This window comes from Pseudomonas sp. A25(2017), assembly GCF_002001065.1.
Lineage (GTDB): Bacteria > Pseudomonadota > Gammaproteobacteria > Pseudomonadales > Pseudomonadaceae > Aquipseudomonas > Aquipseudomonas kilonensis.
On record NZ_MUOA01000065.1, the window covers coordinates 1 to 84,079 of the forward strand.

Annotated in this window: 63 protein-coding genes; 23 read left to right on the forward strand and 40 right to left on the reverse strand. The window is 60.4% G+C overall.

Annotation, left to right across the window (positions count from 1 at the left end):
- Positions 1 to 204: 204 nt before the first annotated feature.
- Genes fabF through B0E42_RS15825 form a run of 3 tightly spaced genes read right to left on the reverse strand, consistent with a single transcriptional unit; the run spans position 205 to position 5,737 of the window.
- Complete coding sequence (gene fabF / locus B0E42_RS15815) at positions 205 to 1,497, reverse strand: beta-ketoacyl-ACP synthase II (protein WP_033062391.1); 1,293 nt, start codon at positions 1,495 to 1,497, stop codon at positions 205 to 207.
- A 53-nt stretch (positions 1,498 to 1,550) separates the two neighbouring features.
- Positions 1,551 to 4,631 carry an efflux RND transporter permease subunit gene (locus B0E42_RS15820; protein WP_077506802.1) on the reverse strand — a complete coding sequence of 1,027 codons (3,081 nt, stop codon included), beginning with the start codon at positions 4,629 to 4,631 and terminating at the stop codon, positions 1,551 to 1,553.
- Positions 4,628 to 5,737, reverse strand: coding sequence for an efflux RND transporter periplasmic adaptor subunit (locus B0E42_RS15825; RefSeq protein WP_077506840.1), 1,110 nt, complete (start codon positions 5,735 to 5,737; stop codon positions 4,628 to 4,630). The genes B0E42_RS15820 and B0E42_RS15825 overlap by 4 nt, the downstream gene beginning before the upstream one ends.
- 209 nt (positions 5,738 to 5,946) lie before the next feature.
- On the opposite strand from B0E42_RS15825, the gene B0E42_RS15830 reads away from it, so the two are divergent.
- Entirely contained in the window at positions 5,947 to 7,407 is a 1,461-nt protein-coding gene (locus B0E42_RS15830) for an efflux transporter outer membrane subunit (RefSeq protein ID WP_077506803.1), read from the forward strand.
- A 64-nt stretch (positions 7,408 to 7,471) separates the two neighbouring features.
- Positions 7,472 to 8,257, forward strand: coding sequence for an SDR family oxidoreductase (locus B0E42_RS15835; RefSeq protein ID WP_053180079.1), 786 nt, complete (start codon positions 7,472 to 7,474; stop codon positions 8,255 to 8,257).
- 67 nt (positions 8,258 to 8,324) lie between these two features.
- Here the strand turns inward: B0E42_RS15835 and B0E42_RS15840 are convergent, their stop codons facing one another.
- The 4 genes from B0E42_RS15840 to B0E42_RS15855 form a co-directional block, all read right to left on the reverse strand.
- A complete protein-coding gene (locus tag B0E42_RS15840) occupies positions 8,325 to 9,596 on the reverse strand; it encodes an OmpP1/FadL family transporter (protein ID WP_077506804.1) in 1,272 nt (423 codons plus the stop codon).
- A gap of 43 nt (positions 9,597 to 9,639) precedes the next feature.
- Positions 9,640 to 10,452 carry a thioesterase family protein gene (locus tag B0E42_RS15845; protein WP_077506805.1) on the reverse strand — a complete coding sequence of 271 codons (813 nt, stop codon included), beginning with the start codon at positions 10,450 to 10,452 and terminating at the stop codon, positions 9,640 to 9,642.
- A gap of 137 nt (positions 10,453 to 10,589) precedes the next feature.
- Positions 10,590 to 11,210 carry a TetR/AcrR family transcriptional regulator gene (locus B0E42_RS15850; RefSeq protein WP_018601471.1) on the reverse strand — a complete coding sequence of 207 codons (621 nt, stop codon included), beginning with the start codon at positions 11,208 to 11,210 and terminating at the stop codon, positions 10,590 to 10,592.
- 197 nt (positions 11,211 to 11,407) lie between these two features.
- Entirely contained in the window at positions 11,408 to 12,286 is an 879-nt protein-coding gene (locus tag B0E42_RS15855) for an NAD(P)H-binding protein (RefSeq protein ID WP_053180084.1), read from the reverse strand.
- Positions 12,287 to 12,404: 118 nt separating this feature from the next.
- Between B0E42_RS15855 and B0E42_RS15860 the strand changes: the two genes are divergently transcribed.
- Positions 12,405 to 13,343 carry an AraC family transcriptional regulator gene (locus B0E42_RS15860; RefSeq protein WP_077506806.1) on the forward strand — a complete coding sequence of 313 codons (939 nt, stop codon included), beginning with the start codon at positions 12,405 to 12,407 and terminating at the stop codon, positions 13,341 to 13,343.
- Between the two features lie 37 nt (positions 13,344 to 13,380).
- On the opposite strand, the gene B0E42_RS15865 is transcribed toward B0E42_RS15860, so the two are convergent.
- Positions 13,381 to 13,806 carry a VOC family protein gene (locus B0E42_RS15865; RefSeq protein ID WP_018601473.1) on the reverse strand — a complete coding sequence of 142 codons (426 nt, stop codon included), beginning with the start codon at positions 13,804 to 13,806 and terminating at the stop codon, positions 13,381 to 13,383.
- 101 nt (positions 13,807 to 13,907) lie between these two features.
- Between B0E42_RS15865 and B0E42_RS15870 the strand changes: the two genes are divergently transcribed.
- On the forward strand, positions 13,908 to 14,795 hold the full coding sequence (locus B0E42_RS15870; protein ID WP_077506807.1) for a LysR substrate-binding domain-containing protein: 888 nt from the start codon (positions 13,908 to 13,910) through the stop codon (positions 14,793 to 14,795).
- A gap of 221 nt (positions 14,796 to 15,016) precedes the next feature.
- Here the strand turns inward: B0E42_RS15870 and B0E42_RS15875 are convergent, their stop codons facing one another.
- The 22 genes from B0E42_RS15875 to B0E42_RS15980 form a co-directional block, all read right to left on the reverse strand.
- Positions 15,017 to 16,147 carry an OmpA family protein gene (locus tag B0E42_RS15875; RefSeq protein ID WP_077506808.1) on the reverse strand — a complete coding sequence of 377 codons (1,131 nt, stop codon included), beginning with the start codon at positions 16,145 to 16,147 and terminating at the stop codon, positions 15,017 to 15,019.
- Positions 16,148 to 16,192: 45 nt separating this feature from the next.
- Positions 16,193 to 16,612, reverse strand: coding sequence for a type VI secretion system baseplate subunit TssE (gene tssE / locus B0E42_RS15880; RefSeq protein ID WP_077506809.1), 420 nt, complete (start codon positions 16,610 to 16,612; stop codon positions 16,193 to 16,195).
- A gap of 3 nt (positions 16,613 to 16,615) precedes the next feature.
- Positions 16,616 to 17,152, reverse strand: coding sequence for a type VI secretion system lipoprotein TssJ (gene tssJ, locus B0E42_RS15885; protein WP_077506810.1), 537 nt, complete (start codon positions 17,150 to 17,152; stop codon positions 16,616 to 16,618).
- The gene (gene tssG / locus B0E42_RS15890) at positions 17,133 to 18,230 is read right to left on the reverse strand and encodes a type VI secretion system baseplate subunit TssG (protein WP_077506811.1); all 1,098 of its coding nucleotides are present in this window, start codon (positions 18,228 to 18,230) and stop codon (positions 17,133 to 17,135) included. The genes tssJ and tssG overlap by 20 nt, the downstream gene beginning before the upstream one ends.
- Positions 18,194 to 19,963: a type VI secretion system baseplate subunit TssF gene (gene tssF / locus B0E42_RS15895; RefSeq protein ID WP_077506812.1), complete on the reverse strand. Its 1,770-nt coding sequence runs from the start codon at positions 19,961 to 19,963 to the stop codon at positions 18,194 to 18,196. The genes tssG and tssF overlap by 37 nt, the downstream gene beginning before the upstream one ends.
- Positions 19,964 to 19,985: 22 nt before the next feature.
- The gene (gene tssA / locus B0E42_RS15900) at positions 19,986 to 21,563 is read right to left on the reverse strand and encodes a type VI secretion system protein TssA (protein ID WP_077506813.1); all 1,578 of its coding nucleotides are present in this window, start codon (positions 21,561 to 21,563) and stop codon (positions 19,986 to 19,988) included.
- The gene (locus tag B0E42_RS15905) at positions 21,560 to 24,961 is read right to left on the reverse strand and encodes an ImcF-related family protein (protein WP_256578315.1); all 3,402 of its coding nucleotides are present in this window, start codon (positions 24,959 to 24,961) and stop codon (positions 21,560 to 21,562) included. Before B0E42_RS15905 ends, tssA begins: the two co-directional genes overlap by 4 nt.
- A complete protein-coding gene (locus B0E42_RS15910; RefSeq protein ID WP_077506842.1) occupies positions 24,948 to 25,937 on the reverse strand; it encodes a hypothetical protein in 990 nt (329 codons plus the stop codon). The genes B0E42_RS15905 and B0E42_RS15910 overlap by 14 nt, the downstream gene beginning before the upstream one ends.
- A 140-nt stretch (positions 25,938 to 26,077) precedes the next feature.
- On the reverse strand, positions 26,078 to 26,341 hold the full coding sequence (locus B0E42_RS15915; RefSeq protein WP_077506814.1) for a PAAR domain-containing protein: 264 nt from the start codon (positions 26,339 to 26,341) through the stop codon (positions 26,078 to 26,080).
- On the reverse strand, positions 26,338 to 28,716 hold the full coding sequence (locus tag B0E42_RS15920; protein ID WP_077506815.1) for a DUF2235 domain-containing protein: 2,379 nt from the start codon (positions 28,714 to 28,716) through the stop codon (positions 26,338 to 26,340). Before B0E42_RS15920 ends, B0E42_RS15915 begins: the two co-directional genes overlap by 4 nt.
- The gene (locus B0E42_RS15925) at positions 28,704 to 29,168 is read right to left on the reverse strand and encodes a DUF3304 domain-containing protein (protein ID WP_256578318.1); all 465 of its coding nucleotides are present in this window, start codon (positions 29,166 to 29,168) and stop codon (positions 28,704 to 28,706) included. Before B0E42_RS15925 ends, B0E42_RS15920 begins: the two co-directional genes overlap by 13 nt.
- Before the next feature lie 86 nt (positions 29,169 to 29,254).
- Positions 29,255 to 29,779 carry a DUF3304 domain-containing protein gene (locus tag B0E42_RS15930; protein WP_139353167.1) on the reverse strand — a complete coding sequence of 175 codons (525 nt, stop codon included), beginning with the start codon at positions 29,777 to 29,779 and terminating at the stop codon, positions 29,255 to 29,257.
- 113 nt (positions 29,780 to 29,892) lie between these two features.
- Positions 29,893 to 30,657, reverse strand: a complete 765-nt coding sequence (locus B0E42_RS15935; RefSeq protein ID WP_077506817.1) for a DUF4123 domain-containing protein — start codon at positions 30,655 to 30,657, stop codon at positions 29,893 to 29,895.
- 12 nt (positions 30,658 to 30,669) lie between these two features.
- Positions 30,670 to 33,057: a type VI secretion system Vgr family protein gene (locus tag B0E42_RS15940; RefSeq protein ID WP_077506818.1), complete on the reverse strand. Its 2,388-nt coding sequence runs from the start codon at positions 33,055 to 33,057 to the stop codon at positions 30,670 to 30,672.
- On the reverse strand, positions 33,054 to 35,693 hold the full coding sequence (gene tssH, locus B0E42_RS15945; protein WP_077506819.1) for a type VI secretion system ATPase TssH: 2,640 nt from the start codon (positions 35,691 to 35,693) through the stop codon (positions 33,054 to 33,056). The genes B0E42_RS15940 and tssH overlap by 4 nt, the downstream gene beginning before the upstream one ends.
- Before the next feature lie 113 nt (positions 35,694 to 35,806).
- The gene (locus B0E42_RS15950) at positions 35,807 to 36,298 is read right to left on the reverse strand and encodes an Hcp family type VI secretion system effector (RefSeq protein ID WP_077506820.1); all 492 of its coding nucleotides are present in this window, start codon (positions 36,296 to 36,298) and stop codon (positions 35,807 to 35,809) included.
- 22 nt (positions 36,299 to 36,320) lie between these two features.
- Entirely contained in the window at positions 36,321 to 38,036 is a 1,716-nt protein-coding gene (locus B0E42_RS15955; RefSeq protein ID WP_077506821.1) for an OmpA family protein, read from the reverse strand.
- 7 nt (positions 38,037 to 38,043) lie between these two features.
- A complete protein-coding gene (gene tssL / locus B0E42_RS15960) occupies positions 38,044 to 38,727 on the reverse strand; it encodes a type VI secretion system protein TssL, short form (RefSeq protein WP_077506822.1) in 684 nt (227 codons plus the stop codon).
- The gene (gene tssK, locus B0E42_RS15965; protein WP_077506823.1) at positions 38,724 to 40,079 is read right to left on the reverse strand and encodes a type VI secretion system baseplate subunit TssK; all 1,356 of its coding nucleotides are present in this window, start codon (positions 40,077 to 40,079) and stop codon (positions 38,724 to 38,726) included. Before tssK ends, tssL begins: the two co-directional genes overlap by 4 nt.
- Before the next feature lie 23 nt (positions 40,080 to 40,102).
- Complete coding sequence (gene tssC, locus B0E42_RS15970) at positions 40,103 to 41,638, reverse strand: type VI secretion system contractile sheath large subunit (RefSeq protein ID WP_077506824.1); 1,536 nt, start codon at positions 41,636 to 41,638, stop codon at positions 40,103 to 40,105.
- 36 nt (positions 41,639 to 41,674) lie between these two features.
- Positions 41,675 to 42,178: a type VI secretion system contractile sheath small subunit gene (gene tssB / locus B0E42_RS15975; protein ID WP_077506825.1), complete on the reverse strand. Its 504-nt coding sequence runs from the start codon at positions 42,176 to 42,178 to the stop codon at positions 41,675 to 41,677.
- 723 nt (positions 42,179 to 42,901) lie between these two features.
- The gene (locus B0E42_RS15980; protein ID WP_077506826.1) at positions 42,902 to 44,836 is read right to left on the reverse strand and encodes a GGDEF domain-containing protein; all 1,935 of its coding nucleotides are present in this window, start codon (positions 44,834 to 44,836) and stop codon (positions 42,902 to 42,904) included.
- A gap of 446 nt (positions 44,837 to 45,282) precedes the next feature.
- Here B0E42_RS15980 and B0E42_RS15985 point away from each other — a divergent pair, with 446 nt between their 5' ends.
- The 7 genes from B0E42_RS15985 to B0E42_RS16015 all read left to right on the forward strand — a co-directional run bounded on the left by B0E42_RS15985 (position 45,283) and on the right by B0E42_RS16015 (position 57,132).
- The gene (locus B0E42_RS15985; protein WP_077506844.1) at positions 45,283 to 46,047 is read left to right on the forward strand and encodes an ABC transporter substrate-binding protein; all 765 of its coding nucleotides are present in this window, start codon (positions 45,283 to 45,285) and stop codon (positions 46,045 to 46,047) included.
- A 379-nt stretch (positions 46,048 to 46,426) separates the two neighbouring features.
- Positions 46,427 to 47,680 (forward strand): multidrug efflux RND transporter periplasmic adaptor subunit MexE, encoded by a 1,254-nt coding sequence (mexE, locus tag B0E42_RS15990; protein WP_077506827.1) that lies wholly within the window; start codon positions 46,427 to 46,429, stop codon positions 47,678 to 47,680.
- 15 nt (positions 47,681 to 47,695) lie between these two features.
- Entirely contained in the window at positions 47,696 to 50,875 is a 3,180-nt protein-coding gene (locus B0E42_RS15995) for an efflux RND transporter permease subunit (protein WP_018601485.1), read from the forward strand.
- The gene (locus B0E42_RS16000) at positions 50,872 to 52,296 is read left to right on the forward strand and encodes an efflux transporter outer membrane subunit (protein ID WP_077506828.1); all 1,425 of its coding nucleotides are present in this window, start codon (positions 50,872 to 50,874) and stop codon (positions 52,294 to 52,296) included. Before B0E42_RS15995 ends, B0E42_RS16000 begins: the two co-directional genes overlap by 4 nt.
- A gap of 358 nt (positions 52,297 to 52,654) precedes the next feature.
- Positions 52,655 to 53,713 (forward strand): lipopolysaccharide assembly protein LapB, encoded by a 1,059-nt coding sequence (locus tag B0E42_RS16005; protein ID WP_024618350.1) that lies wholly within the window; start codon positions 52,655 to 52,657, stop codon positions 53,711 to 53,713.
- Positions 53,714 to 53,959: 246 nt separating this feature from the next.
- The gene (locus B0E42_RS16010; RefSeq protein WP_077506829.1) at positions 53,960 to 55,462 is read left to right on the forward strand and encodes an ATPase domain-containing protein; all 1,503 of its coding nucleotides are present in this window, start codon (positions 53,960 to 53,962) and stop codon (positions 55,460 to 55,462) included.
- On the forward strand, positions 55,459 to 57,132 hold the full coding sequence (locus tag B0E42_RS16015) for a response regulator (RefSeq protein ID WP_018601495.1): 1,674 nt from the start codon (positions 55,459 to 55,461) through the stop codon (positions 57,130 to 57,132). Before B0E42_RS16010 ends, B0E42_RS16015 begins: the two co-directional genes overlap by 4 nt.
- Positions 57,133 to 57,337: 205 nt before the next feature.
- Here B0E42_RS16015 and B0E42_RS16020 read toward each other — a convergent pair whose 3' ends face one another.
- Genes B0E42_RS16020 through B0E42_RS16040 form a run of 5 tightly spaced genes read right to left on the reverse strand, consistent with a single transcriptional unit; the run spans position 57,338 to position 63,875 of the window.
- Positions 57,338 to 57,715 (reverse strand): response regulator, encoded by a 378-nt coding sequence (locus B0E42_RS16020; RefSeq protein WP_014338183.1) that lies wholly within the window; start codon positions 57,713 to 57,715, stop codon positions 57,338 to 57,340.
- Positions 57,708 to 58,988, reverse strand: a complete 1,281-nt coding sequence (locus B0E42_RS16025) for a hybrid sensor histidine kinase/response regulator (protein WP_018601497.1) — start codon at positions 58,986 to 58,988, stop codon at positions 57,708 to 57,710. Before B0E42_RS16025 ends, B0E42_RS16020 begins: the two co-directional genes overlap by 8 nt.
- A gap of 5 nt (positions 58,989 to 58,993) precedes the next feature.
- The gene (locus B0E42_RS16030; RefSeq protein ID WP_003202309.1) at positions 58,994 to 59,581 is read right to left on the reverse strand and encodes a chemotaxis protein CheB; all 588 of its coding nucleotides are present in this window, start codon (positions 59,579 to 59,581) and stop codon (positions 58,994 to 58,996) included.
- Positions 59,578 to 60,393, reverse strand: coding sequence for a protein-glutamate O-methyltransferase CheR (locus B0E42_RS16035; RefSeq protein WP_018601503.1), 816 nt, complete (start codon positions 60,391 to 60,393; stop codon positions 59,578 to 59,580). The genes B0E42_RS16030 and B0E42_RS16035 overlap by 4 nt, the downstream gene beginning before the upstream one ends.
- Positions 60,393 to 63,875, reverse strand: coding sequence for a response regulator (locus B0E42_RS16040; protein WP_077506830.1), 3,483 nt, complete (start codon positions 63,873 to 63,875; stop codon positions 60,393 to 60,395). Before B0E42_RS16040 ends, B0E42_RS16035 begins: the two co-directional genes overlap by 1 nt.
- Positions 63,876 to 64,122: 247 nt before the next feature.
- On the opposite strand from B0E42_RS16040, the gene B0E42_RS16045 reads away from it, so the two are divergent.
- The 10 genes from B0E42_RS16045 (at position 64,123) to B0E42_RS16090 (ending at position 75,759) form a co-directional block, all read left to right on the forward strand.
- Positions 64,123 to 64,506, forward strand: a complete 384-nt coding sequence (locus B0E42_RS16045; protein WP_077506831.1) for a response regulator — start codon at positions 64,123 to 64,125, stop codon at positions 64,504 to 64,506.
- 77 nt (positions 64,507 to 64,583) lie between these two features.
- The gene (locus B0E42_RS16050) at positions 64,584 to 65,876 is read left to right on the forward strand and encodes a glycosyltransferase (protein ID WP_077506832.1); all 1,293 of its coding nucleotides are present in this window, start codon (positions 64,584 to 64,586) and stop codon (positions 65,874 to 65,876) included.
- A 70-nt stretch (positions 65,877 to 65,946) separates the two neighbouring features.
- Positions 65,947 to 66,852 carry an AraC family transcriptional regulator gene (locus B0E42_RS16055; RefSeq protein ID WP_018601510.1) on the forward strand — a complete coding sequence of 302 codons (906 nt, stop codon included), beginning with the start codon at positions 65,947 to 65,949 and terminating at the stop codon, positions 66,850 to 66,852.
- A gap of 297 nt (positions 66,853 to 67,149) precedes the next feature.
- Positions 67,150 to 68,460, forward strand: a complete 1,311-nt coding sequence (locus B0E42_RS16060; protein WP_077506833.1) for a sugar ABC transporter substrate-binding protein — start codon at positions 67,150 to 67,152, stop codon at positions 68,458 to 68,460.
- Positions 68,461 to 68,612: 152 nt separating this feature from the next.
- Positions 68,613 to 69,545: a carbohydrate ABC transporter permease gene (locus tag B0E42_RS16065; protein ID WP_024618342.1), complete on the forward strand. Its 933-nt coding sequence runs from the start codon at positions 68,613 to 68,615 to the stop codon at positions 69,543 to 69,545.
- A 10-nt stretch (positions 69,546 to 69,555) separates the two neighbouring features.
- The gene (locus B0E42_RS16070) at positions 69,556 to 70,386 is read left to right on the forward strand and encodes a carbohydrate ABC transporter permease (protein ID WP_018601515.1); all 831 of its coding nucleotides are present in this window, start codon (positions 69,556 to 69,558) and stop codon (positions 70,384 to 70,386) included.
- A gap of 138 nt (positions 70,387 to 70,524) precedes the next feature.
- Complete coding sequence (locus B0E42_RS16075) at positions 70,525 to 71,628, forward strand: ABC transporter ATP-binding protein (protein ID WP_018601517.1); 1,104 nt, start codon at positions 70,525 to 70,527, stop codon at positions 71,626 to 71,628.
- Between the two features lie 15 nt (positions 71,629 to 71,643).
- Entirely contained in the window at positions 71,644 to 73,125 is a 1,482-nt protein-coding gene (locus B0E42_RS16080) for a mannitol dehydrogenase family protein (protein ID WP_077506834.1), read from the forward strand.
- Between the two features lie 195 nt (positions 73,126 to 73,320).
- Positions 73,321 to 74,808: a xylulokinase gene (xylB, locus tag B0E42_RS16085; protein ID WP_077506835.1), complete on the forward strand. Its 1,488-nt coding sequence runs from the start codon at positions 73,321 to 73,323 to the stop codon at positions 74,806 to 74,808.
- A 12-nt stretch (positions 74,809 to 74,820) separates the two neighbouring features.
- Entirely contained in the window at positions 74,821 to 75,759 is a 939-nt protein-coding gene (locus tag B0E42_RS16090; protein WP_018601522.1) for a carbohydrate kinase, read from the forward strand.
- 97 nt (positions 75,760 to 75,856) lie between these two features.
- Here the strand turns inward: B0E42_RS16090 and B0E42_RS16095 are convergent, their stop codons facing one another.
- The 4 genes from B0E42_RS16095 to B0E42_RS16115 all read right to left on the reverse strand — a co-directional run bounded on the left by B0E42_RS16095 (position 75,857) and on the right by B0E42_RS16115 (position 79,431).
- Positions 75,857 to 76,138, reverse strand: coding sequence for a DUF1652 domain-containing protein (locus tag B0E42_RS16095; protein WP_014338168.1), 282 nt, complete (start codon positions 76,136 to 76,138; stop codon positions 75,857 to 75,859).
- Between the two features lie 388 nt (positions 76,139 to 76,526).
- On the reverse strand, positions 76,527 to 77,534 hold the full coding sequence (ilvA, locus tag B0E42_RS16100; RefSeq protein WP_018601526.1) for a threonine ammonia-lyase, biosynthetic: 1,008 nt from the start codon (positions 77,532 to 77,534) through the stop codon (positions 76,527 to 76,529).
- A 359-nt stretch (positions 77,535 to 77,893) separates the two neighbouring features.
- Positions 77,894 to 79,042, reverse strand: a complete 1,149-nt coding sequence (locus B0E42_RS16110; protein WP_018601528.1) for a PQQ-dependent sugar dehydrogenase — start codon at positions 79,040 to 79,042, stop codon at positions 77,894 to 77,896.
- Between the two features lie 47 nt (positions 79,043 to 79,089).
- Positions 79,090 to 79,431 carry a hypothetical protein gene (locus B0E42_RS16115; RefSeq protein ID WP_077506837.1) on the reverse strand — a complete coding sequence of 114 codons (342 nt, stop codon included), beginning with the start codon at positions 79,429 to 79,431 and terminating at the stop codon, positions 79,090 to 79,092.
- Positions 79,432 to 79,688: 257 nt separating this feature from the next.
- On the opposite strand from B0E42_RS16115, the gene B0E42_RS16120 reads away from it, so the two are divergent.
- Positions 79,689 to 80,579: a Ku protein gene (locus B0E42_RS16120; protein WP_077506838.1), complete on the forward strand. Its 891-nt coding sequence runs from the start codon at positions 79,689 to 79,691 to the stop codon at positions 80,577 to 80,579.
- A 264-nt stretch (positions 80,580 to 80,843) separates the two neighbouring features.
- Here B0E42_RS16120 and lpxO read toward each other — a convergent pair whose 3' ends face one another.
- On the reverse strand, positions 80,844 to 81,743 hold the full coding sequence (gene lpxO, locus B0E42_RS16125; RefSeq protein WP_077506839.1) for a lipid A hydroxylase LpxO: 900 nt from the start codon (positions 81,741 to 81,743) through the stop codon (positions 80,844 to 80,846).
- Between the two features lie 406 nt (positions 81,744 to 82,149).
- On the opposite strand from lpxO, the gene B0E42_RS16130 reads away from it, so the two are divergent.
- Positions 82,150 to 83,739 carry an ABC-F family ATPase gene (locus B0E42_RS16130; protein ID WP_003181279.1) on the forward strand — a complete coding sequence of 530 codons (1,590 nt, stop codon included), beginning with the start codon at positions 82,150 to 82,152 and terminating at the stop codon, positions 83,737 to 83,739.
- Positions 83,740 to 84,079 lie beyond the last annotated feature (340 nt).

Genomic DNA, 84,079 nt, shown 5'->3' on the forward strand with positions numbered 1-84,079 from the left:
TGGCTTGTTTGACGTCTACTTCTGCCATCACTTTCTACGGACCTTCGACGTGAATAACCCTGACTACGGCGCATAATGTGTCCACTATGTCCCCGCACAGGTGTCAACCATGTGTCCGGTCCGTACACGCTTTTCGAAAGTGACCCGCCGTCAGGGCGGAACCCTAAGCGGCCGTTACCGCAGCAACGGATATACACACGCCCCCTAAACCTCAGCCCCCCAACGACGAAACAACACGCTGGCATTAACCCCACCAAACCCAAACCCATTGGAAAGCGCATAGGTAATCGGCATCTTCCTGGCCTCCAAGCCAACCAGATCAAGCCCCAATGCAGCCTCATCAGGATGAACCAGGTTCAGGGTAGGCGGAACGATCTGGTCCCGAAGCGCCAACACCGTAAAAATAGCCTCAATACCGCCAGCCGCCCCCAGCAGATGCCCGGTGGCCGACTTGGTGGAGGTGATCGCCACATCGCTATCGCGCCCGAACACCGAGCGAATCGCCGCCAGTTCACCGTTGTCGCCCACCTGGGTAGACGTCGCGTGGGCATTGATATGCTGCACATCGGCCGGGCTGACAGCGGCCTGGCGCAGCGCCTGTTCCATCGCACGCCGAGCGCCGTTGCCGTCTTCCGGGCCCGCCGTCAGATGGTAGGCATCGGCGCTGGTGCCATAACCCACCAGTTCCGCCAGGGGCTTGGCCCCGCGTGCCAGGGCATGTTCCAGCGATTCGATCACCAGCACGCCGGCGCCCTCGGCCATGACAAAGCCATCGCGATCACGGTCGAAGGGACGCGAGGCCTCCTGCGGGCGCTCGGCAAATCCCGTGGACAGCGCGCGAGCCGCCGCGAAGCAGCCCAGGGTGACACGATCGATTGCCGCTTCGGTACCGCCGCACAAGGCGATATCCGCCTCACCGCTCCTGATCAGCCTGGCCGCATCGCCAATGGCCTGCACCCCGGCCGCGCAGGCCGTTACCGGCGCGCCAAGCGGCCCCTTGAAACCATGGCGGATGGAAACGTGCCCCGCCGCCATGTTGGCGAGAAAGGCCGGCGCCGTGAACGGTGACAAGCGACGTGGGCCGCGAGCGTCGGTGGTACGCACGGCATCGGCAATCGCGCCAAAGCCCCCCACGCCCGACGAGATGATAGTGGCAGTCCGCTCCTGGTCGGCCGCTTCGGTCGGATGCCAGTCGGCCTGGGCCAGGGCTTCGTCGGCGGCTACCAGCGCGAACTCGATAAAGCGATCCATCTTCTTGCGATCCTTGGCCGGGATGATGCGCTCCGGGTCGTAACCGGCGATGGCGTCCTCCTCCAACGACGGCACCTGGCCACCCACCGCCACGCCAGTTCCCTCGGTAATGTCGCCAGACAGGATACGAATGCCGGAGCGCCCGGCCAGCAGGCGCTGCCAGACTTCTTCAACGCCACAGCCCAACGGGCCGACAATGCCCACGCCGGTGACGACGATGCGTTTTTGACCTTGGGAAGTCATCATTGAAACCTCTTCATATCTCAGTCGATGTTCACTAAAAAGCACAAATGCGCTGCTTAAACCTGCACAGCTGTCTGAGCCTGCGCTGAAGGGTCAGGACGGATCCTGAACCAGATGGAATACATCGCGGGCAGGAACACCAGCGTCATGATGGTGCCCACGAACGTGCCGCCGATCAGCGTGTAGGCCAGCGTCCCCCAGAACACCGAATGCGTCAGCGGAATGAAAGCCAGGATGGCCGCCAGTGCCGTCAACAGTACCGGGCGGGCCCGTTGCACCGTGGCCTCAATGACCGCATGGAAGGGCTCCAGCCCTTCCTGTTTGTTGTGATGGATCTGCCCGATCAGGATCAGTGTGTTGCGCATCAGGATGCCCGACAGTGCGATCAGTCCGACCAGGGCGTTGATCCCGAACGGCTGCTGGAAGATCAGCAACGTCGGCACCACGCCAATCAGGCCCAGCGGTGCGGTGAGGAACACCATGATCATGGCCGAGATCGAACGCACCTGCACGATGATGATCAGCAGCGTCAGGGCCACCATGATCGGCACCAGCGGCACGATCGCCTTGCCGGCCTTGCCCGACTCCTCGATGGCGCCTGCCTGCTCGATCCGGTAGCCGCTCGGCAGCGTCTCGATGATAGGCTGCAGTGCCTTTATGATCGCGCTCGAGACGTCCGGTGGCTGCAAGCCTTCGGCAATGTCGCCGCGCACGGTCATGGTCGGGGTGCGATCACGGCGACGAAGAATCGGATCCTCCATGCGCACATCGACCTCGCCTACCTGGGACAGCGGAATGCGCTGGCCCGCCGCGCCCACCAGGGTAAACCCTTCGATCCTGGCCGGATCGAGGCGAATGTCACCGGCAGCACGACCGACCACCTGCACCGAACGGATGTCCTCGCGAACCGCCGTGATCGGCACCCCCGTGAGCAGGAACTGCAATTGCTGCGCGACGGCATTTGACGTCAGGCCGACCGCCTGCAAACGATCCTGGTCCAGGGTGAAATGCAACGTCGGCACCAGCGGTCCCCAGTCGGTATTGACGGTTCGCATCAGCGGGCTCGCCTGCATGACATCCTGGACCTGGCCCGCGATCTCGCGCAATGTCGACGGATCCGGCCCCATCACCCGGTAGGCAACCGGAAATGGCGAATAAGGGCCGAACACCAGTTGCGTCACCCGGATCCGCGCCTCTGGGGCGAGCCCCTCGGCAGCCGCCTCGCGGAGACGGAACTTGAGGGTCTCGCGCGCTTCCTGGCTGTCGGTCAATACCACGATCTTGGCGAACGAAGGATCGGGCAGTTCCGGCGCCATTGCCAGGTAGAAGCGCGGCGAGCCCTGGCCGATGTAGGCCGTAACGATTTTTGCCTCGTCCTGTTTTTGCAACCAGGCCTCGACCTTGGCGGTGGTGGCGCTGGTCTGCTCAATGGAGGTGCCATAGGGCATTTGTACTTCGATCAGCACCTCCGGGCGGTCGGAGGTCGGGAAGAACTGTTTCTTCACCAGCCCCATGCCGAGAATCGCCACGACAAATGTCACGATCACGGTGCCGGCCACCCACCATTTGCGCGCGATGACGCGGGTCAGGACCCGGCGAAAACGATTGTAGTGTCGAGTGTTATAGATGGCTGCGTGGCCGCCCTCGACCTGCTTGATGTCCGGCAACAGCTTCACCCCCAGGTAAGGGGTGAAGGCCACCGCCACCACCCAGGAAGCGATCAGGGCAATGCCGACGATCCAGAACATGTTGCTGGTGTACTCGCCAGCGGTCGACTGAGCGAAACCGTTGGGCATGAAGCCGATCGCCGTCACCAGCGTGCCGGAGAGCATCGGTGCGGCCGTATGGCTCCAGGCATACGCGGAGGCCTTGATCCGGTCATAGCCCTCCTCCATCTTCACCACCATCATCTCGATAGCGATGATGGCGTCATCCACCAACAGCCCGAGCGCCAGGATCAGCGAACCCAGGGTGATCCGGTCGAAGTTCTTTCCGGTGGCCGCCATCACCACAAACACTATCGCCAGTGTCAACGGTACGGCGGCGGCGACCACAACGCCTACACGCCAGCCCATGCTGAGAAAGCAAACGAGCATGACAACCAGCAGCGCGACAAAAAACTTGACCATGAACTCGCCGACGGCCGAGTCAATGTTCACGGCTTGATCGGTGACCTTGGTCAACGTCATGCCCAGTGGCATGCCTTCATTGATCTTGGCCGTCTCCGCGTCCAGGGCCTTGCCCAGGTCCAGGCCGTTCCAGCCCTCGCGCATCACGACGCCCAGCAACAGCGCTTCTTCGCCGTTATTGCGCACCAGGAAGGTGGCCGGATCTTCATAGCCACGCTCGACGGTCGCGACGTCCGAGAGCTTGAGTGTGCGACCTTGAATCGCCAGGGGCGTGTCACGAATTTTTGCCAGTTTATCGAAGGCGCCGTCCACCCGCAGGACCACCTGCGGCCCGTTGGTTTCGATGGAACCGGCGGGCGTGAGCAGGTTCTGGCTGTTCAGCGCGGCAAAGATATCCTGGGGCGAAACGCCCAAGGTGGCCAGCCGGTCATGGGAGAAGGACACAAAGATGCGCTCGGCCTGCTCGCCGATGATGTTGACCTTTTTCACACCCGCCACGTGCAACAGGCGCTGACGCAACGCTTCGGCATCACGCACCAGAAGCCGCTGCGGCTCGCCTTTGGCTTTCAGGGCGAACAGCGCGAACGTCACATCGGCAAACTCGTCGTTGACCATCGGCCCAATCACGCCCGCCGGCAACTTGAGTGCTTCGTCCTGGAGCTTCTTGCGCGCCTGATAGAACTCCTCCTGCACTTGCGAAGGTGGCGTGCGATCGACCAGCGACACCATGGTGAACGCCAGGCCCGGACGGGTGTAGGTTTCCGTGCGGTCGTACCACTTCAGTTCTTGCAGGCGCTTTTCAAGCGGCTCGGCAACCTGGTCCTGCATCTCTTGGGCGGTCGCGCCCGGCCATGCCGTGATGACGGTCAACTGCTTGACCGTAAACGGCGGGTCCTCGGCACGCCCCAGCTGGAAGAACGCCAAGGTGCCTGCGACGGCAATCAGAAAAATCAGGAACACGGTAATGGAGCGCTCGCGAACGGCGAGTGCCGACAGGTTGAGGCTCATGGACGGCCCCCGGCAACCTTCACGTCACCCGGTTGAGCCAGCCGCACTTCTTCACCCTCACGCAGCAGATGGGCGCCGAGCCCGACAATCCGCTCGCCCGCATTGAGATTGCCGGAGACTCGCGCAGCGTCATCGCTCAAACCCAGGATTTGCACAGGTCGCCAGGTGACTTTCGCCGGTTCCCCGTCTATGACCCACACGCCGGTGCCGTTGCCCGGGTCAAAAACGGCAGCGATCGGCACTTGCAGCGCCTGCCGTTGCGCACTGTCTTCGGCGATGCGAAGGGTGACAGTCGAACCCAGCGGCGCATTGGCCAGCGCGCCCTCCAGCACATACCGCGCCTCGAAGGTCCGCGTCACGCGGTCAGCCGAATCCGACAGCAGCCTCAGCTTCGCGGTGACCGCCCCCGTGGTAACGCCATAAAGCGTCGCCTGTGCGGTGGAGCCTGCGGCAGGCCGCAAGGTCTCGGGCAATTGCACAACGGCTTCACGCTGCCCTGCCCGCGCCAGTCGAACCACGGTTTGCCCGGGACTGACGACTTGCCCGGGCTCGGCGAGCGTGTCCATCACCACGCCGTCGGCATCGGCGAGCAACACGGCATAGCCAGACGCGTTCTGGGCGACGTCAGCCTGCGCTTGTGCGGCGCTCAGTTGTGCCTTGGCGGTATCGGCAGCGGCTTTGATCTGATCGTAGCCCGATGCAGAAATAGCACCTGCGGCGACCAGGTCGCGATAGCGTGCCTCGTCATCGGCGGTCTGCTTGGCCCGGGCCCGGGCGGCAGCGACCGCCTCTTGTTGGGCTCGCGCCTGCAGCCCCAGGTCGATGGGGTCGAGGCGCATCAACGGCTGCCCCCGTTTGACCGCCTGTCCGCTATCGACCAGGCGCTCAAGCACCTTGCCCGCTACCCGAAAGCCCAGATCGCTCTGGACCCGAGCCGCCACGACACCGGTAAAAGATCGTGAGAGATCAGACGAACCCTGGACTTCAGAGACGCGCACCAAGGGCGCAAGCGTGCGGGGGTCTTTAGCGGTGGATGAGTCGCCACACGCCGTCAGGACGAGAGGCAACAAGCAAACGGCAAAGGTGACAGGTCGAAGCCGGAGCATAGGTTCCCTTTTGGGCAGATAGGACAGGAGCCCCATTCTCAATCTAGTGACTATTACTGTCAATCGTCACCATTCATCACATTGCATTGGTTGCAGCAATGCTTGCCGATTAATAGATCATCTTGCCGCTGCGTCCTACGAGTGTTCATTGACAGATTGTGACCATAATATAATATGGTCACAAACCATCCATGGCTCCAGGAGTCTCAATGTCGCCCCTCCACCCCGCTGCTTTGCTGGTGAGCTTCAGCTTGATGACAGGTTGCACGGTCGGTCCGGACTACCAGCGTCCGGACGCTGCGCTGGCGCATCGTTACCTGGGCCAGGCGTCTGTCGAGCAGAGGTCCGCAGCGACATCGGCCAGCTTCGCCGCATGGTGGGAAGGCTTTGCGGATCCAGTGCTCAGCGACCTCGTTGCCAAGGCACTTGAGCAGAACCTGGACCTGGCGCAGGCATCGGCCCGCGTCACCCAGGCACGGGCAGGCCTGGGTGCTGCAAATGCCGCGTTATTGCCCTCTGGAAACATCAACGGCCAGGCCGCGCGCTCCTACCAATCCGTGGAAACACCCCTTGGCCAAGTGCTGAACTCGACACCTGGATACGATCGGTACGGGAACGCCTACGAACTTAACGTGGGTGCCAGCTGGGAGGTAGACCTGTTTGGGGGCCTGCGCCGCGGACGCGAGGCGGCATTGGCCCAATACCAGGCTTCCGAGGCTGGCGTCGCGGCCACACGACTTGCCATTGCCGCACAGACCGCCGACCTCTACATCACCGCCCGCGGGTTGCAGGCGCGGCTGGACATCGCCAACCAACAAGTCAAGACGCAACAGGGTTTGCTGGAAAAAGTCCAACTGCTCTACAGCAAGGGCCTTGCGGCCAGCTATCAGGTTCACCAGGTCGAGGGCACCCTCTCGCAGGTCCGGGCGACGGTTCCCGTACTGCAGACCGGCCTGGATGCCGCCATGAATGCGCTGGACGTCATGCTTGGCACGCCGCCCGGCACCCATCGCACGCAACTGGCGAATGCACGAAGCATCCCTCTGGCGCCACAGATAACGACCATGGGAACCCCCGCCGATCTGCTGCGCCGCCGACCAGATCTGATCGTGGCCGAGCGCCGTCTTGCCGCCTCCAATGCGCGTATCGGCGAGGCCGTTGCTGAGTACTATCCGAAATTCTCCCTCAGTGCATTGCTGGGCAGTGCCACGGCAGTTTCCGGCGGCAACCTCTTCACCGGCGACGCCAGCCAGGCGGCCGGCGCGCTGGGCCTGCGCTGGAGACTCTTCGACTTTGGCCGCATCAATGCGCAAATCGATCAGGCCAAGGGGCAGGAAGCCGAAGCGCTGGCGGCTTACCGCCAGTCCGTATTGCGCGCCACCGAGGACGTCGAGAACGCCTTCTCCGCGCTGGTGAATCGAGAATCCCAGGCGAGCACCCTCACCCAGGGCGAAACCTCGCTGACGCAGGCCCGCCAATCGTCATTCATCGCCTATCAGAAAGGCACAGCCAGCCTGATCGATGTCCTGAATGCCGACGCGACGCTGCTGCAAGTCTCCGATGCCCGGGCGCAAGCACGCACGGAATCGGCACGGGCGGCGGTGGCAGCATTCAGGGCGCTCGGCGGTGGCTGGCAGCCTTCTGAAACCCAACCGGTGGCGACTCGCTGAGCCGACCCCGTTACACAACACCTGCGGCTCCTTCTCCTTCCGCTCACAACCAGAGAACAACGATATGAAACCGAACGAACGCTCCTGGGTGCTCATCACTGGCGCCTCAAGCGGATTTGGCGAAGAGTTTGCCCGGCAATACGCAGCACAGGGGAAATCGCTCGTCCTGGTAGCGCGCAGGTTGGATAGACTCGAAGCGCTGGCAGCGCAGTTGCGCGAACGCTTCCACATAGAGGTGCTCGTCGAACAAGTAGACCTGTCCTCGATCCCCGCGATCATCGATCTGCACGCGCGACTGAGCGAGCGCAATATCCTGATCGATGTGCTCATCAACAATGCGGGACATGGACTGCAAGGGCCTTTTCTGGATCAGCCTCTGGATCGTTCCCTGGCCATGATTGATCTGGATATCGCCAGCCTGACGGCCCTGACTCACGTCTTCGCGGCAGACATGCGAGCCCGCAAGCGTGGACACATCCTGATGGTCGCCAGCCTGCTGTCTTTTCAAGGCGTGAAGAATTTTGCCGTTTACTCTGCCGCTAAAGCTTACGTGCTGCGCTTCTCTGATGCGTTGCATCGTGAACTCAAAAGCGACGGCGTCATCGTGACGGCACTTTGTCCAGGGATGTCGGATACCGGGTTTGCGCAAAGCGCCAGGCAAACGATTACGCCAGCCTTGAAAATGGTCATGATGCAGCCACAACCCGTGGTCCGCGCAGGCATTCGAGCACTGCAAGCCGGACGATTGAGTGTCGTGCCGGGCTTTGGCAACAAGGCAATGACCGTCCTGACCTGGGCCACGCCGCGTCGGTTTCACCAAGGTCTCATGGCACGCATCATGGGCGCCTGAAAGGATGGCGAAGCGCTCTGAAAGCCGGGAGTCAGCCTATACTCCCGGCCGGTAAAGCGGCACTCGATCAGAAACGATAGCTAACGGAAGTACCCAGGCCGCTCGCGCTGTTCCTGTACTTGGCGCTGTAGGCACCTCTGGCTGGCGAGGTTTCGTTGACCCGTACGCTCTCCTCCCACAGATAGGAATAAGCGACGTCGATCGTGACGTTGTCCACTGGCGTCCAGCCGGCGCCGAAACTGACGATTTTTCGGTCGCCGGTAGGAATACGTGGCCCACGGTTGGTGTTGTTGGCGGGCGACTGGTCGACCGAGAAGCCTGCGCGTAGCACCCACTGGTTATTCAACTGATACGACGTGCCAATGGCGTGAGCCCACGTATCGTGCCAGTTCTGTTCTTCGGTAATAGTGCCCAGCGAGCCGCTCAATAAAGGTGGCAAGCCGGTGTTCTCGATGGTCAACTCCTTGAAGCGACTCCAGCGTGTCCAGGTACTGCCCGCGTACAAGGTCCAATCATTGTCGAGCTGGTGAGTCACCGAGACGTCCACGGACTCCGGGGTGTCCACATCCAGCGAAGCGTCATAGCTCTCGCCGCTGACACCTAACACGCTAAAGATGCCGTTGGTGACCTTGGTCTTGGCGTCCAGGTGGTAGCTGACCTTGGAATGGTAGGTCAATCCCACACGGGTTCGATCCGTCGCCTGCACCAGGATACCGGCGTTGAAACCAAGTGCTGTATCGTCGCCGTTGCTTTTGAGTTTCCCATCATTGCGACCCGGGCTCAGTGGGTTGGGCACTGTGCCGGTTATCTCGCCACTGATACGGTTGACAGTCGGACCGAACCCGATCGAAACCCTGTCATTGAAGGCATAGCTGATGGTGGGCTGGAACGTGAGCGTCGTGACCTCGCTTTTGTTGCCATAGTAGCGCCCGGCAAAGTCGCTGCCGTAATCGGTAATCAAGCCGAACGGCACATAGAAACCCACGCCGAACGCCCAATGTTCATCGATGGGCTTGACGTAGTAACCCATGGGCACGGTGGTCGTGGGCACGACGTCGCCGTCTTCCTGGCCGCCAAAGGTACTGCGGGTCTGGCTGATGTCATTCTTCGCGAAGAGCGTCGCCGCCCCCAGGCTGACCTGCTCTGATTTCAGACGAGACATGCCCGCGGGGTTGCCGAAGACGGTGCTCGCGTCCTCGGCCGAGGACGAGCGACCGGCAAACCCCGATCCCATCCCGCTGATGCTCTGTTCATTGAGGGCAAAACCGCTTGCAAGCGCATGAGAAGTGGCGAACGCAACGGCAAGACCCATAGGGGCCTTGAGCTTTATTTTTTTCATTATTGGAACTCTGGGAGCGGTAGTCTGGTTAGGGTGTTTTGTATCAGGTAAAAATCGCCACCGTTTGGCGCGCCCAAAGCACGCGGCGGCCGCTTTCGTCCCATATCTCCATGTCCTGTAACGAGTACCCTTCCAGCGCCTGCTGGCTGAAAGAGCTGACGAGGAACCATTCGCCGACAGCGGCTGGCTGCGGTAGGTCAATCATCCAGGACGCGGAGCTGATAGCGGCGGGTTCGGTGAAACAGGTCATGGCGGCCGGCGGCAAACTGTCAGCCAGCGCAATCAGGGCAACGGCCGGGTCCACGCCCTGGGCATCCAGATGGCGGACCCACATCAATAATTCGGGACTTTCAGCACCGGACACCGGCAGCGAACCGCCCGCAGGACGCATCTCGAAGTTATAAGCACAGGCCGGAGCAATCTTGCTGTCCAGCGCCAGGGTGGCGTAGTGGGACGGTCCCGCCACAAACGGCCGGCCCCAGGAATCGTGCGTAATCTTGCTCGCCCGGGGCTGGGCGAACAGCAGGATTGTGCGCAACGCAAGGTCATTGCCCGACAGGCAGTCGACGGATACCGAGGTGACTGAGCGTCCTTGGCGCAACACGCTTACATCGAACGTCTGGGCCTGCGTCACCGGGGCGATGAACGACACCTGGGCGGACTTGAACGGAGGAAAGTCGGCTGGACGTTCCCGCAAGACCGCCTGCAGCGACAGCGCTGCCGAAAGCCCGCCAAAGATGGTACGACCTTGCTGCCAGTTGGGCGGAGAAACAAAGGGGGCGTCTGGATCGAATTGCTGCAGCAGTTTGGCAAAGCTCGTCATACCGACGCCCCAGGCTAAGAGCAGATGCGTCATATTTATTCATGTGACCATTTGTGTCAATGGTCACGAACTGGATAAATAAAGGCGAACATCAGTCGCTGGAACGGGAGGTGAATCGGATGGGTAAAGGCGTCGCCTGCAATGGCCTGGGTGCAATCTTCAGCCACAGCTCAAGGCATGAGGCTGCGCAAGATCAGGTTGCAGGTGAGCGTGGGGGCAACCTCGACGTAATCGAGGCTGTACTGCAGCAGCAAGGGATTGACGAAAGGCCGCAGCGCCAGATGGATCGCGTCTACGGTTTCGTCCAATGGCGTCTTGCGTTCGAACTCGCCCAGCTCCCGTCCCTCGCGCACGATTTGCAACACGAAGCTCTTGATCCGAGCGTTATAGACTTGCGAACTGGGCCATTGCTCAGATGCGGAAAACGCCGCAATGTCATAGAGCTTGCGATCATTGAAAAACAGGTTTACGCCTGTGGTAATCAGGGCCTTGACCAGGCGGCGAAAACGCTCCGTCGCTGAAAGCCCGTCTTCGCTGATGGCCTGCTCCACCGCCGCGACGATTTCTGCCAGGCACTGGCTACAGATGGCCTCGCCAATCGCCTGCTTGGAGTCGAAGAACTTGTAGATGTAGGCCTTGGAGAACCCGATGGCCTTGGCCAGGTCGGACACCGTGGTCTTGCCGTAGCCGTATTGACTGAAATGCTCATTGGCCGCCGCGACAATCTGGTTTCGAATGTCGTGATCGGCGGGGCCGCGGGTGCTGGGCGAAAGTATTGAGGGCTGGTTCATGGGAGCAGCTTACGCATCCTGAAGAGGGTTGACAATCCGTGACCAAATTGTAGTTTAGTCATAAACCGCTCAAGACTCATGAATGGCATTCGCATGTATTTGCCTATTTTCCCATCTAGTCTCTGGCCAGACCGATACCTATCGCGGAGAGCCTTATTTCGATATTGGAGAGGATGCAACGACAAAGGCCGAAACATTCAACGCAGTACCGCAGGCTTGAGCACCTCCTCGCACCACTGACGGAAATGAGTCGGCGTGGTCGATTGAGGCGTTCGCAATTGAGCTTTATCGAGCCCATTGTTCTTCGCGACCATCATATCCAGCACACCCTGCGCCATTGCGGGCGACATGCCAGCCCCCAGCAAGCCATCCTTGAAATCGTTGTAGGCCACTTGCTGGAAACGCACAGGTTTGCCCAGCACCTCGGAAATGATTTGCGCCATGTCATTGAACGACACGTCCTCAGGACCCAGTACGGGCACGTCGTCGTAACCGGTCCAGTCTCGGTCCATCAACAGCTTGGCAGCAACTGCGGCGATGTCGCGAGTGGCGCAGGTGGGCAGTTTCAGATCCCCTGACACTGGCGAGTAAAACACCCCCGCGTCTCTGATGGAGTCAACATGGCGCAGGATGTTGTCCATGAACGTCGGCATCGCCAGTGCACGATAATTTACCCCTGTGCTGGCGATGAGATCATCCATCGCCAGAGAGGCTGACACCAGGCCGGCATTACCTGCAACCCCGCGCCCCAGGCCGGAAACACCGACCACATGCCCGACAGCATGGCGCTTGATCGCGCGACAAGCCGCCTGGCTGAAGTCGAGGTAAGCCGCCTCGACACTGAGCGCACGAGGATCAGGGGGAACCAGCCAGAACACTGAGTCGGCGCCTCGAAAAGCACGATCGACAACCTCGTCATCGCTGTGAGAACCCGCAACGACTTCGACGCGTTCCAGAGTATGCGCGGGCAGCCGCGAAGGATCGCGAGCGATCACACGAACCGATGCACGTTCAGCGAGAAGCCGTTCAAGCACTTGGCTACCAATATTACTGGTTGGGGCGGTGACAACTATCATGGTGCACTCCATTCGATAGGCCATATCAACAGGCCTGAGTGCGCCCACAGTAGTCGCGGGTATCGATACGATCTATGCTCCAACGTCTCAAGTTTCTTTGCCATCGTCCGGAATACCCATGGATCCGCTTTCAGACCTCCTCTCGCTCTTCAGGCCACACAGTTACTCCTCCGCGGGGTTGGACGCTGGCGGAGAATGGGCGATTCAGTTCAGCACCTTTGACGCCAACAAATTCAATGCCGTTATTTCCGGCCGGTGTTGGCTGGTCATGGACGGCATTCCCGAGCCTATAAGGCTGGAGACCGGCGATTGCTTCCTGATACCCGCAGGGGGACGACGGTTTCGCCTGGCAAGCGATCTCGCCTTGCCCACCATCGATGCCAACAACCTCTTTCCTGCGACTCGTGCCGACGGCATCGTGACCTACAACGGCGGTGGCGATTGTTTTCTTGCCGGCAGTCGTTTTACGTTAGCCGCCGAACATGCCCAGTTCCTCATGGGCCAGCTCCCGCCTATCGTGCACATTCGCAACAGCTCGGCGCAGGCCGATCTGCGCTGGTCACTGGAGCGGATGCGATACGAATTGCGCGAAAACCAACCAGGAGGTTCGTTACTCGTCAAGCACCTGGCGCACATCATGCTGATTCAGGCCCTGCGAGCGCACCTCGCGCAAGGAGCAACAGAGCATGTCGGTTGGTTTTACGCCTTGGCCGATAGAACCATCGGGACCGCGATCGAAGCCATGCATAGTCAACCCTCCCATCGCTGGACGTTGCAGGCATTAGCCAAGCGCGCCGGACTATCACGGTCCAGCTTTGCTCTCAGGTTCAAGTCGAAGGTCGGCACCTCACCCATGGAATACCTGGGACGTTGGCGAATGCTGCTGGCGGCGGACAAGTTGTTGAATGGCAACGACTCGATATCGTCCATCGCCTTGTCACTCGGTTATGAGTCGGACAGCGCGTTCAGCACCGCTTTCAAACGCATCATGGGGTGTTCGCCCCGGCGCTACGCGGCACGAATGGCCAACCCCGCGCAGAATCAGCCGATCCCTTGACATCAAAAGGCACAACAACATCGTGCCTTTGTTTTGATCATTTTGCGAAAAGCTGGCTCATATCCTTGAACGCCTTGAATTCCAGCGCATTACCGCAAGGATCGAACAGAAACATCGTGGCCTGCTCCCCCACCTGCCCTTTGAAGCGTATGTAAGGCTCGATCACAAACTCGGTGCCAAAGGATTTCAGCCGCTCGGCCAGCGCCTCCCACTCCTGCCAACCCAGAATGATGCCGAAGTGAGGCACCGGCACGTCGTGCCCATCTACCGGGTTGCTGTGGACGCTCTCTTGGGAAGCGGTCTTCGGCTGTTCATGGATCACCAACTGATGGCCATAGAAATTGAAGTCGACCCAGTGGGCGCTGGAGCGGCCCTCTTGCAACCCAAACACCTCGCCATAAAAGGCCCGAGCGCCTGGAAGGTCATAAACAGGGATTGCGAGATGGAAGGGAGAAAGGCTCATCATGGCTCCTGTTGCTTTTGTAAGGACCGGGCCATCGTAAGGCCGGGCTCAAAACAAGAAAAACAATATATTTCTCTCAGTAACACAATTAATATTTGTGAATGATCAAAGAACTCAAGACCCTTATCGCCGTAGCACGGGAAGGTACTTTCGCTGCCGCAGGCAATAAAATCGGCCTCACCCAGGCGGCGGTCAGCGCGCAGATCCAGCGTCTGGAGGCCGAGCTTGGCTTCGAGATTTTCGACCGCAAGGGACGCTCGGCTCATCTCAATCGGATGGGCCATCAAATACTCTTGCAAGCCCAGGAATTGTTGCGCCTTTACGACAATCTTGGCGCGAGTCCTGCCGGGCTTGCACCCAGCGTCCTGGTGAACATTGGCGCTATCGCTTCGGTGCAGCGCTCCTTCCTGCCAGACGCGCTCGCCAGGTTTCACCAGCAATGTCCGCAATGCCGAACGCGGGTCCTTCCTGGCGTATCGATGGAGTTGATCAACCTGGTGGATGCCGGCGAAATCGACATGGCCGCCATCATCCGCCCGCCGTTCTCGCTGCAGAGCGACCTGCGCTGGATGACCCTGGCGCTGGAGCCGTATCGACTGATCGTTCCGAGCACGCTCCCCGGAGACGACTGGGCCGAACTGCTTGGCAGCCAGCCCTTCATTCGTTATGACCGGGCGTCGTTCGGTGGCCGGCAGGTGGACCGCTTCCTGCGCAAGATGCATTTCGCCTTGCATGAAGTCAGCGAGCTGGATGAACTGGAGGCCATCATCAAGCTGGTTGGAAACGGCGTCGGTGTGGCCCTGGTGCCGCAAACCGCGACCCACCGCAAATGGCCAGAGGGTGTGCGCGCCCTCGACCTCGCGGAGCACACCTTCCACCGTGATGTCGGGCTCGTCCATCGGGCTCGACCAAGCCTTGCCGAACCGGCGGAGATACTGGTGCAACTCATTGCGGCGCAAGCCCGGGCCGAGGTGGAGGCAATTCCATAGTTCTACGCACTTACGGAAAATTGCGTCGCATCCAATGCTTCCACCGGTGAGAAGCCGGTTCCCTTCCATCCCATTCCTGTTCTCCTTGGTTATGCGAAACCTTGCATGATGGCTCGCTAGCATAGGCGCAATAAAACGGGCTATACGTTGTTTTTTTGTAGGAATTCAGGCTGATGCCCTACAAAAAACGCGTCCTGTTTTCCAGCCATTACAAGCTCGCCTCACATGGAACGAGCTTCACCTGCGGGCGCGGTAACGGAAACTTCACAAGCCCCCGCTTGGGGCACCAGACGAATATCGACACGCCGATTGGCCATCCGCCCTGCCTCGGTTTCGTTACCTGCAATCGGTTGGCTGGCGGCGAAACCCTGTACGGCAAAGCAATCGGCGGCGATGCTCCCCACACGTTGTATCCATTCGCGCACGGCTGAAGCGCGGGCGTATGACAGTTGTAGGTTCTGCTCGACCGAGCCCGTCGCATCGGTGTGCCCGGCAATGAGGATCAGCCAGCCTGGTTGGGCCTTGATATCGACCAGGGCCTTGACCAGTACGTCGGTCGAGCCAGGTTTAAGCTCCGCACTGCCAGCGTCGAACAGTGACAGGCTGTCCAGACGCACCGGATCGGGCATGGCGACATCTCTCTGAGTCCCGAGTAACCCCGTACGCCAGACGAACCCAACGGCCAGCGCAAGCAGAAGCGCCGATACGCACAGCCACAGCATTAATCGCCTCCTGCCGGTTTTCATGTCCGGCGGCGGCAGGATCACGATAGGCATCGCCAATACCAGTTCCGGCCCTCTGATGGGGAGCAACGCTGTTTCAGCGCTAAAATCGCTCCGTTCCAAGCGCTGGATCAGGTGAGAGATCTGTTGGCGCAGCGTCTGGAGTGTTTTCAACGGCGCGGATGTGCGGCTGACCAACCGTTCATCCAGGCACGTCAGCGCATTGTCCAACTCAAGCAATGTGCGCAGGTTGCAGTTCGCCAATGCCAGGCTACGCAGCAGTGTGTGCAGTTGATCAAACAACCACCCGAGGATATCCAAGCGCACTGACACCGAGGGCGGCCATAAATTCGACCATTGGCCGCTGAGTGTCTTGAGCAACCTGACGCCCTGGACCATGCCATCCAAACCGTGACGCTGACTACGAGCCAACGCATAGAAACTCACGGTTTGCAGTTCCGCCCCGTTCAATTGCAATAGCACAAGACACAACTGCTCGACTTTTTGCCAATCCACATCGGGACAGGCGCGATGGCCCAGTTTGGCCAACTCGTCGCGCAGGGCGGCGAACTCAGCGTAGCCGCGCGGATCTCCGCCGATTCGAACATGCACTTCAAACAGCGCGCTCATCTCGCCTCCTTTCCATTTATCCATTCCCGGCTTCGGCAGGTAGTGCTACCGCTTGAGGTGACGCACCAGGACTTTGCCCTCCAGCCCCAGGGTGGTCCCGAACGTTAACCGTTGCCCCCCTTTCAGTTGCACGTCCAGGGCGCACTCCAAATGCCCTGGCAGTGCCTGGGGCAGCAGCTCGATGGCAATTGCCGTCAACCGTGGTTCGTATTTGAGCAAGGTGTCAGTCATCGCTGCGACCAAGGTATGGGCGGTAGCCGGTAACCCTTGCAGGATCGTCCCCATATCCGGCAGCCCGTAATCTGGCAGATGACTGAGTGTCCCCGACCGGCTGTTGAGGATGCGTCGCAGATTGTCCAGCACCGACAGCGTGTGTTGGTCCTGCTCGCTGACGCGATACAAATCCAGTTCACCGTCGAAATTTTGCAGTAGCATTTCGTAGAGCGATGGGTTGGGCTCGGTCATGGCTCACTCCTTCGCCAAGGGACGCAAGAACAGTTGGTTGTCACCCATCTCGATGAGCCGGGCCCGATCCGGGTCCAACTCATCGCGTGTCAGCATCAGCCGCCAAGTGTCCAGTTGGGCATCAGGGCGACGAAACAAGCCCACCAGCGCGACCACCCGTGCCTGCGGGTCCATCGGCACACTCAACTGCGCCCCTGCTCCGGGTTTCACTACCACGGCACGCTTGTCCAGCAATACACCGTCGAGCAGACCGTCGTCCCCATTCACCAGCCCCTCGTAAGTCGCCCGGTCCAGTGCTTTGCTGTCGCGCAACTGGTACACCCGCACCAGGGTTGGCAGCGACAAGGCGCTCATATCCGCGATATCGGTGTTGAGCGTCGTGCGCGCGTTGAAATCCAGATGCAGGGTTTTCACTTGCTTATAGAAAATCGTCTCGGCGGCGGACGCGGTACCTTCCGTGACGGTCTGAGTCAGTCCACACCCGCCCAGCACTGTGGCGATCACCGTCAGTATCGAAAGATTAAAAAGGGTATGAGACATGCTGTGTTTTCCTGTTTCGAGGATTGGTGGAGAGGCCTTGATAGCGGCCCAGATTGACCGTGAGAGTGTCCTGTTCTTTCGCCGACCAGGTGTCTGCCCCCAAACCCAGCACACCGGTCATGCCCAATCGCAAATGGGGATTTCCCAAGACCGGGGTCGGCAGGCTGCTGACCGCGACAGTCAATTGCAGCGTCGCGTTGCAACGCCATCCCAGGTACACCCGCAGCAGGACCAGCAGGTCGCTGTGCAGCGTTCCGCCGGGCAACCAGTCGTTGGCCTCCGACGCATCGTCGGTGGACAACATCAGGTGCAACTGGCTGTTGACGTCGTGCCCGACATTGCCCAATGGCGTGCCTTCGGACAGGGTCACCGGACGTGATGAGCAAAGACTGGCTGGTTGCGGCAAGGGAATTTTCTGCGGCCAACGCGGGCTGACCCGCGCCTGGGTTTTGCTCGCCAGCAGCTTGACCAACGCCTTAATGCCTTCGGCGTTGCGGGTCGGCAGACGCATGACGCTGAGCAACGCAAGGAAACGCGAGATAGGAGTCGCGACGCGTCGTGTGGTTCCGGGAATGCCCAGCCCGATCAGGCCCAGCAAGCATTGCGACGTCGCATCGGTACCGCCTGCTGCGAAGGTGGCCGGATAGGAATACTTGCGCCAGATCCGGTAGAACTGGGTAAAAATCCGATGATTGAAAATATCGAGGAAGGCCTCCAGAGCCTCATGCCCTTCCCGACGTTGAGCGATGTCATCAACAAATGCCGTCGGCATCGGCGAGTCGACACCGTACAACCCCAGCAGGCGGGTGCGTACCGTCGCCGGACGCTGCGGGTTTTCCTTATCGAGCTCGATCGCTTTCAGCTCGCCGGCTGGGAAGCCCATGCCCGGATCGGGTCGAAAACGCACCGGGTCGTCCGCCGGGCGCGCGGTGCTGCCCAGGAGAGGATTTGCGGGCGACGCTTGTTCCAGCAATTGGCAAAAACGGTACAGGCTGGCCTCGGCCACCCGCTCCTGCAATCGGTTCAGCAAACCGTCGGTGTTCAACCGGGAATACGCTGATTGTGGTTCTCGCTCCATCGCAGGCACGCTCCAGTGGGTTGAAGAATCAGCGTGAGCTGGGTGAATAAATGGATATCGGCGTAGAGCGCAAAGAAGCGGTTGAGCATTTCGCCGAACAGGTTGATATCGCCCTCCCCCGAAAAGCCATTGGCATCCAGGGTGATTTCGATATCCACGCCGCGCAGCAGAAAGCCTTTTTCGAAGCGTTGGACCAAGTGATGACTCACCTCGACGATCGCCGCCAGACGCCGCCGATTCAGCTCGCTGCCCGTCCAGTCATACAATGCCAGCGTTCCGCGTAGCACTTCGGCATTGTCGAGCATCGGCAAGAAGTTGGAGCCCAAGTGGCTGAGGATGCGCCAGTGAAAACGGTCGCGGTTTGGCGGGTAGCAAGGCAACGTCGGTGCACAGAGGTTGCGCACCCGTAGACCGAATTGGGTGAGCTGCACTGTCGTATCTAGCACAGTGCTCTGCAATGCTTTGCGCGGCAGTTGGCCGTGGGTACCGGTCAAGCGTAACGACAGGCGTTTCTGGGTCCGCAACCGATCCTCCTCGAAGCCTTCGCCGCCGAGGATCAGCCAAGTGTCATGCAAACCATTGGCGGCCCGCTTCAAGCGAGTATGGAAATAACGTTCCGGAGCCTCGTCACGCAGCATGCCGCCCTTGTGGCGAAAGCTGCTGAATGGCACGTAGTCCAGGCGCTGCTCTTCCTTCGATGCGGTGACTTCGTCCACCGAATAGATTTCCAGATGACCATCCTGCAAGCGCATGGGCCGCAGCAGGTAATCGGTTTGCAGAGGATCCAGCGCCATAGGATCGGATTCCAGCACGAACAGATTGATCACCGGCACGGCGTGCAGGCGGATATGTTCAGTGCTCAGGTCGAATGTATGAGGCCAGGGCTCGCGCAACACCACTTCGAGTTCGAACCAAGGGGCTCCTGGCTCGATCTCCAGCTGATCCAACCCGCAGAGGGTGACGAACATGAATTTTTCACGGAACGTGAAGTACTCCAGCAGCAGCTGATAGCCGCTGAAAGCGCTGTCACCCTTGGGCCACAGTCGATCTTCGTCAGCAAACCCCTTGACCGCAAAATACCCGTCTACAGGCTTGCGCTCCGACTGGCCGGGCCAGCGTACATACATCGCCTGCTGGTTCAAGGTCAGGGCTTGGTGCAAGGCGCTGGCCAGCGGTGCATCGGCGTTCAGGTACAGCGGCAAGCGGCCCAGGTCGATATGCGCCCAATCAACGGACACGCTACGGGTAAAGCGCAGGCGCAGCAGCGAGCGGCCATTGAGTTCATGGTCACGCTCTACAGCGGTCAGCGCCAGCGGCTGCAGCGTCAGGTCTTGCGTGGTGGTGTAACGGCAGCAAGTGCGCTGCGGCCCAATGGGTTGCGACAGGATCTCGAAACCCTGGGCTATCCGCTCGCTGCGCTTGATCTGCGCGAGATCGGGCACCAGTTCGACGATCGACAGCGACGGAATGGTCCGTAAATAGTGCGGCCACAACAAACTGACCAGACCCTCGGTCAGTTCCGGCAAATCATCGTCGAGTTTTTCACGCAGGCGCCCCATCAGGAAGGCAAAGCCCTCGAACAGGCGTTCGACATAAGGGTCCCGGGCTCCCGGTTTGTCCAGGTTGAGGTGCGCCGCCCGGTCCGGGAACGCCTCGGCGAACTCCTTGCCGGCCTCACGCAGGTAACGCATTTCGGCATCGAAATAGCGCAGTGTCAGATTGTCCATGTCCATAAAGAATCCTGATCAATAGGTGTCAACCGCAAAGCACTGCGGCACGTACCGGATCGATGGCCACCAGGGCCGCCAGCAAACCCTCCATCCGTCGAGCGAGAGCGGGTTTATCGGCGTCATTGCGTTGGGCTTTCAAGCGCAGCAACTTGAGCAGGCGGGCCTTGACCTCAAAAAACAACTCGGGCTCCCACGCGTGCAGGTCGTGGTGCTGTGCGGCGGTATCCAGCTCCCCCAGCAGATGAATCGCCAAGTCAGTTTTGCCAAACTGCTCGGCCACCCGAGCCATCAGCAGACGCAGCAGCCAGCGCTGGCGTCCGGTGTGGATGTCCGGGCGCGCAGCCAGCCAGGCCAACGCGGGTTCCACCCCTTCCCTGTCCGCCTGCGCCAGGGCTTCGCCTTCCAGCGATAAAATGTCGGCATCGACGGTGCTCGGTGCGGGCGATGGAGCCGGCAACCATTGTTGAGGACGATTGCCGATGACGTGCTGGGCGATCCATTCACGGGTGGTCTCATCGGCGAAGGGCGTCCCGTCGCTCCAGCACAACAGCTCCAGCCCCGGCAACCGATCGAGGAGCATGCCTAAATCACGCTGGGTAATATCGGCCCAGCGATCCTGAGGCGCGGGTTGTTTGCTCAGCGCCTGGTACACGTACCACTGCAAGTCCAACCAGAAATGATTCACGCCTTCGGCATAGATCCGTTCCACCTGATCGAGCAACTCACTCCAGCCTTGTTGCAGATACAAACGCTTGAGTTGCGCCCGATGGTCTGCGCGCGGCGGCGCCAAACGGGTGTTGCCATCGGCAGCCTGGGGTGGCGCCTGATGCACCGTGTCCCAGCGCAGGCTCTTCATCAGTCGATGGGCTGCCAACCACCCTTGAGGCTGATCGCGCAAATAACCGGCCAAGGCCCTGCCAGTGTCCAACAGGTCCCGACCGGACCTGATCACTGTGGCCGACGACGTCCCATTCGATTCCTGGCTGGCCGTGTTCTGCGGGACCAATGCCTCCATGCCTCCAGACTGCGCCAGCCGGGCAGAGAGCGCGGCGTACAAAGGCCCCAGGCACGGGCGTTGATCTTGAGACCATGAATCGAGGCCCTGCTCCAGCCAGACCAACGCCGCGACGGTGCGCTCGGCTTCGGCCTTCACCAGCTCCGGATACAGCGACAAGGTATCCAGCACCTTGCTACCGGCCAGCCACTGCAACGCCATCTTGCGACTGTTGGGCCGTACAGGCAGCACCGTCTCGGCGAACCGCTCCACCAAGGCCGCCAGCAGGCTCAGGCCATCGGCCAGCCCCGCCTCACCGTCCCTGTGCAAACGCGCCCACAGGTAATAAGTGGCCACCCGCAGATCCTTACAGGACTTGGTCAGTAGCTTTTCAGCCAGCTGGATCACCCGTTCGGCATCGGCACCGGACAACTTGTCGACTTCTTCGCGCATGTGCTGGAAGTCATCGTCGTAACCAGGGTCGTCGCCCACGGGAGACGCATCGCTGATGGGCTGTAGCCAGGGTTGCCAACGGGGCATTTGTTCACGGGCAATCGACAGTGCGTCGCGCTCGCCCAGGCAGCGGGTGATCAAACTCTGCAGGCTCATTCGAATCGCTCGTTGCGCGCATAGCCCGCCGCTGCTCCGCCCTCGGTGAGAAATACCTGCCCCGGCAACGTAAACCCTCGCAACCTGAGCAACGCCATCGGCCCGGCATCCAGCTCGGTGCGCAGGTGCCAGGTCAAGCCCAGCCCATCTGGGGCCTTGAGCACCATGCGGTAGCGGCTGTCGCCGTCATCCAGTGCGGTGAACGTGGCTTGTTCCAGCAAGCGGATCAGCCCCCAGGTGCCGGCGTAATCCGCGAACAACCGCTCGCCGGTGTGGACGCTGGTCCAGGTCAGGCTCACGCCGGGGTAGTCGCCGCGCCCCGGCCAGCCGAAGCGCTGCCAGCGTTCCTTCTGGTTGAAGTACTCGTGTTTTTCGCCGTTGAGGATGAAGGTGGTCTGCACCACATCGCGCACGCCTTTGCCGCTCAGTTCAAAACTCAAGCCCAGGTTGCCGTCGGTGTAGAGCACGTCGGCCAGGTCGCTCAGTTGATTGACCGCCGCCAAAAACTTGGGATTGACCCGCAAGCCGCGACCATGGCGCGGATCGGCCACCCAGCGGTTGCCCTCCTTGCGCAAGACGCCGCTCAACTGGCTGTGCAGGAAGCGTTCGATGCGCCCCGTGTCTGCGCGGATCATCTGCCCCAGCATCGGCAACGAAGCATCGCTGGCGGTTGCGGCGAACGGATAACGACCGGTGAAGGCCGTGTTCCAATGCGCGACGATCGAGCGTTGCCACTGGCTGTTGAGGCCTGCCGCCGAGGGTTGCAGCACGCGTTGCCAAGCCTGTTCCAGCGGTTGCACGAACAGCGTTTCGCCGATGCCGGCCCATTGCGCGCCGAGGCTGGCGGCCATCAGGCGGCCGTAGGATTGGGTGTCGGTCAGGTCGATGCCGCGGCCTTGGAACACGGTCTGGGCCAAGGCCTGGGTCATTTCCAGCGGGTCGCTGGCGGTGCTGACTTGTTGCAACTTCAGCCGCACGCGGGTTACTTGGGTGAGGTAGGCCTGCAGGCTCAAGCTGTCATTGCCGCCCTTGCCCTCGGGGCCTTTGCCCAGCAGCGCCAACAACGGCCCGAACGTCGCGTCCAGTGGGCCGCTCGGCAGATCGGCCAGTTGATCGATCACCGGTGCCTTGTCCGGCCCGATCAGCTTTTGCGCGGACTTCATCAGCGAGTCGCCCAAGGCCTGACCGCGAGTGCCGGCCTGCCCCTGGTAGGCCAAGGTGTTGATCAGCGCGATCAGCGGCGATTGGCGCACATCGCTCATCAGTGTCAGTTGGTCGATCACCCCATCCAGGCTTTTTGCTTGATTGGCACGCAGGCTATTGAGAAACCCCAGCCAGGCGCTGGCGTAATCCTGAAAATAGCGCTCGGTCAGGCGCGCCTTGAGCACATCGGGGGTCAAGCGGTCATCGACATCGCCGGGTTTGTCGCTGAGCACCCAGTCGATTTCTTCTCGCCGCGCCTGGGTGATTTCATCGATAGCCCGGCGCACCTGGCCCTCCCAGGCCTGGCGAGTGAATACACCCGGTACGCTGGCCTTGCTGGAGAACAACGCGGCGGCCTCGGTGTCGCCGACCATCTGTTGCAGGCCCAGGGCCGGGTAATGCTGCGCGGCTTCGTCGAGCACGCGTTTATACAGGCTGGCCTCGGCGTTGCGTTGGCCCATCTGGTCGAGCAACACCTGGCGCACCTGCGCCACCAAGCGAGGGTCGGCCTCGATGCGCCAGTCCGGGTGCGCGGGCAATTGCTCGGCGTAGAACTGCCAGAGGTTGGGTGCGAAGGTTTGCCAGAGGCCGGGGGAGATACCGTCACGCTCAGGCTCGACGTGGCCCAGGGTCTTGACTAACAGGTCCACTTCGGCTTTTTCCGGGCGCGCCATCATCAGGTAGGCCTTGAGCTGATCGTAGGCGTCACGGGTGCGCTCGGCACGTTCGGGACTGCCCGGCGCGAGCTGGACCAACGCGCTCAATTGCTCGCGCAAGCGGGCCGCCGCCGGGTCGCGGATCAGGCGGTTGTTGGCCTCGACATAACGTGGCCACAGCAGCTCAAGCAATGTTTCATTGCGGTTCAAGCCAAAGCGTTGCTGCCACGGCGCGCCGTGCACGACGCGGTGATCCAGGCGCGCCAACTCGCGGGCCAGTTCGTTCAGCGCGAGCAGTTGTTCTTCTTGTGTTGATGACGCTTGCAAGGCCGTCAACAGCGACTGCACCTGGACGATCTGCGCCCGGTTGCTCACGAAGGAGACCACCGTCCCCGCGATGCCCACCAATGCCAGGCCCATGAACAGCGCATAAGCGACTCGCGGTACGCCCCAGCCCAGGCGAGCGCCGACCGCCTTGTCGCGCTGCACGCCATGCCAGGCCGGATCCGGCCACCAGAAGTGCAGGTTTTCACTGCTGTGGGCCACGGACAGCGGCAGGCTGAACCACAGCCCGCGCAGCAGCACGCCCGGGTTCATCCCACCCCACAACGGCGCCAACGCCTGACGCCAATGGGCAATACCCTCGACCTTCAGATCCCGGGACAGGCGCAGCAGGAAATCGTGGTGCATCTGCTTGTTGACCTGCATCTGCTCCAGCCCCTCATGACGCAAGGGACCGAGCAGGTTGCGCAGGCTCGCTTCCAGCGTCTGCGCCGTGACCGGCGAGCGCAACAAACAGCCCACGGGTTGGGTCTCGCGCCCGTCCTGCGACCATGCGCTGTCGCAGACCTGCCACACATGCAAGGGCAACTGCCGCCGCACCTGCCGCGCCAGGTCGTGCAAGTGCCGCAGCGCCTTGGCCATCGCCGCGTCGTCGCTGCTTTGAGGTTTGTCCAACGCCCAGACCACCCCATCGAACGCCCGCCCACGGCGTAGGGTGAGCCATTGGTTCAGCAGTGGGGTTTCCAACTTTTCCTGAAGGCCGCCGCCCCATAGGAGCACGGTGCGTTCGCCTTCGAGCCATTTCTTTTTTTCCAGTTCGGGGGCGATGGCGGCGATTTGGGTGGGTTCGCCGACGATGAGCAGGAGGCGGACTTTTTGGCGCCAGAGGGGGCCGTATTGGAAGCGTAGGTGTTCGCGGAGCCTGAGCAACTTCTCTTCGTCGTCTTTCGAATCAGGTTGCGGATTCAATCGGGAGGTGGAGGTGCCGCCATGGATGCCCTGCGTGGTCCGCTGCGCCTGGCGTACCGCCAAACGATCCCAGGCCAGCAGAATCGTCGGGCAGAACAAAACGAGCGCCAACCATGCGCCCAGTCCCCACAACACCAATTGCTGGAGCGGTACGGGCGGCCAACCCAGGTGGTGACCAGCCAAGCGATACAGTAGGCAACCGAGTATGACCATGAACGTCATGACCAGGAGGTAGCCCGATCCCAACCCGATCAATGAGCCCTTGGGCTCGCCGTTATTCATTTCCATAAGGCTTTGCCACTCCTATAGCCAATCGTTTGTCCGCATCCCGGCTCAGCCAGCCACAGGGCTGCCCAGCCTCCTTTGCCTGCAACAACGCCAACGACATGCCGATAAACGGCGCCAACTGCGCCAAGGCGCCCCAGTGCCCGGCCAGTTGATGCTCTACCGCCGACCAACCGCCCACGAAGGCCTCCTGGCTGGCCTGATCCATGGCCAGACACGTCGGCGGCGGTGTTTGCAACCCGGCATAACGCTGCATCTGTGCGCAGAGGTCAGCGGGCGGCTCGTTGGTTTCACTCAACAGGTATTCGCCCCGATGCAACAGCTGTTGACCCTGCCGACTCACCAGCCAGACGAAGCCGCCTTCGCCGGGCGGCACTGCTTCTTCGGCGCTCTGCATCGACACCACTCCAGCGCACAGCAGCCAATCGTCCGGCTTACGGCATTCGTGATTGAAGATATCGATCAGTTCGTCCAGGTCAGCCAGGTCCTGCAAGGGCAAGCGCACCTTGGGCGGCGCGGTGCCGTTGTCTTCCAGCATCTTTTCAAAAGCAGCCAGGCCAGCTTCGTCGCCCACCCAGGCAATCGCCCGCAACTTCGGCCAGCGCTCCGATAACGCGTCAAGCCCCAGGACCAACCGGGCCAAGTGTTGCGCCAGCGCCGGAGCGCGTTCGACGGTCTTACCCAGTATCACGGGGCAACGCCGACCGGGCGGCGCCGCATCGGAGGTGGCCGGTGATGGGGGCAAGGGCGTGTTTTCCATCAGGCGTTGGTAATGTTCTTGATCATCCCCAGCCGGCCCCAACAACAGCACCTGTTCCACCGGCAACCCCAGGCTTCGCCAGCGCCACCAGCGTTGTGTGTTGTCATGCTGGGTGCGGCGAAACACATCGCGATTGAACAAGCCGATTTGCCACGGCAATACGCGCAGCGCCAAGGCCAGCGCCCAACCCAGCGGCAACACGGCGCTCCACAACCACAGTTCCAAACGGGGTTGATCCTCGGGCCAAAGCGTCAACAGGACCGCCAACTGCATCCCCCACAGCAGCGGTAACGCCAGCCACCAACGGCGCCAGCGCGGCTCCCCTGGTTCGGCGAGCGGCGGGTAGCACGGGGCACGGTTCATGGCGTCACCGACATCATCGACAGCGCCAACGTGCTGACCAACGTACAACCACATTCACAGCGATACCCGTGCAGGGCCAACAGCGTGCCGTTGATGCTGTACCCCGCCGCACCTTGGGCGATGCGATTCTCGCCATGCAAATCGCAGCGAACCTTGCCCCCAACGGATGCCATCGGTTGCCCGAATGCTAGAAAACAGCCTTCCAGCACTTCGCCACCGAAGGGATGCAGCGGGTCGCCTACGCGGATCACAGGCATCATGAGATCACCTCGCCATCCGGTTCCACCAGGCTTCCGGCCTGACGCAGCATTTCGTCGGTCCGTTCCATACGCTGCAGATAATCATCCAGGGCGATCTGTTTCTTCTGCTCGGTCACCACCTGGCCGATATGGCGGGTCGGCTGCAGGATTTTTTCCGCACCCGGCAAGAACGGCACCACGGCGCCAGTGACCTTATCGACCACCCGGTAACCGATGGTCGCCGCTCCCATGCCGGCCGTCAGCCCACCCAAGGCGCCCAATGCACCGCCGCGCTTGATGCCATACACCGTGGCGCCCGCCAGCACCGCCACGCCCAGCATCCGCCCGGCCACCACCACCGGGGACAGGTCGCGGCTGTTTTCGTTGCCGAAGTAGGTCATGCGATAGAAAAAATAGCCGGCCCACAATTCGCGGGACGCCAACTTGTCGTGCATGAACCACGCGCGGGAGTCGTGGATATGGTCGTCGAACAACGCCACCAGCAGCGCCAGCCCCGGGTCCTGGCTGGGTCTACCGAACTTGTCACGGAATAGCTGTTTGTTGCGCTGCTCGCCCGCCGCCTTGATGCTGGCGTGGTCTCGCACCTCGTCGTTCTCGTTGAGCAGGTAAACCGAATCGCGCACCACCACATCCAGGAATTTGCCCGACCAACTGGTCTGCTTGCGATCGATATCCAGGTAGTCGTGCTTGAACTCGGTGGCGGCCTGGCTGAGCTGGGTCTGGTCAATCTGCGGCTCATAGATCGGCGGGCCGGGATGATTCATCGCCGCTGCGGGTTCTTTCTGGCGGTTTTTCAGCGCAATCCGCTTCGCTTCTTCATAAGCGCTGCGCTGTTCGTCCGTGTTATAGGCGGTGACTTCAATGGCCTCCTTGAAGAAAGGTTGGTGCTTGTAGCTGTCGTTGTATCGATAACGGTCGTCAACTTTCTCAAGGTCATTGGCATAACGGCCGATGCGCCAGCCGGTGATCCAGCCCAGTTGATCGGCCAGGGTGTCTTCGACGGTGGTGGTGAGTAGCTGCGGGTGGTAGCCATCGGTGGGGATGCTGTCTTGATCCTCCGGCGGGACTGTTTGAAGGGTTTGGTGGTGCCAGGCGTTGAAGCGTTCGATGACTTTAGGGTTTACATCGAACTCCGTGTTGGTTGCCTCGGACAGGATTCGCCAACGCTTTTCCGTCTCAAGACTTTTCGGTAGAACCGCCTCGGGCACTTGCAATGGCGCCCCGGCGGCGAAGGCTGCGGCATACAGATCGTGCAGGACGATCTGCGACACCAATTCGTCCGTACCACCGCGCGCTTTGCCCTGGTCATTTTTCGGATAACCACCGCCGACATCGGAATGCACCCCGGGGTACACCACTTCATAGGTGTTGCGCGGGTAGTTGCCATCCTCGTTGCGGACCGAGTCCAGCGGGAAGCAGGCGCGCTGTTCGAAGGCCGCGACAAAGTGCCGGCAGCATTTGACGAAGTCCGGGTATGTTTTTGCGTCCGGCAACAACTGGGTGTCGTCGGCCCAGTCCATGTGCCCGGCGAAAAATGGCGTGACATGGGCGATACCCACCGAGGCCACGGTATCGAGCAGGCCGAGGAATTCGATGCTCACCGGCAGGCCGAGTAATGTCTGTTCTGGATTCTCGGCCCCGTCTGGCGTGTCGAACAGTTGGCTCAGCCAGGTTATGAAGGTGCGTGCTTCCGCCGCCCCGCGGGAGAAGCCGTATACATAGAGCTTGACTCCGAGCACCTGGGGTCTGGTTTTGGGGACATAGGCTCTCAAGGGTTCCAGCAGGCCTTTCATGACTTGTCGGCGCCGACCGGCGCCGAAGATGCTCATCATGGGGCCTTTGGAAGTGCTCATCGACTCAACCTTGGTTTTGGCAACGACGTCATCGACTCCGTTTCTGGTCAATGCAAAAGACAACGCACTCGCGACCTGCACCAAGGCCCAGTTGATGCGGTCTTCTCCACCGGTGGCGTATTTCAGCCCATCCTCGCTGTAGTCCAGCTCGCCGATTTTCGGAAAGGGGGTGCCGACGCCAGGCATGTAGTAGGAGAAATAGCCGTTTTGCATAGCCTTTGGACCTTGGAGCGAGGCATGAAACAACTTGGCAATATTACTGGGATGCCCCTTCTTGGTATCGTTGTCCTCGTTATTGTTGGTACCATCAAAAAACAGGCTGATGTGCAAACTATGGCAGCACGCCGAGTGCTGTTTCTGTCCCCTGGCGTTGGTCTTCTGGCGAAAACGATTTTCCTCTGTGGTTTGCTTATCGTGGTTATCGCTTACATTTCGAATCTCTGCGGGCAAGCGTCCACTAGCAGGAAAGACTGGCGGCGCCCAGACCTTAGCCTTCGAATTATTATTTTTTACTTCGGACATACAGCGGGCTCCTTCATTTCCAAGGGTTCTTTAATAGGATAATTGGGTGAATAGTATGACCAACAAGAGCTTGTGACTTTAACTTGATTGCAAACCAAAAAATGCACACTTAAACCACAGCGCTTGGTTTCCGGCCACTCCGGAATTTCTACCGTGACACGGTAATGCTGATAGTTGGCTTTATGCTTTACTTGAGCTGCTCGATAACCATCAGTCCCCAATGGAGGCCACTTCGAATATGCGTAAGGATCCGTATCAACTTCCCACTCAATATGAGCCATCAAACCGGGACGCCACTTCGTCGGCATGATGACGCAACAGGAACTGCCCCCCCCTCCGTGAGCCCTGTAACCGTTGACGGACAACCAGTTAATGGCATTTAACGTATGGTTGACAGCTTGTATGTTCCCTCCCGCCATCTCGTTATCGGCAGAAGAACACCCGTGCAACATCAATCCCAACAAGGCATAGAGCCCACGCAGCGCCACCTTCCTTAGCGTCGATCGCCTCGGCCCTTTGTTCGCCTTCAAGTTGCTTTTTATTTCGGGCATACGGCAGGCTCCTTCGTTTCCAAGGGATCATTAATCGGGTAATTGGGTTGACCGTATACCGCGCATGCGGTAGTAACCTTCACTTGATTGCACGTCAGGAAATGCACTTTTAAAGCACAAGACTCTTTCCCCGGCCACTCCGGAATCTCCACCGTGGCACTATGATGCTGATAGTTGGCTTTATGTTTTATTTGAGCCGCACGATAGCCATCAGTACCCAATGGAGGCCACTTCGAATATGCGTAAGGATCTGTATCAACCTCCCACTCAATATAAGCCTTCAAGCCAGGACGCCACTTCGTCGGCATGATCACGCAACAGGAACTGCCGCCCCCTCCGTCAGCCCTATAACCATTAACGGACAACCAATTAATGGCATTTCGCGTATGGTTGACGGCCTCAATATTTCCTCCTGCCATCCCGCTATCCGCAGAAGAACACCCATACAACATCAAACCCAGCAAGGCATATAACCCTCGCTTCATCCTCTTCCTTAACATCAAACGCCTCATGGCAAAGTCCTTTTATTTACATTTCAAATCGCACGAAAAACCTGCCTCACTCGAACATTTTTCCATGCGATTTTTTGGCCGAGCTCTATCGCGAACAATGCCAAATCGATTCATCAAGAGTCAGGAAGCACACATCGCTCCACGTACTCACTGAGTTCTCCAAAGTAATTCTCTTTACTTGCCCGCACGACCAACCGATACAACAAAGCAAACCGCTGTTCCTTACTTTCCTCAAGCTGGTCAAATCGCCCGCTATTCAACAGTTTCTGCGCATCGGAGATGCAGCCGATCAGGTCGCATTGCTCATCGCTCAGTTCGACGAGGGGTTGAATGTCGATGCTGGTCCGCGTTTGGCTTGCGCCCCGTCGCCATTGCGGCTGGCTGTCCCGATCCAGCCAGCTCCAGTAACTGACCGGTAGCAGGTACTGGATTCGCTGTTCGTCGTTCAAGATGGACGACACCAACAACGGAAAGATGCGTGGGTCGTAATACCGCAACAAGCCGGGTCGCCCGCCCCACTTCATCTGGGACAGGGCTTGCAGGGCCTGGCTGAGGACGTCGAAGGACAACGGTGAAATCGCGACCAGCAGCCGGGCGTCAGCTGCACAGTGAGTCATGAGTTGTTCCAGCCAGGCCCGATGCTGCCAATGGGCCAGATCCAGCCGCATCAACAGCGGTGCCTGTTCCAGCAGGTTTTCCTCCGGTGTACCGGCGAACAATGAATGCCATGGAACCTCCGGCCTCAGCTGCTTCAATGCCGGTACGGCGCAGCTGTCCCAGGCGGCCTGGTCCAGCAGCAGGTCGACGCGCTGTATGTCCGCCGTAGTGCAAACGTGTTCAATCTGTTTTTGCCATTCGCTTGGCGATGCCATGTACATGTTTTCCTTGTTTTAACCTTCGCGCGGTAAGAGTCCAACGGCGTTTTTGCGAGCCTTCTCCAGGCATTCCTTGCACACCGACTGCGGCAAATCCGCCACCGCAAAGCTCTGTCCGGCAGGCAGCTCCCAAACGTGTTGCCCCTTGAGGTTCAGCTTGCCGGGGGTATGGATGTCGATGGCGCCGCTTGGGTTAATCCGAATAAACCCGCCCCCACACGCCAACGTGATGCCATTCTTGGCCGTCACCTGCACATGCCCCTGCACCGACTGCACGCTGATGTCTTGCTGGGCTTTCAAATCCAACACATCGCCATGGGATTCGATCTCCAACGGCCCCTTGCCCGAAACCAGCCGCATGCCTTCCTGCTGGGCCAGCAGCGAGATACCTTGATTGGCATGGGCCGACAGGCGTTTGGCGGCGGCGACGTTGATTTCGTCCTGGCTTTGCAGGTAGAGCGCATCGCCGCTCTTGAGCAGCAGGCTGGCCGGGGTGACGGCGCCGATGCCCTTGGGGGCGCTGAGCAGGATGGCGGCGGCCTTGAGGTCTTTTGCGTCGGTCTGAAATTGCTGCAAGCCGCCCAGGTCGGGCTTGCGGCTGTGATGGGCCTGGGCGATGTCTTGCCAGTCGGCCATCTGTTGTTTGGCGCCTTCGACTTGGGCGCTGGCCGGGTCCATGCTCAGGACGTCACCCTTTGCCTTGGTTTGCTCATCGGCACTGATGAAAAGACCTGCGCCAGCACGAATAGCGCCATGCCCATCCGTACGCAACTCAAACCCTTCCCCCCGTTTCTTGCGCTCGGCATCCACCAGATGCCCCAGGTTCAACTGGCTCTTGCCACTGTGCTCGGTACTGAGCTTGACGTGCTCCTGCCCCCGCGTGTCGTCCATGCGCAACTTGTTGTTGGTCGGGGTGCGCAGCACGTTTCGTCTTTCATTGCGCGCCGTGACCAAGTCGGGGTGTTCGTTGTCGTGCAGGGCGTGGGCGATGTAGGGGCGGTCGGGGTCGCCTTGTTCGAACGCGACCGCCACTTCGGTGCCGGCCTGCAGCGGGAAGTGCAGGCCGTGGGTGTCGCCGCCGTAGGGCCGGGCCAGGCGCAGCCAGGCGCTTGAGCGGGCGGCTTCCCAGGTGTCGCGGTCGAACAAAAAACGCACCTTGTAGCGGCCTTCGAAGTCGAGGTCGGCGTACGGCGGGTTGGTTTCCGGGTGGTTGATACGGGCGGGAATGGTGCCGCTGATGCGCGGTTTAGGCAGCAGCGCCGGGCGAAAGCACACGGTTTCCGAGTAGGGAATGGCCTGGAAGGTGGCGATGAAGCTGCGGTCGCGAGCGGCTTCGGTGCGCAGGCCGACGATCACCGCGCCGGGTTCAAAGGCCTGGGGTGCGCCGCCGGTGATCTTGAGCAGTTGCGCCGGCGCCAGGGTGGCGCTGGTGGTGCCGCTGAGGCGGACCTGGTCGTTGAGGTAGCGTTCGTGGCGCAGGCGCGCGTAGAAAAAGCCGCTTTCGCTTTGCAGGTCTTCATCCAGGGCGTATCGGTCGCCCAGCACCGTATAGGGTTCGGCGTAGTGATAGGCCTCGCCGTAGGTGCCCTTGGCGCGTCGGCTATGGTCGACTTCGCCGTCAAGGTAGGCGTAGATCTCGCGGTGGTTATAGGCGCGAAAGTTGATGTTCTTTTCCACCACCTGATGAGCGGTTTGCAGCTGCCAGACCGCGTCCTGTCCATTGCTGGTCAAGCCTGACGGCGGGCGACACGGTAACTCGACGCCGCGCTGGTAGTGGCGCTGGTCGTCATGGAACTCCACCACGTCGATGCTCAGGCGATCGTCGCTGACGATGCGATACCAGATGCCGACCTCGGCCAGCAGGCGCTCGATGAAGGCCAGGTCGCTTTCGTCGTATTGCATGACTTGTTCGCGGCGAGGGTATTTGCGCACCACGTTGAAATAAAAGTGCTGGCCGAGGAAATCGTGGCGCGTGCGCAGGATGTGCTCGACGATCTCCGGCACCGACTGGTACTGGTAGATACGGAACTGTTTGCCCCGGTCCAGCAGCGCGAAACGCGGTTGCAGGGTGATTTCGTAGCGGGCTTCGTCGTGGGAGCCGGACAGGCGCTTGAACTCGGTGACCGCACCGTGGAAGGTGCGCAACGGCTTGATCACCGGCGGTTTGAAGCCCTTCGGTGTCGGCGGTGGCGGCATCGGGTACAGGCTGAAATGGGCGCTGTGGTTGAGCAGGTCGGTGGCGGCCAGGTCGCGCTCGGTGCAGGTGAACTCGATGCGGTAATGGTAGGGGCGGCTCAGGTGTTCTTCACCAACGAAGGCCAGGACGTCGAGACGGGCCTTGAGGTTGTAGACGCTGAGGGTGTGGCGGCTGTGGTCGAAGAAGGTGCGCACGGCGGTGTTCATTGCGCGGCCTCCGTGGTGGTGGCTTCGACAGCATCGACGAAGCGCAGGGTAATCCCCTCCTCCTGGCAATAACCCAGGTGCACCGCGCGGGTTCGCAGCTGCGCTGCCCGACGTTGCAACAGCTGTTGGCTCAGCACCGGCAGGATCTGTTCGTTAAGCAGGCTATCGATGTTGCGCGCCCCGGTGTCGGGCAGCAGGCAAGCGGCAACCAAGGCATCGTTGAGGGCGTCGTCGATCTCGCAGTGCAAGCCATAGTGGCGCTGCAAACGCTTGGCGACCTGTCCCAGCTTGATCGCGACGATGCGTTGCAGGGCATCCTCTTGCAGAGGGCGGTAGATGAGGGTCTGGAATCGAGCCAGCAAGGCCGGTTGGAAATGTTCGCGCAGGATCGGTCGCATCAGTTCATGCAGCACGCTGTCCGGCGCGTCGGGTTGCACCTGCAAGCAGGCCTGCAATGGGTCGCTGCCCAGGTTGGAGGTCATGAGGATGACGGTGTTGCGAAAGTCGATCTCGCGCCCTTCCCCATCACGCATGAAGCCGCGATCGAAGACTTGGTAGAACAGGTTGAGTACGTCGCGGTGGGCTTTTTCCATCTCGTCGAGCAGCACCACGCCGTAGGGCCGCTGGCGCACGGCTTCGGTCAGCACGCCGCCCTGCCCATAGCCGACGTAACCGGGTGGCGAGCCCTTGAGCTGGCTGACGGTGTGGGCTTCCTGGTACTCGGAAAGGTTGAGGGTGATAAGGGATTTTTCGCCACCGAACAGGCTGTCGGCCAGGGCCAGGGCGGTTTCGGTCTTGCCGACCCCGCTGCTGCCCACCAACAGGAAAACACCCAAGGGCCCCTTGTCATCGGTGAGCCCGGCCTTGGCCGCGCGCAGGCGCTGGGCCATTGCATTAAGTGCAGGGGCCTGGCCGATCACGCGCTCGGCCAATTGCTGTTCCAGCTCCAGCAGGTTGGCTTGTTCGTCCTTGAGCAGGCTGCCCAGCGGTACGCCCGTCCAATCGGCAATTACCTCAGCCACGCTGCGCGCGTCGACATCCAGGGACAACAGAGGTCGATTGCCTTGGATTGCATCCAGCTGTCGTTGCAACTGCCCACACGTTTGCTGCTGCGATACTCCAGCCTCGCGCGCATCAAGCAGTTGCTGGGACAAATCGAGCACCTGCATGTATTCGCGCACCAGCTCAACTCGCTGATGTTCCAACTCAGTGTGTTGCGCCGCGATTTGCGCCAGGCGTTCCGTATCAACGTTGCCGCTAAGGCCCTGGTCTACTTCCAGCGCTTGACGCTCCAGTTCCAGGGCAACTTTGCGCGCCTTGACACGAACCAGCGCCTGCGGTTCGCAGTCCACACTCATGCGCACCCGTGCGCTGGCCGTGTCCAGCAGGTCAACCGCCTTGTCCGGCAATTGGCGACCGGTGAGGTAGCGCCGCGACAGGCTGACGGCGGCCTGCACCGCCGCATCCTGGATGTGCACGCCATGATGGCTGGCGTAGCGCGCCTTGAGGCCGCGCAACATCAGGCAGGCGCTGGCGTCGTCCGGTTCGTCGACCTTGACCTTCTGGAAACGCCGCTCCAATGCCGCATCGCGTTCGAAGTATTGCTTGTACTCACTCCAGGTGGTGGCGGCGATGGTGCGTAACTCGCCACGGGCCAAGGCCGGTTTGAGCAAGTTGGCCGCATCGGCGCCGCCCGCCTGGTTGCCGGCGCCGATCAGCGTATGGGCTTCATCGATGAACAGCAGGATCGGGGTTTCGGACTGCTGCACCGCGTCGATGACATTTTTCAGGCGCTGCTCGAATTCACCCTTGACCCCGGCTCCGGCTTGCAACAACCCGAGGTCCAGCGCCCGCACGCTGACCGACTTGAGGCTGTCCGGCACGTCGCCCTGGGCGATGCGCAGCGCCAGGCCTTCCACCAGCGCGGTCTTACCCACGCCCGGCTCGCCGACCAGGATCGGGTTGTTCTTGCGTCGACGACTGAGGATGTCGATGACCTGGCGTATTTCATCGTCGCGACCGAACACTGGATCGATCTGCCCTTCCTGCGCCCGGGCGGTCAGGTCTTGGGTGAATCTGTCCAGCAGCGCCTGCCGTGCATCGGGTTTCGCCCTATCGGGGGCGGCAACGGACTCGCACATCGCGACGTGCTCTTGCACTTCGGGACGCTCTTCGGAGGTTTGATCCAGCAAGGCAAATAAACGCTGCAATTGGGTCTCGCTGAGACTCAGCAATGGCCAGGCCTCAGCGCAAACCAGCAGGCCGGGCGTGTCCATCAGCGCTCCCAACAGATGCGCGGAACGCAGCCGGTCGTTGTCGTCATCCAGCGAGGCGCGCAGCCAGGCACTCCTGATCAGCTCCTGCAACGGCTCCGACAGCTGCGGCTTGCCCTGTACGCTGCGCGGCAGGCTGTCGAGGTGGTTGAGCAAGCCGTACCAGAGCGCCTCCAGATCCCATTCGTAACGACGAGCGATGACAGTCAGGTCGCCCTCGCCCTGCCCCAGCAACTTGAGCAACCAGTGCTCAATGGTGATATGTCCATGGGCACGGCTTTGACACAGCGACGCCGCGTCACTCAGTGCCTGGGCACAGTAGGGATTCAGACGACGAAGCAAACGAGTGGCGCTCTGTGCCATGAGGGGCGTCCTTGTGTGGTTTTCAGTGTTGGTGCAAGCGAGGATTGAAAGCAGATGTGCTTGGCTGAGCGCCCGCGAACGGACGCTCAACCCAACACACCGACGTGGGCGTGTCAGGCGCTCTGGCGTTCGCTCCAGGCATCGGAATGGATAATGTTGCCGTCCTTGTAGGTCCAGGTGACCTTCTCGTAGCGCAACTCGATTTCTTCCAGATGGTTGTGCTTTTCCTTGCCTGGGTCCTTGATGTCGTGCATTTTCGGCGCGACTTTCACCACCTTGACCTTTTCCAGGCGGGTGACGAAGTACACGACTTCCTGCCCGGCATCGTTAATGCGGTACCACTTGAATTCGGCACTCTCGAGGGTTTCCCCGCTCGTCACGGCCTTGTACAGATAAGGCGTTGAAGCATCGATTTCCTTGGTAAACACAAACGGTGCGTGCATCCGCGCGCCGGTCAATTTGCCGGTGTTGCTATCCGTGGGGATCGCAAGGCTGTGTTCCTGGGCGAGCACCTCGATACTGCCCTCGCGCTCTTGCACATCCACCGATCCCTTGATGGCCTCGTTGGCGTCCTTGTGCAGCCAGAGATAAATGGGAATTGCCATGGGAAGCTCCTGTTTCTGAAGGTTAAGAGTCGCTTGATGCGACGGGGGGTTGCGTGTCTGGACCGGCCGTGGGAAAGGCACACGCCCCCACTTCGGGTACCAGACGGATATCGACACGGCGATTGGCGGCGCGCCCTGCTTCGGTGTCATTGCTGGCGATCGGTTGGCTGGCGCCGAACCCTTGCACCGCGAAGCAACTGTCAGGCAGGCCGCCCATGTGTTGCATCCAGTCATGCACGGCGGCAGCCCGGGCGCGGGACAGCCGCAGGTTCCGGGACTCATCGCCGGTGGCATCAGTGTGCCCGGCGATCACGATCAGCCAGCCGGGTTGGGCCTTGATACCGACCAGTGCCTCGATCAATACCTTGGTCGAGTCCGGCTTGAGTTGGGCGCTGCCCGGACTGAACAGCGAGAGGTTGTCCAGGCGTACCGGCTTGGGTGATTGCAGGGGCGTCGGAAGTGGCGGTTCGCGGTGATTGGCGAGCGCCGCCCACAGCGGCGCACGTAAACGTTCGCCGCGATACAGGCCCAAGCCTAGCGCCAACGGTTCACCGTTGCGGTAATAGCTGTCCAGCCGTTGGCCTGCTTGACGGAGCACCAGTGCTGTACCTTCACGCCGGACAACGGCCTGCTGATCACGTTGATCCAACGCCGAGAGGAATGCATAGCGGTGCAGGTCATCACTGACCTGACGTACCAACAAGGTGTTCTGCCACGCAGAATGGAGCAACGCGAGTACGCCGGTCAGCGCGAACATCCACAAGCCGGCGACAATCGCGCGCGGTGTCTGCAAGCGTTGGACGCGCCGTGGGATCAGGTTCAATACAGGATCCGGGAACGGCAACCGCGTACCTGCCAATGCTTGCCTGTTGTCCTCCAGCGCTACCTTGTGGCGTAGCCATTGTCGCCACAAATTCCCCTCCACGAGCTGGGGCAACGCCCGTACCGGTTTGATAGCGCAAATAAATGCTGAGCCAACAGCATCATCGAACCGCAAGTGTGGCAGGACCGCCTCATGCAGCCAGGCGGCAGCGCTGCGCAGTTGCACGACGGTGTGTACCCGCATGGCTTGCAACGACGAATCAACGGCTTGCGATTGCCAATCGGCCACACTGACGCAGGCACCGGCATTACGAACCCGAGGACTGGACTGGCCGTTCGCCCAACAAAACCAGGGCTCTTCGCTTTGCGATGTCTGTAGGTAGCTCACCAGCACCAGCGGTAACGCGCCGCCGTACTTTTGCGCCTGGGCGAACTGGTAGCGGAAGGCGCGCAAGTGCCCGGCCAGGACGCCTGGCTCGGCGTGCGAACCGCAATTGACGACCAGCATCACACTGAGTTGGCCGCCCCAATCCGGGCGCAAGGCCAGGATGCTTTCGGTGACGGCCGGTAACTGTTCCAGTTCCGACACTCGGATGTAGCACCCCTGGGTACTCACGCGCAGGGCCATTTGCTCTAATGCAATGGTGCCGAACAAAGCCTCCTGGTCATCTCCGCAAACCAGTACGACCGGTCGACGAAATGAAGCCGCGGGCAAGGAAGCGTTTGCGGCCAGGCCCGCCGATCCAAGCCGGCGCGCCACACGGCGGCTGGACAGCACCCAGCCCAACCAGACACAACTCACCACGACCAGCATCGCGACGACGCGTGCCCAGGTGGCAAGCTCAATGATGAGGAGTAAGGCGAGCGCAAGCGTGCCCGCCCACAGCCAGAGAATTCGTTGCAGTTTGAGCGTCATTTGCGCCTCACGCCCTATCGGGCAAAAGTGAGGCGATCACGCCGTTCAACAGATGGTCCATTGCCCACCAGACCCCAGCGAACAACAGGACGATCGCCAGGGTATGCACCAAGGGCGAACCGAACCGGCGCAGTCTTTCGATCAGTTCGCCACCAGCCCCCTGTGTAGTCAGGCATTGATCGAGTGCCAAGGGCGCGACCCGTGCGTTGAAGTCGGCCAGAATCTGCTCGCGCTCCGGATCGGATGGATCCTGGTAACGCCCCCGAAAACCCAGCGTCAGTATCCTTTGAAACGCGGTCAGCACGGCCTGATCCGGCGCGGCTTCGCGCAACACCTCCCGCATATCCTCGTAAAGAAACTCACCCGCCTGGTGCCGATTGAAAAACCTGGCCTGCAACGGCTCCCTGGCCCAATCGGTACGTGCATCCTCTTGTGCGCAACTGAGCACCGTCTCATCCAGCAGCGCGCATTGGGCATGGTTGATGTGATCGATGCTACGCGGGCTCAACCCCGCCTGTTCGAGCCGTTGTCGAACCTGCTCGATCTGCTCCACGCAACGGTCTACCAATGCCTCGCTATCGAGCACCAAAGCGCCCTGGCGCAACTCGACCACCAGCAGGTAGGTGCCCTGCAACAGGTCATCGATGTCCAGCGTCGTTGCGTTGTGTTTTTTCGAAGTGATCAGATTCATGTGCGCAGCACCGCAAACAGTTCAAGTTGCACATCCGCCAGCGTGCTGGGCACGTAGAAGGCACAGGTCCCCATGGCTAACATCGCCTGTCCCTTGGGATGACCGAGGTCCAGGACGAAGTACTGGTTCTCCAGGCGCAGAGGAACAGCCGCCGGCACATGGCTGAGGGGTTTCAGCGGAACGCCATCGAGTGCGGCATTGATCAACGCATCGACATCGTCCGACGCACCGGCCTTGCACAGGCGTGGAAACTGATCCTGCAATTGCGCGGCCGGCAAAAGGCTGCGAACCGACAGGTAAAAGTCCGCACCGCCAGGTTCACGCAGGCGCTCATCGTTGAGTTTCACCTCCCAGCGATTGACGCCCTTCTTCTCCAGTACCAAAGCAATGACCCGCGACGGCAGGCTGGCTTCCAGCAAAGTGGAGATGGTGCGTATCAGCGGTGCAAACACGGTTTCCAGGTGCTCATGCCGATAGGCCGGAATCTTGTCGATATCGTGTTCCAGCGAGAACGTCAGCAGGCTGCCGGCCAGCTTGATCAACTCCAGGTAAACCTGCTCAGGGTGCCGCTGCGGGTATGCCTTGAGGTCGGCCAAGACCGGCTGATAGGTATTCAAGGCATTGAGCAGCCAGAACAACGACACATCGGCCACGGCAAAATCGGCCATGCGCTGATTGCTTTCCCGACGCATGCCCATCAGTCGTTGCCGCTTGGCGGACAATTGAGTCAGCAGGTTATCCAACTGGGCCAGGAGCCCTGGATGCGCGGCGAAACTGAGCAGCGGCGGCACGTAGGTCGAGTCGAGGCTCCACCCAGCCTGCCCTTCGCGCGCCAGGCGCGCGATGGGGCAAGTCAGGTAGTCGCCGTTGTCGTCCTGATCCAGGCGTAGGCTCAGCACGTGCTCCAGTACGCCGATCGACTGCACTTCGTCTGCGTAGAGGTCCTGTACCGGTCGCCAGTCCTGGCGATAACGGGTCGGCCGATCAGCCCGGCCTTCCTGCAACAGGCAGTTGTTACCGTTGGCCTGCTCCAAAGGCAAAGCCAGCAGCACGAGCGTTTGCTGGATATCGTCAGGCAGTAGCCGCGCCAACTCCAGCCCTGGCGGCAAACGATCCACCCTTTCGCTATCGAGCAGGGTTCCGTCGGGCATGCGCACACTCAGCCGGGTTGCCTTGAGCTTGCCCAGGCGCAATGCGTCCAGGTCAAACGCTACAGCCTTCACCCCCCACGGGTGTGCCAAGGCCAGGTGAGCAAGCTGTTCGTTGGCCCAGGCTTCCCAGCGTGCCTGCTGCTGGAACTGTTGCGCAGACAACAAAGTCCCGGACGCCCACAAAGGACGATCGATTTTCATGGCATCGTTTCCTTGGGAGTGAGTCAGGCTTTTGCCTTGGGCATCTGCGAAACCAGTGACAAGTTGACGTCCATGCCCTCGACTTGGAAGTGCGGCACCGCATACAACTTCACGCGGAAGAAACCGGGATTGTCTTCAATGTCTTCGACGGTCACTTTCGCGTCACGTAGCGGATGGGACGCCTGCAAGTCATCTCCCGGGTCGGTCATCTCAGTGACCAACCCGCCGATCCACTTATTGAGTTCCAACTCCAGTAAACGACGGTCCTTGGTGGTGCCGATGTTTTCGCGCTGGATCAACTTCAGATAATGGGCAATACGCGAGAGCAGGAAGATATAAGGCAGGCGCGCATTGATTCGGCTGTTGGCGGTGGCATCCGGCGTGTCGTATAACGCTGGTTTTTGCGCGGAACTGGCGGAGAAGAAGCACGCGTAGTCGCGGTTCTTGTAATACGACAACGGGATGAAACCGAGATTGGCGAATTCAAATTCGCGGGTTTCCGGAATCATCACCTCCGAAGGAATCTTCACCTGATTACCGGTACCCAGGTCGTACAAATGGATCGGCAAATCCGTGACCGCACCGCCGGACTGCGGCCCTCGAATCTGCACGCACCAACCGTTGGCGATAAAGCTCTTGACCATGTTGGCAGCGAAGGCAAAAGACGCATTGGTCCAAAGATACTTATGGTGGTCCGGGCCCTTGACGCTTTCGATGTAGTTGAAGCTGCGCACGGGAATCGTATCCGGCCCATACGGCAGGCGACCCAGGACCTGAGGCAGGGTCAGGCCGATGTAGCGCGCGTCGTCACTGTCGCGAAATGCTTTCCACTTGATGTATTCGGCACGATCGAAGTAGTTACCGATGTCCTTGATGGCCGCTACTTCCTCCATGGACTTCTTACCAAAGAACGCCGGGCCCACCGCACCAATGAACGGCATGTGCGCCGCTGCCGACACTTTCGAGATGTTGCGCAGCAACGCGATGTCCTGCGGGCTGCGATCGAACTCGTAGTTGGAGATGGCTGCCGCAATCGGCTCCCCACCCGGCGTGTCGTATTCGCGAGTGTAGGTGTGCAAATACAAGCCGCTCTGCGCTATTTCCGGGGCATCTTCGAAGTCCCGCACCAGATCGTCTTTGCTGATATCCAACAATTCTATGCGTACGTTCTGGCGAAAATCGGTCTGGTCGATCAGTGACTTCACGCCACGCCAGGTTGATTCGACGCGTTGAAAGTCAGGATGATGCATCACTGCGTCGAGTTGGCGACTGATCTGCATGTCCAGCGAGGCGATATGTTCGTCGAGCAGAACTTTGTCCAAACGTTCCACTTTTTGCGATGACTGCTTTAGCAATTTCAAGAACACGCTGACAGCGGCAGTGACACGTTCATCAGTCGACGCCTCCGACAAGGCCTCGGCGTGCTGGAAAGTTTCGATATCTGCCAACTCTGCGACAGGGCTTAGATTGATCTTGCTGAAAAGCGCAGCGTAGACACCACCTTCTTCGGACAACACTGTAGCGTCGCGCGATTGCACGTTAGAACTTTCAACGGACATAGTTAATGTACTCTTCTGGGCTGCCGGCAATTTTAATTAACGAACGGTTTCTGGCGCCAATGCCGCCAACTCGGCTCGCAACTCATCGCTGAGTGCATCATCCTTGAGGATGCGCTCCAACTCGTGACGAAAGGTTACGTTATCCAACAGGTTCGACTTCAGATCACGTAGCAGGTTGCGCATGGCCAACAGTGCGCGCAACTGCGGAATCTGCCGTGCTACCTGCTCCGGCTCGAAATCTTTCATGCTTTGAAACTTCAACTCGACAGACACATCGGACTTATCATCAGCCAAGGTGTTATGCGCTTGAAGTTTCAGTGCTGGAGAAAACTCACCCAAGACGTTATCAAAATTATTTTTATTGATATCAATCTTGCCCCGCTCCGACAACGAACGATGTTCCTTGCCGTTGCTGTAATCACCCATCACCATCAGTTTTAGTGGCAACTCTACTTTTTTCTGCGCACCGCCGGTGTGCAAGTCGAGCTTGATGTTGACTCGCGCCTTGGGCACCTCATTTTGGAAACTGTTTGAAGCCATACCTTTTGCCCCTTGTTTTAAACGGCCATTGCCGCACCTGAAGACGGCTCATACACCGCCTGTTTGATCTTGCTCCCGCCGCAGATATAGCTCACTTTCCCGCTCTCCCTCCCCTGTCGCCAGCCACACCTCACTAATACTCAACAAGCGTGCCAGCTGCTCCACCCGCAACCGAGGTATGCCTCGCGCCCTCCAGTTCGTCAGACATTGAGGGCTGATACGAAGTATCTCGGCAAACCCCGAGGGAGAGATACCGTACTCCTCCAATATGTTTTTCAAGCGCTCCCCGCAAGTTCGTCGGGCGCTGGACTGCGGATTGCTTTGTTTCCACCCAGTGTTGACCATCGCTATTGCTTTACATCCTGCTCGCACATTTAGCAGTACGACACTAAGCAATACAGTGCAAAGCTGATAGGTTTAACAAGGTGACCGTCATAAAAAAAGGAATGAGCCCACAACAAGCAAGCAGGACGCTTACAGACAATGCCTACAAAAGCGCTCGCCCATGGGAATGCATGGGCGAGCGCTCAGATATGTAGGAAAGAAATTACAGACTCAAAACCGGAGACGATGAATCTCTATTTGCACTTCTCATTCTGGGAACCGATAACAAAAGACAAAGTTCAAGATATTTGTCGATCGGATGATGTATACCGCCAGATGCACGCACCTGCGCACAGGTTTGCAGCTACTTCGCCACAGCGCCATCTGGCGAAACGTCGTTCAAACAATCTTCCTCACGACGCTATCGGCCAATACCACCTGATTGCGGCCCCGCGCCTTGGCGCTGTAAAGGGCTTGATCGGCCTGCTTGAGCAGTTCGTCTGCCGTCCCCTCCTTGATGAACGCCATCACTGCCAGGCCAATACTCACGGTCACCCTGCCGAACGGTGACATTTCGTGGGGCAGTGCCAGGTCTTGCGTCGCTTGGCAAATGGCCTGGGCATGCTCCAAGGCCTTGTCGATCCCCGTGGTGGTGGTGATGAGCACAAATTCCTCGCCGCCGTAGCGCGCCACCCGATCACCCGCCCGCAGGGCATGGGTCTTCAGTGCCTGGGCGACCCTGCGCAAGCAGTCGTCACCTGCCTGATGCCCGTAGTGGTCGTTATATTTCTTGAAATAGTCGACGTCGATCAGCATCAGTGACAGCACGGTGCCTGCACGCAAGCTGCGCCGCCATTCACTGTGCAGCACTTCATCGAAATAGCGACGATTGGCAATACCGGTCAAGCCATCGGTGTTGCTCAGCTCATACAATTGTCGATTGGCTTTTTCGAGTTCGGCGGTGCGGCCCTGCACCTTGAGTTCCAGATGTTCATGGGCATCCTGGACCCGCTCGACCATTGTGGCAAAGGCGCGGGCCAGCTCACCGATTTCGTCAGAGGACTGGGTTGGCAATTGCTGGGCACACAGGCGCTCCTTGCTTATCCCAAGGAGTCGCGCCGCCTGGATCAAGCGAAACAGCGGCGCCGCCACCTGCTTTTGCAGAATGGAACGCAAGATGAAGATTTCCACCAACAGGGTCAGCAGCCCAAGAATAACCACGATCGCCAGGTTATCCAGCACCGCCGGGGTCATCAGCTTGCGCGGGTAATGGACAGCGAGCGCCCAAGGCGTATCGGCAATGAGGCCTATCGCGACGATGTCGTCTTCGGTCTGGACGATCCGCGCCTGGCCAGGCGCCAGTGCGGGAACGGCTTCGAGCAACGGGTAGTATTGAGCCATCTTGAGCGACTGGATGGATGCCTTGCCCTCGCTGCTCTTGACCTGTTCCATGACGCCAGGATGGTAGATCAGCGTGCCTTCATCATTGGCGATGAACAGCGTGCTATACGCACCGTGCATGGCGGGCTTGGCGGTACGTTTCATCAGCTCATCGAGCAGCACATCGACACAAGCCAGGATACGGTGCTTGCCGAACCCATCGGCCACATCGGGCGTGGCGATGGTCGTCATCCAGGCATTGTTGGAGAAATCCCAATACATGCGGGTAAACAGTGTGTCGTTGCCGGGCGTGCCGAAGCCGCGCTCAAAGAACTCATAAGTTTCCAGCTTGAGGGCTTCGGGCCCCGAGTAGGTGAACACCTTGGCGATGTCGGCGTCCTGATAGATGGGGAAGCCTTTTTCGGGCACCACGCCGTAGAAATTGAATAGACGGCCCTTGGTGCTGGAACCGTACTTGTGGGACAGGATGTAGGACAGGGCAAACCGCGCCTTGGTGTCGTCGTTGGGCGCGATGTCAGGCGCGTAGGTCGCAGACATCTCGGCAAAGCGGCGCCCGTCGGCCAACGGTTGGCCTTCGAACAGCTGAGGGCGCTGCGTATAGGAGCCGTCTTCGTGACGGTAGAATATCTGCTGGAAGTCGTTCACCAGCCTGGCTTGCATGCCAGGGCGAGACAGGATTTCCTTGAACTCATTGAGAAAGTTCTGTTGCAGATCCTTGATTTCACGAAACGGCAAAGCTTCGCGCTGCAAGGACTGCTCGGTAGACAACAGCAACTGCCCGGTTACCTCTCTTTCGATCGAGGTGGAGTTGACATAGTAGGAAATCGCCCCCGCGCTCAACGACACCAAGCCAATGCGGAATATGGCAAGACGCAGCGCGCGTGTCGTAAGCGAGTGCTTACGGGAGATGACCTCATGGGATTCTTGCACCATCTATCGACTTCCTTTACTGACCCAGCACCGAACCCTGTGATCCCCCTTTTACGCATAGGGCGATGACGCTTGATCGGTAAAGCTGGGTTACTGCCGAGGGCCAGAGATTTACCCCCTCTCGATATGTAACGGGCCCGCTCCTCCCTTACTTGAGCGGTTTGCCGATAAATAAAGTGGTGGACATTCCAATCATCCACATGGGTGCCACCGACCTTTGAATTAACCGCCTTGATCCGGTATCGACTCAAGGTTTTTATCGACGGGATGATCTATACCTTCAGATACACGCGGTCAGGCCAATGCAACAGACTGACGTGTCCAGATAAACGACTGTGGCGAACCCGCGTGGGATGCGCCGCATCACATAAAATCGGCCTGCATCACGCTGTTCCCGGCGCCGCCTCGTAGAATGACGCCCCCACCTTCCCATGCCTGAAGTATCGATCATGAGCCCGAGTAAACGCGTCTTGAATGCACCCACCAGAGCGCTATCCAGGCTTTGTCTGTTGTTACTGCTGTTGGTTGTCAGCAACGCACGCGGTGAACCCTTGGAGATAGAACTGCATATCCTCGACGCGCCGCCGCTGACGTTCGTCAACGACCCGAGGGGCCACGGCATCGTTGGCGATGTCGCCGTGGCGGCCATGACCAAGGCCGGGTACGCCGTGAAAGTCCATCTACTCCCCTGGGCCAGGGCACAGAAACACGTCAGTGAAGAACATGACCACTTGATCGCGCCACTGTCGCGCATCCCCACCCGCGAGGATCGCTTCACCTGGATCGCCTCGATCATGCCCATGGAGCGCGCTTTTTTCAGCCTTGAGCGGCGCGTGAGCAGCTTCGCCCAAGCGAAAGAAACCTACCGCAAGATCGGCGTCGGCCTGGGCAGCGCCCAAGCAGATATCCTGCACACCGAAGGGTTCAGCGATGAGCAGATCTATCCGCTGGCCATCGGCGACAACCCCGCCCAGATGCTGTTGATGGGGCGTATCGATGCCTGGTTCAACGGCGTGCCGGAGAGTCTGTACATCTGGCCGAAGGTGTCCAAGCGCAAACTGCTCATGAGTAAGGTCGGCAGCAGTGCTGACCTTTACCTGGCCTGCTCGAAGCAATGCTCGCCAAAAATGGTCGAGGATTTGCGCAAAGCGGTTGAAGCGCTTCGCGCGGATGGGACCATCAAGCGGGTCCATGACATCTACTTGCCGCAGTAGACTGCAATCATCAATACATTTGATAGCAAGCGCTCTTACTCTCGTTCGACCGTAGGAGCGTAGGAGCGTAGGAGCGTAGGAGCGTAGGAGCTGTCGAGTGCAACGAGGCTGCGATCTTTCCACAACCAATTGAGTCCAGAGCGAAAGATCAAGGTCAAAAGATCGCAGGCTTCGCCAGCTCCTACAGAACCCCGCGGGAGCAAGCTCCCTCGCCACGGCTTCCCTTGCTTGTCCAAAGTGCCCCGCACTGCCGGACTAGAGGCCTTATCGATGGCTTATATCATTCTGAATGATAGTTACCTTTGCTTCATTCGATTCGTTCCTCTGCCTTGCGCCACGCATCATCCGCCCATTCTCAATACATTGGCGGATGCTATCCATGGAACATTCACTTTCAAAACTGCGTTTTCCCCTCGCGCTGCTGGCGGTGCTGGTGATGAGCGCTTGCGGCAAGACTCCCGACACGGCAGCGTCCATGCCGCCGGCCAAAGTCAGTGTGGCCAAGGTATTGGAGCAACCTGTCAACGAATGGGATGAGTTCACCGGGCGCCTTGAAGCGCCGGAAACCGTCGAGATCCGCCCACGGGTTTCCGGGCAGATCGACGAAGTGGCCTTCACCGAAGGTGCGCTGGTCAAGAAAGGCGACCTGTTGTTCCAGATCGACCCACGCCCCTTCCAGGCTGAAGTACGTCGTCTCGAAGCCCAACTGGCCCAAGCCCGCGCCACCGCTACCCGCAGCGAAAACGAAGCCCAGCGTGGCGAACGCCTGCGCTTGAGCAATGCCATTTCCGCCGAGCTGGCCGACTCGCGCACCAGCGCCGCCCAGGAAGCCCGCGCTGCCGCTGCGGCCATCCAGGCACAATTGGACCTGGCCAAGCTGAACCTGAGTTTCACCCGGGTGACCTCGCCCATCAGCGGTCGCGTCAGCCGGGCGGCCATCACCGCCGGCAACCTGGTGACCGCCGACGTCACGCCGCTCACCAGCGTGGTCTCCACGGATAAGGTCTACGCCTACTTCGATGCCGACGAACGTGTCTTCCTCAAGTACACCCAACTTGCCCGCCAGGGCCAGCGCGGCCAGGCCACACCGGTCTACATGGGCCTGTCCAACGAAGACGGCAACCCGCACCAGGGCCAGATGAACTTCGTCGACAACCAGGTCAACCCGCAGACCGGCACCATCCGTGGTCGTGCCGTGTTCGACAACAAGGACGGCGCCTACACCCCAGGCCTGTATGCCCGCCTGAAACTGGTGGGCAGCGGCACCTACTCCGCCGTGCTGATCAACGACGAAGCCGTGGGCACCGACCTGGGCAAGAAATTCGTGCTGGTGATGGATGCCGAGAACAAGCCGGCCTACCGCGCCGTCGAGCTGGGGCCGAAGATCGAAGGCCTGCGCATCGTGCGTAACGGCCTGAACAAAGACGACACCATTATCGTCAAGGGGCTGCAACGGGCTCGTCCGGGCGCACCGGTCACGCCTGAAACCGTGCCGATGGCCAGCGACGAAACCATTGCCGCCCTGGCACAACAACGTAAAGCGCTCGAAGCCAGCAACCTGCCCCAAGTCGCGCCGTCCAAGGCCGCGTCAGGATCGGCAGGCAAACTGGCCGCTGCGACCCCACGCGGTTAAGGGACTGAATCCAAGATGAAATTTTCCCAGTTCTTCATTTCGCGGCCGATCTTCGCAGCAGTGCTTTCGCTGCTGATCCTGATCGCCGGCGCCATCTCGCTGTTCCAATTGCCGATCAGCGAATACCCGGAAGTCGTGCCGCCGACCGTGGTCGTGCGCGCCAACTTCCCGGGCGCCAACCCCAAGGTCATCGGCGAAACCGTGGCCGCGCCCCTGGAGCAAGCCATCACCGGCGTCGAGAACATGCTGTACATGTCCTCGCAATCCACCGCTGACGGCAAGATCACCCTGACCATCACCTTCGCCCTGGGCACCGACCTGGACAATGCCCAGGTGCAGGTGCAGAACCGCGTCACCCGGACCGAGCCCAAGCTGCCGGAAGAAGTGACCCGGATCGGCATCACGGTGGACAAGGCATCGCCCGACCTGACCATGGTCGTGCACTTGACCTCGCCGGACAAACGCTACGACATGCTCTACCTGTCCAACTACGCCCTGCTCAACATCAAGGATGAGCTGGCGCGCCTGGGCGGCGTGGGTGATGTGCAGCTGTTCGGCATGGGCGACTACTCCCTGCGGGTCTGGCTGGATCCGAACAAGACCGCTTCGCGCAACCTGACCGCCACCGACGTGGTCACGGCGATCCGTGAACAGAACCGCCAGGTGGCTGCCGGTGCCCTGGGTGCGCCGCCAGCACCCAATGCCCAGGCTTTCCAGCTCTCGATCAACACCCAGGGTCGCCTGGTGAATGAGGAAGAGTTCGAGAACATCATCATTCGTTCCGGCGCCAACGGCGAGATCACTCGCCTGAAGGACATCGCCCGGGTCGAACTGGGTTCCAGCCAATACGCCCTGCGTTCGCTGCTGGACAACCAGCCGGCGGTGGCGATCCCGATCTTCCAGCGTCCAGGCTCCAACGCCATCCAGATCTCCAACGACGTCCGCGAGAAGATGGATGAGTTGAAGAAGGGCTTCCCGGCCGGGATGGACTACAGCATCGTCTATGACCCGACGATCTTCGTCCGGGGCTCCATCGAGGCAGTGGTGCATACCCTGTTCGAAGCACTGATTCTCGTGGTGCTGGTGGTGATCCTGTTCCTGCAGACCTGGCGCGCCTCGATCATTCCATTGGTGGCCGTACCGGTTTCGCTGATCGGTACGTTCGCGGTGATGCACCTGTTTGGCTTCTCGTTGAACGCCCTTTCGCTATTCGGCCTGGTATTGGCGATCGGTATCGTGGTGGACGACGCGATCGTGGTGGTGGAGAACGTCGAGCGAAACATCGAACTGGGGCTCACCCCCGTGGAGGCGACCAAGCGCGCCATGGGCGAAGTGACCGGCCCGATCATCGCCACCGCCCTGGTGCTGTGCGCGGTCTTCGTTCCGGCGGCGTTCATCAGTGGCTTGACCGGGCAGTTCTATAAGCAGTTCGCCCTGACCATTGCCATCTCCACGGTGATTTCGGCAGTCAACTCCCTGACCCTGTCACCGGCCCTGGCTGCCGTTTTGCTCAAGGGCCATGATGCGCCCAAGGACCGTTTTTCCAAGTTCCTGGACAAGGTTTTCGGCGGCTGGCTGTTCCGTCCGTTCAACCGCTTCTTCGAACGTGCCAGCCACGGTTACGTGGGCACCGTCGCCCGAGTGATTCGTAGCAGCGGCATCGCCCTGGTGCTCTATGCGGGCCTGATGGTGCTGACCTTCTTCGGCTTCTCCAACACCCCGACCGGTTTCGTGCCCGGCCAGGACAAACAATACCTGGTGGCCTTCGCCCAACTGCCGGACGCCGCGAGCCTGGATCGCACCGAAGACGTGATCAAGCGCATGTCCGATCTGGCCCTCAAGCAACCGGGCGTTGAAAGCGCCGTGGCCTTCCCGGGCCTGTCGATCAACGGTTTCACCAACAGCCCGAACGCCGGCATCGTGTTCGTGACCCTCAAGCCCTTCGACGAGCGCAAGGACCCGAGCATGTCGGCCGGCGCCATCGCCGGCGCCTTGAACGGCCAGTACGCCGGGATCCAGGAAGCCTACATGGCGATCTTCCCGCCGCCGCCGGTACAGGGCCTGGGCACGATCGGTGGTTTCCGCCTGCAAATCGAAGACCGGGGCAACCTGGGCTACGACGAGCTGTACAAAGAAACCATGAACATCATTACCAAGAGCCAGAACGTGCCGGAACTGGCCGGGTTGTTCACCAGCTACACCGTGAACGTGCCCCAGGTCGATGCCGCCATCGACCGTGAAAAAGCCAAGACCCACGGCGTGGCCGTCAGCGACATCTTCGACACCCTGCAGATCTACCTGGGTTCGCTGTATGCCAACGACTTCAACCGCTTCGGCCGCACCTACCAGGTCAACGTCCAGGCTGAGCAGCAGTTCCGTCTCGAGTCGGACCAGATCGGCCAGCTCAAGGTGCGCAACAACCGTGGCGAGATGATCCCGCTGGCGACCTTCATCAAGGTCAGCGACACCTCGGGGCCAGACCGCGTGATGCACTACAACGGTTTCATCACGGCCGAAATCAACGGTGCCGCCGCCCCGGGCTACAGCTCCGGCCAGGCTGAAAAGGCCATCGAGAAACTGCTCAAGGACGAATTGCCCAACGGCATGACCTACGAGTGGACCGACCTGACCTACCAGCAGATCCTCTCGGGCAACACCGCACTGTTCGTGTTCCCGCTCTGCGTACTGCTGGCGTTCCTGGTGCTCGCGGCGCAGTACGAAAGCTGGAGCCTGCCATTGGCGGTGATCCTGATCGTACCGATGACCCTGTTGTCGGCGATTACCGGGGTGATTCTCTCCGGTGGCGACAACAACATCTTTACCCAGATCGGCTTGATCGTACTGGTGGGACTTGCCTGCAAGAACGCGATTCTGATCGTCGAGTTCGCCAAGGATAAACAGCTCGAAGGCATGAACCCGCTGGCGGCGGTCCTCGAAGCGTGCCGCCTGCGTCTGCGGCCGATCCTGATGACCTCCTTCGCCTTCATCATGGGCGTGGTGCCCCTGGTGTTCTCCAGCGGCGCGGGTGCGGAAATGCGCCACGCCATGGGTGTGGCGGTGTTCTCCGGGATGCTCGGCGTGACCTTCTTCGGCCTGCTGCTCACCCCTGTGTTCTATGTACTGATCCGCAACTTCGTCGAGCGCAGCGAGGCCCGCAAAGCGGCCCGGGCTTTGAAACTGGAGGCGCAACAATGAGTTTGAAAGCGTTCGTGCCGAGCTTGCTGGTGTTGGCCTTGAGTGCCTGTGCCGTGGGCCCGGACTACAAGGCCCCGCAAACGGAGGCGGCGAACATCACCACCGCCACCGACGGCGCCGCCGGCCAGAAGAACTTCGACCGAGCCCGTTTCGAAGGCATCTGGTGGCAGCAGTTCGACGACCCGACCCTAAACGCGTTGGTGACCCGCTCGCTGGAAGGCAACCGCGAGTTGCGCGTGGCTTTCGCCCGCTTGCGGGCCGCCCGGGCGATTCGCGATGACGCCAGCAATGACGCCATGCCGACCATTACCAGCCGCGCCAGCAGCGAACTGGGCAAAGGCCAGAACCCGATGGGGCAAACGGACGACCGGGTCAACTCCGAGCGTTACGACCTGGGCCTGGACATGGCCTGGGAGCTGGACTTGTTCGGGCGCATCCAGCGTAACCTGGAAGCCACCGATGCCGACCAGCAGGCAGTCGAAGCCGATCTCTACCAGTTGCAGGTGACGATGATCGCCGAACTGGTGGATGCCTACGGTCAATTGCGCGGCGCCCAACTGCGGGAAAAGATCGCCCTGGCGAACCTCAAGAACCAGCAGGATTCGCGCAAGATCACCGAAAGCCTGCGTGATGCCGGCGTTGGCGATCAGCTCGATGTGGTGCGTGCCGATGCCCGCCTGGCCGCGGTGGAAGCCAGTGTGCCGCAGCTGCAGGCCGAACAGGTGCGCCAACGCAATCGCATCGCCACGTTGCTGGGCGAGCGTCCGGACAAACTCAGTGTGGACCTGAGCCCGAAACAGTTGCCGGCCATCGCCAAGGCCCTGCCCATCGGCGATCCGGGTGAACTGCTGCAACGGCGCCCGGACATTCTCAGTGCCGAACGCCAGTTGGCCGCCGCCACGGCGCGCATCGGCGTGGCCAAGGCGGATCTGTTCCCACGGGTCAGCCTGAGCGGGTTCCTGGGTTTCACGGCTGGACGCGGTTCGCAGATCGGCTCCTCGGCGGCCAACGCCTGGGCGCTGGGCCCGAGCATTACCTGGGCGGCTTTCGACCTGGGCAGCGTGCGGGCTCGCTTGCGCGGTGCCGACGCCGAGGCGGACGGCGCCTTGGCGACCTACGAACAGCAAGTGCTGCTGGCCCTGGAAGAATCGGAAAACGCCTTCAGCGACTACGGCAAGCGCCAACAACGGCTGATCGCGCTGATCCGCCAGAGTGAATCGAGCCGCGCCGCCGCCGACCTGGCCGAGATTCGCTACCGCGAAGGCACCGAGGACTTCCTCGTGCTGCTCGACGCCCAGCGCGAACGCCTGGCCGCCGAAGACACCCAGGCCCAGGCCGAAGTGGACCTGTACCGCGGCATCGTCGCGATCTACAAGGCCCTGGGCGGCGGCTGGAAACCGGAGACCGTTGCCAGCAACTGATCCCCCTTCTCAACCGAGCTCCTTTGGTTGGCCGCAACCAGCCAAATTTTTGCCCCGCCTCTCATTTGGACGCGGGGCTTTTTTTCGGCTGGCGCTAACCTCCACCTCCTCCTGTAGGAGCACCCTGTGGGAGCAAAGCTTGCTGAGGACAACCCTGTGGGAGCAAAGCTTGCTCGCGATAGCGGTGTGTCAGTTACGTTGATGCTAAATGTGCCGCCCTCATCGCGGGCAAGCCTTGCTCCCACATTGACTCGGGCAAACTTACCCTGGGCGCATGAGATGCTTCACAGGGTTTGACTCAAGCCCTTACCTGACCGAAGCTTGCGACATTTCACGCTTCTGGTAATGGATTCCCTGCATGCTCTCGCCTCGCCGCCGCTATCTGCTCCTCAGCCTCTGTGTCCTGTTGTTGATCGGTCTTGTCGCGGTGTGGCTACGCAGCACCACGCCGCAAATCCCCGAAGCGATCAAGCGTGGCTACAGTGATGCCTTGGAAAACGCCCGTAATGGGCAGCCAGGGGCGGCACGGATGCTTTACCAGCAATTGGGGCGTCCGGACCTCTCGCCCAAGCGCCGCGTATGGCTGCACGCCGAACTGCCCAACTACCCCAGCCCTCAAGCCCTGAAACTGGCGGACGCGGACCTGCACAGCGAATCGCCGGACGTGCGTCGAGCCGCCATCGGCAGCATCGTCGGGCTGGTGCCGACCGGCCAGCGCAGCCTGTTGCTCGGCCCGCTCCTGGATGATGATGACCAGAACGTCCGATTCGCCGCCGTGAACGCGCTGCTGGGCTTGTCGCCGGATGACCTCGGCTTGTATTTCGGGGCGATGCAGTTAGCCATCGACACCTGGGAACAAGTGCTCGAGGACGGTCCGAAAACCGCTGAGACCCACTACCAGCTCGCCCGACTGCACCTGCACAACGCCGAACTGAAGAAAGCCCAACTGGCGCTTGAGCAGACTTTGCGCCTGCAACCGAACAACCTGCCGGCGCTGGTCATGCAGATCGAAGTGCTGGACAAACAAGGCCAGGGCGAAGCCGCACGACAATTGCTCGCCCGACAGTTGCAGACCCAGCCAGCGTCGGCTTATCTGCAACATGCGCTGGGCATGTGGCTGCTGCAACACGGTCAGAACGAGTATGCACTGCTTGGCTTGGCAAAAGCGGTGGAACTGGAGCCCGAGAACCGCCATTACCGCTATGACCTGGCGACTACCCTGCATGCCGAGCAGGAAGTGGAAGCGGCGCAGAAACAGTTGCAGGAAATCGTCCAGCGCTACCCCGCCGACCGCAAGGCACGGGTGCTGCTGATCAACTATTGGCAGGAGACCGGCCAGTTGCAGAATGTTCAAGTCCTGCTGGCGCAACTTGAACAATTGAACCCTGACGACCCGGCGCTGCAACAAGGCCTGTAGGCGCTGCCGAAGGCTCGGGCCGCGTTCGGACGATCTTTTGATCTTAATCTTTCGCTTGCGACTCAATTGTCTGGGACAAGATCGCAGCCTCGCTTCGCTCGACAGCTCCTACAAAGTTGTGCAGCACACCGCGTTTTATCGATATAAGCGGAACCGCCATCACCGCCAAGGGTCAAGTGTTCAGGCAGTTGAATTCAGGCGTTACCCCGCCTGCTGCCCACTTCCCTAGTCATGAGAGGGCTATTTTTGTCTACATCTAACGAGTTGATCAGTGCAAAAGCCGCCACCGGCATCGAAGGACTGGACGACGTCCTTTCCGGTGGTTTGTCCCGCGGCCATGTGTTCCTGCTTGAGGGGGAACCGGGGACTGGTAAGACCACGGTCGCGCTGCATTTTCTGTTGGCCGGCGCCAAGGCTGGCGAGCGCTCGTTGTACATCACGCTATCGGAAACCGAGCGTGAACTGCGTCAGGGCGCAACCTCCCACGGGTGGACGCTGGACGACAATATTCATATTTTCGAGCTGACCCCACCCGAAAGCCTGCTCAATGCCGAGCACCAGCAGAGCTTGCTGTACTCCTCGGACCTGGAGCTGGGCGAGGCGACCCGGCAGATCTTCGAAGTGGTCGAACGGGTCAAGCCGACCCGGGTGGTGCTCGACAGCCTCTCGGAGATTCGCCTGCTGGCGCAAAGCTCCCTGCGCTATCGGCGCCAGATCCTCGCGATCAAGCACTACTTCGTGCGCTACGACGCCACGGTCCTGTTGCTCGACGACCTGACCACCGAGTCCCTGGACAAGACCGTACACAGCGTCGCCCACGGGGTGATTCGCCTGGAAGAACTGACGCCCAACTATGGCGCCGAACGGCGGCGGATCCGAGTGGTCAAGTATCGCGGGCAGAAATACCGCGGCGGTTACCATGACTTCACCATCATGGGTGACGGCGTGCACGTCTTCCCGCGCCTGGTGGCCGCCGAACACCGCGGCCAGTACCTGCGCCAACAACTCTCCAGCGGCATCTGCGAACTGGACTCGCTGCTGGGCGGCGGTATCGAGACTGGTTCCAGCACGTTGATCCTGGGCCCGGCGGGGACCGGCAAGTCGCTGATAGCACTGATTTTTGCCGCCGCCGCTGTGCGCCGCGGCGAGAAGGCCGCGCTGTTCATCTTCGATGAAGAACTGGGCTTGTTGTTCGAACGCATGAAAAACATCGGCATCGATCTACAAGCCCTGCAAGAGACCGGCAACCTGCTGATCGAACAAGTGGACGCCGCCGAGCTGTCCCCTGGCGAGTTCTCCCACCGCGTGCGCCGTTGCGTCGATGAGGGCGACATCAAGACCGTGGTCATCGACAGCATCAACGGTTACCAGGCGGCCATGCCGGAAGAGAATGCCCTGGTGCTGCACATGCATGAACTGTTGCTCTATCTCAACCGCAAGGGCGCGGCGACCTTCATGACCGTAGCCCAGCACGGCCTGGTCGGCGACATGCAGGCGCCCGTGGACATTACTTACCTGGCTGACACGGTGATTCTTTTGCGTTATTTCGAAGCGCTGGGCAAGGTTCGTCGGGCGATTTCCATCATCAAGAAACGTACGGGCAGCCATGAGTCGACCATCCGCGAATACCGCATCAGCGGCTTGGGCATGACCATCGGCGAACCGCTCGAAGCGTTCCAAGGCGTCTTGCGAGGGGTTCCCACTTACATGGGCGAGAGCAACCCGTTGCTCGGGGATGAACACCGGTGACGCTGGCCGAGCCCCTGTCCGAACGGGCGCTGATCCTCGCGCCGCTGGGACGGGACAGCCAGATCGCCTTGATGATCCTCAATGAAGCCGGTTTCGCCGGCCTCATTTGCCGTCATCTGGGTCATTTGTGCGAAGAATTGGAAAAAGGTGCCGGCCTGCTGGTGATTTCCTCGGAAGCCCTGGTGGGGCCCGATCTGGAAGCGCTGTTCCTGCACATCGAGCAGCAGCCGGCCTGGTCTGACCTGCCCATTGTCTTGCTGACCCATCACGGCGGCCCGGAACAGAACCCGGCGGCGCGTATCGGTACACAACTGGGCAACGTGACCTTTCTCGAGCGCCCTTTCCACCCGGTGACCCTGATCAGCCTGGTGACCACCGCCCTGCGCGGCCGTCGAAGGCAGTACGAAGCCCGCGACCGCCTGATCGACCTCAGCAACAGCGAACTGCGCCTGCAAACCACCCTTGAAACCCTCGAACAGCAAGTGGAAGAACGCACCGCCCAGTTGCGCCATAACGAAGAAGCCCTGCGCCAGTCGCAGAAAATGGAAGCGGTCGGCCAGCTCACCGGCGGTATCGCCCACGACTTCAACAACATGCTCACAGGGATCATCGGCAGCCTCGAACTGCTGCGCCGACGTCTGGCCCGGGGCCGCACCGAAGACCTGGACAGCCTGATCGACCTGGGCGTGACCTCGGCCAACCGCGCCGCCGGCCTGACCCATCGCCTGCTGGCGTTTTCCCGTCGGCAATCACTGGACTCCAAGGCCGTCCAGATGAACACGCTGGTGCTGTCCATGGGCGAGTTGCTGCAACGCAGCCTCAACGAAAGTATCCGCCTGGACATGCGGCTGGACGAACAGCTCTGGGTCGCCGAAGCCGACCCCAACCAACTGGAAAGCGCCCTGCTCAACCTGGTCCTCAACGCCCGGGATGCCATGCCCAACGGCGGGAACCTGGTGGTACAGACCTGCAACCAGCACCTGGACGCCGATTTCACCGACGCCTACACCAACCTGGAACCCGGCGACTATGTGGTGCTGAGCGTGCAGGACAGCGGTTGCGGCATGCCCGAAGCGATCATCGGTCGCGCGTTCGATCCGTTCTTCACCACCAAGCCAATCGGCCAGGGCACCGGGTTGGGCCTGTCGATGATCTATGGGTTCAGCAAGCAATCGCGTGGCCATGTGACCATCGACAGCGAAGTCGACAAAGGCACCACCGTGAACCTTTACCTGCCGCGCTTTCGCGGTGAGGAAATACACGAACCTCAGGTCACCACCCCACACGCACCCTATGCGCAGGACGGTGAGACCGTGCTGATCGTCGAGGACGATCCAGCGGTGCGAGTGCTGGTGAGCGCGGTGTTGAGCGAGCTGGGCTATGCCTTTGTGGAAGCGGCCGACGCCAACAGCGCAATACCGATCCTCCAGTCAGGCCAACGCATCGACCTGCTGATCAGCGACGTGGGCCTGCCCGGCATGAATGGCCGGCAACTGGCGGAAATCGGCCGGCAGATCCGCCCGGACCTGCGGGTGCTGTTCATCACCGGTTATGCGGAACACGCAGCGGTACGCGGCGGCTTCCTGGACCCGGGGATGCAGATGATCACCAAGCCGTTCACGTTTGATTTGTTGACGGCCAAGGTGCGGGAGATGATCACGGTTCCTTGATTCAGTGAGAGGGCCCTTAACTCTGTGGGAAGGGCCTTAACTCTGTGGGAAGGCCCTTAACTCTGTGGGAAGGTCCTTGATTCTGTGGGAGCAAAGCTTGCTCGCGATGAAGTCACCTCGGTTTCAGAAAGACCGAGCAGCCCTCATCGCGGGCAAGCCTTGCTCCCACAAAAGCCTTGCCCAATCCAAACAATACTTTTGAAACCTACGACAACATCGACTGCATGATGCTCTGCAGCTCATCCAGGTCGAACGGCTTGTCCAGGATCGGCGCCTTGCGGGTAATGGGGCTATCGGTGTCGCGCACTTCCTGCGCGTAGCCGCTGATGAAAATGACCTTCAGCTCGGGGCGCAACTTGACCGCAGGCTCGGCGATCTGCACCCCGGAGATACCACCCGGCAGGCGGAAGTCGGTAATCATCATGTCCAGATGAGGCTTGCTCGCCAGGATCTCGAACGCCTGGGCACCGTTTTCGGCCTGCAGCACCCGGTATCCCTCGCCCGACAGGTAAGCCGACAGCACCATCAGGATCGACGGGTCATCCTCGACGATCAATACAACATCTTGCGCATCTTCACTCATGAGAAGCCTTTGTTCGATCAATAGCTGCTGATACGACCTTGGGGTCTCGCAGAGGTTGCGTCTGTTCGGCGGTTTTGTCCAAGACAGTTTTCTGCAAGGGCAGGCAAACACGAAACAAGGCTCCGTCATTGAGGCGACTGTTGACCGTGATCGTCCCGCCATGGGCCGCGACAATCTGCTCGGAAATGAACAGCCCCAGGCCCAGGCCAGCAGCGGCCGCCTTGGACGATACGCGCTCGAACTGCTGGAAGATACGTTTCTGGTTTTCCTCGCTGATACCGATGCCATGGTCCTGGACCTCGATGCAGGCGTGGTCGGGCGTCTTGTAGACGCGCACCTCGATCGGACCCTTGCCGCCGTAGCGCAACGCATTGGTCAACAGGTTCGAGACCACCTGCTCGATACGAAACTCATCCCAAAGCCCCTCCACCGCCGGTTCAGCCATGCAGGTCAACGAGCACTCGGCGACGGCGATCTGCGGCTGGAAATTGCGCAGCAGGTTCTCCACCAATGCCGTCAGGTTGAAGCGGGTCGGACGGATCGACAGCTTGCCGGTGCGAATCCGCGACACATCCAGCATGTCCTCGATCAGCCGGATCAGGCTCTTGATCTGCCGCTCATCGCGTTCGACCATCGCCCGCACTTTATCCAGGCTGAAGGCGGCGGCGTTGTCCCGGGCCAGGTGCATCTTGCGCAATTGTGTCTCGAGAATGAGACCATTGAGGGGCGTACGCACCTCGTGGGCGACGATGGACATGAAGTCGTCACGCATGCGCACCGCTTGCTCCAGCTCGCCGCGGGTGGTCTCCAGTTGCTGCAACAGCACCTCCTGCTCGCGGCGACTCTGCTCAAGGGCTACGACCTGCTCCTTCATGGCCTTTCGTTGACGGTACAACTCGACGAACACATTGACCTTGCTTTTGACCGCCTGGGTGTCCAGCGGCTTGTGCAGGAAGTCCACCGCACCGTTTTCATAACCGGTAAAGGCATAGTTGCGTTCACGACCGGCGGCACTGACGAAGATGATCGGAATGCTGCGGGTCTTCTCCGTGCCGCGCATCAGCTCGGCCAGTTGGAAACCATTCATCTCCGGCATCTGCACATCGATGATGGCCAAGGCAAAGTCGTGTTGCAGCAACAGCGACAGCGCTTCGTCCGCCGACGGGGCCTTGAAGACCTCGCGGTCGTGCCCCCTGATCAACGCTTCCAGGGCCAACAGATTCTCAGGCAGATCATCGACGATCAGCAGTTTGGCTTGAACATCTCTTGGCATGTGGTTCATTCCAGCCCGGCCAGCAATTGGCCGATGCCTTGCAAAGTAAGGATATGGTCGGGCTCGTGCAGGGCCAGCGCCGCTTCGGGCATGGTCGAGACCTGGGCTTCACCGGGGTCCTGGACCACCGTGATCCCGCCCAGTGCCCTGACCTTCGCCAAGCCACAGGCGCCATCATTGTTGGCGCCGGTCAGCACCACGGCCAGCAATTTCTGGCCATAGACATCGGCGGCCGATTCAAACAACACATCGATGGACGGCCGCGAATGATGCACCGGTTCCTCCAGGCTCAACGACAGGCTACGGTCAGCCTCGACCGACAAGTGATAGCCAGGCGTGGCGACATACAAGGTTCCCGGCACGATGTCTTGCTTGTCTCGGGCTTCCTCCACCGGCACCGCCAGACGATGTCCGAAGACACGGGCCAGTTGGCTTTCGCGCTCGTCCGGCAAATGCAATACCACCAGGATAGGCACGCCAAAACCCTTGCGCAGGTGTCCGAAGACCCTGAGCAACGCTTCGACGCCACCGGCCGATGCACCGACGACAATGGCCTCGATGGGCGGGTTGGATCTGTCCTTCGTCTGGTTCATAACTTGCGATAGATCCGTTCCTGTTTGACCAACGGCTCGAATCGATGGCCGTAAGCCGAGAAATCCAACGTCTCCTTACTGCCCAATACCAGGAAACCACGGTGACAAAGGGACTCATGAAACAGCCCAAACGCACGATCCTGTAGTTTCTTATTGAAATATATCAATACGTTACGACAGGAAATTAACTGGGTTTCTGAAAAGACACTGTCGGTCGCCAGGCTGTGATCGGCAAAGGTCACGTTCTCGCACAGGGTTTTGTCGAACATCGCATAATCGTAGGCGGCGGTATAGTAATCGGCAAACGAGCGCCGGCCTCCGGCGGCCTGGTAGTTCTGGGTATAGGTGCGCACGTTCTCCAGGGAGAAAATCCCCTGCTTGGCTTTTTCCAACGAGCGCGGGTTGATATCGGTGGCATAGATGAGCGTGCGGTCCAGCAGGCCTTCTTCGCGCAGCAGGATCGCCATGGAGTAGACCTCCTCCCCCGTGCTGCAACCAGCGATCCAGATCTTGATCGAAGGGTACGTCCTGAGCAGCGGCACGATTTCCTCGCGGATAGCGAGGAAATGCGAGGGGTCGCGAAACATCTCGCTGACCGGGATCGTCAGCAGTTGCAGCAACTGCATGAACGCCCCCGGGTCGTGCAGCACGCGCTCCTGCAATGCCGAGATGGTCCTGCACTCGAGCTGGCTCAGCGCATGGTGGACCCGGCGCTTGATGGACGCACCGGAATAATCGCGAAAATCGTAGCTGTACTTGAGGTAGATCGCTTCGATCAACAAACGAAGTTCAATGTCAGTGTCACGTTCCACTAAATTCTTTCCATATTCGGCAACCACACGCGAATCAGCGAGAACAGACGATCCAGATCGATCGGTTTGGCCAGGTAGTCGTTGGAACCCGCCGCCAGGCAGCGCTCCTGATCATCCTTCATGGCCTTGGCCGTCACGGCAATAATGGGCAGCTTGCGCCAGCGCGGGTCCTTGCGGATCAGCGCGGTGGCTTCGAAACCGTCCATCTCCGGCATCATTACATCCATCAGCACCAGATCGATATCGTCGAACTCGTTCAGGCGATCGATCGCCTCGAAGCCGTTACGGCCGATGACAACGATCGCCCCCTTCGCCTCCAGGGCGCTGGTCAGGGCAAAGATGTTGCGCACATCGTCGTCCACCAGCAGCACCTTGCGGCCTTCAAACACCTTGTCGCGGCTGCGGGCGGCCTTGAGCATCCGCTGCCGTTCATGGGACAACCGGGATTCGACTTTGTGCAGAAAGAGTGTCACCTCGTCCAGCAAGCGCTCTGGCGAACGGGCGCCCTTGATGATGATCGAGCGCGAATACTTGCGCAGTTCGGCCTCTTCGTCACGGGTCAGGTTGCGCCCGGTGTAGACGATCACCGGCGGGAAGGAACAGATGTCTTCGCTGGACATGCGCTTGAGCAGGTCATTGCCGAGCATGTCCGGCAACTTGAGGTCGATGATCATGCAGTCGTAGACATTGGTCCGCAGCAGGTCCAGGGCTTGCTGGGCCAGGCCAACGGCGGTGATCTCGATGTCATCATCGCCGATCAGCCGGGTAATACTGTCACGCTGCAGGTCATCGTCCTCCACCAGCAGCACCCGCTTGACCTTCTGGGTCAGCTTGGCCTCAAGGCGGGCGAATACATCCTTGAGTTCTTCACGGGTGGTCGGCTTGACGGCATAGCCGATGGCGCCCATGTGCATGGCGGCTTCGACGCGGTCTTCGACGGAAATCACGTGCACCGGAATGTGCCGGGTTTCGGCTCGCTCCTTGAGCCGCTGCAACACCGTCAGCCCGGAATGGTCCGGCAGGCGCATGTCCAACAGGATGGCGTCGGGGGCCAGTTGCAAAGCCAGGTCGAAACCTTCATCGGCACCGTGGGCCACCAGGCACTGGTAACCGAGCTCATGGGCCAGGTCGAACAGGATGTGGGCGAACTTGGGTTCGTCCTCGATCACCAGGATGCACCGGGTGTCGAACGGCGCCTTGTCGCGGTCGTCGGCGAAGCGGGCAATCGGCGTATCCACTTCAGCGATCAGCGGTGCCGGGGCGGCTTTTGGCGCAACCGGCGCTGGCGCGGTGGCCGTCGGGGTGAAGGTCATCGGCTCTGTCGGCGTGTCCCCGGGCTCGACATAACGCTCAGGCATTACCAGCGTAAACACGCTGCCCTGCCCCGGCTCGCTGGAAACCGAGATAGAGCCGCCCAGCAACATGGCCAGGTCCCGGGAAATCGACAACCCCAGGCCCGTGCCGCCGTAACGACGGTTGGTCGTGCCATCAGCCTGGCGGAACGCTTCGAAGATGCTCTGCTGCTGATCGGCGGCGATGCCGATCCCGGAGTCGCGCACCATGAACGCGATGCCCGAACCCGGCTGCCCGGCCACAGCCAGGCAGACGGAGCCTTGCTCGGTGAACTTCACGGCATTGGACAGCAGGTTCTTGATCACCTGCTCCAGGCGCTGGCGGTCGGTGTAGAGCATCGCCGGCGCATCGGGCAATACCTGGACCTCGAATCCCAGGCCCTTGTCGGCTGCCAACGGCTCGAACATGTCCCGCAGGCCTTCCACCAGACGCTGCACGCTGGTGTTTTCCGGGCGCACTTCCAGCTTTCCGGCCTCGACCTTGGAGATGTCGAGAATATCGTTGATCAGGTTCAACAGGTCGTTGCCGGCGGAGTAGATCGACTCGGCGAACTTGACCTGTTCCTCGCTGAGGTTCTGCTGCGGGTTTTCCGCCAGCAGCTTGGACAGGATCAGCGAGCTGTTGAGCGGCGTGCGCAGCTCGTGGGACATATTGGCCAGGAACTCGGATTTGTACTTGCTCGAACGCTGCAACTCTTCGGCGCGCTCCTGCAATTGGATCTGGGCCAGGTTCAGCTCGCTGTTCTTCTGGTCCATGGCGTCGCGCTGCTCGGCCAATTGCTCGTTGGTCTGCTCCAGCTCCTGTTGCTGGGCTTCCAGGTGGGCCTGGGATTCCTTGAGGATGCGCGACTGCTCTTCCAGTTCCTCGTTGGCGGTCTTGAGCTCTTCCTGCTGCACTTGCAGTTCTTCGTTCAACTGCTGGGTTTCGGCCAGTACTTCCTGCAAGCGCTGGCGATAACGGGCGGCCTCGATGGAGGTGCCGATATTGCCGGCGATCAACTCCAACAGCTCGATATCGCGCTCGGTCAATGGCCGCAGGAAGCCCAGCTCGATGACCCCGTTGATCCGGTCATCGTCACTGGTGGGCACCACCAGCACGCTGTTGGGCAAGCCTTGCCCCAATCCGGAGCTGACTTTGAGGTAATCGTCCGGTACGTCGTCCAGGCGAATAAGACGGCCCTGTTGCACGGCCTGGCCGGCGATGCCTTCACCGTCAACGATCATCTGTTGCTGCTGGTCATCCTCCCGGGACAGGCCATAGGTGGCGACGCGCTTGAGGACGCCATTTTCTTCCCGCGTATAGAGTGCAGCGACCGCCACATCCAGGTACTTCGCACAGAACTGCAGGATATTGCGGCCCAACAGGTTCAGGGACAACTGCCCCAGGACCTGTTCGGCCAGCAGCGTCTGGCCATTGCGCAACCAGGCCTGCTTCTCCAGGTGCAAAGCGCTGCGTTGCTGGACTTTCAGGCTGGCGCTGTAGCTTTCGGACAAGTTCAACAGATCCCGGCGGCCGACGTAGGCCAGCAACCCACTGACAGCGGCGACGAACAGCAGGTACAGGGCAATGCTCCAGACCGTGGTGGTGCGCACGTCCTGGTTACGTGCCGCGCGCAGTTGCTGCTCGGTATCGACGATTTCCTCGAAGGTGTGGCGGATCTCGTCCGTCAAGCGCTTGCCGCGCCCGGACCTCACCGCGCTCCGGTAATCTCCACTGCTGCGTTGCAGGTCGATCATGCCCTGGGCGTACTTGGACCATTCCGTCTGGAGCGCTTGTATCTTGTGCAACCGGTCGGTCTGGACGGGGTTGTCGGCTGTCAATTCCAGCAGTGTATCCAGCGCGACGGCAATCCGCGGCTTGGCCACTTCATAGGGTTCGAGAAAGTGCTCGTCACCGTTCAACAGGTAGCCACGCATGCCGGTTTCCAGGTCCACGCTCAGCTTGAGCGCCTCATTGGCATTATTGATCACCCGGTCGGTATGCCCGACCCACTGGATCACCGACAGCAGGTACGTGACAAGGATGATGAAAAACACCGCGCTGAGGGCGCCCATGCCCAGCGGCAGGCTGATATTGCGGCTCAGGAGCTTGCGAAAACTTTGCTCGTCAACCGAAGACGAAGGAGTCATGGAAAGGGCCTTGGTGGACAGTTGAAAACCGTGGAGTTTGCCCGAAAAACGGCGTTTGGATCCACATTATCTGACGAGTCAAAGGCGCAAGTCCCGCGACGATCTACCTTGTAGCAAGGAAGCGACTATCCTTGTCAGCTCTTGTACTATAGATCCTTTCTTGTACAACCCTGGGAACTTGTGCCGCCTTGGCGCTTACTCATGAATGAGGCTTTTTTTCGTACCTTCCCACCCCCATCTTTCGAGAATGTCTACTATGCCCAAAGCATCCGCCGCCACCCAGCCCACCATTCTGGTAGTCGAAGACGATGACATTGTGCGGATGTTGATCGTCGACGTGCTGGAAGAACTGGAATACCAGGTGCTGGAGGCGGATGGTTGTGAGCAGGCACTGGAGTTTTTGTGCGACCTCGAAAAATATGACATCGACCTGATGATGACCGACGTCGGTCTGCCGGAAATGGACGGGCGGGAATTGGCCAAGAAGGCTCGGCTCGAACGGCCACAACTGCCGATCCTGTTTGCCAGCGGTTACGCAGAAAGCATCGACGTGCCTGAAGGCATGTCGGTAATCGGCAAGCCCTTCTCCATCGATCAATTGCGCGACAAGGTCAGACGCATTCTTGCTTGAGCCGGATCGCATTCTTGGTCACTATCGGCGCCCCGCGCGCCGATGGCGCCTGATTCGCGCCAAGGAACCCCCTGCCCATGCGTCACCCCACCGCCACCAAAGTCCTGGTCATCGGCTATGTCTGGCCCGAGCCGCGTTCATCGGCGGCCAGTGGGCATGTCATGCAGATCCTCGAGGCCTTCCTCGGGCAAGGCTGGGACATCACCTTCAGCAGCCCGGCCGGCCCGGGCGAGCAACGTGCCGACCTGGTCGCGCTGGGCATCCGCGAAGTGCCCATCGAACTCAATAACAGCAGTTTTGACGTATTCATCCGTGAATTGGCGCCGGACATCGTGTTGTTCGACCAGTTCATGATGGAAGAACAGTTTGGCTGGCGGGTCGAAAAGCACTGCCCGGGCGCCCTGCGGGTGCTGGAGACGTCAGACTTGCAGAGCCTGCGCCACGCCCGGCACCAGCGTTTGAAGGACCGCCTGAAGCACGATGAGGCTGGCGAGGATTTCAGCGACCTCTTCGCCCCGGCCCTGGACGAGGAGTTCCAGCGGATGGCCGACACCGACCTGGCCAAGCGGGAAATCGCCGCCCTGTACCGCTGCGACCTCAACCTGATGGTGTCCGAGGTTGAAATCGAACTGTTGGTGGAACACTTCAAGCTGCCCCGCAACCTGCTGCTCTGGTGCCCGTTGATGCTGGACCTGCCCAGCGAACAGCCCGTGCCGTTCGAGGAGCGAGCGCATTTTCTCAGCATCGGCAACTTCCGCCACGCGCCGAACTGGGACGCCGTGCTCTGGATGAAAAACGCCATCTGGCCACTGATCCGCCAACAATTACCCGGCGCGCAACTGCACCTGTACGGCGCCTACACCCCACCCAAGGCCGCCGCATTGCACAACCCGGCCCAGGGCTTTCACATCATGAACTGGGCCGAGGACGCCTTGCAGGTGATGTCGGCGGCACGCATCTGCCTGGCGCCGCTGCGTTTCGGCGCCGGCATCAAGGGCAAGTTGATCGACGCCATGCGCTGCGGCACCCCCAACGTCACCACGCCCGTGGGCGCCGAAGCCATGCACGGCGGCATGCCCTGGCCCGGCGTGATTGCCCAGAGCGCCGAAGGCATCGCCAATGCGGCGGTGCAGTTGTATCGCGACCCGGCACGCTGGACCCAGGCCCAGGATGCAGGCCTCGCCCTGCTGGAGAACCGCTACCGGCAACAGGTGCACGGCCCGGCGCTGATCGACAGCATCAACGCTTGCCGGGCGGACCTTGCACAACGACGCCGGGACAACTTCACCGGCAGCATGCTGCGTCACCACCAGCACAAAAGCACCCAATACATGTCCCAGTGGATCGAAGAAAAAAACCGCAACGGCTAGACGTCAGAGTGGCAGCCGCCTGGCGAAGGGGGCATTATCCAGCGGCGATAACAATAAAAGCGCCAGACCCATGACCCGAACAGCCAGAATCACCGACCCCTCCTACGAGTTGATGGACGACCATAACGGGTTGTCCATCATCTACCGTCAGCACGGTTTCCCCTGCCCGCTGGTGCGCTGGCATTTCCACAAGGAATACGAGCTGCACTTGATCGTCGCCAGTTCCGGCAAAGTGTTCATTGGCGACTACATCGGCAACTTCTATCCCCAATCGCTGTTCCTCACCGGGCCCAACCTGCCCCATAACTGGATCAGCCAGGTGGCCGAGGACGAAGTGGTGCACAAGCGCGACATGCTGGTGAACTTCACCGACGAGTTGTTCGAAAGCGGCCACCAGGTGTTCGCCGAACTCAAGACGGTCGCACCGCTGCTCGAACGTGCCCAATACGGCATCGAGTTTCGCTGCAAGCGCACCATCCGCCAGGCCATGACCCTGATGCAGCGCATCGCCGATTCTCAGGGCATGAGCCGCCTCGGGCATTTCTTCATCCTGATGGAGCTGCTGGCCGGCACGGATGACTACCAACTGCTTTCCGGCGCGACCTCCCCGCAAGCGGCGGACGAACACAGCATCGACCGCACCAACCGCGCGGTGGACTACATCTTTGCCCACTACGCCCGGGAAATGTCCCTGGAAGAAGTGGCCGAGCACCTGGGCATGAAACCCACCTATTTCAGCCGGGTGTTCAAACAGGCCACTGGCCGCTGCTTCATTGAATTCGTCAATCGCCTGCGCATCAGCAAATCCTGCGAATTGCTGGCCGACGGCGACAAACCGGTGACAGACGTGTGCTTTGAATCCGGCTTCAACAACATCTCCAATTTCAACCGGCGTTTCCAGCAACTCAAGGGCATGACCCCGTCCCATTATCGGCGGCTGGCGGTGCAGCGGTTGACCGAGCAGAATCAAGGCTGAGAATCTCGGATCATTTCTGTGGCGGGATTCATGTGGGAGCAAGGCTTGCCCGCGATGCAGGCGCCTCGGTTCCCCGGAAGACCGCGTCAACTTCATCGCGGGCAAGCCTTGCTCCCACAGATAATTTCCATCGCCACACCCCACCCAGTGCAAAAAAGTATCAGCACAAGTGCGACGGATGATTTGTCACGCCGTCCAATGAGGGCTGTAATCAGCGCACATTCTTCCCTTCATCCGGAAGACACAAAAACAATAACTGTCCTTCTGCAGCCTTCGGGCGCGGAAAAGGAGTGCGCGATGAAACCTTCGGTAAAAGCTCTGCTTGTCTCCACCTGCATGGCCCTCAGCAGCGTCAGCTTCGGCGCAGAGACCCTCACCATTGCCACGGTCAATAACAGCGACATGATCCGCATGCAAAAGCTCTCGAAAACCTTCGAGGCCGAGCACCCGGACATCAAGCTCAACTGGGTGGTGCTCGAAGAAAACGTCCTGCGCCAGCGCCTGACCACCGACATCGCCACCCAAGGCGGACAGTTCGACGTACTGACCATTGGCATGTACGAAGCTGCACTCTGGGGCGCCAAGGGCTGGCTGGAACCGATGAAAGACCTGCCGGCCTCCTACGACCTGGACGACGTATTCCCTTCCGTACGTGATGGCTTGTCGGTCAAAGGCTCGCTGTACGCCCTGCCGTTCTATGCCGAAAGCTCGATCACCTATTACCGCACGGACCTGTTCAAGAACGCCGGGCTGACCATGCCCGAACACCCGACCTGGACCCAGATCGGTGAGTTCGCCGAAAAACTCACCGACAAATCCAAGGAGCAATATGGCCTGTGCCTGCGGGGCAAGGCCGGTTGGGGCGAGAACATGGCGCTCATCACCACCCTGGCCAACGGCTTTGGCGCGCGCTGGTTCGATGAGAAGTGGCAGCCGCAATTCAATGGGCCCGAGTGGAAGGATGCGCTGAACTTCTACGTCGACAATATGAAGAAATCCGGCCCGCCGGGCGCTTCCAGCAACGGCTTCAACGAAAACCTGGCGCTGTTCAACAGCGGCAAATGCGCGATCTGGGTGGATGCCAGCGTCGCCGGCTCGTTCGTCACCGACAAGACCCAGAGCAAGGTGGCCGACCACGTCGGATTCACCTTCGCCCCCCACGAAAAAACCGACAAGGGCACCTCGTGGATGTACTCCTGGTCGCTGGCCATCCCGGCCAGTTCCAAAGCCAAGGAAGCGGCCACGGTCTTTACCACCTGGGCAACGTCCAAGGAATACAGCCAATTGGTCGCCAAGACCGACGGTATTGCCAACGTACCGCCAGGCACCCGCACCTCGACCTACAGCGACGAGTACATGAAGGCCGCGCCGTTTGCCAAAGTGACCCTGGAGTCGTTGAAAGTCGCCGACCCGAAAGCGCCAACCCTCAAGCCTGTGCCCTACATCGGCATCCAGTTGGTGACCATTCCCGAGTTCCAGGCCATCGGCACCCAGGTGGGCAAGTTCTTTTCCGGCGCGCTGACCGGCCAGCAGACCGTGGACCAGGCGTTGACCGCCGCGCAGTCCACCACCGAACGCGAGATGAAACGTGCTGGGTATCCCAAATAATCCGCGCCGCCTGCTCTCGCTTTCTGTGGGAGCGGGCTTGCTCGCGAATAGGTCGGCACATTCAACATTAATGTGACTGACAAATCGCTTTCGCGAGCAAGCCCGCTCCCACAGGGGGATCTTCATAGGCCCGCAAAAATCGGTTCAATGCCATGAATAGCTCAACAACAACTGCCAAAGCCCCCATCGAGATTGCCCCGCCGGCACGCAAGATCCGCCTGGCGAACCCCGGTTGGTTCCTGGTCAGCCCTTCGGTGGCCTTGTTGCTGCTGTGGATGATCGTGCCGCTGGGCATGACCGTCTACTTCTCGCTGATCCGCTACAACCTGCTCTACCCCGGTGAAAACGAATTCGTCGGGCTGGAGAACTTCACCTACTTCCTGACCGACTCGGGTTTCATGCCCGGTGCCACCAACACCTTGTTGCTGGTGGGCAGCGTGCTGCTGATCAGTATCGTGCTGGGGGTGTTGATCAGCGCGCTGCTGGAGGCCAGTGAGTTTTTTGGTCGCGGCATCGTCCGAGTCCTGCTGATCTCGCCGTTCTTCATCATGCCCACCGTCGGCGCGCTGATCTGGAAGAACCTGATCTTCCACCCGGTGTCGGGCATCCTCGCCTCGGTGTGGAAACTGTTCGGCGCCCAACCGGTGGACTGGCTGGCCCATTACCCGCTGCTGTCGATCATCATCATCGTGAGTTGGCAATGGCTGCCCTTCGCGATCCTGATCCTGATGACCGCCATGCAGTCGCTGGACCAGGAACAGAAAGAGGCCGCGCGCCTGGACGGTGCCGGCCCGATCGCGATTTTCTGGCACCTGACCCTGCCGCACCTGGCCCGCCCGATTGCCGTGGTGCTGATGATCGAAACGATCTTCCTGCTGTCGGTGTTCGCCGAGATCTTTACCACCACCAACGGTGGCCCTGGCTACGCCTCGACCAACCTTGCCTACCTGATCTACAACCAGGCACTGGTGCAGTTCGACGTCGGCATGGCTTCGGCCGGTGGCCTGATTGCCGTGGTCATTGCCAACATCGCCGCCATCATCCTGGTCCGGATGATCGGCAAAAACCTCACCGACAAGCACTGAGGCCGTCGCCATGACTCTTCAACAATCCCGTCGCCTGCAAAGCCTGCTGCTGGGCACGCTGGCCTGGGCCATCGCGATCCTGATCTTCTTCCCGATCTTCTGGATGGTGTTGACCAGCTTCAAGACCGAAATCGATGCGTTCGCCACGCCGCCGCAGTTCATCTTCGCGCCCACGCTGGAGAACTACCTGCACATCAACGAGCGCAGCAACTACTTCAGCTTCGCCTGGAACTCGGTGGTGATTTCCTTCAGCGCCACCGCCCTGTGCCTGCTGATTGCGGTGCCGGCGGCCTACTCCATGGCGTTCTATGAAACCCAGCGCACCAAAGGCACGTTGCTGTGGATGCTCTCCACCAAAATGCTGCCGCCAGTGGGCGTGCTGATGCCGATCTACCTGCTGGCCAAGCAATTTGGCCTGCTGGACACGCGTGTCGCGTTGATCATCATCTACACGTTGATCAACCTGCCCATCGTGGTCTGGATGATTTACACCTACTTCAAGGACATCCCTCGCGACATCCTCGAGGCCGCACGCCTGGATGGTGCCACGCTGTGGCAGGAGATGGTCCGCGTGCTGCTGCCGATTGCCAAGGGCGGCCTGGCGTCCACCGTGCTGCTGTCACTGATCCTGTGCTGGAACGAGGCCTTCTGGTCGCTGAACCTCACCTCCTCCAAAGCCGCGCCACTGACGGCGTTGATCGCCTCTTATTCCAGCCCGGAAGGTTTGTTCTGGGCCAAATTGTCGGCCGTCTCGACCCTGGCCTGCGCGCCGATCCTGATCTTTGGCTGGATCAGCCAGAAACAGCTGGTGCGCGGTTTGTCCTTCGGCGCGGTGAAATGAACCGTCAAAAGATCGCAGGCTTCGCCAGCTCCTACACACAGCTCACAGCCTCCGCGATCCCTGTAGGAGCTGCCGAGTGCAACGAGGCTGCGATCTTTCCCAGCCAACTGAATAAATGACAAGTGGAGGCCCATCATCATGGCCAACCTGAAAATCAAGAATTTGCAAAAGGGTTTCGAAGGTTTCTCCATCATCAAGGGCATCGACCTTGAGGTGAACGACCGCGAGTTCGTGGTCTTCGTCGGCCCGTCAGGCTGTGGCAAGTCCACGCTGCTGCGGCTGATCGCCGGCCTGGAAGAGGTCAGCGACGGCACCATCGAACTGGATGGCCGGGACATTACCGAAGTCAGCCCGGCCAAGCGTGACCTGGCGATGGTGTTCCAGACCTACGCCTTGTACCCGCACATGAGTGTGCGCAAGAACATGTCCTTCGCCCTGGACCTGGCCGGCGTACCCAAGGCCGAGGTCGAGAAGAAGGTCAACGAGGCGGCGCGCATCCTCGAGCTGGGGCCGATGCTCGAGCGCAAGCCCAAGCAACTGTCCGGTGGCCAGCGCCAGCGTGTAGCGATCGGCCGGGCCATCGTGCGCAACCCGAAAATCTTCCTGTTCGACGAACCACTGTCCAACCTCGACGCCGCCCTGCGGGTGCAGATGCGCCTGGAGCTGGCGCGCCTGCACAAGGAGCTGCAGGCGACCATGATCTACGTGACTCACGACCAGGTCGAAGCCATGACCCTGGCCGACAAGGTGGTGGTGCTCAATGGCGGGCGCATCGAGCAGGTCGGCTCACCGCTGGACCTGTATCACCAGCCAGCCAACCTGTTTGTCGCCGGGTTCCTCGGCACGCCGAAAATGGGCTTTCTCAAAGGCAAGGTTACCGGCCTGGACAGTCTGGGCTGTGAAGTGCTGCTGGACGCCGGCACGCGTATCAGCCTGCCCTTGAGCGGTGCCAACCTGAGCGTCGGCGGCGCGGTGACCCTGGGGATTCGCCCGGAACACCTGAACCTGGCGCAACCGGGGGATTGCACCCTGCAAGTCACCGCCGACGTCAGCGAGCGACTGGGCAGCGACACCTTCTGTCACGTCGTCACGGCCTCCGGCGAAGCCTTGACCATGCGCGTTCGCGGCGACCTGGCGAGCCGTTTCGGCGAGCAACTGAGCCTGCACCTGGACGCTGAACACTGCCACTTATTCGATGCCGAGGGCGTTGCGGTGACCCGCGCGCTGCGCGCCGCCGCCTGATTGCCGAGACCTGCGATGAAACTCAACCGACAAAACCTGCACAACCTCAAGCCTGACGTCGCCCTGCCCGCCTACCCTTTGGGCGACATCCGCCAGGGCATCGCCCACATCGGCGTTGGCGGTTTCCACCGGGCTCACCAGGCCTACTACACCGATGCGCTGATGAATACCGGCGCCGACCTGGACTGGGCCATCTGCGGCGTGGGCCTGCGGGCCGAGGATCGCCGTGCCCGGGACGACCTGGCCGGCCAGGATTACCTGTTCACCCTGTACGAACTGGGTGACACCGATGACACCGAAGTCCGGGTGATCGGCGCGATCAATGACATGTTGCTGGCTGAGGATGGCGCCCAGGCGCTGATCGACAAACTGGCCGATCCGCAGATCCGCATCGTCTCGCTGACCATCACCGAGGGCGGCTATTGCATCGACGACAGCAACGGCGAGTTCATGGCCCACCTGCCGCAGATCCAGCACGACCTGGTCCATCCTGACACTCCGAAAACCGTCTTCGGTTTCCTCTGCGCCGCCCTGGCCAAGCGCCGCGCGGCCGGCACCCCGGCGTTCACGCTGATGTCCTGCGATAACCTGCCCCACAACGGCGCAGTCACTCGCAAGGCGCTGCTGGCGTTTGCCGCACTGCGCGACCCGGAACTGGGCCATTGGATCGACGCGAACGTGAGTTTTCCAAATGCCATGGTCGATCGCATCACCCCGATGACCAGCAGCGCGCATCGCTTGCAGCTACATGACGAACATGGCATCGACGACGCTTGGCCGGTGGTCTGCGAACCGTTCGTGCAATGGGTCCTGGAAGACAAGTTCGTCAACGGTCGCCCGGCCTGGGAAAAGGTCGGCGTGCAGTTCACCGATGACGTCACACCTTATGAAGAGATGAAAATCAAGCTGCTCAACGGCAGCCATCTGGCGTTGACCTACCTGGGTTTTCTCAAGGGTTATCGCTTCGTCCACGAAACCATGAACGACCCGTTGTTCGTGCGTTACATGCGCGCCTACATGGACCTGGACGTGACGCCGCAACTGGCGCCAGTGCCGGGCATCGACCTGACCGACTACAAGAACACCCTGGTGGAGCGTTTTTCCAACCAGGCGATTGCCGATCAGTTGGAACGGGTCTGTTCGGACGGCTCGTCGAAGTTTCCAAAATTCACGGTGCCGACCATTAACCGCTTGATCGCCGACGGTGGCGAAACCCGTCGCGCGGCGCTGGTGGTGGCGGCCTGGGCCGTGTACCTGAAGGGCGTGGACGAAAACGGCGTGACGTATTCAATCCCGGACCCACGGGCGGCGTTTTGCCAGGCACTGGTGGCTGACGATGCGCTGGTGACTCAGCGGGTGCTGGAGGTGGAAGAAATCTTTGGCACCGCCATTCCCCGCTCGCCGGAGTTCGTGGCAGCATTCGAATGGTGCTGCAACAGCTTGCGTGAGCATGGGGTAACACGAACACTTGAGCGGATACTGGCTGACGTGAACTAAGCTCGACGCGATCCGCTCTTGTGGCGAGGGGATTTATCCCCGCTGGGCTGCGAAGCAGCCCCAAATGTTTCTGCTGCTTCGGTGTATCAGGCAGTACATCTGGGGGCCGCTTCGCGACCCAGCGGGGCGGTGCGACGTTTCGCTAAATCCCCTCGCCACAGGTTCTGTGTTTTGTTCTTTGATCCGAGGATTTCCATGGCAAACCAACAACTGTTCCTGGGCATCGACTGCGGCACCCAAGGTACCAAGGCACTGGTCCTGGATGCGATCAGCGGCCAGGTTCTCGGCCAGGGCGCCGCTGCCCACAGCATGATCAGCGGCCCCAACGGTCGCCGCGAACAAGACACCCAGCAATGGCTCGATGCATTCACCCAAGCGACTCACCAAGCCTTGGCAGACGCCGGCGTCGATGGCCAGGCGATCCTCGGCATCGGCGTCTCCGGCCAGCAACACGGCCTGGTCCTGCTTGATGACCAGGGCCAGGTCTTGCGCCCGGCCAAGCTGTGGTGCGACACCGAGACAACGCCGGAAAACGATCGGCTCCTGGCGCACCTGGGCGGTGAAGACGGCAGCCTCGAACGCCTCGGCGTGGTGATCGCGCCGGGCTACACGGTTTCCAAGCTGCTCTGGACACGGGAGCAGCATCCCCAGGTGTTCGAACGCATTGCCAGCGTCCTGCTGCCCCACGACTTTCTCAACTACTGGCTCACCGGTCGCCATTGCAGCGAATACGGCGACGCCTCGGGAACCGGCTATTTCAACGTACGCACCCGCCAATGGGACGTGCAACTGTTACAACACATCGACCCCAGCGCACGCTTGCAAGCGGCGCTGCCGGAACTGATCGAGGCCCATCAGCCAGTCGGACGCATCCTGCCGGCCATTGCAGCGCACCTGGGCATCAACCCTGACGCCGTGGTGGCAAGTGGTGGCGGCGACAACATGATGGGCGCCATCGGCACCGGGAACATTCAGCCCGGTGTGATCACCATGAGCCTCGGGTCCTCCGGTACGGTCTACGCCTATGCCGCCGAACCTGCGGTCAGCCCACAACCGTCGGTGGCGACGTTCTGCTCCTCCAGCGGTGGCTGGCTGCCGCTGATCTGCACCATGAACCTGACCAACGCCACCGGGGCGATTCGCGAATTGCTGGCGCTGGACATCGACACATTCAACGCCCTGGTGGTCCAGGCTCCGATTGGCGCCGAGGGCGTGTGCATGCTGCCGTTCCTCAACGGCGAGCGTGTTCCCGCCCTGCCCCATGCCACCGGCAGCCTGCTGGGTCTGACCACCACCAACCTGACCCGGGCCAACCTGTGTCGCGCCGTGGTCGAAGGCACGACCTTCGGTTTGCGCTATGGCTTGGACCTGCTGCGAGCCAACGGGCTCCAGGCGCAGAGCATTCGCCTGATCGGCGGCGGCTCGAAGAGTGCGGAGTGGCGGCAGATCGTCGCCGACACCATGGACACCACGGTCATTTGCACCGAACAGAGCGAAGCCGCTGCCTTGGGAGCGGCGATTCAGGCAGCATGGTGTCACTCGGGTTCACCTACGGATTTGGCCGAGCTGTGCGAGCGCTGCGTCAAGCTCGACCCGACCAGCGAAACCCGGCCAATCGCCGCGCATGTCGCGGCGTCGCAACAAGTTTATGAACGTTATCGACAACACGTCGCAACCCTTTGAGAGCGGGAAACTATGTATTTGGTGTGTGGTGAAGCGCTGTTTGATTTTTTCAGTGAGACCGAGGCGAATGGCCCGGCCTCGCAAGTGAACTACAAGGCCATTGCCGGCGGTTCACCGTTCAACGTGGCCGTGGGGCTGCGCCGCCTGGGTGTTGAATCGGCGCTGTTGACCGGGCTGTCCACCGACTACCTGGGCCGACGCTTGCAACAGGTGCTGCTCAATGAAGGTGTCAGCGCCCAATACCTGGTGGAGTTCGACGCACCGACCACCCTGGCAATGGTTGCCGTGGGCGCCAATGGTTCGCCCCACTACAGTTTTCGCGGCGAAGGCTGTGCGGACCGACAACTGAGCCTGGCGCATCTACCGGACCTGGGCCCCGAGGTACGCGGCTTGCATTTCGGCTCGTTCTCGCTGGTGGTCCAGCCCATCGCCGACACGCTCCTGGCCCTGATGCAACGCGAAAGCGGCCGCCGCCTGATCAGCCTCGACCCGAATGTGCGACTCAACCCGCAACCGGATATCGAGCTGTGGCGCTCACGGATTGCGACGCTGGTGCAATATGCCGACCTGATCAAGGTCAGTGACGAAGACCTGGAGCTGCTCTACCCAGGGGTTGAGCCCAAGGCGATCGTCGAAGGTTGGCTGGGGAACCGCTGCCAATTGGTCTTCCTGACCCGTGGCGGCCAGGGCGCTACGGTCTTCAGTCGCCAACACGGCTCATGGTCGCTGCCGTCCTGTCCGGTGAAGATCGCCGACACCGTGGGGGCAGGCGACACCTTCCAGGCCGCGCTGATTGCGTGGTTGACTGAACAACAATTGGATTCGGTCGAGGGGTTGCATACCCTGACCCGGGAACAGATCAGCGCCATGCTTGAGTTCGCCATTCGCGCCGCCGCCCTGACGTGTGGCAAAACCGGGCCAGACCTGCCATACAGGCAACAATTGAACTGAATGGCGCATCGCTGCTAAAAAATCGCAGCTAAAAACTGGACGCCGGGTTCGGACACGACCGGACCCGAGCGTCAGGCTTACAAGGACAACGCCGCTATTAGCGCCCAGTCATCCGATGGTGTTGCTGATGAAAGTGATTGCCAGCGGCAGGGTTGTGGTCGAGCTCGGTACGCAGCTCGGCGATCAAGTCGTTGATGGCCCGGCAACCGGTGAGTTTATTGGCATCGATGTCGGTTTTGACCAAAGCCACGCGATCGGTTTCGTGATCGTCGTAAATCTTGACCGTCATCTTGAGCTCAGGTGACAAGGTGCATTGCGAGCGCTTGGGCAACAAGCTGCTTTCAATGATGTTTCGCATTTCGAGGGCAGATAGAAACATGGCGACTCTCTCCTGTTGAGGCGGCCAACTTATGTTCACGCCGGCGGTATTTTCGTCCGTTTTCTTCCCTGCGGACTGGGACTACGAATACCGTGCCGTTCGTTCGTTCTTTTTTTTAGCGTTTTCAGTCAACGAGTTCGCCAGGCGAACTCTTGAATCATCCCGCAATAAGTGTGCCTGTATTGAAGACCTTGCGGATTGATCTGAATCAAACGCTTAGCTTCTTCCCGCGCCAGAGAGCTCGTGCAAAATGCAAGGAAACGCTATTTTTTCCATGCAAACTGCAATCACTTTTATCCTGTTCGCAAACTAGAGTAGCCCCTAATGTGAAGACGCAAGCGGGCATCCGTCGCCTGCTTCAAAAAAAGTGTGACGTAGCGTAAAAAACTCAAATCGCGCCCACCGCCGCACGCTCGGCCACGTGGCGCAAACTGTCGAAATTGATATTGGCACCGGAGTCGATCGCCACCAGCGTCTGGCCTCGCGCCCCCGTGTGCGCCACGTACTGCTTGATGCCTGCCACCGCCAGTGCGCCCGACGGTTCGGTGATGGAGCGGGTATCGTCATAGATGTCCTTGATCGCGGCGCACAGTTGATCGTTGCTCACGGTCATCACTTCATCGACACAGAAACGACAGATATCGAGGCCATGGGCGCCGATCTGCGCGACGGCCACGCCATCGGCGAAGGTTCCCACTTCTGGCAAGGTCACCCGCTCACCGGCTGCCAGTGCCGCCTGGAGGCAAGCAGAATGCTGCGACTCGACGCCGATGATGCGTACCTCCGGGCGCAGGTACTTGACGTAGGCCGCGATCCCGGCGATCAGCCCACCGCCGCCGACCGGGACGAAAATCGCATCCAACTGGCCGGGGTGCTGGCGCAGGATTTCCATGGCGACAGTGCCCTGCCCGGCGATCACGTCCGGGTCATCGAAAGGCGAGACGAACTCCCGTCCGGTCTGCTCGGCCAGGTCCAGCGCGTGCGCCAGGGCAAACGGAAAGCTTTCCCCGTGCAGAATCGCTTCGGCGCCTCGGTTGCGCACGCCCAGCACCTTCAATTGCACAGTGGTCACAGGCATGACGATGCTGGCCGAAATCCCCAACTCCCGTGCCGCCAGCGCGACACCCTGGGCATGATTGCCGGCAGACGCGGTGATGACGCCACGGGCGCGCTGCTCCGGGGTCAGTTGCACGAGTTTGTTGTAGGCACCGCGGATCTTGAAGGAAAAGGTCGGTTGCAGGTCTTCACGCTTGAGCAGGATCCGGTTACCCAAGGCCTCGGACAGTGCAGGAGCCGCTTGCAGCGGCGTACGCACGGCCAGCTCATAGACCGGCGCGGCGAGAATCTTCTTAACATAGTGCTCAAGCAGGGCTTGCTCGGTGCGGGTAACGGTCATGGCGATCTCCTGGTTCGGGCGGAGCCCAGGAGACAGAAAGAAAAAACCCGCCTCCAGGGCGGGTTGGGTGCAGCCGACAGCTAACCCGCCAAATAAGGAATGGCGGTAATAATGCTTGGCTGGCTGCGCAGTACGGTTGAGTTCATGCCTGGAAATTAGCGGTGTGTTGGCGGCAAGTCAATGGCAAATTGTAGGAGCTGGCGAAGCCTGCGATCTTTTGATCTTGATCTTGATCTTGATCTTGATCTTGATCTTGATCTTGATCTTGATCTTGATCTTTCGCTTGAGATTCAAGTGTCCGGGGAAAGATCGCAGCCTCGTTGCACTCCACAGCTCCTACATGGCTCCTACAGGTTGTGTCATTTGAGTCCGATTTTATACAGCGCCCCGTCGTCCTCATCCGTCAGCACATACAGGTAACCATCCGGGCCCTGGCGAACATCCCGGACGCGTGCCTTGAGCTCGCCCAGCAAACGCTCTTCATGGACGACCTTGTCGCCCTGCAATTGCAGGCGAATCAGTTCCCCGGGCACCAGCGCCCCGATGAACACGTTGCGCTGCCAGGCCTTGAAACGATCATGGTCGTAGAACGCCATGCCGCTGAGCCCCGGTGACACCTGCCAGACGTGGTGAGGGTCAAGGCCGCCCTCGACGGTCTTGCCCTGGGCTTCGGGAATCGGGGCGCCAGAGTAGTTGATGCCATGGGTCGCCAATGGCCAGCCGTAGTTCTTGCCGCGCTCGATGATGTTCAATTCATCACCGCCCCTGGGCCCGTGCTCGTTTTCCCACAGCGTGCCATTCCAAGGGTTGAGGGCGGCGCCCTGGGGGTTGCGCATGCCGTAGGACCAGATCTCGGGACGGACGTCTTTCTGGCCGACGAAGGGGTTGTCGTCGGGCACCTTGCCGTCGGGGTAGATACGCACGACCTTGCCTTGCAGCTTGTCGAGGTCCTGGGCGGTGGCCCGCTCGTTGTTTTCCCCCAAGGTAATGAACAGATAGCCGTCGCGATCGAAGACCAATCGCGAGCCAAAGTGGTTGCCCGTGGACAGCTTGGGTTGCTGGCGGAAGATCACATCGAAATTCTTCAGGCTCTTGAGGTCTTCGGACAGTTGTCCGCGCCCCACGGCGGTGCCGGCCTTGCCGTCTGCGCCCGCCTCGGCATAAGACAGGTAGACGGTGCGGTCCTGCTTGAAGTCAGGCGACAGCACCACGTCCAGCAGACCGCCCTGGCCCTTGGCCCACACTTGTGGCACACCACTCAAGGGTGTGGACAATTGACCATCGGGGCTGACCACGCGCAGGTTGCCCGGTCGCTCCGTCACCAGCATGCCCTGCTGGCCAGGCAAGAACGCGACGGACCAAGGGTGTTCCAGCCCCTTGACCACGGTGGTCACTTCCAGGGTGCCCTCCTCGCTCTTGAATGACTGGATTGGCGCGGCAGCAGCCGGCGTGGCAAAGGTCAGGACAGCGCTGGCGCAACAGGCGGCCAGGAGTGTTTTACGCAACATGCACATTTCCTTCTGCGGTGTTGAAAGAGAACAACGGACTCCGGCGCCTAGCGGTTGCCATTCTGGCTGTTCCTGGGGGGCGTGGGAGACTCGATGGTGGGACGCGGCGAACCCGACGGTTGGCCGGACCGAGGGTAGCCATTACCGATGCCGCCATTTTCCAGGGTCGGTGGGCGTGGTACAGGCACGCTCGGATTGTCATGAATCGTCGGCACGTTGGGCCGCGTGCCCTGCATGCTGTTGGGATTAGCCCGCCGTGTCGGGCTGTTATAGGGATTGTTGTTGCCCGGCAGATTCTGGGCCAGGACCATAGGGCCTTCGCACGGAGGGGTGGCCTGGGCAGCGGCGGTCAGTAATAGCGTCATGATGGCGAGTATCAGCCTGTTCATTCGGACACCTCTTGAGTTCAGGCATATCGAAAGCACGCTACGCCGCAGGTTCGCCATTGTTAAGCGAAATGTCCCGGTGAAGATGTAACCAAGAGTCTCCGCCCCCTGTGGGAGCGAGCTTGCTCGCGATGGCGGTGGGTCAGCTTGCATCAATAGCGCCTGTACCGTTGCCATCGCGAGCAAGCTCGCACAATGGAAACTTTTCCCAAGGCGCGAAGGTCACCAGAAAGACATTCACCGGCAAGGACAACACCACCATGGCACGGGCAATCTGGAAAGGCGCAATCAGTTTCGGACTGGTCCACATTCCTGTCGCGCTGGTGTCGGCCACCTCTTCCCAGGGCGTGGATTTTGACTGGCTGGACAAGCGCAGCATGGACCCGGTGGGCTACAAGCGGGTCAACAAGGCCACGGGCAAGGAAGTGACCAAGGACGACATCGTCAAGGGTGTCCAGTACCAGAAAGGCCAGTACGTGCTGCTCAGCGAAGAGGAAATTCGCTCCGCCCACCCCAAGTCCACCCAGACCATCGATATCTTTGCCTTTGTCGACAGCGAGAAGATCCCGTTGCAAAACATCGACACGCCCTACTTTCTCGCCCCCGACAAACGCGGGGGCAAAGTCTATGCCCTGCTGCGCGAAACCCTGGTCGAGACCCACAAGGTCGCCCTGGCCCACGTCGTGCTGCATACCCGCCAGCACCTGGCGGCGCTCATGCCCCTTGAATCGGCGCTGGTACTGGTGATGCTGCGCTGGCCCGCGGAGGTGCGCGACCTTGATGTCCTGGAGCTGGGCGACGAGGTGACGAACCCGACCCTGGCCAAGGGCGAGCTGGAAATGGCCAAGCGTCTCGTGGCAGACATGAGCGCCGACTGGGAGCCGCAAGAATACCGGGACAGTTTCGAAGACAAAATCATGGAACTGGTGGAGAAAAAGGCCAATGAAGGCCGTCTCGAAGCGGTGGAGACCGACCCGGGCGAAGAACAACGCAAGACCGCCGATGTCATCGACCTTACCGAGTTGCTTAAGCGCAGCCTGGGCAGCAAGGGCAAGGTCACCGACAAATCCGCCGGGAAGGCCCCGGCAAAACCTGCGAAAACCGGCAAATCCGCGCCTGCCAAAAAAGCCACCAAGGCCTCCCGGGGCTAAAAACCTGGCGTATGCCGCGCTGGAACGGGCCAAGGGCTCGGGCGCCAACCCTTGGGAAGGCTACAACCACCGCCAGCGGATCACCGCCAGTATGTGGGAGCAAATTGGACGCGCAAAAACCCAACGACTGAACACGCGTAGGACGTAGGAGCTGTCGAGTGCAACGAGGCTGCGATCTTTCCACAAACAATTGAGTCCAGAGCGAAAGATCAAGATCAAAAGATCGCAGGCTTCGCCAGCTCCTACGGGGGATGAGGCCTCGGTTCAGATCCAGACAAAGATCGCCAGCAAACCACCAAAAAAAGCCCACTTCTGCAGGTAATACAGCGTGCGGTTGCGTTTCTTCAGGGCCTTGCCTTGCAAGCGTATATTGTAGAGCCTGGAGAACGCCCGGTTCAGGCCGCCCGTCCTGTCACCGGCGTCGTTGGGCGCACCGGCCGCCGCCATCACGGTGCGGCTGAACCAGCGGTTGAACGCGCTGGCCCAGCGAAATTTCATGGGCCGCTCCACGTCGCAGAACAGGATGATGCGGTTATGGTCGGTGGTGTTCTGGGCGTAATGAATAAACGTTTCGTCGAAGATCACCGCCTCGCCATCGCGCCAATGATAAGGCTCGCCATCGACATTGATGTAGCAACCGGCATCGTTGGGCGTTTCCAGGCCCAGGTGATACCGATAGGACCCGGCATATGGGTCGCGGTGCCGGACCAACTTCGAGCCCGGCGGCAACTCGGCAAACATCGCCGCCTTGATCGAGCCGATGCTCTGCACCAGTTCGGTGGTGCGTGGGCACAGTTTCATGGCCGAAGGATGGCTGTCGCCGTACCACTTCAGGTAGAAACGCTTCCAACCGGTCTTGAAGAACGAGTTGAAGCCCACGTCGTCGTATTGATTGGAACGCTTGATCTCCCCTGCGTGCAGCAGGTTCTGGCCTTCGGCCCGGATCTCTTCCCAGTGGGCCTGCAACGGGCTCAGGTCCGGGAACTGCGCCGGGCTCAGGAACGGCCTGTTGGGCAGTTTCGAGCACAGGTAAAGCAGGCAATTGATCGGTGCGAGAAAAGACGAATGATCGCTCAACTGGCGGCCGATCTTATGCCGCACCCGCCCGCGCAGATGAACGTAGCCAATGGAGAAAATGTAAATCGCAACAATGATGAGCTTCACGGAAACCGTCACAATGCAGGAGTGAACAGGTTGCTTTCCCGGGCCAGCCAAGCGGCAAGGGAGGTAGCATCGAGTGAGATGGCATTCTAGCCACAGTTTGTAACCGAAAGTTATCCTTCAATTGTGAAAAACTGTCTTGCCCAGGCAATCCCCTATCGTTTATGCGGCCAGATCAGTACAATCGCCGCCAACTATTACTACGCGCCCCCTTTGGCCGATACCGCAAACCACGGCTTCGGCGCACGTCTACCGGGCCAGGCGCTCCGTATGCTGCTGTCCTCTTATGCCGGATGGACCCTTGCGCTTGCGACCGCGACGCCTTTGGGCGGTCGGGACGTGCGCAAACAGGTACTGAACAGGTACTGCCGCACCCTTAGCTACTCTGAATGTTCCGCAGGATAAACCTTTGATCTCTACAGCTAACATCACGATGCAGTTCGGCGCCAAGCCACTGTTCGAAAACGTCTCTGTCAAATTCGGCGCGGGCAACCGCTACGGTCTGATCGGCGCCAACGGTTGCGGCAAGTCGACCTTCATGAAAATCCTCGGCGGCGACCTCGAGCCGTCTGGCGGCCAGGTCATGCTCGAGCCGAACGTGCGCTTGGGTAAACTGCGCCAGGACCAGTTCGCCTACGAAGAATTCACCGTGATCGACACCGTGATCATGGGTCACGAAGAGCTGTGGAAGGTCAAGGCTGAGCGCGATCGCATCTATTCGCTGCCGGAAATGACCGAAGAAGACGGCATGGCCGTGGCCGAGCTGGAAACCGAATTTGCCGAGATGGACGGTTACACGGCCGAATCCCGTGCCGGTGAACTGCTGCTGGGCCTGGGGATTGGCATCGAGCAGCATTTCGGCCCGATGAGCGAAGTGTCGCCAGGCTGGAAACTGCGTGTGCTGCTGGCCCAGGCGCTGTTCTCCGACCCGGAAGTGCTGCTGCTCGACGAACCGACCAACCACCTGGATATCAACACCATCCGCTGGCTGGAAAACGTGCTGACCCAGCGTTCGAGCCTGATGATCATCATCTCCCACGACCGTCACTTCCTGAACAGTGTCTGCACCCACATGGCGGACCTGGACTACGGCGAGCTGCGCCTGTTCCCGGGCAACTACGACGAGTACATGACCGTGGCGACCCAGTCCCGGGAGCAATTGCTGTCGGACAACGCCAAGAAGAAAGCGCAGATTTCCGAGCTGCAATCGTTCGTCAGCCGCTTCTCGGCCAACGCCTCGAAAGCCAAGCAGGCCACCTCCCGCGCCAAGCAGATCGACAAGATCCAACTGGCCGAGGTCAAGCCATCGAGCCGCGTCAGCCCGTTCATCCGCTTCGAGCAGACCAAGAAACTGCATCGCCAGGCGGTCATTGTCGAGCGCATGGCCAAGGGTTTTGACGGCAAGCCATTGTTCAAGGACTTCAGCTTCACCGTCGAAGCCGGTGAGCGCGTGGCGATCATTGGCCCGAACGGTATCGGCAAGACCACCTTGCTGCGCACCCTGGTCAATGAACTGGAACCCGATGCCGGTACCGTGAAATGGACCGACGCCGCGGAACTGGGCTACTACGCCCAGGACCATGCCCATGACTTCGAAGACGACGTCAACCTGTTCGACTGGATGGGCCAATGGACCCAGGGCGGCGAACAACTGGTTCGTGGCACCTTGGGCCGCATGCTGTTTTCCAACGACGAGATCCTCAAGTCGGTCAAGGTCATTTCCGGTGGTGAGCAAGGCCGCATGCTGTTCGGCAAGCTGATCCTGCAAAAGCCGAACGTGCTGGTGATGGACGAACCGACCAACCACTTGGACATGGAATCGATCGAAGCGCTGAACCTGGCACTGGAAAACTACCCGGGCACGCTGATCTTCGTCAGCCATGACCGTGAGTTCGTCTCGTCCCTGGCTACCCGCATCATCGAGCTGAGCGCCGATGGCGTGGTCGACTTCAGCGGCACCTATGACGACTACCTGCGCAGCCAGGGTGTGGTGTTCTAAGGACGGCCCTTGGCTGTTCGCTGCAAAAGCAAAGCCCTGTCCACTGTGACAGGGCTTTTTTGTATCCCAAGGGTAAAAACCTGTGGGAGCGAGCTTGCTCGCGATGGCGGCCTGACAGTTGGCCTGGGGTTTGTTGACTGGGTACATATCCATTGCTGCGGTAACGGCGGCTTATGGTTCCGCCCCTACGGCGGGTCACTTTTGGAAGAGCGCTGTACGGACCGGACACATGGTTGACGGGTGTGCGGGGACATGGTGGACACTTTCCAGCGAGCCAATTTCGCCGGAAAGCCATCATGCCTTGGACTACGAGAGACGCCATGAGCCTGAAACAAGAGTT

What these genes read in the sequence shown, in the direction of transcription:
- fabF (WP_033062391.1), bottom strand. Translation starts at nt 1,497, where the DNA reads ATGATGACTTCCCAAGGTCAAAAACGCATCGTCGTCACCGGCGTGGGC.
- B0E42_RS15820 (WP_077506802.1), bottom strand. Translation starts at nt 4,631, where the DNA reads ATGAGCCTCAACCTGTCGGCACTCGCCGTTCGCGAGCGCTCCATTACC.
- B0E42_RS15825 (WP_077506840.1), bottom strand. Translation starts at nt 5,737, where the DNA reads ATGCTCCGGCTTCGACCTGTCACCTTTGCCGTTTGCTTGTTGCCTCTC.
- B0E42_RS15830 (WP_077506803.1), top strand. Translation starts at nt 5,947, where the DNA reads ATGTCGCCCCTCCACCCCGCTGCTTTGCTGGTGAGCTTCAGCTTGATG.
- B0E42_RS15835 (WP_053180079.1), top strand. Translation starts at nt 7,472, where the DNA reads ATGAAACCGAACGAACGCTCCTGGGTGCTCATCACTGGCGCCTCAAGC.
- B0E42_RS15840 (WP_077506804.1), bottom strand. Translation starts at nt 9,596, where the DNA reads ATGAAAAAAATAAAGCTCAAGGCCCCTATGGGTCTTGCCGTTGCGTTC.
- B0E42_RS15845 (WP_077506805.1), bottom strand. Translation starts at nt 10,452, where the DNA reads ATGACGCATCTGCTCTTAGCCTGGGGCGTCGGTATGACGAGCTTTGCC.
- B0E42_RS15850 (WP_018601471.1), bottom strand. Translation starts at nt 11,210, where the DNA reads ATGAACCAGCCCTCAATACTTTCGCCCAGCACCCGCGGCCCCGCCGAT.
- B0E42_RS15855 (WP_053180084.1), bottom strand. Translation starts at nt 12,286, where the DNA reads ATGATAGTTGTCACCGCCCCAACCAGTAATATTGGTAGCCAAGTGCTT.
- B0E42_RS15860 (WP_077506806.1), top strand. Translation starts at nt 12,405, where the DNA reads ATGGATCCGCTTTCAGACCTCCTCTCGCTCTTCAGGCCACACAGTTAC.
- B0E42_RS15865 (WP_018601473.1), bottom strand. Translation starts at nt 13,806, where the DNA reads ATGAGCCTTTCTCCCTTCCATCTCGCAATCCCTGTTTATGACCTTCCA.
- B0E42_RS15870 (WP_077506807.1), top strand. Translation starts at nt 13,908, where the DNA reads ATGATCAAAGAACTCAAGACCCTTATCGCCGTAGCACGGGAAGGTACT.
- B0E42_RS15875 (WP_077506808.1), bottom strand. Translation starts at nt 16,147, where the DNA reads ATGAGCGCGCTGTTTGAAGTGCATGTTCGAATCGGCGGAGATCCGCGC.
- tssE (WP_077506809.1), bottom strand. Translation starts at nt 16,612, where the DNA reads ATGACCGAGCCCAACCCATCGCTCTACGAAATGCTACTGCAAAATTTC.
- tssJ (WP_077506810.1), bottom strand. Translation starts at nt 17,152, where the DNA reads ATGTCTCATACCCTTTTTAATCTTTCGATACTGACGGTGATCGCCACA.
- tssG (WP_077506811.1), bottom strand. Translation starts at nt 18,230, where the DNA reads ATGGAGCGAGAACCACAATCAGCGTATTCCCGGTTGAACACCGACGGT.
- tssF (WP_077506812.1), bottom strand. Translation starts at nt 19,963, where the DNA reads ATGGACATGGACAATCTGACACTGCGCTATTTCGATGCCGAAATGCGT.
- tssA (WP_077506813.1), bottom strand. Translation starts at nt 21,563, where the DNA reads ATGAGCCTGCAGAGTTTGATCACCCGCTGCCTGGGCGAGCGCGACGCA.
- B0E42_RS15905 (WP_256578315.1), bottom strand. Translation starts at nt 24,961, where the DNA reads ATGGAAATGAATAACGGCGAGCCCAAGGGCTCATTGATCGGGTTGGGA.
- B0E42_RS15915 (WP_077506814.1), bottom strand. Translation starts at nt 26,341, where the DNA reads ATGATGCCTGTGATCCGCGTAGGCGACCCGCTGCATCCCTTCGGTGGC.
- B0E42_RS15920 (WP_077506815.1), bottom strand. Translation starts at nt 28,716, where the DNA reads ATGTCCGAAGTAAAAAATAATAATTCGAAGGCTAAGGTCTGGGCGCCG.
- B0E42_RS15925 (WP_256578318.1), bottom strand. Translation starts at nt 29,168, where the DNA reads ATGTTGCACGGGTGTTCTTCTGCCGATAACGAGATGGCGGGAGGGAAC.
- B0E42_RS15930 (WP_139353167.1), bottom strand. Translation starts at nt 29,779, where the DNA reads ATGAGGCGTTTGATGTTAAGGAAGAGGATGAAGCGAGGGTTATATGCC.
- B0E42_RS15935 (WP_077506817.1), bottom strand. Translation starts at nt 30,657, where the DNA reads ATGTACATGGCATCGCCAAGCGAATGGCAAAAACAGATTGAACACGTT.
- B0E42_RS15940 (WP_077506818.1), bottom strand. Translation starts at nt 33,057, where the DNA reads ATGAACACCGCCGTGCGCACCTTCTTCGACCACAGCCGCCACACCCTC.
- tssH (WP_077506819.1), bottom strand. Translation starts at nt 35,693, where the DNA reads ATGGCACAGAGCGCCACTCGTTTGCTTCGTCGTCTGAATCCCTACTGT.
- B0E42_RS15950 (WP_077506820.1), bottom strand. Translation starts at nt 36,298, where the DNA reads ATGGCAATTCCCATTTATCTCTGGCTGCACAAGGACGCCAACGAGGCC.
- B0E42_RS15955 (WP_077506821.1), bottom strand. Translation starts at nt 38,036, where the DNA reads ATGACGCTCAAACTGCAACGAATTCTCTGGCTGTGGGCGGGCACGCTT.
- tssL (WP_077506822.1), bottom strand. Translation starts at nt 38,727, where the DNA reads ATGAATCTGATCACTTCGAAAAAACACAACGCAACGACGCTGGACATC.
- tssK (WP_077506823.1), bottom strand. Translation starts at nt 40,079, where the DNA reads ATGAAAATCGATCGTCCTTTGTGGGCGTCCGGGACTTTGTTGTCTGCG.
- tssC (WP_077506824.1), bottom strand. Translation starts at nt 41,638, where the DNA reads ATGTCCGTTGAAAGTTCTAACGTGCAATCGCGCGACGCTACAGTGTTG.
- tssB (WP_077506825.1), bottom strand. Translation starts at nt 42,178, where the DNA reads ATGGCTTCAAACAGTTTCCAAAATGAGGTGCCCAAGGCGCGAGTCAAC.
- B0E42_RS15980 (WP_077506826.1), bottom strand. Translation starts at nt 44,836, where the DNA reads ATGGTGCAAGAATCCCATGAGGTCATCTCCCGTAAGCACTCGCTTACG.
- B0E42_RS15985 (WP_077506844.1), top strand. Translation starts at nt 45,283, where the DNA reads ATGAGCCCGAGTAAACGCGTCTTGAATGCACCCACCAGAGCGCTATCC.
- mexE (WP_077506827.1), top strand. Translation starts at nt 46,427, where the DNA reads ATGGAACATTCACTTTCAAAACTGCGTTTTCCCCTCGCGCTGCTGGCG.
- B0E42_RS15995 (WP_018601485.1), top strand. Translation starts at nt 47,696, where the DNA reads ATGAAATTTTCCCAGTTCTTCATTTCGCGGCCGATCTTCGCAGCAGTG.
- B0E42_RS16000 (WP_077506828.1), top strand. Translation starts at nt 50,872, where the DNA reads ATGAGTTTGAAAGCGTTCGTGCCGAGCTTGCTGGTGTTGGCCTTGAGT.
- B0E42_RS16005 (WP_024618350.1), top strand. Translation starts at nt 52,655, where the DNA reads ATGCTCTCGCCTCGCCGCCGCTATCTGCTCCTCAGCCTCTGTGTCCTG.
- B0E42_RS16020 (WP_014338183.1), bottom strand. Translation starts at nt 57,715, where the DNA reads ATGAGTGAAGATGCGCAAGATGTTGTATTGATCGTCGAGGATGACCCG.
- B0E42_RS16025 (WP_018601497.1), bottom strand. Translation starts at nt 58,988, where the DNA reads ATGCCAAGAGATGTTCAAGCCAAACTGCTGATCGTCGATGATCTGCCT.
- B0E42_RS16030 (WP_003202309.1), bottom strand. Translation starts at nt 59,581, where the DNA reads ATGAACCAGACGAAGGACAGATCCAACCCGCCCATCGAGGCCATTGTC.
- B0E42_RS16040 (WP_077506830.1), bottom strand. Translation starts at nt 63,875, where the DNA reads ATGACTCCTTCGTCTTCGGTTGACGAGCAAAGTTTTCGCAAGCTCCTG.
- B0E42_RS16045 (WP_077506831.1), top strand. Translation starts at nt 64,123, where the DNA reads ATGTCTACTATGCCCAAAGCATCCGCCGCCACCCAGCCCACCATTCTG.
- B0E42_RS16050 (WP_077506832.1), top strand. Translation starts at nt 64,584, where the DNA reads ATGCGTCACCCCACCGCCACCAAAGTCCTGGTCATCGGCTATGTCTGG.
- B0E42_RS16055 (WP_018601510.1), top strand. Translation starts at nt 65,947, where the DNA reads ATGACCCGAACAGCCAGAATCACCGACCCCTCCTACGAGTTGATGGAC.
- B0E42_RS16060 (WP_077506833.1), top strand. Translation starts at nt 67,150, where the DNA reads ATGAAACCTTCGGTAAAAGCTCTGCTTGTCTCCACCTGCATGGCCCTC.
- B0E42_RS16065 (WP_024618342.1), top strand. Translation starts at nt 68,613, where the DNA reads ATGAATAGCTCAACAACAACTGCCAAAGCCCCCATCGAGATTGCCCCG.
- B0E42_RS16070 (WP_018601515.1), top strand. Translation starts at nt 69,556, where the DNA reads ATGACTCTTCAACAATCCCGTCGCCTGCAAAGCCTGCTGCTGGGCACG.
- B0E42_RS16075 (WP_018601517.1), top strand. Translation starts at nt 70,525, where the DNA reads ATGGCCAACCTGAAAATCAAGAATTTGCAAAAGGGTTTCGAAGGTTTC.
- B0E42_RS16080 (WP_077506834.1), top strand. Translation starts at nt 71,644, where the DNA reads ATGAAACTCAACCGACAAAACCTGCACAACCTCAAGCCTGACGTCGCC.
- xylB (WP_077506835.1), top strand. Translation starts at nt 73,321, where the DNA reads ATGGCAAACCAACAACTGTTCCTGGGCATCGACTGCGGCACCCAAGGT.
- B0E42_RS16090 (WP_018601522.1), top strand. Translation starts at nt 74,821, where the DNA reads ATGTATTTGGTGTGTGGTGAAGCGCTGTTTGATTTTTTCAGTGAGACC.
- B0E42_RS16095 (WP_014338168.1), bottom strand. Translation starts at nt 76,138, where the DNA reads ATGTTTCTATCTGCCCTCGAAATGCGAAACATCATTGAAAGCAGCTTG.
- ilvA (WP_018601526.1), bottom strand. Translation starts at nt 77,534, where the DNA reads ATGACCGTTACCCGCACCGAGCAAGCCCTGCTTGAGCACTATGTTAAG.
- B0E42_RS16110 (WP_018601528.1), bottom strand. Translation starts at nt 79,042, where the DNA reads ATGTTGCGTAAAACACTCCTGGCCGCCTGTTGCGCCAGCGCTGTCCTG.
- B0E42_RS16115 (WP_077506837.1), bottom strand. Translation starts at nt 79,431, where the DNA reads ATGAACAGGCTGATACTCGCCATCATGACGCTATTACTGACCGCCGCT.
- B0E42_RS16120 (WP_077506838.1), top strand. Translation starts at nt 79,689, where the DNA reads ATGGCACGGGCAATCTGGAAAGGCGCAATCAGTTTCGGACTGGTCCAC.